This window comes from Paenibacillus sp. EPM92 (assembly GCF_016586185.1).
Classification (GTDB): domain Bacteria; phylum Bacillota; class Bacilli; order Paenibacillales; family NBRC-103111; genus Paenibacillus_G; species Paenibacillus_G validus.
This window is the reverse complement of the sequence record NZ_BCPS01000009.1, coordinates 57,550-160,598: the sequence shown is the minus strand read 5'-3', so window position 1 is coordinate 160,598 and position 103,049 is coordinate 57,550. Positions and strand designations below refer to the sequence as shown.

The 103,049-nt window shown below is 51.4% G+C and carries 92 protein-coding genes, 2 pseudogenes and 1 riboswitch (1 of these 95 running past the window's edge); of the genes and pseudogenes, 85 read left to right on the top strand and 9 right to left on the bottom strand.

All coding sequences use genetic code 11. The features are described 5' to 3' along the window. Window positions 1-15: 15 nt before the first annotated feature. The 26 genes and pseudogenes from JMF85_RS01955 (at window position 16) to pgmB (ending at window position 34,783) form a co-directional block, all read left to right on the top strand. Window positions 16-1,791, top strand: a complete 1,776-nt coding sequence (locus tag JMF85_RS01955; RefSeq protein ID WP_269103138.1) for a PAS domain-containing sensor histidine kinase — start codon at window positions 16-18, stop codon at window positions 1,789-1,791. 16 nt (window positions 1,792-1,807) lie between these two features. Beyond that, window positions 1,808-2,455, top strand: coding sequence for a response regulator transcription factor (locus tag JMF85_RS01950; RefSeq protein WP_141334088.1), 648 nt, complete (start codon window positions 1,808-1,810; stop codon window positions 2,453-2,455). 202 nt (window positions 2,456-2,657) lie between these two features. Then, complete coding sequence (locus tag JMF85_RS01945) at window positions 2,658-3,350, top strand: ABC transporter ATP-binding protein (protein WP_054795715.1); 693 nt, start codon at window positions 2,658-2,660, stop codon at window positions 3,348-3,350. Then, a complete protein-coding gene (locus tag JMF85_RS01940; protein ID WP_201317649.1) occupies window positions 3,347-5,833 on the top strand; it encodes an FtsX-like permease family protein in 2,487 nt (828 codons plus the stop codon). Before JMF85_RS01945 ends, JMF85_RS01940 begins: the two co-directional genes overlap by 4 nt. Beyond that, a complete protein-coding gene (locus tag JMF85_RS01935; protein WP_201317648.1) occupies window positions 5,826-6,632 on the top strand; it encodes a hypothetical protein in 807 nt (268 codons plus the stop codon). Before JMF85_RS01940 ends, JMF85_RS01935 begins: the two co-directional genes overlap by 8 nt. A 72-nt stretch (window positions 6,633-6,704) precedes the next feature. Further along, a pseudogene (locus JMF85_RS01930) lies at window positions 6,705-8,870 on the top strand (heavy metal translocating P-type ATPase); the annotation flags it as partial. An 894-nt stretch (window positions 8,871-9,764) separates the two neighbouring features. Beyond that, window positions 9,765-9,827: pseudogene (locus JMF85_RS01925) on the top strand (metal-sensing transcriptional repressor); the annotation flags it as partial. A gap of 75 nt (window positions 9,828-9,902) precedes the next feature. Next, window positions 9,903-11,288 (top strand): DJ-1/PfpI family protein, encoded by a 1,386-nt coding sequence (locus JMF85_RS01920; RefSeq protein WP_127606638.1) that lies wholly within the window; start codon window positions 9,903-9,905, stop codon window positions 11,286-11,288. A 526-nt stretch (window positions 11,289-11,814) separates the two neighbouring features. Beyond that, complete coding sequence (locus tag JMF85_RS01915; RefSeq protein WP_201317646.1) at window positions 11,815-13,629, top strand: ABC transporter ATP-binding protein; 1,815 nt, start codon at window positions 11,815-11,817, stop codon at window positions 13,627-13,629. A gap of 195 nt (window positions 13,630-13,824) precedes the next feature. Then, a complete protein-coding gene (locus tag JMF85_RS01910; protein WP_164751772.1) occupies window positions 13,825-14,775 on the top strand; it encodes an aldo/keto reductase in 951 nt (316 codons plus the stop codon). A gap of 124 nt (window positions 14,776-14,899) precedes the next feature. Next, window positions 14,900-15,823: a phytanoyl-CoA dioxygenase family protein gene (locus tag JMF85_RS01905; RefSeq protein ID WP_127606644.1), complete on the top strand. Its 924-nt coding sequence runs from the start codon at window positions 14,900-14,902 to the stop codon at window positions 15,821-15,823. A 172-nt stretch (window positions 15,824-15,995) separates the two neighbouring features. Further along, a complete protein-coding gene (locus JMF85_RS01900) occupies window positions 15,996-17,336 on the top strand; it encodes an ABC transporter substrate-binding protein (protein WP_127606646.1) in 1,341 nt (446 codons plus the stop codon). Continuing rightward, a complete protein-coding gene (locus JMF85_RS01895; RefSeq protein WP_127606648.1) occupies window positions 17,333-18,205 on the top strand; it encodes a carbohydrate ABC transporter permease in 873 nt (290 codons plus the stop codon). Before JMF85_RS01900 ends, JMF85_RS01895 begins: the two co-directional genes overlap by 4 nt. Further along, a complete protein-coding gene (locus JMF85_RS01890) occupies window positions 18,202-19,023 on the top strand; it encodes a carbohydrate ABC transporter permease (protein ID WP_054799098.1) in 822 nt (273 codons plus the stop codon). Before JMF85_RS01895 ends, JMF85_RS01890 begins: the two co-directional genes overlap by 4 nt. Window positions 19,024-19,457: 434 nt before the next feature. Further along, entirely contained in the window at window positions 19,458-20,381 is a 924-nt protein-coding gene (locus JMF85_RS01885) for a phytanoyl-CoA dioxygenase family protein (protein ID WP_201317645.1), read from the top strand. A 36-nt stretch (window positions 20,382-20,417) separates the two neighbouring features. Continuing rightward, window positions 20,418-21,395, top strand: a complete 978-nt coding sequence (locus JMF85_RS01880) for a LacI family DNA-binding transcriptional regulator (protein WP_201317644.1) — start codon at window positions 20,418-20,420, stop codon at window positions 21,393-21,395. Between the two features lie 254 nt (window positions 21,396-21,649). Further along, the gene (locus JMF85_RS01875) at window positions 21,650-21,811 is read left to right on the top strand and encodes a SpoIIE family protein phosphatase (protein ID WP_201317643.1); all 162 of its coding nucleotides are present in this window, start codon (window positions 21,650-21,652) and stop codon (window positions 21,809-21,811) included. 23 nt (window positions 21,812-21,834) lie between these two features. Next, the gene (locus tag JMF85_RS01870) at window positions 21,835-23,109 is read left to right on the top strand and encodes a phospholipase D-like domain-containing protein (protein ID WP_201317642.1); all 1,275 of its coding nucleotides are present in this window, start codon (window positions 21,835-21,837) and stop codon (window positions 23,107-23,109) included. Beyond that, the gene (locus tag JMF85_RS01865) at window positions 23,072-23,407 is read left to right on the top strand and encodes a phospholipase D-like domain-containing protein (RefSeq protein ID WP_054795727.1); all 336 of its coding nucleotides are present in this window, start codon (window positions 23,072-23,074) and stop codon (window positions 23,405-23,407) included. Before JMF85_RS01870 ends, JMF85_RS01865 begins: the two co-directional genes overlap by 38 nt. A 220-nt stretch (window positions 23,408-23,627) precedes the next feature. Then, complete coding sequence (locus JMF85_RS01860) at window positions 23,628-25,436, top strand: sensor histidine kinase (RefSeq protein ID WP_054799106.1); 1,809 nt, start codon at window positions 23,628-23,630, stop codon at window positions 25,434-25,436. Further along, window positions 25,429-27,027 carry a response regulator gene (locus tag JMF85_RS01855; protein WP_201317641.1) on the top strand — a complete coding sequence of 533 codons (1,599 nt, stop codon included), beginning with the start codon at window positions 25,429-25,431 and terminating at the stop codon, window positions 27,025-27,027. The genes JMF85_RS01860 and JMF85_RS01855 overlap by 8 nt, the downstream gene beginning before the upstream one ends. Window positions 27,028-27,141: 114 nt before the next feature. Next, entirely contained in the window at window positions 27,142-28,470 is a 1,329-nt protein-coding gene (locus tag JMF85_RS01850) for an ABC transporter substrate-binding protein (RefSeq protein WP_127606670.1), read from the top strand. Between the two features lie 163 nt (window positions 28,471-28,633). Continuing rightward, on the top strand, window positions 28,634-29,536 hold the full coding sequence (locus JMF85_RS01845; protein WP_127606672.1) for a carbohydrate ABC transporter permease: 903 nt from the start codon (window positions 28,634-28,636) through the stop codon (window positions 29,534-29,536). A gap of 36 nt (window positions 29,537-29,572) precedes the next feature. Then, window positions 29,573-30,415 (top strand): carbohydrate ABC transporter permease, encoded by an 843-nt coding sequence (locus JMF85_RS01840; protein WP_127606674.1) that lies wholly within the window; start codon window positions 29,573-29,575, stop codon window positions 30,413-30,415. 26 nt (window positions 30,416-30,441) lie between these two features. Continuing rightward, on the top strand, window positions 30,442-31,782 hold the full coding sequence (locus JMF85_RS01835) for an FAD-dependent oxidoreductase (protein WP_127606676.1): 1,341 nt from the start codon (window positions 30,442-30,444) through the stop codon (window positions 31,780-31,782). Window positions 31,783-31,813: 31 nt separating this feature from the next. Beyond that, the gene (pgmB, locus tag JMF85_RS01830; RefSeq protein ID WP_201317640.1) at window positions 31,814-34,783 is read left to right on the top strand and encodes a beta-phosphoglucomutase; all 2,970 of its coding nucleotides are present in this window, start codon (window positions 31,814-31,816) and stop codon (window positions 34,781-34,783) included. Between the two features lie 154 nt (window positions 34,784-34,937). On the opposite strand, the gene JMF85_RS01825 is transcribed toward pgmB, so the two are convergent. Together JMF85_RS01825 and JMF85_RS01820 are read right to left on the bottom strand one after the other, a co-directional pair. Next, window positions 34,938-35,108, bottom strand: a complete 171-nt coding sequence (locus JMF85_RS01825; RefSeq protein ID WP_201317639.1) for a hypothetical protein — start codon at window positions 35,106-35,108, stop codon at window positions 34,938-34,940. A 71-nt stretch (window positions 35,109-35,179) separates the two neighbouring features. Further along, complete coding sequence (locus tag JMF85_RS01820) at window positions 35,180-35,563, bottom strand: hypothetical protein (RefSeq protein WP_054795735.1); 384 nt, start codon at window positions 35,561-35,563, stop codon at window positions 35,180-35,182. Window positions 35,564-35,940: 377 nt separating this feature from the next. Here JMF85_RS01820 and JMF85_RS01815 point away from each other — a divergent pair, with 377 nt between their 5' ends. From JMF85_RS01815 to JMF85_RS01785, 7 genes are all read left to right on the top strand, one after another. After that, on the top strand, window positions 35,941-38,856 hold the full coding sequence (locus tag JMF85_RS01815; RefSeq protein WP_201317638.1) for a hypothetical protein: 2,916 nt from the start codon (window positions 35,941-35,943) through the stop codon (window positions 38,854-38,856). 337 nt (window positions 38,857-39,193) lie between these two features. After that, the gene (locus JMF85_RS01810) at window positions 39,194-40,306 is read left to right on the top strand and encodes an ABC transporter substrate-binding protein (protein WP_201317637.1); all 1,113 of its coding nucleotides are present in this window, start codon (window positions 39,194-39,196) and stop codon (window positions 40,304-40,306) included. 80 nt (window positions 40,307-40,386) lie between these two features. Continuing rightward, entirely contained in the window at window positions 40,387-41,454 is a 1,068-nt protein-coding gene (locus JMF85_RS01805; protein ID WP_155614993.1) for an ABC transporter substrate-binding protein, read from the top strand. A gap of 77 nt (window positions 41,455-41,531) precedes the next feature. After that, entirely contained in the window at window positions 41,532-42,347 is an 816-nt protein-coding gene (locus tag JMF85_RS01800; protein WP_141334104.1) for an ABC transporter permease, read from the top strand. 30 nt (window positions 42,348-42,377) lie between these two features. Further along, entirely contained in the window at window positions 42,378-42,767 is a 390-nt protein-coding gene (locus JMF85_RS01795; RefSeq protein WP_054795741.1) for a VOC family protein, read from the top strand. 24 nt (window positions 42,768-42,791) lie between these two features. Next, window positions 42,792-43,571, top strand: coding sequence for an ABC transporter ATP-binding protein (locus JMF85_RS01790; RefSeq protein WP_127606688.1), 780 nt, complete (start codon window positions 42,792-42,794; stop codon window positions 43,569-43,571). Next, window positions 43,571-44,392, top strand: a complete 822-nt coding sequence (locus tag JMF85_RS01785) for an ABC transporter permease (RefSeq protein WP_054795742.1) — start codon at window positions 43,571-43,573, stop codon at window positions 44,390-44,392. Before JMF85_RS01790 ends, JMF85_RS01785 begins: the two co-directional genes overlap by 1 nt. A gap of 112 nt (window positions 44,393-44,504) precedes the next feature. Here JMF85_RS01785 and JMF85_RS01780 read toward each other — a convergent pair whose 3' ends face one another. Next, the gene (locus JMF85_RS01780) at window positions 44,505-45,404 is read right to left on the bottom strand and encodes a LysR family transcriptional regulator (protein ID WP_141334105.1); all 900 of its coding nucleotides are present in this window, start codon (window positions 45,402-45,404) and stop codon (window positions 44,505-44,507) included. A 326-nt stretch (window positions 45,405-45,730) separates the two neighbouring features. On the opposite strand from JMF85_RS01780, the gene JMF85_RS01775 reads away from it, so the two are divergent. The 21 genes from JMF85_RS01775 (at window position 45,731) to JMF85_RS01675 (ending at window position 63,867) form a co-directional block, all read left to right on the top strand. Next, the gene (locus JMF85_RS01775) at window positions 45,731-47,062 is read left to right on the top strand and encodes an FAD-dependent oxidoreductase (protein WP_127606694.1); all 1,332 of its coding nucleotides are present in this window, start codon (window positions 45,731-45,733) and stop codon (window positions 47,060-47,062) included. A gap of 62 nt (window positions 47,063-47,124) precedes the next feature. Next, window positions 47,125-48,405 carry an aconitase X gene (locus JMF85_RS01770; protein WP_201317636.1) on the top strand — a complete coding sequence of 427 codons (1,281 nt, stop codon included), beginning with the start codon at window positions 47,125-47,127 and terminating at the stop codon, window positions 48,403-48,405. After that, window positions 48,402-48,893: an aconitase X swivel domain-containing protein gene (locus JMF85_RS01765; protein ID WP_155614995.1), complete on the top strand. Its 492-nt coding sequence runs from the start codon at window positions 48,402-48,404 to the stop codon at window positions 48,891-48,893. Before JMF85_RS01770 ends, JMF85_RS01765 begins: the two co-directional genes overlap by 4 nt. Window positions 48,894-48,922: 29 nt before the next feature. Continuing rightward, window positions 48,923-50,026, top strand: a complete 1,104-nt coding sequence (locus JMF85_RS01760) for an amidohydrolase family protein (RefSeq protein WP_201317635.1) — start codon at window positions 48,923-48,925, stop codon at window positions 50,024-50,026. After that, window positions 50,023-50,376 (top strand): Rieske (2Fe-2S) protein, encoded by a 354-nt coding sequence (locus tag JMF85_RS01755; RefSeq protein ID WP_054795746.1) that lies wholly within the window; start codon window positions 50,023-50,025, stop codon window positions 50,374-50,376. Before JMF85_RS01760 ends, JMF85_RS01755 begins: the two co-directional genes overlap by 4 nt. 338 nt (window positions 50,377-50,714) lie before the next feature. Beyond that, window positions 50,715-51,059 (top strand): cupin domain-containing protein, encoded by a 345-nt coding sequence (locus tag JMF85_RS01750; protein ID WP_054795747.1) that lies wholly within the window; start codon window positions 50,715-50,717, stop codon window positions 51,057-51,059. 317 nt (window positions 51,060-51,376) lie between these two features. Beyond that, entirely contained in the window at window positions 51,377-52,045 is a 669-nt protein-coding gene (locus JMF85_RS01745; RefSeq protein WP_054795748.1) for a GntR family transcriptional regulator, read from the top strand. Beyond that, the gene (locus JMF85_RS01740) at window positions 52,045-52,728 is read left to right on the top strand and encodes a DUF2848 family protein (RefSeq protein WP_054799116.1); all 684 of its coding nucleotides are present in this window, start codon (window positions 52,045-52,047) and stop codon (window positions 52,726-52,728) included. Before JMF85_RS01745 ends, JMF85_RS01740 begins: the two co-directional genes overlap by 1 nt. A 3-nt stretch (window positions 52,729-52,731) precedes the next feature. Further along, window positions 52,732-53,514, top strand: a complete 783-nt coding sequence (locus JMF85_RS01735; RefSeq protein WP_127606704.1) for a carbon-nitrogen family hydrolase — start codon at window positions 52,732-52,734, stop codon at window positions 53,512-53,514. A gap of 35 nt (window positions 53,515-53,549) precedes the next feature. Continuing rightward, complete coding sequence (locus tag JMF85_RS01730) at window positions 53,550-54,593, top strand: TRAP transporter substrate-binding protein (protein ID WP_236595703.1); 1,044 nt, start codon at window positions 53,550-53,552, stop codon at window positions 54,591-54,593. Between the two features lie 84 nt (window positions 54,594-54,677). Then, window positions 54,678-55,148 carry a TRAP transporter small permease gene (locus JMF85_RS01725; protein ID WP_127606708.1) on the top strand — a complete coding sequence of 157 codons (471 nt, stop codon included), beginning with the start codon at window positions 54,678-54,680 and terminating at the stop codon, window positions 55,146-55,148. Continuing rightward, the gene (locus JMF85_RS01720) at window positions 55,145-56,419 is read left to right on the top strand and encodes a TRAP transporter large permease (RefSeq protein ID WP_155614998.1); all 1,275 of its coding nucleotides are present in this window, start codon (window positions 55,145-55,147) and stop codon (window positions 56,417-56,419) included. Before JMF85_RS01725 ends, JMF85_RS01720 begins: the two co-directional genes overlap by 4 nt. 86 nt (window positions 56,420-56,505) lie before the next feature. After that, complete coding sequence (locus JMF85_RS01715; protein WP_201317633.1) at window positions 56,506-58,236, top strand: methyl-accepting chemotaxis protein; 1,731 nt, start codon at window positions 56,506-56,508, stop codon at window positions 58,234-58,236. Between the two features lie 343 nt (window positions 58,237-58,579). Beyond that, window positions 58,580-59,632 (top strand): ATP-binding protein, encoded by a 1,053-nt coding sequence (locus JMF85_RS01710; protein ID WP_127606713.1) that lies wholly within the window; start codon window positions 58,580-58,582, stop codon window positions 59,630-59,632. After that, window positions 59,604-60,380, top strand: a complete 777-nt coding sequence (locus tag JMF85_RS01705) for a threonine/serine exporter family protein (protein ID WP_127606716.1) — start codon at window positions 59,604-59,606, stop codon at window positions 60,378-60,380. Before JMF85_RS01710 ends, JMF85_RS01705 begins: the two co-directional genes overlap by 29 nt. After that, on the top strand, window positions 60,377-60,805 hold the full coding sequence (locus JMF85_RS01700; RefSeq protein ID WP_141334112.1) for a threonine/serine exporter family protein: 429 nt from the start codon (window positions 60,377-60,379) through the stop codon (window positions 60,803-60,805). Before JMF85_RS01705 ends, JMF85_RS01700 begins: the two co-directional genes overlap by 4 nt. A gap of 205 nt (window positions 60,806-61,010) precedes the next feature. Continuing rightward, window positions 61,011-61,508 carry an RNA polymerase sigma factor gene (locus JMF85_RS01695; RefSeq protein ID WP_054795754.1) on the top strand — a complete coding sequence of 166 codons (498 nt, stop codon included), beginning with the start codon at window positions 61,011-61,013 and terminating at the stop codon, window positions 61,506-61,508. After that, window positions 61,495-62,460 (top strand): anti sigma factor C-terminal domain-containing protein, encoded by a 966-nt coding sequence (locus JMF85_RS01690; protein ID WP_201317632.1) that lies wholly within the window; start codon window positions 61,495-61,497, stop codon window positions 62,458-62,460. The genes JMF85_RS01695 and JMF85_RS01690 overlap by 14 nt, the downstream gene beginning before the upstream one ends. A 65-nt stretch (window positions 62,461-62,525) precedes the next feature. Then, complete coding sequence (locus tag JMF85_RS01685; protein WP_127606722.1) at window positions 62,526-62,909, top strand: hypothetical protein; 384 nt, start codon at window positions 62,526-62,528, stop codon at window positions 62,907-62,909. A 104-nt stretch (window positions 62,910-63,013) separates the two neighbouring features. After that, window positions 63,014-63,316: an alpha-helical endospore appendage domain-containing protein gene (locus JMF85_RS01680; RefSeq protein WP_230876189.1), complete on the top strand. Its 303-nt coding sequence runs from the start codon at window positions 63,014-63,016 to the stop codon at window positions 63,314-63,316. 14 nt (window positions 63,317-63,330) lie between these two features. Further along, window positions 63,331-63,867, top strand: coding sequence for a hypothetical protein (locus JMF85_RS01675; RefSeq protein ID WP_054795757.1), 537 nt, complete (start codon window positions 63,331-63,333; stop codon window positions 63,865-63,867). A gap of 91 nt (window positions 63,868-63,958) precedes the next feature. Here JMF85_RS01675 and JMF85_RS01670 read toward each other — a convergent pair whose 3' ends face one another. Further along, the gene (locus tag JMF85_RS01670; protein ID WP_054795758.1) at window positions 63,959-64,288 is read right to left on the bottom strand and encodes an alpha-helical endospore appendage domain-containing protein; all 330 of its coding nucleotides are present in this window, start codon (window positions 64,286-64,288) and stop codon (window positions 63,959-63,961) included. 834 nt (window positions 64,289-65,122) lie between these two features. On the opposite strand from JMF85_RS01670, the gene JMF85_RS01665 reads away from it, so the two are divergent. The 8 genes from JMF85_RS01665 (at window position 65,123) to JMF85_RS01630 (ending at window position 71,262) form a co-directional block, all read left to right on the top strand. Continuing rightward, on the top strand, window positions 65,123-65,572 hold the full coding sequence (locus JMF85_RS01665; RefSeq protein ID WP_127606730.1) for a MarR family winged helix-turn-helix transcriptional regulator: 450 nt from the start codon (window positions 65,123-65,125) through the stop codon (window positions 65,570-65,572). 76 nt (window positions 65,573-65,648) lie between these two features. Further along, window positions 65,649-66,047, top strand: coding sequence for a DoxX family protein (locus JMF85_RS01660; RefSeq protein WP_054799119.1), 399 nt, complete (start codon window positions 65,649-65,651; stop codon window positions 66,045-66,047). 75 nt (window positions 66,048-66,122) lie between these two features. Next, window positions 66,123-67,073 carry a ring-cleaving dioxygenase gene (locus tag JMF85_RS01655; protein ID WP_054799120.1) on the top strand — a complete coding sequence of 317 codons (951 nt, stop codon included), beginning with the start codon at window positions 66,123-66,125 and terminating at the stop codon, window positions 67,071-67,073. After that, on the top strand, window positions 67,070-67,702 hold the full coding sequence (locus JMF85_RS01650; protein ID WP_127606734.1) for an alpha/beta hydrolase: 633 nt from the start codon (window positions 67,070-67,072) through the stop codon (window positions 67,700-67,702). Before JMF85_RS01655 ends, JMF85_RS01650 begins: the two co-directional genes overlap by 4 nt. A 2-nt stretch (window positions 67,703-67,704) precedes the next feature. Continuing rightward, window positions 67,705-68,316, top strand: a complete 612-nt coding sequence (locus JMF85_RS01645; RefSeq protein ID WP_155615005.1) for a flavin reductase family protein — start codon at window positions 67,705-67,707, stop codon at window positions 68,314-68,316. 304 nt (window positions 68,317-68,620) lie between these two features. Continuing rightward, complete coding sequence (locus tag JMF85_RS01640; RefSeq protein WP_201317631.1) at window positions 68,621-69,625, top strand: LacI family DNA-binding transcriptional regulator; 1,005 nt, start codon at window positions 68,621-68,623, stop codon at window positions 69,623-69,625. Then, complete coding sequence (gene rbsK / locus JMF85_RS01635) at window positions 69,622-70,542, top strand: ribokinase (protein WP_269103094.1); 921 nt, start codon at window positions 69,622-69,624, stop codon at window positions 70,540-70,542. The genes JMF85_RS01640 and rbsK overlap by 4 nt, the downstream gene beginning before the upstream one ends. A gap of 129 nt (window positions 70,543-70,671) precedes the next feature. Beyond that, entirely contained in the window at window positions 70,672-71,262 is a 591-nt protein-coding gene (locus JMF85_RS01630) for a fumarylacetoacetate hydrolase family protein (protein ID WP_054799122.1), read from the top strand. A 133-nt stretch (window positions 71,263-71,395) separates the two neighbouring features. Here the strand turns inward: JMF85_RS01630 and JMF85_RS01625 are convergent, their stop codons facing one another. Next, entirely contained in the window at window positions 71,396-72,169 is a 774-nt protein-coding gene (locus tag JMF85_RS01625; RefSeq protein WP_127606742.1) for a DUF1836 domain-containing protein, read from the bottom strand. Between the two features lie 257 nt (window positions 72,170-72,426). Here JMF85_RS01625 and JMF85_RS01620 point away from each other — a divergent pair, with 257 nt between their 5' ends. Continuing rightward, complete coding sequence (locus JMF85_RS01620) at window positions 72,427-73,752, top strand: hemolysin family protein (protein WP_127606744.1); 1,326 nt, start codon at window positions 72,427-72,429, stop codon at window positions 73,750-73,752. Between the two features lie 72 nt (window positions 73,753-73,824). On the opposite strand, the gene JMF85_RS01615 is transcribed toward JMF85_RS01620, so the two are convergent. Beyond that, window positions 73,825-76,647: a bifunctional diguanylate cyclase/phosphodiesterase gene (locus JMF85_RS01615; RefSeq protein WP_236595702.1), complete on the bottom strand. Its 2,823-nt coding sequence runs from the start codon at window positions 76,645-76,647 to the stop codon at window positions 73,825-73,827. A gap of 175 nt (window positions 76,648-76,822) precedes the next feature. After that, window positions 76,823-76,909, bottom strand: a riboswitch (cyclic di-GMP riboswitch). Window positions 76,910-77,086: 177 nt separating this feature from the next. On the opposite strand from JMF85_RS01615, the gene mreB reads away from it, so the two are divergent. Further along, window positions 77,087-78,154: a rod shape-determining protein gene (mreB, locus tag JMF85_RS01610; protein ID WP_127606748.1), complete on the top strand. Its 1,068-nt coding sequence runs from the start codon at window positions 77,087-77,089 to the stop codon at window positions 78,152-78,154. 285 nt (window positions 78,155-78,439) lie between these two features. Here the strand turns inward: mreB and JMF85_RS01605 are convergent, their stop codons facing one another. After that, window positions 78,440-79,450 carry an LLM class flavin-dependent oxidoreductase gene (locus tag JMF85_RS01605; protein WP_127606750.1) on the bottom strand — a complete coding sequence of 337 codons (1,011 nt, stop codon included), beginning with the start codon at window positions 79,448-79,450 and terminating at the stop codon, window positions 78,440-78,442. Window positions 79,451-79,615: 165 nt separating this feature from the next. Here JMF85_RS01605 and JMF85_RS01600 point away from each other — a divergent pair, with 165 nt between their 5' ends. From JMF85_RS01600 to JMF85_RS01590, 3 genes are all read left to right on the top strand, one after another. Further along, the gene (locus tag JMF85_RS01600; RefSeq protein WP_127606852.1) at window positions 79,616-79,876 is read left to right on the top strand and encodes a YqkE family protein; all 261 of its coding nucleotides are present in this window, start codon (window positions 79,616-79,618) and stop codon (window positions 79,874-79,876) included. An 81-nt stretch (window positions 79,877-79,957) separates the two neighbouring features. Beyond that, the gene (locus JMF85_RS01595) at window positions 79,958-80,377 is read left to right on the top strand and encodes a DUF1284 domain-containing protein (protein WP_155615008.1); all 420 of its coding nucleotides are present in this window, start codon (window positions 79,958-79,960) and stop codon (window positions 80,375-80,377) included. A gap of 85 nt (window positions 80,378-80,462) precedes the next feature. Next, window positions 80,463-80,972, top strand: a complete 510-nt coding sequence (locus tag JMF85_RS01590; protein WP_127606754.1) for a metallophosphoesterase — start codon at window positions 80,463-80,465, stop codon at window positions 80,970-80,972. 52 nt (window positions 80,973-81,024) lie between these two features. Here JMF85_RS01590 and JMF85_RS01585 read toward each other — a convergent pair whose 3' ends face one another. Further along, window positions 81,025-81,327 (bottom strand): hypothetical protein, encoded by a 303-nt coding sequence (locus JMF85_RS01585; RefSeq protein ID WP_127606756.1) that lies wholly within the window; start codon window positions 81,325-81,327, stop codon window positions 81,025-81,027. Between the two features lie 325 nt (window positions 81,328-81,652). Between JMF85_RS01585 and JMF85_RS01580 the strand changes: the two genes are divergently transcribed. The 17 genes from JMF85_RS01580 to JMF85_RS01500 all read left to right on the top strand — a co-directional run bounded on the left by JMF85_RS01580 (window position 81,653) and on the right by JMF85_RS01500 (window position 99,494). Then, window positions 81,653-81,901 carry a hypothetical protein gene (locus tag JMF85_RS01580; protein ID WP_155615009.1) on the top strand — a complete coding sequence of 83 codons (249 nt, stop codon included), beginning with the start codon at window positions 81,653-81,655 and terminating at the stop codon, window positions 81,899-81,901. Between the two features lie 306 nt (window positions 81,902-82,207). Beyond that, a complete protein-coding gene (locus JMF85_RS01575; protein WP_054795767.1) occupies window positions 82,208-83,224 on the top strand; it encodes a methionine ABC transporter ATP-binding protein in 1,017 nt (338 codons plus the stop codon). Continuing rightward, the gene (locus tag JMF85_RS01570; RefSeq protein ID WP_054795768.1) at window positions 83,217-83,879 is read left to right on the top strand and encodes a methionine ABC transporter permease; all 663 of its coding nucleotides are present in this window, start codon (window positions 83,217-83,219) and stop codon (window positions 83,877-83,879) included. The genes JMF85_RS01575 and JMF85_RS01570 overlap by 8 nt, the downstream gene beginning before the upstream one ends. Window positions 83,880-83,928: 49 nt before the next feature. Beyond that, window positions 83,929-84,777 carry a MetQ/NlpA family ABC transporter substrate-binding protein gene (locus JMF85_RS01565; RefSeq protein ID WP_155615010.1) on the top strand — a complete coding sequence of 283 codons (849 nt, stop codon included), beginning with the start codon at window positions 83,929-83,931 and terminating at the stop codon, window positions 84,775-84,777. A gap of 96 nt (window positions 84,778-84,873) precedes the next feature. Beyond that, complete coding sequence (locus tag JMF85_RS01560; RefSeq protein WP_155615011.1) at window positions 84,874-85,047, top strand: TipAS antibiotic-recognition domain-containing protein; 174 nt, start codon at window positions 84,874-84,876, stop codon at window positions 85,045-85,047. Window positions 85,048-85,216: 169 nt separating this feature from the next. Further along, complete coding sequence (locus JMF85_RS01555; RefSeq protein ID WP_201317628.1) at window positions 85,217-86,470, top strand: molybdopterin molybdotransferase MoeA; 1,254 nt, start codon at window positions 85,217-85,219, stop codon at window positions 86,468-86,470. 22 nt (window positions 86,471-86,492) lie between these two features. Further along, window positions 86,493-87,032, top strand: a complete 540-nt coding sequence (mobB, locus tag JMF85_RS01550; RefSeq protein WP_054795771.1) for a molybdopterin-guanine dinucleotide biosynthesis protein B — start codon at window positions 86,493-86,495, stop codon at window positions 87,030-87,032. After that, window positions 87,029-87,658: a molybdenum cofactor guanylyltransferase gene (gene mobA / locus JMF85_RS01545; RefSeq protein WP_164751774.1), complete on the top strand. Its 630-nt coding sequence runs from the start codon at window positions 87,029-87,031 to the stop codon at window positions 87,656-87,658. Before mobB ends, mobA begins: the two co-directional genes overlap by 4 nt. Window positions 87,659-87,844: 186 nt before the next feature. Further along, entirely contained in the window at window positions 87,845-89,173 is a 1,329-nt protein-coding gene (locus JMF85_RS01540) for an ABC transporter substrate-binding protein (protein WP_230876176.1), read from the top strand. Continuing rightward, window positions 89,170-90,876 (top strand): sensor histidine kinase, encoded by a 1,707-nt coding sequence (locus JMF85_RS01535; protein ID WP_127606768.1) that lies wholly within the window; start codon window positions 89,170-89,172, stop codon window positions 90,874-90,876. Before JMF85_RS01540 ends, JMF85_RS01535 begins: the two co-directional genes overlap by 4 nt. Window positions 90,877-90,878: 2 nt before the next feature. Further along, a complete protein-coding gene (locus JMF85_RS01530) occupies window positions 90,879-92,537 on the top strand; it encodes a response regulator (protein ID WP_201317627.1) in 1,659 nt (552 codons plus the stop codon). 232 nt (window positions 92,538-92,769) lie between these two features. Further along, window positions 92,770-94,122 carry an ABC transporter substrate-binding protein gene (locus tag JMF85_RS01525; protein ID WP_054795773.1) on the top strand — a complete coding sequence of 451 codons (1,353 nt, stop codon included), beginning with the start codon at window positions 92,770-92,772 and terminating at the stop codon, window positions 94,120-94,122. A gap of 76 nt (window positions 94,123-94,198) precedes the next feature. Further along, window positions 94,199-95,071 (top strand): carbohydrate ABC transporter permease, encoded by an 873-nt coding sequence (locus JMF85_RS01520; RefSeq protein WP_230876177.1) that lies wholly within the window; start codon window positions 94,199-94,201, stop codon window positions 95,069-95,071. A gap of 10 nt (window positions 95,072-95,081) precedes the next feature. After that, window positions 95,082-95,912 (top strand): carbohydrate ABC transporter permease, encoded by an 831-nt coding sequence (locus JMF85_RS01515; protein ID WP_127606772.1) that lies wholly within the window; start codon window positions 95,082-95,084, stop codon window positions 95,910-95,912. Continuing rightward, window positions 95,912-96,874 (top strand): phosphoglycerate dehydrogenase, encoded by a 963-nt coding sequence (locus tag JMF85_RS01510; protein WP_127606774.1) that lies wholly within the window; start codon window positions 95,912-95,914, stop codon window positions 96,872-96,874. Before JMF85_RS01515 ends, JMF85_RS01510 begins: the two co-directional genes overlap by 1 nt. Window positions 96,875-96,936: 62 nt before the next feature. Next, on the top strand, window positions 96,937-98,268 hold the full coding sequence (locus tag JMF85_RS01505; RefSeq protein WP_127606776.1) for a nickel pincer cofactor-dependent isomerase, group 22: 1,332 nt from the start codon (window positions 96,937-96,939) through the stop codon (window positions 98,266-98,268). Between the two features lie 467 nt (window positions 98,269-98,735). After that, the gene (locus JMF85_RS01500; protein ID WP_054795775.1) at window positions 98,736-99,494 is read left to right on the top strand and encodes an acyl-[acyl-carrier-protein] thioesterase; all 759 of its coding nucleotides are present in this window, start codon (window positions 98,736-98,738) and stop codon (window positions 99,492-99,494) included. Here the strand turns inward: JMF85_RS01500 and JMF85_RS01495 are convergent. Further along, window positions 99,463-102,039, bottom strand: a complete 2,577-nt coding sequence (locus JMF85_RS01495) for an HAD family hydrolase (RefSeq protein WP_201317626.1) — start codon at window positions 102,037-102,039, stop codon at window positions 99,463-99,465. The two genes, JMF85_RS01500 and JMF85_RS01495, sit on opposite strands and share 32 nt — an antisense overlap. A 498-nt stretch (window positions 102,040-102,537) precedes the next feature. Here JMF85_RS01495 and JMF85_RS01490 point away from each other — a divergent pair, with 498 nt between their 5' ends. Continuing rightward, window positions 102,538-103,049, top strand: partial view of a cadherin-like beta sandwich domain-containing protein gene (locus JMF85_RS01490; RefSeq protein WP_201317625.1) — the start only. The gene runs 4,285 nt beyond the window's last position; the window shows 512 of its 4,797 coding nt (coding positions 1-512); the start codon lies at window positions 102,538-102,540; its stop codon lies off the right edge, out of view.

Here is a 103,049-nt window from a genome sequence, read left to right as displayed (position 1 = left end):
AAAAAGACGGAGCAGCTGCTGGAGAACATACTGGATAATGTAAACGCTGCGGTTTGGTCAACCGATAAAGATTTTACCCGCTATACGTTCTGTTCCGAAAGTATGGAGAAGATTTCCGGAATACCGAGGAGTGAATTCATCGATAATCCGATTCGTTTACATGATCATATTCACCCCGCGGATAATGCTGTTCTAATGGGAGAAGTGAAAAGGAAGCTGGATATGGGGTTGCCGGTTCGCCAAGCGTTTCGATTCATCCATGTGGAGGGAGAAACGAGGTGGGGAAGACTGATCATCCATCCTTGGCTGGACCATACGGGAGCAGTAGAACGGTTGGACGGTATCATTCTGGATATTACTGAAAAAATGCGTTCGGAGCTGGCATTGGAAGAGAGCGAACAAAGGTATAAGTCTTTATTCGAAAACAATTTGGACGGGGTCTTTTCTATTGAGCTGAACCGATTTTATTTTGTCAATGCCAACCGTGCTTTCGAACTGATTACCGGCATGGAGTTATCCCAGCTGACAGATCGTTGCTTTATGGGAATGATTTTTGATGAAGACCATCCGCTGGTATACGAAACGCTTCTCGAGGTGATGCAGCAGGGGATGCCCAGGGATATTGAATGCCGCCTCCATAACGCGAAGCAAGGTGAGAAAATTGTAAGTATCACGTTCGTGCCTATCTTCCTTTCGGGGAACTTAAATGGTATTCATGGTATTGTAAAGGATATTACGAAGCGAAAAACAGAGGAGAGGGAGTTAATCAAAAGGGAGGAAAGGTATAAATTCCTCCAGCAAAGCTTAAATGGGCTCTCGAATGATCTGGCCAACGTCATGAAAGTATCCGAGCTAGAGAATCGGCTCATCGATGAGGTAAGGACAGTGCTGCAAGTCACTGCTGTTTCCATCGAGGAAGTGCCGAGGGGGCAGGAAGCTGCCATCATGAGTCCGCATGATACCTGGATTAAAATCGGCGAGAAGCAACAGCCGGTCTATTTACGAATCGCAATGGAGCATCCCTTGCTTAGGATTGAGGAAGAATGGCTTGAGACGGCTGTTCACTATGTCACCATCCTTTACGATAACCTTCACTTGATTGAAGACCTCATGAAGCGGCTTGAGGACTTGGTAACGACCAACGAAACGCCTAAATGGATGCTTAGACTGTTATTTAAACTATCGGAAAAAGAACGATCCTCGCTATCCAGCGACTTGCACGATTCGGTGCTTCAGGATTTAATTATTTGGTATCGCAGGCTGGAATCGTTACGTTCTACCGGAGCCTTCGAGAAGGAAGCACATCGTGAGTTGATGCAGATTGAAGAGGGTCTATTAGATGCCATTCATCAGATCCGAATTACTTGCAACGAGCTGCGGCCGCCGTTCCTGCTAAAGATGGGACTGGTCGAATCGTTAAAAAGTCTCTTTGAGTATACGAGGATGTTCTCCAATTATGAGATTGAATTCACGGCTGATCCGTTGAATGTTTCACTGAACGAGGAGCAAATTCTCGGAATGTACCGAATCGTTCAGGAATTACTGAACAATGCTTCCAAACACTCTAAGGCCAATAAGATAACGATGTCGCTGATCAGCCGTGCAGATCATGTTCATTTTTCTTATTCCGATGATGGGGTCGGGATGGATTTATCCGCTTTCGAGGGCTCATTTCAGCATATGGGGATTGCCGGGATAGAAAAAAGGGTGCTTAGCTTGGAAGGGAAAGTGGAATTTCAGTCAGCCCCGCAGCAAGGTTTTCACGTAACGATTCATTTTCCAAAAATTTAGCTTAAAGGTGAACGATATGGAGATCTTATTGGTTGACGATCATCGTTCGGTTGTTGAGGGAACGAAAATGCTGATCGAGTCCGAGCCGAACATGAATGTCACGATTGAAACCGATGTGTATGGCGTGCCTGACTTGGTTCGTCTCAAAAAATTTGATGTGATGCTGTTCGATTTATACATGCCGAATATGAACGGCGCCGATTTGACGCGTAAAGTTCTGGAGTATGTACCTGATGCCGTCATCCTCATTTATTCAGGCTTTGAAATCGCGCCGCACTTCAATTTGCTCATGGAATCAGGCGTTTCCGGTTTCATTGCCAAAACATCCACCCGGGAACAGCTCATCCAAGCCATTCGCTGCGCGGCAAGGAAAGAGGCCATTGTCCCTATGCAGCTGCTTAAGCAGCTGAGGCGTCAGGAGATTATTGTGCAAGGGGAGACGGGTCATGATGAAACCACGATCACCCAAGAAGAAGATAAGCTGCTTCGGGAATTGGCTAAAGGCAAGAGCAACAAAGAGATATCCAAAACGTTGATGATCAGCCAGCGCTCATTGGAATATAGTTTGACGGAGCTTTTCCAAAAGCTGCATGCCAGCTCGCGCGTGGAGGTCATTAAGAAGGCAAAAAGTTTGGGGATTCTTCCAACAGAGGATTTATACTAATTTTATACGAACGATGATTGAAGGCCGGTCAAAGACCGGTCTTTTGTTTTGTGGAAAAGAGGGCTCATGTTTTGCGCGGAATCCGCAAAATTTTGCGGGGATGCTTGCATCGTTTGCGCGTTGGCCATTCATTACCTGTATTATGATGGTCTCATACCAAGCAAGGGTACTCATTCTCAGACCATTAGGAGGACGACAAACGATGATCAAACTAGAGAAAGTGTCCAAAGTGTTTACTTTGGAATCGGGCAGCTTCACAGCTTTAAAGCAGAATGATATTCACATTAAGAAAGGGGAATTCATTGCCATCATGGGTCCCAGCGGCTCGGGTAAGAGTACACTGCTGCAATTGATCGGAGGCCTGGACCTTCCGACCTCCGGCACCATCACTGTCGATGGGGTCAGGCTGGATCAGTTGAACGAGAAAGATAGAACCTTGTTTCGCCGGACGAAAGTGGGCTTCGTATTTCAAAACTACCAGCTGCTTCCCATGATGACTGTCGCGGAGAATATCGCGCTCTCTCTAGCGGCGAATAAAACGCCGAAAGCGGAAATCGATTCGATCGTCAACCGATTGATCCGCGAGGTCAATTTAGAAGGGAAAGCATCGAACTTTCCATCACAGCTGAGCGGCGGACAGCAGCAGCGCGTGGCGATCGCAAGAGCGCTTGCGATGAAGCCGGGCCTGATCCTGGCGGACGAACCTACGGGGAATTTAGATCGGAAAAACGGTCAGGATGTGCTGCAGCTGCTGTCCCGATTGAGTAAAGAAGAGCGGATTACCGTTGTCATGGTCACACACGACCGGCATGCAGCGAAAACGGCGGACCGGGTCATCATGCTCCGGGACGGAGAAGTGGTCCAAGGCGAATGGGAAGGGGCGGAATTTCATTGAATCTCTGGCAAATTGCATGGCGTAATTTAATGCGCCGAAAGCTTCGAACGCTGTTGACGGTCATGTCGATTGTCATCGGGGTCGCTTCTACGTTCGGGGTCATCGCCTCCGTCGATTCCGCGAAGAAGGCGTTTCCCCTCTACCTGAAAGCGGCCTTCGGCAAAGCGGACTATTCGATTTTCGGGACCGAAGCTTATTTCTCGGAAGAAGTGTTTAGAGAAGTTCAGAAACTTGGGGACACGGCTTCGGTCGCCGTACTCAAACAAAATACAAAGCTGTATTTAGAAGAAGAGGGAATAACCGCTATTCAAAAAAGAGTCGATCTGAGCGGATACAGCCATTTGGACACACCGCTTACGAATTTTAAAACGATCAAGGGAAGCTTGGTTACAGGCGGCGCCATCATCACGGATCGAACGGCGAAGGTGTGGAAAGCCGATGTGGGCGATACGATTTCTCTGGAAACAGACAAGGGAATCAGGAGGATTCAAATATCCGCCATCGTCAAGTATACAGCTGAATTGATGGGACCATCCAGTTGGACGATGGCCAAGTATCATCCATGGTCGGTAGCCGTCCCGCTCCCCGTCCTGCAGGATTGGTTTGGATTGTCGGGAAAGATCGAGAGCGTACAAATTAAGTCCCTCCCCGGACCCGATGTTATGGCCGTGCAGCAGAAGATCGATGAACTGGCAAATCGTTACGAGAATATCTATATGCAGCCTGTCGTCATCGATTTCAATTCCCAATTCAAAGATGCGGATACGTTCTTTCTCGCGTTATATATCGCCGGATGCCTTGGAATTGCATTAAGCGCCTTTGTCATATTCAATTCCCTGTACGTGAGCATTAATGAGCGAAAGAAAGAGTTTGCCGCGCTGAAGACGATTGGATATACGCCCGAGCAGCTGCGAGCCTTTGTTCTGTTCGAGGTGCTCCTGCTTTCCTTGATTGGAACAGCGGCAGGTTTGTTCATCGGGTATGGACTCGCATATCTTTTAAAGACCATCATCTTTATGTTGTTCAATGTCCATGACGAAGGAAGCATCGAGCTCTCAAAGGGGGTTGTTGTATCCATCATTGCGGGCGTGTTGGTGCCGATTGCCGCCTCCCTGTACCCGATCCGCCAAGCCGGTCGAGTGAGCGTCATCGCGGTGTTAAAGGAAAATCGGTCGGAGAAGGCTTCCCTCAATAAATGGCAAGGCATCATCGGCGTGCTTCTGATTCTGTCGAGCTTTTTTATCAAGCATTTGCTTCTGATCCTGCCATTGTTGATCGGCGTTGCGCTAGTCTTCCCCTACCTGTTCCGAATGTTCGTTGTCTTGTTAAGGCCGGTCTATCGTCTCCTGTTCGGGTTTAGCGGTGAAGTGGCGACGCGCAATCTTACCCGGAATCTGGGTCGTACGTCGATGACCTCGGTGATCCTTTGTTTGGGGATCGCGATGATTCTCTTGATGAGCTCATTGAACTCCGCCCTCATCCAGACTTACGAAAGAGTCATTTATTCTTCCTACGGCGGAAATCTGGATATTATGTTTCATCACATCGAACAGACGGATTTGGAGTCGTTAAAGAAGACCGAAGGCGTGGCTGATGCGGTAACCTACCCTTTGCAATCCGTTATCTGGAATCTGCAGGGCCAAAAACGCAAACTCCCTGTTTACGGCGTCGGGGCGGAGTGGATCGATCGTTTCCCGCTGTTCGCGGTTTCGGGGACATCGCACAGCGGGCTCATCAACGATCTGGATAAAGATGAGATCATTATGGATAAGATTTCTTACGGGATATGGGGCGGCCAAATCGGAGAGAGCATCTCGCTGGAGACGCTTCAAGGCCCGGTATCCTTCAAAGTGGTTGCGGTTGTCGAGACGATGAAGAATAGCGGTTATGGAGCGTTTGTGAGCGAAGACCGCTTCCGGGACCGCTTCGGGCTCAAATATGAAAGAAATGCTCTTGTTCTTAAGGACGAGAACATCACGCCGCTGCAATTAAGGGAAAATATTTTCAACCAATTCGGGGTAAGGATCGAGGAAATGTTCGGACCGGAAGACTGGGTGTCGGTAATTGGCGCAACCTATACCGGTTCATTCAGCGTCATCAACTTCCTTGTGATTCTGTCGATCTTGATCTCGGGAATCGGCATCACGAATACGCTGATGATGAACATTATGGAGCGTGTTCGGGAACTGGCCATGATGCGCGCGGTTGGGGTAATGCGCGGCCAATTGATCCGCATGGTTTTATTGGAGGGTTTCGGCATCGGGCTGGCCGCTACGGTGATCGGCTGCGCATTTGGAATTCTGCTGATATTCATCACTTCAACGTTCCTGGAAATCCATTCATTAACCTATCAATTCGGAGTTTCCGGGACCATCCTGCTCATCATCGGCTTGTTCGGGATCTTCATTAGTTTGATATCCAGTTTCACACCGGCATCCAGAGCCGCAAAAACCAGCTTAAGCGAGGCGCTTCGATATGAGTAAACGCATCCTGCTCCTATTATTAATGTCTGTACTGCTTACGGCTTGCGGGCCGGAACCGTCATGGGAGAACGAGAACGTGTCCGTTGCAAGCAATCGAATAATGGCAGACAACGTCAAAGCGGTATGGACCCTTGACGACGGGAAAGCTTCCGAGGCCGGGAAAGGGACGCTGATTCGGATCGAAATCAAGAAGGACGACGGCGAGCGGATCGACAAGTTCGAGCTCAATCACGAGAAGCTGCTGCATCTGATCGTGATCGGCAAAGATTTAGCTTATTTCAATCACATTCATCCCGAGTACAAAGGCGACGGGGTATTCGAGATCGAGAATGACTTCCCCGCGGGCGGGGAATATCGTCTGATTGCCGATTTTAAGCCTGCCGGCGGCGATTCGATGACGAAAATGGAATGGGTTCGGATCGAAGGGAAGCGTACCGAACCGGTACCGGTCGTGCCGGATGCGAGTTTGGAGAAAATCGTCGACGGGAAACGGGTAACCTTATCCATTGACCAACTGGAACCTAAAAAAGAGTCGAAGCTTACCTTTACTCTCGCGGATGAACAAACGAATCAGCCGATTACCGACCTTGAGCCCTATTTAGGGGCGATCGGGCATGTCGTGATCTTGTCGGAGGACGGCGAGCGGTATGTACATGTCCATGCCGATGAAGGGCAGGCAACGGGACCGGATGCTTACTTCGAGACGACGTTTCCGCGGAGCGGGGTCTATAAGGTATGGGGGCAATTTCAAAGGGACAATCAAGTGTTTACAGTATCCTTTGTCGTGAAAGTGCCGTAAGAGACCGCTGTCCGGCAGCCGCGAGAGCATCGTTCGGACTGCCGTTACATCGTAAAGAGCGGAGGATGAAATATGAGTGAGAGCCGAACGCTTGCGATATCAGGAATGACATGCGCCGCGTGTGCTGCCCGCATAGAAAAAGGGCTTAATAAAATGCAAGGCGTCAAAGCGACAGTTAATCTTGCCATGGAAACGGCGCATGTAGAATACGCTCCGTCGACGGTTACTGCCGCCGAGATCATCAAGAAAATTGAACAATTGGGGTACCGGGCGGAGCTCCGATCCGAATTGAAGAGCGACAAGGATCGCCGGCGGCAAGAAATTCGACGTCAACAATGGATACTCCTTTTTTCTGTACTGTTGACTCTTCCCTTATTGTGGGCGATGGTGGGGCATTTCTCTTTCACGTCCTGGATTTGGGTTCCGGATCGTTTCATGGATCCATGGTTTCAATTCGCTCTGGCTACCCCGATTCAGTTCTTAATTGGAGGAAGGTTCTATATCGGGGCATTCAAGGCGCTGCGTAACGGCGGCGCTAACATGGATGTGCTCGTAGCGTTAGGAACATCGACGGCGTATTTTTACAGCTTGTACGTCACAATCGGCGACAAACCGTCAGAGCTATACTACGAAACGAGCGCCGTACTGATTACGTTGATCCTGCTCGGCAAGCTGTTTGAGCATCTGGCCAAAGGCCGTTCATCGGAAGCCATACAATCATTGATGGGGCTGCAAGCGAAGACGGCCCTCGTCATTCGCGGCGGCGAAGAAATTCGCATGCCGGTAGAGAGCGTAGTCGTAGGGGATATGTTCCTCGTAAAACCCGGCGAGAAAGTGCCGGTGGACGGCATCGTCGTAGAAGGGGAAGCCGCCGTCGACGAATCCATGCTGACCGGTGAAAGTTTGCCGGTCGGCAAGCGAACCGGCGACCCTGTGTTCGGGGCGACACTGAACAAGGACGGCGTACTAAGGGTGCGGGCCACCAAAGTCGGGAAAGAGACGGCGCTTGCCCAAATCATTAAAGTCGTGGAAGAAGCGCAAGGCTCCAAGGCGCCGATTCAGCGAGTTGCGGATGTGATTTCAGGGATCTTTGTACCGATCGTCGTTTGTATCGCCGCGGTAACCTTCCTCGCATGGTATTTCCTGGAGCCTGGGGATATCGCCGGAGCGCTGGAGAATGCGATCGCCGTTCTCGTCATTGCATGCCCTTGCGCATTAGGGCTTGCGACACCGACATCGATTATGGCAGGCTCCGGGCGTGCAGCCGAGCTCGGCATATTGTTTAAAGGCGGGGAGCACCTGGAGAATACCTACTCGGTCTCGACTATTGTATTAGACAAAACCGGGACGGTAACCAAAGGAAAACCGGAACTGACGGATATTCGGGTGGAGGGGGCCTTCCATGAAACGCAGCTGCTCTCTTGGGTTGGCGCAGCCGAAAAAAATTCTGAACACCCTCTTGCGGAGGCCATCGTAGCAGGCATTCGTAAGAAAGGCATTTCCATCCCGCGGGCCGAATCGTTCCAGGCGATCCCGGGCTACGGGATCAAGGCGATCGTCGAGGGTAAGGGAATGCTGATCGGGACCCGGAAGTTGATGGAGCGGCACGGCGTGAATGTAGAGCATGCCTATGAGGAAATGAACGGATTGGAATCCGAAGGAAAAACCGCCATGCTTATTGCCGTTGACGGAAAATATGCCGGACTCGTGGCCGTAGCGGATACGGTCAAGGAAACCTCCAGATCAGCAGTGGCTCGCATGAAGCAGCTTGGCCTCGAAGTCGTGATGATCACCGGTGATAATGAACGTACGGCCAAGGCGATTGCAAGCCAGGTCGGAATCGATCAAGTTCTGGCTGGAGTGCTTCCGGAAGGCAAAGCCAGCGAAGTGAAGAAGCTGCAAGCGGCCGGCAAGAAAGTAGCCATGGTCGGAGACGGGATCAACGATGCTCCCGCGCTGGCGACGGCGGATATCGGTATGGCCATCGGAACGGGAACGGACGTAGCGATGGAGTCGGCAGACGTGACGTTGATGCGCGGAGATCTGAACAGCATTCCGGACGCGATCTCCATGAGCAGGAACACGATGGTCAATATTAGGCAAAATTTATTCTGGGCGCTTGCGTACAATGTGATCGGCATACCGATTGCGGCATTCGGTTATCTCGAACCATGGCTGGCCGGAACGGCTATGGCGCTGAGTTCGGTGTCCGTCGTACTGAATGCCCTTCGATTGCAGGATGCGGAAAAAACGGTGAAGGACGGAGACAGAGGTATGAACGGTAGGATGCAATTCGTATTGGTTATCTTGCTTGTCGGCATGTCGTTCTTTGCAGGTTATGGATTCGGGAAGCAAGAGAACGCTCCGAAGGCCGATCAAGCGGCAACGGAGGAAAAGAAGCAGGATTCGCATGGCCATGGTAACGATAAGGACGGTAAGGCTTCAATGGCAACAGATGCGGTGTGGTCTACTGAGAATGCCCGGGCCGGGGAAAGAACAACGGTGCGGATTCACATACAGGACGAAAAGAAGGAACCGGTTCAAAATTTTGAGATCAACCATGAGAAGCTGCTGCATTTGATCGTCGTCAGCAAAGATTTGTCATACTTCGATCATATTCATCCCGAGTATAAGGGCAGCGGCGAGTTCGAGATCGCGACCACTTTCCCTGCCGGCGGCGATTACAAGCTTATAGCCGACTATGTTCCCGCCGGCGGGGGGAAGACGACCCGAACGGAATGGATCAAGGTAGAGGGGGCTTCCGCCAATAAAGTACCGCTTAAGCCCGATCGCGAGCATTCGAAGGTTGTGGATGGTGTGCAGGTAACGCTTGAGAACGATCACCCGCAAACCGGCGGGGAGGTTGAATTGGCTTTCAAGCTTGCCGATGCGAATACACAGGAGCCTATAACCGATTTGGAACCCTATTTGGGCGCTGTCGGCCATGTGGTCATACTGAGCGAGGACACGGAGCAATACCTGCACGTTCACCCGGTCGATGAGAAAGCGAAGGGTCCGGAGGCGCGGTTTGTCACCAGCTTCCCAGGTGCCGGGATTTATAAAATATGGGCCCAATTCCAGCGGAACGGCCAATTGATTACAGTACCTTTTGTCGTCAGGGTGGAATGAATGGACGAAACGTCAAAGACGCTCGTCTCCCGATTGAACCGGATCGAGGGGCAGGTCCGCGGCATCTAGGGAATGATTGAAAGGGATATCATTTGCGATGAAATCTTGAATCTTAAAAGGAACATGAAGGAGATGGTCCGGATGTTGAAGTTTTTATTACGAGTCGGAGTTTATCTAAGTATGATCGCTGTGTTTGTGGGCGGGGTCGCCGCGTTCGGATATTTGGGTTCTCAGAAAGCGTTCTGGGGCTCGGTTCGCAAGGAACCCGTTCCTTCTCTGCAAGGAATGCAGAAACCCGAACATGATCCCAATAAACCTACGGTTGCCGTTTTGCTGGGGAATGAAAATACGGAGGGCTTGGATTTCACGATTCCGTACCAAATGTTCTCGATGACCGGCGCATACAATGTGTATGCCGTTGCTGCGGACAATCAGGTGAAGACACTGACAGGCGGATTGGATGTGGTGCCGCACTACTCTTTTCAAGAGCTGGATGAACTGCTGGGAAGAAGCGCCGACATTATCGCGATCCCTTTCATGACGATGGGGGACCCGAAGAAATATGAACCTGTCCGTGAATGGATACTAAAGCACAAGGAAACTACGCTGTTAAGCATATGCGCCGGATCGGACAATCTGGCCGCTACCGGATTATTGAATGGGAAGATTGCAGCATCGCATTGGCAAACGAAGTGGATCCTTACCAAGAAATATCCTGAAGTAAACTGGCAATGGGATCAGCGTTATGTGACGAATGGCGATAAGATGATATCCTCGGCAGGCATATCGTCAGGGATCGATGCCGTTCTCTATGTCATTTCACAAAAGCTGGGCGAACCGATGGCGGCAAAAGTAGCGAAGGAAATGAATTATCCTTCTTACCACTTCCTTCAAAACCCGAAAATAGAGCCATTTTATCTCGATTACCGCTATGCAACCTATGTATTGAATAATGCTTTCCAGTGGAACAAGACAAAGGCAGGCGTGCTGCTGTATGACGGTGTGGGGGAAATGGCGGTGGCTTCCGTATTTGATATTTATTCCGACTCCGGAACGACTAGAGTTCTGTCCGTGTCAAGAACGGATCAGCCGCTTGTGACGAAACACGGTTTGAACGTGATCGCCAGACATACGATGTCCAATCTCCCGAAATTGGATAAAATGATCGTTCCGGGCACCGAGGCAAAATTACGGGCAACGGAGGAAATCAAAAGCTGGAACGAGAGGGGCAATGCCATGGAACTCCAGTTCGTTCATGCCGATTCCCCGAATCGATTTTTGTTCGAGGTTCAGCTTGAAGATTTAGCGAAGCAAGAGGACCTTCTAACCGCTAAACATGCGGTGAAACGACTTGAGTTTCGGGCTGACGATTTCCGTCTTGAAGGCAACCCGTTCCCTATTGAAACTTATGGAGCGCTGCTTCTAACCTTAGCCGTAGCTGTTCTGGCCGCGGTTTATATGGACAGACGATTCATTCTGAAGCGAAAGCTACCGTGCTGTGCTCATCGCAGCAAGACGCTAAGTTAAAAAGTCTCCATGCCGCATGGCTGAATCGCTGCAAGCGAGCCTTAGGCGACGGACTTGATAGGTATCTGTTTTCCCCTCCGGGCACACGGCTTTCCAAAGCTGCTGCCGGAGGGGATTTTTTTGCAGAGCCGGTTCCTCAACATTTGCGTGCAGACCGCAATCTTTTGCGCTGCCTTGGTCATTGTTTGCGCGTTGCACGGTCTCCTTTCACGATAAGATGTTTATAGGAACAGCATCGTGTTAACGAAAAAATACGCAACAGAACTACTTGAATAAGGAGCGGGACCATGAAGCGAGATCAAATATTGGATTGGATGGGGATTGTCAGCCAGATCGGTTTACTCTTATGTTTTTGTGCGGCCGTTTGCCTGGAGCTTACAGGAAACGAAGAACTTAAGCGCATAGTGGGTATATCCACAGCCGTTTTCCTGACGATGCTGGTATTCACCTTCGCTGTTTACCTGTTGGAGATTTATAGGAACCGAAGAGTTGGGAATAAATTTATTCCGTAGAGGGGGTTATTCATTTGAGCAGCTTCAACCACTTTTTACCCTATGTCAGCAAACAAAAGAAGCTTTATATATTAGGATTTGTCGGCAGTTTATTCCGGTTTCTGATCCCGCTCTGCGTACCTTTGGTTATTAAATATTTATTTGATGAATTACTTCAGAACGAAGCGTTGTCCTATGCAGCAAAGATACAACAATTGCTTCTCATTGCCGCTATTATGCTTGTTGTATTTTTCCTAATTCGCGGGCCGATGGAATACGTCAGGCAATTTTTCCTGCATAAAGCCAATAACAATATCATCAAGGCGCTGCGTACCGATGCTTTTCATAAAATTCATTCCCTGGATACGAAGTATTTTACTGAGAATAAAAGCGGGGAAGTCGGGTCGCGTCTCTTCGACGATATCGAAAAAATAAGAGGGTTCATGACCGCTGTCTTCTCCAACATCTGGATCGAAACGGTTGTGCTGGGTTTCGTCGTCAGCGTGATGCTTACCTTGAACGTGAAGTTAACCTTGCTTGCCGTTCTGCTGGTCGGGATTCAATTTGCGCTCGCTCACCTCCTTTCCAGGCGGTTAAAAACCACTACGCGCCAGATGATGAGCTATCGCTCAATTCTCAGTGGATTTATATTTGAAAAAATCCAGGGAGCCTTTTGGTCCAAGCTGTTCTCAGCCGAAAGAAAGGATAAAGAAGAACTCGATCAACACTTGATTCATTATGAACGTCTTACGGATCATCAAGCCAGAATGAATGCGATATCCTTAGCTTCGGTTAACGTTCTAAGCGATGTGACTCCGTTTATTGTTGTGCTGGTCGGCAGCTTATACGTCATAGACGGCGGTTTGACCCTTGGAACTTTAATTGCCTTCTTTGCCTATGTAGATCGAATGAGAAGCCCCGTCACGGCCTTGGTTCAAGCTTTTCCTGCGATCACGGAAGGAAGCGTTGCTCTGCAAAGGATGTTCGAATTTTTACACACTCCCGTCACCATCAAAGAAAAAGATCGTCCTTATGAATTAAAAGAGTTTACGGACTCCATTACATTCCATCAGGTTTCTTTCTCCTACAATAATGAGGATAAGGTGATCAAAGACTTGTCTTTCACGCTTCAAAAAGGGAAGACCTACGCATTTGTCGGCGAGAGCGGAGGCGGCAAAAGTACGATTTTACAACTTTTGACCCGGATGTATGATGCAGACGGCGGAGAAATTCTTATCGACGGCGTTAACATCAAGGACTATTCGATCTCCAGTCTAAGGAATCAGATGGGGATCGTTACACAGGATAACTTTTTATACAGCTCTTCGGTGAAAGACAATATTCGAATGGCGAGGCTCGACGCTGCGGATGAAGAGGTGATTGCCGCAGCGAAGAAAGCCTTCGCTCACGATTTTATTTGTGCCTTACCCAACGGGTATGATACCGAAATCGGCGAAAGAGGCATTAAGCTTTCCGGTGGTCAGAAGCAGCGGCTTGCACTCGCTCGCGTCTTTTTAAAGGATCCGGCCCTGATTCTATTAGACGAAGCAACCAGCGCACTTGATAATGAAAGCGAAAAGCTCGTCCAGAAATCGATTTATCAAATAGGTCGTGAAAAAACGATCATTATGATCGCACACAGGCTCTCAACGGTGCTTGAAGCCGATACGATTTTTGTTGTTAAAAACGGGAGCATTGTCGAAAGCGGCAATCACAAGCATTTGATGGAGCTGAACGGTTATTACAAAGAATTGTATAACGGGCAAAACGCTGTTGGAGTTTTGTCTTCCCCATCGATGTCCGGCTTTAGGCGAACAGAAGTACGAAGCGGAGCTGTAAGGCATGCCTAGCGCATAGGAAAAAGGCTGTAACGATTATGTGCTGTACGGTAATCGTTCAATAAAATAAAGCAAGCGGCAGTCTGGAACTGATTTTTATTGTTCTGGACTGCTGTTCTTTGTTTTAAAAGAAACTTGACCTGAAAAGCATTTCATACCTTACGTTATTTTATGGAAAAAAACGATATTGAAAGGGGTCTAGGGGAAATGAACTACAATTATATCAACAAAACCGAACTAAAGGTTTCTGAAATAGGCTTTGGAACGTGGCCGATCTCCGGGCATGGTATGGGTTCGGCAGATGAACAACAATCTCTGCATACCCTCTTTCATGCTCGGGATAGGGGCGTTAATTTTTTTGACACCGCTGATATGTATGGGTTCGGGTATGCAGAAACCTTATTGGGGAAAGTTTTTAAACACCATAAAGACGATGTGATTATAGCCACCAAAGTAGGCATGCAGTGGGACAATCAGGGGAATCTTCGAAAAAACCTGCGAGCGGATTATATTAGGCAAGCTTGTGAGGACAGTTTAAAAAGGCTGCAAACAGATAGAATTGACCTGTACCAGCTTCACTGGCCGGATCCTGAGACGCCGCTTGAAGAAACGATGGAAGCATTAAGCAGATTAGTAGATCAAGGTAAAGTTCGCTACGTGGGTGTATCCAATTTTTCTGTGGAAGAGATGAAAGAAGCGGGTAAGTATTTGCCCCTTGTTTCGAATCAAATTGAATACAGTCTGTTGGAGAGGTCGCCCGAGAATGAAGTGATTCCATACGCTTCTAAGGGTCAGATCTCGATTCTGCCCTATAAAATACTAGGCAGAGGAATCCTGACAGGGAAATTTAAAGGGGTAGCGCATTTTGAGAAGGGAGACTGGAGAAGCGAAGAAGAGATTTTTAAGCAGGAACAATTAGCTAAAAGTCTCGCAGCCGTTGAACAGCTCCGTCCCATCGCCGAAAGCTATGGCTGTTCCATAAGCCAGCTTGTCATTGCCTGGGCTTTGCGTTGGGATATGGTTCCGTCCGTCATCATCGGCGCGAGGAGACCGGAGCAAATTTCTGAAAGCTGCGCTGACTTGAATTTCTCGCTGCATACGGAACACATTTCACAAATAAATGCTCTATTTGAACAACCTGACAAACAAAACAATTAAGCCTGCTTGACTGTTAATGCGATTAAATAAACGAAAAAAACTTCTTGACCTGAGAACGTTTTCATCAATTACGCTTCATTTTGTAAGGCACGGCGATCTTAATTTCTCTTAGGAGGACAGTAAAATGAAAAAGGAAAATGTAGTGAATAATATTCTTGAAACTGATTTTAAATTGAATCAACGTCCGAATAATGAACCTTTGCGAGTGCTGAGCGAAGACGATTGGAAGTTCTGGAAAGACAATGGTTACGTTATTATTCCTAATGCCGTTCCACAAGAAAATATCGACCGACTGGTTAACCTGATTTGGGAATTCGAAGAAAAAAATCCAAACGATCCGGAAACCTGGTATACGGCTCCACGCCGCGAAATTCAGATGAAGGAGCTGGCCAATACGGGCATGGTTGAGCTGTATAACCATCAGTATTTGTGGGATAACCGTTCGTATGAACGGGTATATAACGCTTTCGTTGATATTTGGGGAACCGAACACCTGTGGGCCAGCATCGACAGATGTAATCTCAACCTCCCGTTAAAACCCGGTCATGAATATAAAGGTTTCATACACTGGGATGTTAATACTTCCTTGAATCCGATTCCAGTCAATGTTCAAGGTGTATTGTCACTGGTGGATACGGATGCCGAAATGGGAGGGTTCCAATGTATTCCCGAGCTGTATCGGGATTTTCATGAGTGGGTGAAGACTCAACCTGCGGACAGAGACCCGCATAAACCTGACATAACCGGCTTTACCCCAACGAAAATAACGGCGAAGGCCGGGGACCTGCTTATTTTCAACAGCATGCTGGCACATGGCATTCGTCCGAATCATTCTACGAAGCCGCGTATCGCCCAGTACGTATCGATGTTCCCGGCACAGGAGCAAAATGAAGCATTAAGAAAATCCAGAATCTTGTCTTGGAGCGACAGAATCCCGCCTAGCGGCATGGCGTTTCCGGGAGATCCCCGTAACTGGGAACAAGTAAAATACGAACGGGCTGTACTTTCCGAATTAGGCGAAAAATTGCTGGGCTCGAAGTCATGGTAACGTATAGTCATTTCTTAGGATAGGGATCATCGCTGCTGCTGCGAATTTAATACCGTGGGAACACCGGTAGCTAAATTCGGGCAGCAGCGTATCGATCTAACAAAAATGAAATCGCTTACAAAAATAAAGGAAGAAATGATTTGAAACCAACTCATTACAGGGGGAATTTGAATTGAAAGCAAAAAAACTATTGATTTCGGCTTTATTCGTTAGTTTAGGTTTGACGGGGTGCAGCCCCCAGCCTGAAACGGCATCTTCTGGACATAATTCCGCAAAGGAAACGGTAGTTAATCTTCAGATGTGGGAAGGTCCTGAAGGTGAAGCTATGCGACCCGTTGTTGATGCCTGGAATAAAACGAAGACGAAAGAAACGGGGATTAAGATTAATCTTTCATTGCTCGGAAGGAACGGGTACGCGGACAAATTGACAAGTCAATTGTTATCCAAAAACGATACTATCGACATTGTATATCCCATGAGCTGGTTTGTACCCCAATACGCACAAGGGGGCTTCTTGGAACCTTTAGATAGCTATATCGCTGAAGATTCGAATTTCGCCATCCAAGACTTTATTACAGCCGGTCTGGATACCGGGAAATATAAAGGGAAGCAATATGGCATTCCTGTCGATATGTCAGAACCGGTCCTCTTTTATCGTAAAGATTTACTTCCGGTCCCTCCGCAAACATGGGACGAGGCGTTGGAAGCGGCCAGGAAATTTTCCAAGAGCACGAATTCGGATTCACCGACACAATTCGGTACAACGTTATACGCTGCGGCAGGATTTGCGGAACCGATGCATATGTGGGAAGAGCTATTCTGGGCATACGGTGGAGAGCTGTTTGATAAAGAAGGCGCTCCAAGCATAAACAATGAAGCTGGACAGAAAGCGACGCAGTATGGCGTCGAATTGGTCAAAAATAAATGGGTGCCGGCAGACTATACCAACTACGAGTATCCGCAAACTTTGGGTGCTTTTCAAGCGGGGAAGGTAGCCTTTATTCAGCAGTGGAATGCGGCATGGGCTGATTTATCCAATAAAAATAAATCTCCGTTGGTAGCGGATAAAGTCGGTTATGCTCCAATTCCGGGCGTCAAGCAACAAGACGGATCGATTAAGAGAAGTTACCATGTTCATTCGATCACACTGGCCATCAATGCCAGCTCTAAGAAGAAAAGTGAAGCTTTTCAAGTTATCGCTTACCTCTCTGGAAAAGAGGGGGGGCTGGAATACACGCTAAGAGGGGGATCAACTCCACGTCAATCTATATTTAAAAGCGATAAAGTGAAAGAAGTGTATGGCGATTACTATTCTTTCCTGGCAAACGAGGTAGACAAGCACGGAAAATCGGAACCCCCCATCCTTCCAATGACCTATATCAGCTCGAACATCATGAATAAAGCGTTAAACGCTGCTTGGAGCGGTGCCATAACCGTGGATGAAGCATTGAGCAGCGCGGAAAAAGATATGAAAACTCAATTAGAGAAAACGAAACAGGGTGAAATGAAATGAGTAAACTGGCAAGGATTAGCATGCTGGCACCTGCTTCCGTTATTCTTTTTGGTGTCACGTTCTACCCTTTTGTTTTTAATTTGTTTTTTAGCCTTATGGACGTAAACATTCATAACTTTAACGAACCCCGCTTTAACGGGCTGAACAATTATAGCCGGTTATTCCTGGATGTGAATTTTTGGAGCACCTTGAATTTCAGCGCCGTTTATTTGGCAGGCTGTTTATTGCTGGAAACCGTATTCGGCTTTGCCTTGGCTTTGCTTGTTAATCGTTGTACGGCCGGGAAGAAATTCTGGTTCCCGTTTCTCCTGACCCCTATGATGATTGCTCCGGCGATGGTGGGGATTATGTATCTTGGTCATTTTGATTCGTTGACGGGAAATTTAGCTTATTATATTCAAACGCTGCTGGGTATTTCAGATCCGCTCCTTACAGGGGTGTTAGGACAAATCGTTCTTATTCTGATCGATACGTGGCAATGGACGCCGTTTATTTTTTTGTTAGTCTACGCGGCCCTTCAAGCGGTTCCCTCTGATGTATATGAAGCGGCAACGATCGACGGAGCGAACGCATGGCAAATGTTTGGGAAGATTACGTTCCCATTGGTACGTCCCGCACTTGCCGTAGCGATGATTTTTCGTACCCTGGATTTAATAAGAACGTTTGACCATCTCTATATTATTAAAGGCGGAGCCGATGGCTTCGGGACCTTATCCATTTATATTTACCAAACGGCTTTTCAAGGCGGAGATTTTGGCAAGGCGAGCGCCGTCACCTTTATTCTGTTCCTGCTACTATCGTGGGCCGTTCGTATCATGTTCCGAATATTGATGGGCCGCACACTTTCCGCTAAGAAGGAGACAACATGAACGAGATACGAAAGAATGGATGGGCATATGTTCTCATAGCTGGTTTTATCCTTGTTTTCAATGTCCCGATTCTACTTACACTATTAAATTCTTTAAAGACGAACCAGCAAATCATCACTCAACCGCCCGTGTGGATCTTTGCACCCATCATCGAGCATTATGAACGAATTTTTCAGGATGCGAATTTCCCGGTATGGTTTTATTTGAAGAATAGTATATTGACTTCTGTTTTTGGTACGATCCTTACGATCATGATTGCATTTCCTGCGGCCTACACGATGGCTAGGCATAATACCGGAGGCGAGAAGTATGAGCTCTGGCTATTATCAACACGCATGCTGCCCGGGGCTGTATTTATTATCCCTACGTATGTGTTGTTTAGTGTTATCGGTTTAGTCGACTCCCCGCTTGGTCTCATTTTGATCTATTTAAGTTTTAATCTGCCGCTCGCCATTTGGATTATTCGCGGATTCGTACGGGAACTTCCGAACGAAATTGATGAGGCTGCCGGGCTTGATGGAGCCTCTACATTTAAGATCATGACGAGCGTCATTTTTCCAATGACGGCTCCAGGTATCATTGCGGTAGCGGTATTAACGTTCGCCGCTTGCTGGAACGAATACTTTTTCTCCCTTGTATTCTCGGATTTGCATGCAACAACATTTACCGTGGCGGGGCAAAGATTTATGACGGGGCATGCCATTTTATGGGGCGAAATTTCTTCAGCGGTTACGGTGGGGATTATTCCGGTTATCATGGTCGCTTTTATTTTTCAGCGGTTTATGGTGAAGGGCTTAAGTATGGGAGCCGTAAAATAGAGATAACCGTAGGGGGAGCAAAGGAACGCTTTGCACCCCTATTTTTATAGGGGAAGGGAAGCCATTGGATGCTTGATAAAAAGCAATAAAAGGCTCTTGACATGGTATGCTTTTCACAAAATAAGATACAAATACAGCAGCTCGAAACCTATAACCGGCCGGTTGGAGCAGCCAGACAGTATCTTACTTTGTCACACTAGGAGGTAAGTCAGGATGGATCATAACCGATCCTGCGATAAACATGCACAACCAAATAAGGAGCTGCTGCATGTGATGAATCCGGAGATCAAGTTACAAGCCTCGTGCGAATTTGCACATAAGTGTAAGCTAGCTTGCAAGCGCTCCAATACCAACCCTGAATGTACAGTAAATTGTCAAAAAAAGAGTCCTTTCTAATATTGAAAAAAACTTCTTATTACTTGGAGGGTTATCGAATGAAACCTTATAATAAAGTCAATAACATGGTTGAAATCACCACCCCATTCAATCAGCGTTTAAACAATGAACCACTGAAGGTCCTTAGCGAAGAGGATTGGCAGTTCTGGAATGAAAACGGATATGTCATTATTCAAGATGTCATTCCAAAGAATCAAATCGATCGCATGGTAGACCTCATGTGGGAATTTGAAGAAAAAAATCCGAGCGATCCTTCCACTTGGTATACGCCGCCTCGGCGCGAAATTCAAATGAAAGAACTGCAGGGCACGGGTATGGTTGAGTTGTATCATCATCAGTATCTATGGGACAATCGTACGACGCAAAAGGTGTATGAGTCATTCGTGGATATATGGGGAGATGAAAAATTATGGGTAACCATTGATCGATGCAACATCAATTTTCCTGTTAAGCCGGGATTTGAGTGGAACGGGTTTATCCATTGGGATGTAAACACTGCGTTGGACCCTATTCCTGTCAATGTTCAGGGTATTCTCTTCTTAGTGGATACGGACGAAGAAATGGGAGGATTACAAGTCATTCCTGAGCTATACCGAAATTTCGACGAATGGGTGAAAACGCAGCCTAAAGACAGGAATCCGTATAAACCGGATACAACCGGATTTACTCCGACGAAATTGGTTATGAAAGCTGGCGATCTGCTTATATTTAACAGTAAATTGGCTCATGGCATTCGTCAAAACATTTCTAGCAAACCCTGCCTTTCTCAATATATTTCCATGTTCCCTGCACAAGAGCATGATGAAGAGTTACTGCATTCGAGAATAGCTTCCTGGGATCAGAGATTGACTCCGGAGGGACTCGCGTTTCCGGGAGACCCCCGAAATTGGGAACGGGAAAAATACGAGCGGGCTGTTCTTACGGAGTTAGGCGAGAAGCTGCTAGGATTGAAGAAATGGTGAATCGTTAGTGGAAGCATACAGCAAGGAGGAGGTCAGATGGCCAATATTAAACATATTGCCAAGTTGGCTAATGTTTCAATTTCTACGGTTTCACGTGTATTAAACAATCAGCCGTACGTAAGTGAAGATAAAAAGAAAGCTATATTCGATGCCATCGAGCAATTGGAATATACCAGAAATATGAATGCTATTCATTTAATTAAGGGAAAGACCAATCTGGTCGGGGTCATGATGCCGTTTATTAACCATGCCTATTTCTCCAGATTAATGGAAGGGATTTCAGCTGAAGCTTTCAAGGAGAATTACCAATTAATATTATGTCAGACCAATTATGAGTTATGCAATGAAACAGCCGTTTTGGAAATGTTGAAAATGAAGCAAATTGACGGCATCATTATTTGTTCAAAAAGCATGCCCTTGGAGCAAATTGAACCCTATACCCGATACGGACCTATTGTAGCATGTGAGGATGTCAATCAATCGCCCGTTTCTTCGGTCTACCTCGACCACTACACCAGTTTTAAATACGGTATCAACTATTTAATTGAAAAGGGACATCAATATATTGGTCTTTGCTTAGGCAGAAATAGCGGCGCTAACAGTCAATCACGCTTGAAAGCGTACAAGGATGCGCTTCATTCCATAAATCAGCCTTTCCGGGAAGAATGGATGTTTTATCAAAGCTATAGAATTGAAGATGGGGTAGGGGTGTTAAACAAACTGAGAACAATGGAACAAAGGCCTACCGCCCTCCTGGTGACCAGCGATCAGGTTGCTGCAGGAATCATTATGGAAGCAAGGAAAAACGGGATCGAAGTGCCTAATGATCTTGCCATTATCGGGTTTGATAATCAACCCATCGCAGAAGTTTTCGATCTGACTACAATAGATAATCAGCTTATGGAAATGGGAAGCTGTGCGTTTCGGATTGTCCACGACCAAATCGCGAAGAAAAAAACCGAACCGGAATATCGGGAATTTGATTTTCGACTTATCGAGCGATCTACAGTTTAATTGACTTTCATTTTGAAACAGGAACAAGGGTGGGCGACTTTCAAAAAAGTGTCCATCTTTGTTTTTTTGCGTTTATAATCAAAGAGATCTATCCGATGAATCTATCATTGGGCGAGTAGGGCGAATTGAAATGTTAAAGAGGAAGGTGAAGTATGGAAGACATTCGCGTGCTCATAGCCGAGGATGACCGGGGATGAAGCGTCCCCCATACCCGTAACGCTGGGTATAGGCTTATTAACCTATGCCAGCGCCGCATGTATGGATTCGACCGTCTCGAGCATCAGCTGGCCCAGGCCGCTTCGGCCGAACATCTGACTGCCGCCATTGTGGAGGATGTCCGGGGCTTCCGGGAGCAAGCCGCTCTTGATGATGACATGACCTTCCTTGCTGTCAAAATTACGGGGGTGCAGTACTAATCACACGGAGGGGATATGCATATATGGAAGCGGGAGCGAATTATAGAGTCGCCGTTCTGGGAGTTGAAGGGGAAACTACGGCAAGAGTCATGAATGCGCTGCTAGGCTACAGGCTGCTGCCGGATAAAAATATACATGGCAATGGGATTCTTATCCAACATTCGCAGCGGCCGGCCTTACAGATCACGCATCACCAGTATCAGGGGCTGCCTGTAGAAACCTATCCGCCGAAAGGCAGGCGGATGCATCCGAACGATCTGCGGGACTTGCTGCATGAGAAGCTTGGCGCAAAGGGATTGACCATAGGGGATATAACCCTTTCGTATAGCTACGAGGAGATAGGCATCCAGTGGACCCGTGCTTCTTTAGTAAACGGGATTGAATTTGCCTTGATGGGTAACATTAACTTATGGACAACACATAAAGAGGCTCAAATTACATATCCCGATTCAGACGAAGAGGTCGACTTTTACCGTTTGCCGGACCTTACAGGCGCGGACATGGTGCTAATTATTCTAAACATGAGCTGGGGATATTTCCGTTCTACGGACATGTTGACCGACTATATCGAGAAGCTGCAGGCGAAGGGATTCGGTAAAACGAACGGTAATAAACCGATCTATTTCGTCTTAGATACGTACGGCAAGCCCTCTGCGAAGGAAGCGGCGGAGAGACGAAGCATGTATATGCAGGCGATCAAGCCCTTTATCGAGCTCCCGGCCTTCTTCGAGATCAACGCGCATTACGCCTTGCAGGCGAGGCAGTTTATCGAATCGGAAGTGGGCTTAGAGGAACTGCAGCAGGACGAATCGATTCAATTTTTTGATTTGGACGGGACCTTTATTCAAGGATTGAACCTGGAGCCTGTTCATGTCCAGCGTTTACAGCAGGTTAGCGGCATCGCGTTGCTGGAAGAGGCGCTCGCCGATTTGGCAAGCGATCATAAGCCGAAGATTGCCCGCGCCGCCAGCATCACGCGCAAGGCTCCGGCAGAAAGACCGAAGCCTGAGCCGGTAAAAAGGCAGAGGAAAGCGACCCCCGGTCCAAAGCCTGAAGTGGACATGAAAGAAATCGTAGCTGCGCTTAAGAAAGAAGTGATCGCCACCATTAAAGAGGAACGGGCGCTGCCCAAGCAGCGTTCGCTTAAAAATCACGAGATCCGCGAGATCTTCCTTGCTGCCTTGAAGGAGGCGAAGGAAGAAATCAACATCATCAGCCCTTGGATTACCAAAAAAAGTCGTCGACGCCGATTTTATTCGCATGCTGGAAGAAGCCCTGAAGCGGGGAGTTCGCATTAAGATTTTGTACGGAATTAGCGACCCCTCCTCCCGCCAATATGGAAAACCGGACGAAACCGTCCCCTTGGCCGCCAGTTTGGTCAAGAAGTTTAGCAGGTACGGCGATTTATTCAAAATGAAGTACGGCCAGACCCACCAGAAATTGCTCATCTGCGACAATCGGTATTTCGTGGATGGCAGCTTTAACTTCCTCTCCTTTAAAGGCGAGTTTGTGGACGGTACGAGATCGGAAGGCGCTACCTATTCGGAAGATCTTGTTCTTATCCAACATAAGAGAAGCGCGTACTTCGATTTTTAATGAATCGAATGGCAGCCGGCATGTCCCGATGTATGCGTCGGGACTTCTTTGCGTTTCAGAAGGTACATGGGCCGCACGAGCTGCGGTTTATGGTGCGGTTAGCAAGAATTTTCCTCAAAGCGCCAAGATATGTTCATTTTCATCGAATGAAGGATATGCTATATTACAAAGTTGATCCCGTACCACGTTAACGTGAATCGCGGAGAGGAGGATACCCTGCATGCTCCGGTGGATAAAATCGCCGCTATCTTCAATTCGGGGAAAAATCATACTTTCCTTTATCCTGCTCATCTTTATTCCTATCACCATTATCATCTATAACGTATATGTATCCAGCCAGGAGGTCGTGCGCCGCGAAGTGAATCAGAGCCGTCAGGAAGCGGTTCGCCATACGGCAAGCAGCATCGACGGGACGGCTGAGCGGATGCTCAACGCCTCTCATTTGATCGTCAACGATACCGAAGTGGCTGCTTATTTGCAGATGAAAGACCGGCAGGGCTGGATGACCGATTATCCGTCGTTCCAGCGATTTACGTCGGTTCAAAAGAAGCTGATGAATATTCGCGACATTCTGCTCGACAGCAATGCGGTGGTCGCTTTGCTGGACTTTGGCGGACATGTCTTGTCCACAGCGCCCGGTTCCGAGGAGTCGGGGCTGTACGAGCAGCTCCAGAAGGAAGCCTGGGTCCAGGAGACTCTTCGATTAGAAGGCTGGCCCTACTGGCAGCTCGCGTATCAGGGAACGCTCCTTCCTCCGTCGCAGGCTGCGGAAGAGAGCTCGCTGTTCCTGATGTCCCGGCTGATTAAAGACAGCTCGGACGGCAAAGCGGCAGGGCTTTTGTTGATTGGGCTGCCGTCCCCGATGGGGACGGGCATCCTCCCGGGGAATGCCCCGGGGACAGACCAGGCGACGCTGCTGATCAAGAAGGACGGGCAGCTGCTCGACCAGCGGGGGCCTGATCTGCCGCAGGAGGTCGTGAGTCTGGCCCTTCGGGCGGACACGCTTTCCCGCCAAGAGGAATACCGAAGCATTCAAGCCGAAGGACAGCGCTTTGCGTTGAATGAGGCGTTCATGCCGCATCTGGGGTGGACCGCGGTGCAATTGGCCCCCGAAGAGGAGCTGCAATCGCGTCTGGGACAGATCAAAAATCAATCGCTGCTTTGGCTGCTTGTTTGGTTCTTGATTTTCACGTGTGCGTTTGCGCTTGTGATGCTGCAGTTTGCCAAACGGATCGGGCGGCTGCTGCATTCGATGGACCGGGTTGGACAAGGGGACTTCTCCTCCCGGGTTTCCGTTCGCGGGTCGGATGAGGTATCTCAGCTTGGCTTGCGCTTCAATGAGATGGTCGGAAGACTCGACGATCTGATCCTGAGGCTGTCCGAGGAGCAGCGGCGCAAGGAGGAAGCGAGGTTTCAAGCGCTCCAGGCGCAGATCAATCCCCATTTCCTGTTCAATACGCTGAATTCCATCAAGTGGTCAGCGATGCTTTCCGGGGCGCAGCACGTCAGCCAGATGATTACAAAGCTTGGCAAGCTGCTTGAAATCTCGATGAGAGCGGATCGGGAGCGGACGACGCTGCGTGAAGAGCTGAGTCATCTGGAGATGTATATGGATTTGCAAAAGCTGCGCTTTCACGATAATATTCACGTTCACGTCGACGTGCCGGAGCGGCTCATGTCTTGCGGAATTCTTCAATTTACGCTGCAGCCGATTGTGGAGAACAGTATCATTCACGGGAATCGTACCCCGCTGAAGGTTTCCATCACCGCCCATGAGGAAGGGGACAAGCTGGTGCTGTCGATTTCCGATAACGGACAAGGGATGGAGCCTGACCAGCTCGAACGCCTGTTCACGGACGGAGCGCCGTCCCATGCCAAATCGACCGGCATCGGCATCCGGAATGTGCACGAGCGGATCGCGATGCATTTCGGACCCGGACATGGGCTCCACCTAAGTAGTGTACCCGGTGAAGGGACGACCGTGACGGTCACTCTTCCGCTTGCAAAGGAGGCGGCGCAGCATGATTAACGTGTTGATTGCGGACGACGAAATTTTGGTCCGGATCGGATTGAAAACAATCATTCCTTGGGCGGATAACGGGTTTCGACTCGTCGGGGAAGCCTCGGACGGGAATGAGGCTCTGGCGATCATGGAGCGGACCCCTTGCGATATCGTGCTGACGGACATTCGGATGCCCGGTTGTGACGGGCTGCAGCTGATCGAACGCATCAAGGAAAAGTTTCCTGCGGCCAAGTGCCTGATACTTTCCAGCCATAACGATTTTGAATACGTCCAGAAGGCGCTGCGGCTGGGCGCTGTCGATTATATCCTGAAGCTGACCATGGAGCCTGAGGAGCTCTTGGCCAAGCTGGTCCGGCTGAAGGAAGAGATTGAGGCGCAGCGGCTGACCGCCACGGCAGCGACGCGGCTGGAGATGCAGGCACACTTGTACGGCAAGGAAGTGAAAGAGAAACGGATGAGGGATCTGCTGACCAAGCAGTGCACGCCGGGAGAGATCCGGGCCACCTTCGCGGAATTTCACATACCGGCGCTCACCCCCCCCTACCGTATTGTGAACCTCCAGCTGGACGCTTATGAGGAGGTGCTGGAGGAAAATAATTTCAAATCCGAGAAGCTGCTGACTTATACCGTGGCCAACATTCTGACCGAAATACTGCGCAAATACGACGACGGCGAGCTGGTGGAAATCGAGGGCGGCCGGTTTGCGGTCATCACCGATTATATGGAAGCGGACATGCTGCTTGAAATGCAGGAGGCGGTCCGCACGTTCCTGAAGCTTTCCGTGAGTGTGGGTTACTCCGATTCGCTGATGTCGACCGATGAGCTGTACACCGGCTATCTCCAAGCCAAGACAGCGCTGGAGCACCGGTTTTACCGGGGGATGGGCGGTATCATCGCTTTCGATTCGCTGCAATATGCGGGTCCCCTGGAGACACACGTTCCATGGACGCAAGAGCAATGGATCCAGCTGATTGAGAAGCAGGATGAAGCCGCGGTGCTCGCGCTGTTGGACCGGTGGACGGACAGCCTGCGCGAAGGGCCTTTCCGGAGCCCGGATATGCTGCGCGAGGAATGGGTAGAGCTCGTCCACATTTTCGGTCACGGATTGCGCCCGCTGAAAGGCGATTTATACGCCGTGCCTCCGCACCGGAACCGGTATCCGCTGCACGCCGTTCGCCAGATCGAAACGCTGGAGGAGCTTTACGCGTGGTTTTGCGGATGGATAGGCGGATATTTTCAATATTACAAGACGCTGGCTACGCAGCAGTGGAGACCGGAGATTGCAGCGGTCGTACAGCGAATTCGCGAGCATTACGACGAACCGCTGAAAGTATCGGAGCTGGCTAAGGAAATCGGGTTTACGGAGAACTATTTGAGCGTGCTGTTTAAACGGGAAACCGGGGAAACCATCATGGACTTCATAACCCGGATCCGGATGGATAAAGCGAGGGAGCTGCTGAAGGACCAGCACTACAAAGTGTACGAGATTGCGGAGAAGGTCGGGTATACCGATACGAACTATTTCAGCAAGCTATTTAAAAAAGTGGAGGGCATTCATCCGCTGGAATACCGCAAAACGGTGCTGGGCCGTAAATAAGCAGCAACCAAGAATGAGACGGTTTTTAGCAGGAATCACCCCTTCTGCCGCAGGTCCATCTTTGTTAAGCTGAGGTTCGAAAGCTAAAGCATACACCATGGAGGGGTTCAAGCTATGAAAAAATGGGTTATGGGTACGGCTGCCGTTGTCATGTCCGCGTCCTTAATTGTTAGCGGTTGCGGAAGCAATACCGATACGCAAGCGAACAGCGGCGCAAACGGCGAGAAGAAAGCGGTGAAACTGCGCATGTGGGGCGCCGTTCCGGAAGAGAACGGGCCGAAAGCCGTGATTGACAAGTGGAACCAAAGCCATCCGGATATTCAAATGGAATATGTTCGCTACGTCAACGACGATTCAGGCAATACGAAGCTGGATACGGCATTGATGACGCAGTCCGACGCTCCGGATATTTTCGTCAGCTACGGGGAGGCCAACCTGAACCGCCGCCTGAATGCGAGCATGACAGCTCCGCTTGACGAGCTGATCAAGAAAGAAAATTTCAATGTCGAAGAGATCATCGGCATGGAGAACATCCAGAAATTCAAGGATCAAATCCACTATTTGCCGGCGAACAAGATTATCGACATGATCGTCATCAACAAGAAAGCTCTTGATGAAGCCGGTGTCAAGGTGCCTGCCGAGTGGACGTGGGACGAGTATGTAGCGCTGGCTCAAAAGCTGACGAAGGACGGACGGAAGGGCAGCTTCATTACGCCGGGCTCCGACTTGTTTATCAGCAAATTCGCGCTGGCGACCGTACAGCCGAAGGATGCTTTCTATACGGCGGACGGGCTGTCCAACTTCAACCACCCTGCTGTGAAAAAAGGCTTGGAGCTGCAAAAAGCGTTGTATGACCAGGGCTCCATGGTGCCTTGGGCGGAAGGCGTAGCCAACAAGCTGGATCCGGCGAACGAGCTTCTGACGGGCAAAGCCGCGATGGTTTACGGCGGCACGTACATGCTCCGCACGATCAAGGACACGGCCAAATATCCGCGCGACTTCGCGGTAGCTTTCGCTCCTACTCCGCAGTTTGCGAAGGGGACGAACGTCAACAACGGCGGTGTGAACGACTTCATGTCCATTAACAAGAACAGCGCCAACAAGGAAGCGGCGTTCAAGTTCATGGCTTGGTACCTGCAGGAAGGCAACATGGATATGGTTGCCGGCGGACGCATCCCGACGAACAAGAAAGCAGACTTTAACAAAATTACAGAGCTGATCATCGGACAAGATGAGAAGATCATTGATAAAGAATCGTTGACGGCGCTGATCAAGGGCAACCTGACCTTTGCAACGCGGTTCAACTCGGTCGCATTCCCGCAGCTGAACACGATTCTCCGGGAAGAATCCGAGAAGTTCTTCATGAACGTGCAGGACATCGACAAAACGATGGAAGCCTTGAAGTCCCGCGCCGACAAGGCTATTCAATCGGAGAAGAAATAAGGCTGCGCCCATAAGCGTGCCGACGAACGCCCCTATCTTAGGATGGGGGCGTTTTTCTCATGACCCGAACCAAGAATCACCCTTAAAGTGCAAAGCTTTCGCCATTCTGTCCGGGGGCCGGGTCTCTTACAATGAGAGCATCAAGAAAAGAGGGTGACTTCACGTGAAAAGTAGATTTAACCAACAAAACTTCAAGGAGAATCTGGCGGGCTATCTGTTTATCCTGCCTAACTTTCTCGGGGTCTTTTTATTTGTCGTGTTTCCGCTTTTATTCAGTCTGGTCATGGTCTTTATTGACTGGGATTACATGATGGGCTTCTCAGGCATTGAGTGGGTCGGCTTGGCGCACTTCAAAAAGCTGATGACCGACGAGTATTTCCTGCAGTCCCTGAAAAACAATTTCATCTTTACGGCGGTGACGGTGCCCGCGGCGATGGCTATCGGTCTTGTCATTGCGGTCATTCTGAACAAGTTCGTCTATTTGAAAAATTTCCTCCGCGTGTTGTTCTTCCTGCCCTATGTAAGCAGTATCGTAGCGATCTCGATCGTGTGGAGCGTTATGTACAACCCGGCGAACGGACCGATTAACGGAGCGCTTCGTTCGTTAGGCGTCGAGAACTTGCCCGGCTGGCTCGCCAGTCCCGATTGGTCGCTGACAGCGATCATCATCATGGTCGTATGGACGTATACGGGCTATACGATGGTGCTCTACATGGCCGGCCTTCAAGGGGTGCCCAAGGATTTGTACGAAGCGGCTTCGATCGATGGAGCTACAGGCGTGAAAAGCTTCTTCAAAATCACGATTCCGATGTTGAAGCCTACGAGCTTCCTGATCGCCGTGACGCTGATCATCTCGACCTTCCAGGTATTCGCGGCCGTGGCCGTTATGACCAAGGGGGGGCCGCTGAACTCGACGATGGTGCTCGCCTATCACATTTACGTTCAGGCGTTCCAATATTACGAAATGGGCTACGCCGCCGCCATGTCCTGGGTCTTGTTCCTGATTATCTTCGTGATCACCATGCTGCAGTGGCGGGAACAGAAAAAATGGCAAGATCAGTTCTAACAACTTCCGAGTAACCGGTAAAGGAGCGCACATCCCATGAATACGACATTAAAAATGAGAGAGGTCGGCCTGAAGCTGGTCATGACGGTGATCTTCACGGCGTTGGCCGTGGTCATGGTCACGCCCTTCCTGTGGATGATCTCATCTTCCTTCAAGCTGCCAGCTGATATTTTTAAATACCCGATCGATTGGATTCCGGAGCGATTCGTTCTCGACAACTACAAAGAGGTTTGGTTCGGCAAATACCCGTTCCTGCTCTACTATTGGAACTCCGTCAAAATTACCGCGATCACGGTAGGCGGTTGTCTCATTACAAGCGCGCTCGCCGGGTTTGCCTTCGCCAAGCTGAAATTCAAGGGACGTGATTTCTTATTCGTCCTTTACCTGGCCACGATGATTATTCCCGGCCAGATTTTGCTGGTGCCGCGGTTTATCCTGTTCGATAAGCTGGGCATGCTCAATACGCACTTGTCGCTGATCCTGCCGGGCATGTTCACGGTGCTTGGCACGTTCATCATGCGTCAGTTTTTCAGCACGCTGCCGAATGAATTGCTGGAGGCTGCGAAGGTGGACGGCGCCGGCTACTGGCGGATGTTCTGGCAAATTTCGCTGCCGCTGACCAAGCCCGCTCTAGTGACGCTGCTGATCCTTACGTTCACCTGGCACTGGAACGAGTACGAGAATCCGCTTATTTTTCTTAGAGACAACAAACTGTATACGATCCCGCTCGCGCTCACGAACTACGTGGACGAGAACAGTACGAACTATACGTTAATTATGGCCGCTTCCGTTTCCGCGCTGCTGCCGCTGATCGCCATTGTGTCGATATTCCAGAAATGGTTTATCGAAGGGATCGCCAGCTCGGGAATTAAGGGATAAGGCATACGAAAAGGAGCTGCTTCTACATGCAAACTATCGAAACGGATATTGTTGTCGTCGGCGGAGGGCCGGCAGGAATCAACGCGGCCATTGCAGCCGGACGAAGCGGTGCGCGGACGCTGCTCATCGAGAGATACGGATTTTTGGGAGGGATGTCGACGATCGCGCTCGTGTATCCCTGGATGACCTATCATACGATGGACGGGAAACAGGTGATCGCCGGGATCGCCCAAGAAATCATCGACCGCCTGATGGCGCTGAACGCCTCTCCGGGACACGTTCGGGATACTTGCGGGTTCGTCAGCACGATCACGCCGTATGATCCGGAAATTTATAAGGTGCTTGTGCTGGATATGCTTCGCGAGGCCGGCGTGAAGCTGCTGCTGCATAGCTTTGTGGACGACGTGACGGTGAAGGACGAACGGATCGAATCGGTTCGGCTCACCTCGAAATCCGGCAAGATCGACGTGAAAGCGAAGATGTTCATCGACACGAGCGGCGACGCGGATGTCGCTTACCTGGCCGGTGCGCCGATTCTGAAAGGCCGGGATGAGGATCAGCTCACCCAGCCGATGACGATGAAGTTTCGCATGCGCGGCGTCGATCTGGCCCGGGTCAAGCAGTACATGATCGAGCATCCGGAGGAGTTTTACAAGAAAACGCCGATCGATGAGCTGGATCAATTGCCGCTGACGGCGGTTCAAGGCTTCTACAAGCACTGGAAGGAAGCGGCGCTGCCGATCAACCGGGATCAGGTGCTCTTCTTTACCGGTCCGGGCGAAGACGAGGTGCTGGTCAATACGACGCGTGTGCAGGGGCTGGACGGAACCCGCGTGGAGGATTTAACGGAAGCGGAAGAGCTCGGCCGCAAGCAAGTGCTGATGGTCGCCGATTTTATGGTCAAGCATCTCCCGGGGTTTGAGAAAGCATCGATCTCGCAGGTCGGCGCGCAGATCGGGATTCGCGAGACGCGGCGTCTGGACGGCGTGTACAGCCTGCAAATCTCGGATGTGACGGAAGGCCGCCGATTCGAGGACTGCATTGCCCGCAGCGGCTACCCGATCGATATCCACGATCCGAAGAACAAAGGCGTCACCGCGGCCTGGATCGCCGGCGACGGCGCCTATGATATTCCTTACCGCAGCCTGCTGGCCAAAGGGGTTTCGAATTTGCTTGCGGGAGGCCGCTGCATCTCCACTTCGCACGAAGCGCTGGCGACGACGCGTCTTTCCCCAAGCTGCATGGCGACGGGGCAGGCGGCCGGAACCGCAGCCGGTATGGCGGTGAAGCAGGGCGTCAGCCCGCATGAACTGAATGTGAAGGATCTGCAGCAGCAGCTTCGTCAGGACGGCGTCCTGTTAGACTAAAGAAGAACATAGAGGAGACAGCGAGAAACCGATGCGAACAGGTCATATCATCTATCCTTACGAGCCGTGGACGATCACGGAAAGCTCCTTCGATACAGAGACGAATCAACGAGACGAGACGGTGTTTGCCGTCGGCAACGGATACATCGGCATGAGAGGCAACTTCGAGGAGGGCTATGACGGTCCGAAGGGGACCTCGCTTCACGGTACCTACTTGAACGGATTTTATGATTCCTCCCCGATCGCTTACAGCAAGGGGCGTCAATACGGCTTTGCGAAATACCATCAGACCATGCTGAACGTGACGGACGGCAAAATCATCGAGCTTTATGTGGACGGACAAAAATTCAGCCTGTTTACGGGCAAGCATGAGCAGTATGAACGCAGGCTGGATATGCGCAAAGGCACGATGACCCGTACGGTCGTATGGGAGACCGCAACCGGTAAGCGCGTCCGGATTCGGACGGAACGGTTCGCTTCCTTCACGAATAAGCATCTCGCGGTGATCCGCTACGAAGTGACTCCGCTTAATTTTTCCGGGGAGCTTCAGCTCGTTTCGGCGATCAACGGAGAAGTGACGAACCAGATCGCCTCCGGGGATCCGCGTGCCGGCTCGGCCTTCGGCGGACAAGTGCTGCAGACGAAGGAATCGTATGAGAACCATACGTTCGGCGCTCTGCTTCAACAGACGCAGATGACGAAGTTCTCGCTCGTTTGCGGCATGGAGCATCAATTGAGCCATCCGTACCGGTTGGACACCCGGTTGGAAGGGCAGCGGCTGGAGAAGCGGTTCCACGTAATGGCGGAGGCGAACGGGACGGTCGTGCTGGAGAAGTACATCACGTACTATTCCTCCAAGGATTACCCGGAAGCCGAGCTGCTGGAGAAGGCGACCCGGGAGCTGGAGGATGCCAAGAAGGCCAAATTCGACGCTATCGCTAAAGCGCACCGCGAGGTTCTGGACGGATTCTGGCAAACGGCCGATATCCTCGTAGAAGGCGACGAGGCGCTTCAGCAGGCGCTGCGCTTCAACGCTTTCCACTTGCTGCAGTCGGTAGGCCGTGACGGCAGGACGAATATCGGCGCGAAAGGGATCACCGGCGAAGGCTATGACGGCCATTATTTCTGGGATACCGAGACGTATATGCTGCCGTTCTTCCTATACACGAAGCCGGATATCGCCAAGCAGCTGCTGCGCTACCGTCATCATATTTTGCCGAAGGCCAAAGATCGCGCCGCGGAGATGTCCCAGGCCGGAGCGCTTTACGCTTGGCGTACCATCGACGGCGAGGAGACGTCGGCCTACTATGCGGCCAGCACCGCCCAGTATCATATTAATGCGGACATCGCCTATGCGCTCAAGAAGTATGTGGAAGCGACCGGCGATCAAGCCTTTCTATATCAGGAAGGGGCCGAAATGCTGTTCGAAACGTCGCGCTTCTTTGCGGATGCGGGCGATTGGATCGAAGGACGGGGCTTCTGCATCAATGGTGTAACCGGCCCGGATGAATACACGACCGTCATTGACAATAACACGTACACCAATGTGATGGTGAAGGACCAACTGGAATACGCCGTGAAGGTAGCGGCAGAACTGCGTGCGCAGCAGCCGGAGCGCTGGGCCCAGCTTCAGCAGGCGATGGGTCTCACGGAAGAAGAAGTGGAAGGCTGGGCCAAGGCCGCCGAGCATATGTACGTGCACCGGGAGAAGGGGCTGATCGGCCAGGACGACACCTTCCTGACCAAGGCGAAGTGGGATTTTGCAGGCACGCCGAAAGAAAACTATCCGTTAATGCTGCATTATCATGCGCTCGTCATCAACCGGCACCAGGTGCTGAAGCAGGCCGACTTGGTCATGGCCTTGTTCCTGCAGGGAAACCGGTTCACGACTTGGGAGAAGCAGCGGAATTACAAGTACTACGAGCCGTTAACCACGCACGATTCGTCGTTATCCGCGTGCATTCACGGGATTGTAGGAGCCGAGCTCGGGTATGTGGATGAAGCGTACGATTACTTCATGCAGACGGTGCGGGTCGATCTGGACGATTACCACTTGAACGTGAAGGACGGCATTCATACCGCTTCGATGGCCGGAGGCTGGTTAATGATCGTCAACGGTTTTGCCGGCATGAGACAGTACGACGGAGAGCTGTATTTTGAACCCGTCATTCCTGCGAATTGGCCAAGCTACACGTTCCGTATGGTGTACCGCGGAAGCGTGCTGGCCGTTAGCGTCCGGAAAGACCAAACGACCTACGAGCTGGTCGAGGGCATCCCTGTGACGATCCACCACGTGGGGAAAGCGGTGCGTGTCGATCGGAAGGTCAGCTTGCCCAACCGGCAGCTGGAAGCCGTGATCTTCGATCTGGACGGCGTTCTGACCGATACGGCGGAGTTCCACTACCAAGCCTGGAAAGAGCTCGCCGACGAGCTCGGGATTCCGTTCGACCGGGCGTATAACGAGAATCTGAAGGGCGTCGACCGGAGAGCGTCGCTCGAGCTGATCCTGCAGCAAGCGAGCCGTACCTACTCCGAGACGGAGAAGGAACAGTTCATGGCCCGCAAGAACAGCCGGTACCAGGAGCTCATTCGCACGATCCGGCCCGAGCATCTGCTCCCGGGCATCCCCGAGCTGCTTGAGGAATTGAAGAGCAACGGGATCAAGATGGCGGTCGCCTCGGCCAGCCGGAACGCGCAGGCCATCCTGCAAGCTTTGGCGATCACGGATTATTTCGACCACATTGTCGATGCCGGGGCTTTGGAACGGGGCAAGCCTGATCCCGAAGTATTTCTGAAAGCCGCCGAAGCGCTCGGCGTACGGCCGAAGAACTGCATCGGCATTGAGGACGCCTTCTCGGGTCTTGAAGCTGTGAATGCGGCGAATATGGTATCCGTCGGCGTCGGCCATCCGGAGACGCTGGCCATTGCGGATACGGTGGTCGCCTCCACCGGGCAGCTCAGCTGGAGCCGCTTGAAGGAAGTTTACGAAGCACGCGCTTAAGCCGCGCTCCCATAGCAGGGCTTAGGGCATGACCTTACAACTATCTTGAAAGTAACTTATAGCGTAAGTTCAAAAAAGACAACACGAAACTAGGCGCAGCTTAAACGGTTTTTAAAAAAGCTGCGTCTTCTTTCTTAGTCTGAGTGGGGATGGATTAGGATGCTTCGGGTGTGGCCAATGTTACGGTAAAGCCAAGGTTCTCGAGCTTTCGAACGGTCTGTCTGACGATGGCGTCTTGGTGTCGCTTCTCGAAGTAATCCGCCCCTAAGTCTTTGTAGTCTTCCTGCCGGGTCAGCAAATGGTAAGCGATCGTCATGATTTTCATTATTCTGTGGTGCCCCGAGAGGGGCATGGGTGGCTAACGGGCACTTTTGGGTGCCCGTTTTCTTATGTCATTTAATAACGGTAGGGCGGATACGGCATCGGGATCACCGGCATCGTTTCCGGTCCAGGGGTGACGGGCGTAGGGGGTCCGTCCGTCTGCATTTGTCCGGGCTGAGCGGGTCCTACTCCGTCACTGGGACATCTGAACAAGAAGGCCAAGGCGCAGCGGGGGCTCGCGTTCCTGATTCTCTCCGCGATCTGCTGCCCGGCAGGACCCGTAATCGTGACCCGGTTATGTTCAATAATGACTTCCCGCCGCGAAATAGGAATCTGGCTATTCCAGAGTCCGGCTCCATAAGGAGCAGATCCATCCGGTTGGGGATAGACGGGCATGAACGACCTGTTCGCATAATAAGGGTTTCCGTAGAAGACGGGATACCAAGGGTTATTGTACATATTTTCAACGTCCTTCCATAGGGATAATCCCCATAAAGTATGCCCGGGTGGGCTATTTGGTTCACCTGACATCTGACATCTCACATCTCCCATCTCCCATCGGATGAATCATCCCCCGCCAATCATAACGCATATTTAGCATGGCCCCTCCATACTATTTACAAAATATTCGACCCTTCAAGGAGCTGATTGTATTGCCCTCCATCGATCTGGACAAACAAATCTTTCGGAAAGCATTCAGTGGAGCCCGGCCTTGGGGTGATATACAGGGGCATCAAGCTGTTTCTTCGGCATTGAACACAAGGAGAGGCTTCGATTTAAATGCGAACGCTTTTGCGTATTTCAGCCTGATGAAAAAATGGGGAAGCGTGCGCTTTTTGTCCCATATAAGCGCGGAAGCGACGGTGCAAGCTCAAGCGCAGACTCCCCTGAATATGTTCAGGGAGGCGGGACTCGCGATCCGGCTTCAAGCGATAGCGCGGCTGGCTGCCGGTGTCGGGCTCAGCCTGGATATGACCGTTGGAGACCTGCTGAAGCTGCTGAAGCAGCGTCCGGAAGTGCAGGGGCTCTTCGGAAACTTGCTGGATATTTTTCTGGAGGAAGTTTCCCTCGAAGGAGCCTTGTACGCCCAGGCGGCGATAGCTGTCATGGCGTATGCCAATCTGGTTGTAACCGGATCCTTGTTTCGCAGTGACGAGGTAAAAGAACCCGGGTTTCAGATGGTTTTCGAAATGGGGATGGGTTTCAAAGCCGGCGGAGGATATCGGGTGGTCCTCGATTTGAAGATGACAGAAGCCCGTCGTATGGTGGCCCGGATATCGGACGTCCTCGTTTCCGGACTGGTTCGCTCGGCGGAGCAATCGGCAGGGGCAATCCGGGATCTTGCTTCGCTAGAAGCGGTGTTAAAAATCGCCGTTCGCCTTGCCTATGAAATCGGTAAAGCTTTGTCCGACGCCAATACGGTGACTGCAGATGAATGGAGGCAGCGCTCTGTTCAAGTGATGGTCCAGGAGGCGCAAAGATGGATTCTGTCGCAAGTCAGTTCTTTTGCGGTAGAGCGATTCCGGGTCCTGCTTCAGGAAGCTAATATCCAGACGGAGCAAAGCCGCCAATTCCTTAACCTTCTGAGCGGGAAGGCTGCTGAACCCGTGCTCGCGCAAGAGGATTGGGATGAAATATTACAAGCAAGCGAAAACCTGATTTCTTCCTTTCCGGAAGAAGACAAGAGGCAGCAATGGCTGCAAACCTTGTCTATGGCATGGTCCGCAGTCACCTTGAATCATGATGCAGCTGCGCACATTTCCGCAGATACTGCGCTGTACACGTTTACAGGAAATCTCGCCGCACAGCCTCCGGCATCCGTCAGAAGCTGGATCAATCTCCAACTGAACCAAGGTTCGGAACAGGCCTTGCGGAAAGAAGACTTGATCACGTTTCTTATGGGCAATCCGCTTGCTTTACTGCTGCAGGAGTCCGGAGAAACGACGGCGTTTCTTCGCGTGTTCGGCGCTGCCTTCACCGGTACGCCGCAAACCATTGCCGCCTCTCTATTTTCTTTCCAGGGAAGCACCCCCGTGTCGGCGCAGGAACTACTGCAAGCGATACTTCCCGAGTTCCAGTCATTCGCCGGGAATTTGCTATCCGGGCAGCTCGTTCCTGCAGTGAGGCGGGCTCTGGGAGGAAATCCGGAGATTGCCGCTCTATTAGACCATGCACTGCTCCCCGCCCTGCAATTGATGAATGAAGCGGTGCTCCCCGAGGTGCTGCGGGGGTTCCAAGGCGGAACCGGCAAGCAGGAAGTGCAGGAAGCCCTATCCTCGATTCTATTGACCATGATCGGCCGGAATATGGTGATCTTGATCGAAACCGTTCTTACCGCGGTACAGCAAAATGTGGCAAGTCTCCTCAATCGTGCAGCGGGTCAAATCTCGGACATCATGGATGTTTTGAAAGGCGTGGGCGGAGGCCCCGAGGTCGAGCTGTTGGATACGCTGCTGGAAGAAAGCTTGAAGATCGTCGGGGCCAACCTCGGCCCTTTCCCACAGGATTCCCAAGCCCGCATATTCGGGCTGCTAAAAAGAGTTGTAACGCCTCTCGAAGGCTATCAGCCGCTCTCCTTTATGAATGAATTGCGGCGGCCTGAATGGGTTCCGCAGCAGGACGCACTTGAACAAATAGGGCAGGAACTGGCGGCACTGCTGTTCGGGCGGATGAACAAAATTTCGATGGATTTGCTGCAAATGATCTTTAAGGTTGTTCTTGACAAAGTCCTTGCAGAGCTGGAAGCCCTCATTAAGGAATTCCAGAAGGAGATTAACAAAATTGGAAAATATCTGGAAAATCTCATTCGAACCATCGTTCTGGATCAATTAACCAATCTGTTCCTTGTGGAGGCCAGAAGAGCTTTAGGTTTCCTGTCCTTGGTGCCGCAGATTCGGGATGCCGTCGAACGTGAACTAACGAATGCAGTCAAAGCGGGCGTCGAACGAGTGATTTTGCCGGCCGTTCTGGGTCCATTGCGGACGATTGATTTTGACCCGGGCCCGATCTTGGATGCGTTTCGAAACAACGGGGATTTTGATGCTTTTAAGCGCACGATTACGAGCCAGCTTCGCGAACATGTGACACGGCAGATTCAATCGGCGAATCTTGGTTTTGACCTGACAGTCCCCGTATCGATAGAAATTCCCAGTCCCATTCCCGGACTCCCGCCGTTTAAGCTCAAGGAGAATGTCCGGCTTGGACGTATCGGACCCCCCTCCGCCAAAATTGTTGATGAGGTGATGCGGGCATTCGAGAACCAGTTTAACTTTGGTCAACTGTTCGAGGTTCTCGTCCGTTATGTGGTGCCTGTCTTCAACAAGGAAAAAGAAATCGATAGTCTCAAGAGCGAAATGAACGCCTTAACCGATCAATTCAGGATGAACCCGAGGCAGCTGTACCCGGCGGCGCCCGGATCTAACGCCCCCTTGATTTTCTTCCATCTGGTCCGTAACGGTGGTTCACATCGGGTACTGGAAGCTGTGCTCCATTATCCGGGTCTTGTTCCAAACTCCGATGGATGGCCGGCCCTCCTTGCCGTTTACTTGAACGATAAGGTGCTGCCTATGGCCACTTTCTTCTTCGAGGAAAACCGGACATTCGACGCCTCAGGCCTGCCATCTGGTCTGACGCTCCGGCGGCACCTGGGGATGGAAGAGTTAAAGCCGGGTAAAAATACGCTGTCAACGATAGCTCTTGACGGATATGGAAACCGGTATGAGATGTCCCGTTCCTTCTTGTTGAAGGTGTAGGGATTCCCATACAACCTGACATTTCTTTTGCCGGAAATTCGGGTTGGCAAGAACATGGACAGGCTGTTACAAAAGTGTGGATGGTGCCATTTCTCCTTTAAGCTATCGCTATTTACGATACCTTGTATATTCAAAACAAATTGTAATGCCTCCCTATATTTGTTACTTTTCAGATAAACGGTTTGCTAACTTCGCAACGTATTGAAACCGTTACCATTCAAGGGGGGGTATCACCGAATAACTATAGATCATTGAGATGCAGGACGCGCATTTGTTCATGGTTTGCCTAGGAACAGGAAAAAATATTACTTTAAAGCGCGGAAGGGGTTAATAAACAATGAAAAAACATGCACTATCAGCGATGCTCTTTATATTATTTCTCAGTACTGCACTCGTTGCCTGTAGTAAAAATGAGCCCGTACAAGCAGATACCAAGGGACAGGCGGCGGGAACGTCTAATCCACCGGCTGAATTGAAACCGATTACATTATCTGTAGGTTTGCTGAAGCTGGCCGGCGGTGTGCCCTTATACCTTGCTTCGGAAAAAGGTTTTTTTAAAGAAGAAGGCATTACCGTTGACTACAAATGGTTCGATTCATCCAATGCGGTCAACGTGGCCGTCGCGTCCAACAATGTGGATGTAGGAGCGGCCGGTTTTACCGCAGACTTGTATAATATGGTAGCGGCCGGTCAAAAGGTGTCGATCGTGGCCGATAAAGGTAAAGAAGAAAAGGGTTATCAACTGTCAGCCTTACTCGTGCATAAAGATTCTCCAATCAAGACGATCGAGGATTTAAAGGGTAAAAAAATCGGGTTAACGACGATCGGTTCGTCCAACCATTATATGTCGGTTCGTATTTTAGAGAAGCACGGCATGACCGTGAAGGATGCTGAACTGGTTCCGATGAATACGACCCGAGGCCAGATGGAGGCCCTTAAAGGAAAAAATGTGGATGCGATTATTCTGAATACATCCAACATTACGGTTGCGCTGAAAGAAGGGTATGCCAGAGTGCTGGCCAATGTGGCGGATGAAATGACCTACCAATCGACGGGGACGTTCATTTCACCGAAGTTCGCGGAAAATAAGGATGCGGCAGTACGCTTTTTACGGGCATATGTGAAAGGAATGCGGTATTATCACGACGCAGTTCTGATGAGAAAGGACGGCCAATTGGTAAAGGGACAAAATTATGACGAGGTCGTAAAGATCGTGGCCAAATATACGGAGCAGCCGGAAGATATTATTAGAGAGTCTTTCCCTTATATGGATCGGGACGGCAAGCTTATGGTTGACGATATCCAAACACAGATCGACTGGTATACGAAGGAAAAATTGATGCCCAAGCCGCTGCAGGTCAAGGATATCGTGAATACTGAACTGCTGGATGAAGCATTGAAAACGTTAAAAACTAACGTTATCGCTTTAATCATGGAGCGTGTATCTTAAACAAATTGCAATAACCTCATAGTTTTGGTAGCTTTAAGATGATAGCGGTTACAAACAACATGATTTGGAGGCCGACACGCATGCAGAAAAAATCGATATTCGCACTAGCTGTACTCTTGTTCCTCGCCACGGCGCTCTTTGGCTGTGGGAAGAAGGAAGCGGATCAGGGTAACGCTTCGCCCGCTTCCAATTCACCGGCTGAAAAGAAACAGGCTACCGTTTTATTGGGCTTGCTGAAGCTGACCGGCGGGGCCCCGTTGTATATCGCTATGGAGAAAGGTTTTTTTAAGGAAGAAAATCTTGATGTCCAGCACAAATGGTTCGATTCGTCCAATGCTGTTAACGTAGCATTAGCATCGAACAGCATCGACGTAGCTGCAAACGGGTTGACCGCAGACTTGTACAACATGGTAGCGGCAGGCCAAAAGATGTCCATCGTGGCCGACAAGGGGAAAGAGGAGAAAGGCTATCAGCTATCGGCCGTAGTCATACACAAGGACTCTCCCATTACGAAAATTGAGGATTTAAAGGGTAAAAAGGTAGGCGTTACTTCGATAGGTTCGGCAGGCCATTATATGATCGGAAATATTCTGGAGAAGCACGGGATGTCGTTAAAGGACATTGAACTGATCTCGATGAACTCGACCAGAGCTCAAATGGAGTCATTGAAGGGTAAAAATGTGGACGCGGTCATGCTTCTGTCATCGAACATTGCGATTACCTTGAAGGAAGGGTACGGCAAAGTTCTGGCTAACGTGGCGGACGAGATGAGCTACCAATCGACGGCGATTCTGACCTCGCCGAAATTTACAGCCGATAAGGATGTAGCCGAACGGTTTATGAGGGCCTACATCAAAGGGACACGCTATTATCATGACGCCGTACTGACTAAAAAGGACGGTCAATTGGTCAAAGGCCAAAACTATGACGAAGTCGTAAAAATCGTAGCCAAATATACGGAGCAGCCGGAGGAAATTATCAGGGAATCTTTCCCTTATATGGATCGGGATGCCAAGCTGACGGCGGATGACATCAAGACGCAAATCGACTGGTATCTGAAAGAAAAATTGATTACCAAGCCGCTGGACAGCAAGGAAATCGTGGATACCGAATTGTACAATGCAGCGTTAAAGACACTGGAGAAATAAGCCTGCGATAAACGAAACAATTAAGATCCGGCCGCTGACCGGATGACGGTCAGCGGCGCTAAAGGAGGCTGAATAGGATGGAACAAGTATCGAAACAAGCAGCTTCAGCGCCACGTCAAACCATCCGTAATCGGGTAGCCTTTCTGGACAAAAAAACACCGGTATATGCTTCCGTGCTGGGGATACTTGGCATATTGATCGTCTGGGAGCTCATAAGCCGTATGGAATTGGTACCGGCCTTATACCTGCCGGCGCCAACCGCTATTGTTGCAATGGGCTGGGGCATGTTAACGACAGGGGAAATCCATCAAAATTTGTTGGCGAGCTTGTACCGGATCGGCGCAGGTTATGCAATCGGCGCGTCCGTCGGCATTATCATCGGACTCCTTCTCGGCTTCTTCCGATGGCTGGATGCCGTTCTGACACCGGTCGTATTCTCGATCTTCCCGATTCCGAAGATTGCGCTGCTGCCGTTGTTTATTATGTGGCTCGGCATTGGCGAAACGCCGAAAGTAACGCTTATTGCGATCGGTGTATTTTTTCCGGCCGTAATCAATACGTATGCCGGCGTGAAAAACGTCGATCCGATTCTGATAAAAGCCGCAGTCACCTTTGGCGCCAAGCCCTTCAATGTGATTCGCAAGGTGATCCTGCCGGCTTCGCTGCCCATGATTTTCGCCGGTTTGAAAATGTCCGCATCCATTTCACTGCTGCTGCTGGTTACCTCGGAAATGATCGCCGCCAATAGCGGGGTCGGCTCTATGATTCTGCGCTACGGCAACCTCATGATGACCATGAATTTGATGGTTGGCGTCATGCTTTTGTCCGTACTGGGACTGTCGTTTAACCGGTTGCTCGAGTGGCTGGAGCGTAAGCTGCTGCCGTGGAAGTAATTCCGGCATCATAGATTGGAGGGACGTCCTGTGAAAATTGATCGTATGGACCATATTGTATTGACGGTGCGTGACGTAACCGCCACTTGTGAATTTTATCAGCACGTATTAGGCATGGAAGTGGGAATATTTGCGGGAGGAACGAGGAAATATCTGCAATGCGGCAAAAATCGGATCAATTTATTCGAGCAAGGCAGTGAAGTTGAGCCCAAAGCGGCTGTGACGGTACCAGGTGCCGGAGATCTGTGCTTTATTGCGGAAACGCCTCTGCCTGAAGTGATCAAGCATTTGGAAAGCTGCGGCGTTCCGATCGAGCTGGGCCCAATATCCCGTCCGGGAGCAATGGGACTCATGGAATCGGTGTATCTCCGCGATCCGGACAACAATCTAATCGAACTATCTAATTATGTGGAGCTATAAGCTTGAAAGGGTGGTGGAGTAATCATGAAGATCATCGTTGAAAACGTAGAAAAGCGCTTCATCGACTCGCGCAAGCAAGAAGTGACGGCCCTGAAAAACATCAATTTTACGATAGCAGAGCAGGAATTTGTCGTATTGGTCGGGCCAAGCGGCTGCGGCAAATCAACCTTACTAAATATTGTCGGTGGGCTGATGAGCCCGAGCTCGGGCGAAGTTTATTTTGGGGGCGTAAAGGGGAACAAGGAGCCCCTCCTGTCCATCGTATTCCAGGAAATTGCGCTGTTCCCTTGGCGAACCGTCTACGAAAACGTAGTGTTCGGGCTGGAGGAGCGGGGGGCCAGCAAAGAGGAGCAGCGGGAAAAGGGACGCCGGTATATCGAGATGGTCGGGCTGAGCGGGTTCGAATCCGCGTATCCGAAGCAGCTGTCGGGCGGGATGAGGCAGCGGGCCGGGATCGCAAGGGCACTGGCCGTCGAACCGGATCTGCTGCTGATGGATGAGCCGTTCTCGGCGCTTGATGCACAGACACGTACCATTATGCAGGAAGAGCTGCTGTCGATTTGGAACCGTACCAAGCTGAGTACGCTTTATGTTACACACAACATCCAGGAAGCGGTATATTTGGCTGACCGGGTTATTGTGATGTCACGGCGGCCGGGAGAGATTAAGAGTATTATTCCGATCGATCTGCCGAAAACCGGGCGTAATGAAGAAAAATACCGTGTCGAATTTGACCGTTATGCGGATCAGATTTGGCAGCTTATTCGGCATGACGCTCAAGAAGCCTTGAAGGAGGCCGAGTGATGGAGCAAGCGGTTTCCAGACCAGTCGTTCCGCCGTCTACGAAGCAAGCTATCCGTAACCGCGTAGCCTTTATGGAGAAAAAGACACCGGGATATGTTTCGGTGCTGGGGATACTTGGAATTCTTGTTGTATGGGAAGTGCTCAGCCGTCTGGGGGTCGTGTCATCGTCGTATTTACCGGGGCCGATATCTATTGTTACAGCTGGCTGGGGCATGCTGCTTTCGGGGGAAATTCACCAGAATGTGCTGGCAAGCTTGTACCGGATAGCTTCAGGCTATGCTATAGGCGTATGCATCGGCATTGTCGTAGGACTTCTTCTCGGATTCTTCCGGTGGATAGACGCCATATTGACACCGATCATTTATTCGCTTTATCCCATCCCGAAGATCGCGTTGTTGCCGCTGTTTATTCTATGGCTCGGCATCGGCGAAACGCCGAAAATTACAATCATTGCCGTTGGCGTATTTTTCCCTGTCGTCATCAACACCTACTCCGGAGTAAGAAACGTCGATCCGATTTTAATCAAAGCGGCGGTGACCTTCGGGTCGAAGCCTCTTAATGTGATTCGTAAGGTGATCCTGCCGGCTTCCCTGCCGATGATTTTTGCCGGGTTAAAATTGTCGGCAGGCTATACCATGCTGCTGCTTATTTCAGCGGAGATGATTGCCGCCGACAAGGGCGTCGGTGCGATGATTCTGCATTACGGCAATATGATGATGACTACACACTTGATGGTCGGCATCGTCATTCTTTCCGTGTGGGGACTTTTGTTTAACCGTACACTGGGCTGGGCGGAGCGTAAGCTGCTGCCGTGGAAATAGGTCCATGCAGGCGCACCCCTTAGAATAGAGATTGGAAAAATCCGAAGGTAATCCAATCCATATTCTAAGGGGTGCATTTGATTTGACGGCTATGAATCCGCCGGCTGTTCATCTATTTCGGGGCTTTAGAGAGCGCATCAAGGGTGAATTTCCGGAAAAGATTCGTAGCAAGCGGCGGTTTGGAGAAAGGGTATTTCGGAATAGCGAGACCGCTATGCCGTTCAAGCACTTGCTTAATGGGCACAATCGAAGTTTTGGAGTTGACGAAGCGCTGGGCAACCCGGCTCCCCAGTAAGGTTACACCAAGGCCTTCCTCCAGAAAACCCCGCATGGTTTCCACATGGCTGCAATCCAAAATGATTTTGGGTTGAAACCCGGCTTCGCTGCACACATGCAGCAAAGCATTGCGAAGCCAAGGACTGGTTTTCACCATTAAGAAATTTTCTTGAGACAGATCGCGAAGGTCGACGCTTTCTTCTTTGGCCAATGGATGGGAAGCCGATACGACCATGACGACCCGATCGCTCATCAAGGGCTTGAAATCAATGTCATAATCGCCCGTAAAGGGTGAATTGATGAACGCAGCCTGAATTTTTTTCTCGCGCAATTCCTTCAGCAAATCATCCGTACTGGCAGAGTGAACCTCTACATGAATACCTGGATAGCATCGGATGAAGTCGATAATGATCTTGCTCAGCCCCAAATATTCAGCATGGGGAAATGCCCCGATTTTGAAATTCCCCTTATCAAAATTCGTATACTTCTGCACCGTTTCAAGGGATTGTTTAATCTCCGCAACGATGGTTCGTGCATGAACGAGAAACTCTTCTCCAGCGGGAGTCAGACGAACTGAACGCGGATGGCGCACGAACAATTTCACGCCCAATTCCTCTTCCAGTTTCTTGATCTGCTGTGACAAGGTGGACTGCGATATCGAGATTTCCAATGAGGCGGCAGAAAAGTTTTTGTATTTCTCCACGGCCAGAAAGTATTCCAACTGATGAATTTCCATTGTATCTCCCTCGTAAGCAGCGTTAGAATTGTGAATCGTTACGTATGATTATTTGTGACTTGTTACGGATGTACAGGAGACGCTAGAGGCTATTTACTACAAGTATACAATATCTAAAATGCGGTACCAATACTATTTTCGTTATGGGCAGCCGGAGAAATTAAGGCGCTTGCTGAAGCTATCGTTTTTTACAATACATTGTATACGCAAAACAAATTGTATTACCGAATATTTTTTGTTAATTTTTGTGTATATCAAAGTTGTATGCGTTTACAAAAATGTTGGCATGAAGTTAACCCTAACAACTAATCAGGAGGAGTGTTTACATGATTGAAGGAGCAAAAGCAAGCACAGCTACACGCGTGGTCCGGAAAAACAATGCGAATCCTGTACAAGAAATAGCAGCGGACATCTGTGTCGTCGGCGCAGGAATCTCCGGTATTTCGGCCGCGCTGGAGGCAGCGCGCCTTGGGCGCAAGGTTGTTTTGGTCGACGGGCTTCCAGCCCTGGGCGGTCAGGCCGTCAATTCGATCATCGGCATATTCTGCGGACTGTTCTCCAATGGAAAAAACGGATACCAGCTCACGCACGGGATTGCCGACGAAATCATCCGGGATCTTGGCGCCGCCGGAAAATTGCATTATCGCTGGGGAGAATGGAACTCCGTCATGTATGACGAAATCGCTTTATCAAGGTGGATTGAAGAGGCCGTGCGAGCGGCCGGCATCACGGTCATTCTCGGTGCTGTTCTGAGGGAGGTTACACGTGAAGAACGGCGCATTACTTCGATTGATCTTTCCACGCGTTACGGCGACATCCATCTCACTGCAACCGGCTTTGTCGATGCGACGGGTGACGCAGCGCTAACCTGGCAAGCAGGGCTGCCTTGCCAAGAACCGGCCGAGGTTTCGGTGTACGGTACCCAGATGGTCGTGCTTGAAGGTGTGGATGAGAGCCATTACCCAACCAGAGAAGAAGTGTATGCACATCAAAAAGAAAAGGGCGAGTTGTACGGGCTTGGACGTAAAGACGGCTTTGCATTCTCCTTCCCGGGACGTGGTACAGCCCTTGTCAACATGACGCATACGGAAACACCTCTTGAACCGGTGGCGGCCTCGGCCAGCGCACTGCAGGGCAAGGCCCAGGCTGATAAGTACATTCATTTCTTGAAAACGGAATTCCCTCTGGCGTTCGGCCAGGCACGCGTCCGCGGTTACGGCCTGCCGGGTATCCGTCAAACGCGTTGGATTGTCGGCAGCAAGCAGCTGACAGTTGACGAGGTGCGAGCGGGTACGCGCTTTCCCGATGCCGTAGCGCGCACCTCTTGGCCGATTGAGCTTCATAGCCATTTAGAGGGTTATGTATGGGAAACTTTCGACGAAGACCATGTTCATTATGTGCCTCTCAGGAGCATGACGCCCCCCGATGTCGATAACCTGGTTGCTGCCGGACGCTGTATTGACGCAGATACAGCCGCCCTTTCAAGCGTACGCGTAATGGGGCCGTGCATTGCAATGGGAGCGGCCGCAGCTCACGCGCTGGATCTTGCAGGTGAGGGAAGCGTGCATGAAATCGACATCAATGCGCTGCATGAGCGAGTGAGGGATAACCTGGAGCGCAACGATAAACGCAGTTCAACCGAGTCACTTGTTCCATAAGGAAGAAGCGGCGTACATGGATTTAGGCATGCTCAAACTGTAGGAAATAGTGGAGGTTCACCATGAAATTGAGCGATGAAGAGAAATATATGCTCGATGGCCGGGATGGTCGTGCCGTACAAAAGGCAATGGATTTACTTGTACGTTACGGTGAGGCATTAGGAGCGGAAAAACTGGTGGAAACCAGCAATGTAAGCACGACGGTAGTCGCCTCGAGCGGCTTAATGCGAGAGTATGCAGCTAAATATGGATTCGACGCCTTATTCTCCGAATTCAATCTGGATAGTCAGGAGGCTGTCGAAATTCCCATGGTGAAAACCCACTCCTGTCAGCTGATTACCGGCTTTGATGCCGCCCACTGGGAGCAGCTCGGGGGTACGCCTGAAAGAGTACAATCCATCAAGGAGCACGAGGCATATAACGCGGGGATCGGCATCCAGCTCATGAGCACCTGCGCTCCTTATCAGGTCGGGAACATACCGGTGAAAGGAGAGCACTGCGCGTGGATGGAATCTTCCGCCGTGATCTATATCAACTCGGTGCTCGGGGCCCGCACGAATTGTGAAGGAAGGGAAAGCACGGGCGCTGCCATGCTGACCGGCCGGATTCCATACTGGGGATACCATATCGACGAGAATCGTTTAGCTACAGACTTGGTCGAAGTCGAATGGGAAGTCGAGAGCATGACCGATTGGGGGCTGCTCGGGTACTATGTCGGAGAGGTCGTGGGTGATCGGGTACCGGTCCTTAGCGGCGTCCGACATGTTCCAAATTCATATCGCATCAAGCATTTCGGAGCCTCTGCAGCGTCATCGGGCGGAGTTGAAATGTATCATATCCCTAAAATAACGGCTGAGGCGCAATCCATCGAAGATGCTTTAGGAAAGAGAAAGCCGCAGTACACCTTCAAATTTGGAAAGGCGGAGCGGCAAAAGGCGTATGATCGCTTGAACGTTTCGGCCAAAGACACGAATGTAGACTTTATTATGCTCGGTTGCCCGCACGCGTCTATCGAGCAGATTTGGGAAATCTGCAAGCTGCTGAAAGGCAAACGCGTAAACAGCGGTACGCAGCTGTGGATTTTTACGCCGAGGGCTATCCGGGAATTGGCGGACCGGAACGGTTATACCCAAATCATTACCGAAGCCGGAGGTTTCTTGATGAGCGATACATGCCCTGCACTTGGGCAAGTGTTACCGCCCGGAACGAAAGTGGTGGCAACCGATTCGGCGAAGCAAGCCCACTACCTGCCGGCGATCATGGGGATACAATGCTGGTTTGGATCACTGAAGGATTGCATCGATGCGGCTGTAACCGGCAACTGGAGTGGAGGGCTGAGATGACAAAGATCGTATTGCATGGAAGAAAAGTAGTTGGCGGCTGCGCGGAAGGCGAGGCTCTGGTGACCCGGGATACGATTTCCGGCTGGGGCGGCATCAACCCGATGACCGGTACGATTATTGAATTGCAGCATGAGCTGCAAGGCCAGAGCTTTAAGGATAAAGTTCTTGTATTCCCCGGTGCCAAGGGATCCTCCGGCTGGTCCGCCTATTTTCACATGGCGCGAATGGTGGGTGCGGCCCCTAAAGCCATGATTTTTAATATCATGACGACGAAGGCGGCCTTAGGTACCGTAGTTTCACATGCGCCTACAGTGACCGATCTGGATCAGGACCCGCTGGATATGATTGAAACGGGGGATTGGGTCAAGGTGGACGCCGATAACGGCATCGTCGAAATCACTAAAAAAAAGGACATCCAACGGGACGAAACCACAACGGACTCGCGGCTTGGAGCGGCCGAACAACGCAGTGAAGCCGCCAGCGTATGAACAATAACGAAGAAGGAGCAGTGAAACAAATGGGTGCAGCCCCTCGATTGATTGATACAGACTTTCACAATGATCTTTCCAGTCCCCAAGATCTCCTTCCCTTTTTACCAAAAGCATTTCATCAACAATGGTTAGAGAGCGGGATCGGCGTCGGCGGAAAACCATGGAGCTCCGTCGGGTATATCCGGAAGGACGCCATCTCCGATATAGGCAGCAAACCCGGCAGCGATCCCGTATTCGCATTGAAACACCACATGGATAAGTATGGAATCGATTATGCGATTTTGACAGGGAACGCTTCCATGATCGGCATTTCTTTAAACTACGATCCTGATTACGCCAATGCCGTAGCGTCGGCTCACAACGATTGGCAGAATGAAGTTTGGCTGAAAGCCGACCCTCGTTATAAAGGCTCGATTCTGGTTAGCCATACCGACCCGGCCGCAGCAGTCAAAGAAATCGAGCGGCTGGCCGGCCATCCCGATATCGTTCAAGTGATGATGTGCAGCGTGTCGCGAACACTGCTCGGACAGCGGTTCTTTCATCCGATCTACGAAGCGGCTGAACGGCATGGATTGCCGGTAGCCATTCATCCGGGCAACGAAGGAATCGGTCCTTCGTATCCTCCGACGCCATCCGGATACCCGACCCGCTATATGGAATGGCAGAATATTATTCCGATCAACTATATGTCGCAAGTGAACAGCTTGGTATGCGAAGGCGTCTTCGAGAAGTTCCCCAAGTTGAAATTTGTCGCCATCGAGGGGGGAATCTCCTGGCTTCCCCATTTGATGTGGCGTATGGATAAAAATTACAAGGCGCTGCGGGATACGGTGCCCTGGTTGAAAGAGCTGCCGTCCGAATACATCCGCAAGCATGTAGTACTTACGACACAGCCGATTGAGGAGCCTGCCGATCCCGAGCACCTTGTTCAAATTATTAAAATGAGCGGCGCCGAGGATATGATCATGTATTCTTCCGACTATCCGCACTGGGACTACGATAACCCGAAAATGGTGCTCTCCTTGTTTCCTCGCGAGCTAAGAGAAAAAATTGGTGCCAAAAATGCCATTCAGCTGTACGGTCTGGATCAAACAGTCGATGCAGCCGGCACGGAGGGAGAAGCGGGATGAATAAATTCGCAGTAGCCAAAGTCGCAGAGCTCCGTGAAAAAGGGAGACTGATCGTAGAGGTTAAAGGGATGGAGCTGGGGATTTTCCTGGTGGATGGCCAGTATTATGCGTGGCGCAACGTTTGCCCGCATGCGGCAGCACCTATTTGTGTCGGCCGGGTATCCGGGACGCGTCTGCCTTCGATGGTATATGAATACGAGCACGGCCGTGATCAAGAGATTTTGCGATGTCCTTGGCACGGCTGGGAATTCGATCTCAAAACAGGCCATCACCTGGTGGATGCGTCGGTCAAACTGAGAGGGTTTCCCGTCGAAGCGGATGATGAAGATGTTTACGTATTGATGAAATAAGTATCCACCTGATGCCATAAGTTACCACGCAGGGGATATCAGGCATTTCGGCCGCTCTTTCTAGTCAAAGGGGCGGCCGATCGCCTATGGATAGCAGTCTACCGGTAAAGGGACGATCATGTAAACAATGGTAACATGGCTGCCTGGCATGGTGGAAACAGGTATCCAATCGCTCCTTGTAAGCGGTTATAGAAGGTATTGACATGACTAAAAATGGAAGATATACTGATTTCAGCATTTACTGTTAGAGGATTCTGGAAATTTTGAATGTTTAGTTATTTCCGAACTGGTATACCACATACCAGCATCATGATCAGCGGCGGGAGGATAACCAGACGATGGCCAAACCAGAACGGGAATTTATCGACTATCATGAATTCGAAGAACTTCCAGTCGGCGGAATCGAAGGAATAACGGAAAGAATCATCGCTAGAGATCCGGATAACGGAATGGTTACACGAATTCTTAGCTATGTTCCGGGAACGGATACGTCTCCGAACGGTGTGCAGGCCCATGATTATTGGGAGGAAATTTACATCATCGAAGGATCCATGATTGATTTGACGCTCAATCAGGAATTTACGCAAGGCATGGTGGCCTGCCGCCCGCCGGGAATGAAGCACGGTCCATGGATAACTCCGAACGGTTGTAAACTGTTTGAAGTACGTTATTACGCGAAATGAGGTCAAAATGCAGATTCATAATTAATTTTTTTGTAAAGTAATATAACATAAAACTCTGATTTATATGGTCATAACGGAATGAAATCGGTTTCTATCATATTTTTCTAAAATAAATGATAACTATATTGACATGAAATGTGCCATCCGTTATATTTGTATCAATCCAACTCGGAACGAAGCAGAGCATTATTCATTCGAACGAATGAAAGATGCCACAGCGTAATACGGTTCTTATTTTCGGCCAGGTTGGTATACCACATACCAGATGTGGCATTTCAAATACTTACAAGTTGCAATCTGAAGGTGGGATCATAACCTTGGAATTTACGAAAATTCAACAACCCCAATCCTTTAGGGATCATGCTTATGATGAAATCAAGAATGCAATTATCAATCATGTGATTGCTCAAGGGGATGTCCTTTACGAACGGGACCTCTCCGAGAAATTGGGGATTAGCCGTACCCCTCTTCGGGCGGCTCTCCAGCTGCTGGAGATGGAAGGGTGGTTGAAGTCTGTTCCGCGAAAGGGAGTTTTCGTCAGCCATATTGTGGAGAAGGACGTCGAAGAAGTGCTGCAGCTTCGGGGGGCCAATGAAGCCCTTGTTGTAGAGCTGCTGATCCCCAAGATCACGGACGCTCACATCGAGCGGCTGGAAGAAATATTTGTCCAGCAGGAAAGACACACAGGGAATAACCAATCCTTTATTTTGATGGACAAAGATTTTCATATGCATATGGCTGAATTAACGGGCAATGATCGATTAATCCAGCTTATGCACACATTAAGCGATCAAATGCGATGGTTTGGTATCGTGGCGTTGGATACGACAGACCGGGTGGAAAGAACCTTGAAGGAGCATCGGGCGATTATCGAACAATTGAAGAAGCGCGATGTGGAGCTCGCTAAGCAAGCCATGCATGAACATATCATACACACACGGACGGCTGTTCTAGCTTCCCTAAAGTCCAAAAAGGAGACAGATTAATGCGCACTTATCCAATTACCATTCAAGAAAAAGACGGGAGCATGACGAAGAAAGAGACTGTGGTTCAAAAAGTGCTTGTTATGGGCTACATGGGCAGAGATATCGAGAAGGTGCACGAGCATATTCATGAGCTTGCCGAGATCGGAGTGGCTCCGCCACCGACCATTCCAGCTTTATATCCGCAAGACATCAGCGTACTGACAAACGAGCAGACGATTACCGTTCCCGGCAAGGAAACATCCGGCGAAGTGGAATATGTGGTTTACCATGACGGCGACGACTGGCTGCTGACCATCGGCAGCGATCATACGGATCGTCTTCTCGAGAAAGAAGATATCGCTAAATCTAAAGCGGCCTGTCCTAAGCCTTTCATCACCACATTCTGGAGAATTAAAGATGTGGAGGATCATTGGGATCAACTGGTGCTTCGTTCCTGGATCACGGATGAAGGGGGAAGACGGCTGTATCAGGAGCACGACCTTACTGCACTGCTTCCATTCTCGAAATTGTTAGAGAAATTAGAGGAGTTCGGGTATACGGACATTTCCCATACCGTCTTTTTCTCCGGAACGGTACCGACCTTGGAAGGGTTCGTATACGGAAGCAAATTTGAATATGAAATATCCGATCCCGTGCTGGGCCGGAGCTTGAGGGGCGAATATTCGGTTATTACAGGAGGTTAAACGATGAAGGTCGCATTGGTTCAGATGGACGTACAAATCGGGGAGCCGGAAGTGAATTACCGGAAAGTCGAGCGCTTCCTGGATGAAGCGATGGCTCAATCGCCGGATGTCATTATTTTTCCGGAAATGTGGAACACAGGCTATGCGTTGGAACAAGGCGACGCCCTTGCGGATGCCGACGGTCAAAGGACAAGAGCCCTCTTCTCCTCCTACGCTAAAGCTCATAACGTCATGATTGTGGGCGGAAGCGTTCTTTATAAAGATTCAGGCAGCGGGGACATCACCAATACGATGCTTGTTTTCGACCGGAACGGCGATGAAGTATTGCGGTATGACAAGGTGCACTTGTTCCGTCTGATGGACGAGGATCAATATCTGAAGGCCGGCAATAGCTTCGGGCTGTTTGATTATGAGGGTACGGGTATCGGGACGATGATTTGCTACGATCTGCGGTTTCCTCTCTTGTTCCGCAAGCTGGTTTCCTTAGGTGCCAAAGTGATCATCAATACGGCCCAATGGCCGACAGCACGGGTAGACCATTGGAGAACGCTCGTCATTTCCAGGGCGATCGAGAACCAATCTTACATGATTGCCGTTAACCGCTGCGGGACAAGCCGTGAGACTGCATTCCCGGGGAATTCTCTTGTTATCGATCCGTGGGGTGAGGTTTTGCTCGAAGGCGACGGCACGGAGCAGGTCTATGTGATTGACATCGATCTGGCCAAAGTGGATGAAATCCGCAAACGAATTCCTGTTTTCGATGATCAGAGATTTGATCTTTATTAATCATAAAAAACATGCCAATCAGGAGGATGAGAAAAATGAAAAAACAAGCAGGTTTGATAGTTCTGAGCGCTACATTGATGGCTGGTTTGCTGGCGGGCTGCGGCTCCAATTCTGGTTCGAGCACCGATAAAAAGGATGCATCAGCGGGGAATCAAACGGCGAATTCGCCTAAAGTGACATTTAAGCTCGCTCATACCGGCTCGGACACGCACCAGTACAATATTGCGGCTGAAGCGTTTAAAAAGTCGCTGGAAGAAAAGAGCAAGGGCGCCATGGAGGTTAAAATCTACTCTAACGCTAAGCTTGGCTCCGAAAAGGACGCCGTTGAAGGCGTGCAGAACGGCACGATCGATATGACGACGTTAGCTGCTGACAGCTCCCTGGCCAATGTCGTGCCGGAAATGAACGTTTTCGGGATCCCGTTCCTCTTCAAGGGCAAAGAGCATGTGTACGGCGTGCTGGATGGTGAAATCGGGAAATCCTTACTGAAGAAGGTCGATGAAAAAGGTATGGTCGGCCTCGGATACTGGGAAGTCGGTTTCCGTAATATGACAACTAAAAATAAAGCGGTTGTGAAGCCGGAGGATATGAAAGGCTTGAAAATTCGCGTTCAGCCGGCTCCGGTATGGAACGAGTTTATGAAGTCTTTAGAGGCTAACCCGACGCCTGTTAACTTTAACGAGCTGTACAGTGCGCTTGAGCAAGGGGTTGTCGACGGCCAAGAGAATCCGATCGCCACGATTATGTCCATGAAGTTCTACGAGGTTCAAAAGCAATTGGCGCTGACGAACCATACCTATACTCCGGCAGCTGTTATTGCGAGCAAAAAGTTTATGAATTCCTTGAACGACGAACAGAAACAATGGGTCCAGGAAGCGGTTCAAGCAGCGACTGCCTCTGCACGTAAAACGCTTGCCGATGCTGAAACCAAATCCCTGGAAGAGCTGAAAACGAAAGGCGTCAACATTACGAAGCCGGATGCCGAAGCGTTTACAGCTGTAACGAAGGATGTATCCAAGGCTGTAGCTGACAAAGTACCGCAAGATTTGATCGAAAAAATTAAAGCTGCTGCGAAGTAAGCGAATCTGATAACGTTTGTTAAAAAAGAAAAAGAAGGATACTTTGGTATCCTTCTTTTTAAGAAGAGAGGGGGACATCCCGTTATGAAATGGCTTCGTCATTGGCTCGAGATCATCGCCGGCAGCTGTCTGGCCGTTGTTGTCGTTGTTACCTTTCTGCAAGTGCTGTTCCGGTTTGTACTCAAAATTCCAACGCCTTGGACAGAGGAAGTCACACGCTTTGCGTTTGCTTATATGGCCTTTATCGGCGCCGTGCTCGGCACGAAATATCACAGTCATTTGAATGTTGACGTAATTAATCAGCTTCCGCCGAAAATCCGCACTGCGGTGACCGCTGTCGGATATATGGTTACGATTGCTTTCGTCGCGTTCTTCACCTATTACGGCTGGGTTCACACGATGAACTCCAAATTGCAAACGACACCGACGCTTCAAGTGTCGTTGATGTACATGTATATCATCATGCCAATCTCCGGCGTGCTGATGCTGTATTACTTGGTTAAGGCGTTTGCCCAAGAAGTTCGCGGGAAACGGCAAGGGGGCGAAGTAGCATGATTTGGCTTCTAGGCTTATTGTTCGTACTTTTTTTCCTTCGGGTGCCCATTGCGTTCGCACTTGGTATTACCTCTCTGGTCGGGTTATGGCTGACCGATACGGATTTGGTTATTATTGCCCAAAAAACGTTCTCCGGCATCGATTCTTTCACGCTGGTCGCTATTCCCTTGTTTGTTTTGGCGGGTGAAATTATGACGGTGGGGGGCATCTCCAAGCGCCTCATCGATTTTGCGTCGCTGCTTGTCGGCCATTGGCCGGCGGGTCTGGCCATGGTCGCCGTACTGGCTTGTACGTTCTTCTCCGCCATTTCCGGTTCGGCGATAGCGGATGCAGCTGCCATCGGGGGTATTTTGATTCCGGCCATGGTATCGCAGGGGTATGACCGCCGATTCTCGGCGACTCTCGTCGCTTCGGCCTCCACCATCGGTCCCGTTATTCCTCCGTCGATCCCGTTCATTTTGTTCGGCGTTATGGCCAGCGTATCGATCGGCGATTTGTTCCTGGCAGGTGTCGCACCGGGGATTCTGATGGCTGCCGTACTCATGATCTACGTGTACTATTACGGTAAGAAAAACAACATTCGCGGACGGGATAAGATGGCTTCCCGCAAGGAGATTGTTGCCGGCTTCAAGGATGCGTTCCTGGCGCTGCTACTCCCGGTTATTATTATAGGCGGCTTCCGTTCCGGGATGTTTACCGCGACGGAGTCCGGTGTCATCGCCGTCATCTATGCGCTGATTATCGGGTCCTTTGTTTATAAGGAGCTGAACTTCAAAAAGCTGCGGAAGGTACTGCTTGATTCCGCGCTCAGCTCGGCAACGATCTTGTTCGTCATCGCCAATGCGACGCTGTTCACTTGGTTGCTTACATTCCACGACATTCCGGATCAACTCGGAGCGCTGGTAAGCAGCATCTCGGATCAGCAGTGGGTAATCCTGCTTTTGATCAACATTGTACTTCTGATTGCGGGAACGTTCATCGATACGATCTCGGCGTTGACCATCTTTACTCCGCTGTTCCTGCCTATCGCTCTGGCAGCCGGCATTGACCCGATTCACTTGGGCGTCATCATCGTGGTTAACCTGACGATCGGCATGATTACACCGCCGCTTGGCGTTTGCTTATTCGTGACTTCTTCGATTGCGAAAGTCAATTTGGCGCAAATGGTTCGACCTTTGTTGCCGCAATTTTTAGTTTTACTTGTTGTGCTTATCATCATAACGTACTTCCCTCAGGTATCCTTGTTCCTGCCTCACTTGTTCGGCGGGTAGTAGATTCCAGGCGGGTTTCCCATTCGGGAGCCCGCCTATGAGTGTTCCAACTTTTATCAGTTTTCTATATAGGAGGCAAACTTCAAATGAAATGGTTTCATAATCTTAAAATTCCTGTGAAATTTGTTGTTTGTTTTATTGCTTTTTTAATCATTCTCATAGTGGCTAATATCGGTTCCTTGAGAAATACACAGACGATTCACAGCAATTTGGTTGATATTTATGAAAATAATTTGAGCATGGTTGAGCAGCTGAATGAGCTCTCCGGCTCGATTCATCGGATCAACACCGCCGTAGGCAGTTATTTGCTGGTGACGGATGCGGATTCAAGAAAGAAGCAATTGGAGAAAGTCGATTTGGAAACGAAAAGTGTGACTGAAAAACTGGGCGCTTTGGATAACGGATCTTTAACGCAGGGTGAGAAGGACGAGCTGCAGCTGTTAAGCTCATTGTGGGAATCGTTCCAGCCGACCGTTAACAATGTGTTTCAACTCGTGAACCAAAATCAGATGGAGCAGGCCAAATCGATGTTTGATAAGCAGCTCTTGGCCAAGGAAGAAGGGATTGAAGAAATCTTCCAGGAGCTGCTCAAGACGAATCAACAGCAAGCGGAGTCCAAATATCTATCTTCGATTGATAAACATCAGGAAGTGAAGCGGAGTACCCTCATTTTGATGGTCGTATCGCTTATTATTTTCAGTGTGATGGGACTTGTGTTGACGTATTCGATCGTCCAGCCTATCCGCCAGCTTTTGAAGGCATTTAAGCGTGTGGAGGAAGGGGATCTATCCCAACCTGTCGAGATCCAGCGTAGGGATGAACTTGGATTGCTGGCTAACGGGTTTGAGATTATGAGGGAAAGCGTCGCCTCTATTGTGTCCCAAACGAAGCAAACGGTCGGCACGCTCTCTCATGTATCCGATGGCATCCGGGAGTACGCATTGACGACAGCCCAATCTTCCCAGGAGATTTACGGAGGCCTGGAACGGGCGGCTGATCACTCCAGGGAGCAAAAAGAGAAGGTTCATGAGGATGTCGTTGTGATTAAAGAAATGTCCGCCGGGTTGAAGCAGATGGCAGCGAGCATCGATGAAGTCAGCAACCTGTCCTCGGATATGGAGATGCTGTCCAATCAAGGACAAACCTCCGTTAAGGGTACCTTGGAGAAAATGCAGCTCATCGAGCAAAAATCACGGGAAACCGAAAGCAAGATCGAGCAATTGGCCGACCGCTCCAAAGAAATTGACACCGTTATCGCCACAATCAAAAATATAGCGGAAGAAACGAACCTGCTGGCGCTCAATGCTTCGATCGAAGCAGCACGGGCCGGGGAAGCGGGCAGCGGCTTTGCTGTAGTTGCTCATGAGGTGCGTAAGCTGGCCGAGCATAGCCGAAGTGCCGCAGACCACGTGCGAAGCGTTGTTACCTACATCCAGGAGGATACTGGAAGCCTCCTTCAATCCAGCCAAGCCTGGATCCTCGAAATGAATGAGGGGCAGCAGAAGGTGGGCGAAGTCTCAGAGGCGTTCCGGCAAATGAACGGTTGGATCGAAAGAATCAACGGCATGATCCAGGACATCTCGGCAGGCATAGAGGAAATGGCTGCAGGCAGCGAGCAGATGGACATTTCCATGAAACGAATCGAGGACTATTCGGCCGGTGTGAATGAAGTGACCCGGGAATATTCGGAGAAGTCCGGTCAACAGGCACTCATGATGGATAAGGTTAACAGCTCCGTTGAGGAGTTGGCGAAGCTCTCCCATCGCCTGCAAACCATCGTGAACCGGTTTGTTACGGATTCCGTAGCGGAGGCTTGAAGCCTTCCCCGTCGTTATCCGAAATAACCTCAGCAAATTACCGTTTTGTCCCAAGCTTACATAACTTATTCACGCGCCGAGCGGGAATCGGGGGTTGCCCCCTGTTCTCCTCGGCTCTTTCATTACGGGAACGGTATCCGGTCGCCTTATAGAGCTTATATATTATAGGCGTTTACCATATAGATCATAAACCATTTATGCGGTTAACAAGTATCATTAAGGTTGATAATTGAATGATGAAAGCGAAGGGAAAACCAACATATTCCTTATCGTATTTTCTTTAGGTATATATAGTGTCGGCGGAAAATTGCAGAAGTTGTAATTCGGTAACGGAGGGGATCTTGTGGATCATTTTCGGGATTTCTTTGATTTATCTTTAGATATCATGATGATCATTGATTTTAACGGTAATCTTGTCGAAGTCAATCATTCGTTTTCAAGAATTTTGGGGGAAAATGAATCATGGACCTCACTGGAACAAGTGTTCGCTTGCCTTCATCCTGACGATGTGGATAATTCTGCGTTGGAAGTGCAGAAGCTCATCCGGGGACAAGCGACGGTGTCCTTTTTAAACCGCTATCGGAATGTGGAACAAACCTACAAGTGGATTCAATGGACGTGCTCAGTCAATCGGGAAGCGCAGCTTATCTATGCGATCGGCCGGGATATAACGGGAATTCATATCGATACATATCATTTGCTTAGTTCGATGTCGGCAAGTATTGCTCATGAAGTAAGAAATCCGATGACTACGGTGAAGGGATATCTGCAGTTACTGATGGAGAAAGAAGATTGGGGTTCGTATAAAGATACGTTCCTCTTAATGGTTAGTGAGCTGGACCGGGCGAATGCCATCATTTCACAATATCTTTCATTGGCGAATAATAAATTTATCGAGAAACGACAACATAATCTAAACAGCATCATTGAATACATGCTGCCTTTAATCGAATCCGATGCTAGTAAGGGGGATGTATGTATTATCGCCGCATTAGGGACGATCCCCGATTTGATGTTGGATGAACAAGAGATTCGGCAATTGATGCTTAACCTGAGTCGGAATGCGATAGAAGCCATGAATCATGGCGGGCATTTAACCTTCAAAACTTATACGGAGGCCGAAGAAATTATTTTAGAAATATCGGATGAAGGTGAGGGAATCCCGCCTGAAGTCCGTAGAGAAATATTCAATCCTTTCTTCACGACGAAGGAAACGGGGACCGGCCTCGGGCTTGCCGTGTCCCGCTCCATTGCGGAACGGCATAGGGCCAGGTTAGAAGTCAAACAATCAGGCAGGGAAGGAACAACGTTCGTGGTCAGGTTTCCCTTCAGTCGTGAAAGTATCTGTAGTCCAGGAGAGCTGGCGAATGAATCAACTATCCAATTCAACCTATGAGATCGCGCAAGTCTGTTTATTGGCCGGCAAGATCATGCTGGAGAACGGCGGGGAAACGTACCGGGTGGAAGATACGATGACACGTGTTGCAGATGCATTCGGTGTACGGCATGCTCACAGCTTTGTAACCCCGACGGGGATTATATTTTCGATAGACGGACCGGAACAGACAACCCGATTAATCCGAATATCCGAACGTTCAACGGATTTGCGTAAAGTTACGGTCGTGAACGCCATTTCCCGAAAAATTAGCCAGGGGGAATTATCGGTGACGGAGGCCTATCGGTTATTGGAAGAAATCGATGGGGCGAACCCCGGGTATCCGCTTTGGTTCAAAATCGCAGCGGCAGCCGTGGCAAGCGCCTGCTTTTTAATCATGTTTGGCGGGGCATGGGGTGATTTTATCCCTACTTTTCTATGCGGAGGAGCGGGCTTTTCCTTCCTGGTCTATTTTCACCGATGGGTGCCGATTAAGTTTTTCGCCGAGTTTCTGGCGTCTTTAATCATTGGTTCGACGGCCTATTTGTTCTTGAGAACAGGTTTCGGTCATGATTTGGATAACATGATCATCGGCTCCGTCATGCCGCTGGTACCGGGACTTCTGATTACCAATGCCGTCCGGGATTTAATGGCCGGGCATTTTGTTTCCGGGGTTTCGAAAGGGGCGGAAGCGTTCTTAACCGCATTTGCGATTGGAGCCGGCATCGCCTTTGTTCTTTCTTTTTACAGCGGGGAGGGGATCGGATGATCGGCGAACAGCTCTTGATGAGCTTCATTGCTTCGGCGGCCTTTGCAATCCTCTTCAATGTTCCTAAGGGGACGCTGGTACAGTGCGGCTTTGTCGGGATGTTCGGCTGGCTGTTATATATTTCCTTGCTGAAGGTTCCCGCCGATCCGATCTTGGCCACGATGATTGCCTCTTTTTTTGTTGCGGTGACGAGCCAATTTTTTGCCAAGATGTATAAAACCCCCATCACTGTATTCAGCGTGGCGGGTATCATCCCGTTAGTTCCCGGCGGATTGGCTTATGATACGATGCGGAACGTGGTCGAGAACCAGTATGATTTAGCCGTGCAGCTGGCAGCCAAAGCCTTTATGTTGTCGGGGGCGATCGCCATGGGTCTGGTTTTTTCGGAGGTGATGCACCACGTGATCCGAAAGTCGCGGCTGTAGGCTTATGCGAAAGATACGATGAGTGAGGAAAACTGGATAAAGCGAACTCGCGGGGCCTGCTGAGAAACGATCAGCGGGCTTATTGTGCTGGACGTTATCTGCGCTTAAGTGTGATCCTGGCGAACAGGTTCCTTTTTTTTGCAAAAAGGTGTTAACATAAACGGGCTTCATTCGTGTTCTACTCAGAAAGGAGGAACGGTATGAGGTGGATTCATTAGATGATGTATTGAAGGAAAAAGCAACAAGCATCTTTCGCTATCTGAGGAAGATGGGCGTATCCCATGAAGATGCTCAGGATGTGGTTCAAGATACGCTCTGTAAGGTCATCCTCCTGCTTCATGAGCTGGATCGCGACCGTCTCGGTCCATGGATGTTTCGGGTAGCTTACAATCAGTACATCGATCTGGTCCGGAAGAGAAAAAGAAGAGCGGAAATTCCTATAGAAACGCTGGAGTTCATAAGCAAGCGTTCCTTGGAGGATGAGGTGTTGAACCACGAGTGCAAAGAAGACATTCAGGCCACGATGGAGCAAATGAACCCGAAGTATAAGCACATGCTGATTTTGAAATACGAATGCGATTTTAGTTATAAGGAAATGGCCGAAGTGTTCAGCACCACGGAAGAGGTAGTGAAAATGTCTTTATATCGGGCGCGGCAGCAATTTCAGCAACTATATAGGAGGGTTCAACATGAGCACGGATGATCAATTTGAGCTGGGAAGCGATCGGATGGACGGGCTGCTGAAGAAAGCGAAGAGAAAGAGCATAGGGAGACAAGCCGGGATATCCGCGTTGGTCGTGATGATCGTGTTAGCCGGATATGTCGGAGCCAGAGGATATTTACTAAACGAAGTAAGCCGCGGCCAACTGGAGCGGGATATCGCCGTGATGAAGCGCATTACCCAGCCCAATGTGGAGGTTATGCAGAGCACCACGGTGAGTGAGGGACTCTTCCGAAATACCGTTCAGTATCGCAGCTATAAGCTGATCGAAGGACAGCCGGTTAAATGGGAGGACCGCTTGTATGAATATTCGATGTGGAACACTTTTCATCCATTAAATAGACCCGTTCCAATCGAACGTGACGCGCAGAGACTGGAGGAGGCTCATATTAGCTTCAATGCAGAGACGGCGCAAAGGGAATTGCGGTTTTACTTGCCTTCTCATCCCTATCCCTATATAGCCCAGGACGTCGATAAGCTCGACAGAAAGGAGAACAAGGTTGCGGAGATCGCCGTATCTTTCGATAAACCTTACACGGTAGAGCAGATCAAGGGCATGCTTCCGAACGGTGTACATGCGCAGTGGTACTGGGTGGATGCTTATGATGAGCAATCGGTTGATGAGCGGAAGTCCCCCGAACATGCGGGGGCGGTGTACGGATTTAAGGCTGAAGACCGCGGCTTGGAAGGAGGGGACGGCAGCGAGAAAGATTTCATCCTCGCGGTACAGAACGGATTGAGAGTAAGCAGGAAATACCGCGAAGAATTTCAGAAGCTGTATGATTACTTGCGTGCCGGCAAGTCCGAACCTACGGTCCAGGATATCCGGATTCTGGGGGTTGTCGTCACCGGGACGGCCAAGGATCTGCAGCAGCTCAAGGGGCTCCCGTTCGCGCGGGCCACCGTGCAAGGCGCCATGACAGACGAAATGTAGAAGAAAGAAATCTTAAATCATCAAGTTTGCCAGATTATTAACGATGGAAAGGGTTGTGTTCATCTATGAAAAAGTTCTATCTCATCATCTCCGCATTTGTTACCGTTATATCCGGCTGCGGGCCGAGCTCTCAGGCCGAACCGAAGACTTTCGACCTGCCCTGGTTTCCGTCCATGGAAGCCAGTCCGGGCAAAGCTTCGTACGTCTTGAATGACGGAGATCTGGTGGCGGCCAAAGCTTACTATGACCTGGAAATGGCGGGCAGCGGATGGAAGGCATCCAGCGATTCCAAAGGCAAGAACGGAGAGGTTGACTGGACTATGACCGAGTGGAAAAAGGCCGGCAGCATCATCCGGATTAACTACTTGGACCACCCGGATAAGGACAGCAAGGATTATATCCTGTTCGAGGATACGAACGGCCATGTCCTTGAAATCCGGAAGAAGTGATGCTCCGATTCCGGGGCATAGACAATCTTATAAATCGTGTGACGCCTACAACACCTTCATCATACACTGAATCATATGATGCAAGGAGGATGACTGCTGTGAGTATGCCGCAAATTCCTGAAGAAAAGTTCAGGCCCTCGCTTGAAGAAGTCGTAATCGATCTGTTGGCATCTATTGCATTAGAAGAAACGGCATTATCGCATTTAATTCATGCCGAGGCTGAAAAAATACAGATGTTCGTCGGGCAATATAAAGATAGTTCTTTTATTTCAAGCAAAGAAATAGTAGCCGTCAACCAATCCGTTAACCGCATGATGGAAACGATTGTCATGAAGGAATGGCTGCTGCTTAAGAAACTGGAGGATGTCTTGCAGATTGAAGTTCAGGAAGAATGGGATGAAGAGTAAAGGGGACGAGTGCGTTGCTGAACAGCATACAGAATAGCTTCAAAAGCTGCTGCCGTTCGCATCTTTCCATGGAAGATGCCGTATTCCACATGCTCGGCGCCGCCGCCTTGCTGGCGAAAGTGTCCGGGGAGCGAAAGTTCCAAAGCCCTGAATCCAGCAGCATCAATACATTGGAGGCTACCTCAGCCTTCTTGCTGCATGTTGTAACTGATCTTCAGGGCATACTGTACCGGAAGCTCCATGTTCTATTGCGGCATCAATCGGAGTTTGGCGAAGACGGGCTGCGATGGGATGCGGACAAAGAAAAGATGCTTCAAGGGAATGTGCGCAGCCTGATCCCCCATATAGCCCCCGGTAATTCCCGGCAGGAATATCTGGTGTACACCATGACTCAGCTTATGGGCTACTACGAAAAGAAGCGCAAGCTGCTTACAGCTTTCGCTCCCGGTCATGCCCCTTCCGCGAGTCCGTGGATGACCGAGAGTGAAGAGGTTTGGCGAAGTCCGATCGATAACAGGAAGAGCAGGACAGAGGCACCGGTTGTTGACTGATGATAGGATGCTCAAGATTACGTATTGTAGTCATTCAGGGTAACCGGTCCGGGTGTCCTCCTATTCGATAGGTTGGCTGGTTATGTCCCGATTAGCGATTTTTAGGCGTTGCCTGAATGAGATTTAATACATTCTCAAATCGGTAGTGCAGAAGCATGTCTTTGTTGATGACATCCTGCAAGGTTTTGCGCACGCTGGCATTCAATGCTAGCAGGTCGGATAAAGATACAGCGGTCGGCGAGAAGCTGGCGCCAGCGCCATCCGCCTTGGTTGTTAAAGTTCCTACTAGGAATTGCGATCTTTCTGCCTCTGCATTCATAATATACGCAAGCGCAAACTCCTCCTGAGCAATGGAAGCCAGCAAGAGAGGTACCGTTTGATCCAAGGTCATTGTGTGGTTAGGAATAGCAGCCTGAGACATGGTCTCACCTCTTTCTATAGGTTAATACATATATATGGTGGATTTCCAATCTGGACACGGGCGTATGCCTTAGTCGCCAAGGATTTGTTTCGTTCAGATAAGTGTACAAGGCATAGGACGGGGAAAGTTCCTTTGCAGCAAATCGGGGAAAAATATGAAGTGCAAAAGTTTTTGTGAGCAAGCCAAAAGGAGCAGCTACTGCCACGCGGCTCCTTGATTGGAGAGGTTACTTATCGTTTTTACAAATCAAAACGGACAGAATGCAGAAGTTAGGAAAATTTAAAAGCATGAAAATGAGCTAATTTCTCTAAAGCCAAGTGCCAAGGGCATCCAAAACCTACCGGTCCACCAATAACCAGTAACCGAAAAACCTCCCACAAAAATTGGATAAAACCAGAAGCGGTTCCCATTAGTAAGCCAAACAAAAGTGTTTCGATGCAAGCAACGGGAAATCGCTCTGGGGTCAACAGCAAAAGCAGAAATGGGTGGTTCAAAAGGTGGAGGGGGGAATACTGGTCCCTGTTGTCCAGTCGATCCAGGTGGTGGTCCAGGCGGAGGCATAAACGCCATTCGATTTCACTCCTTTTCTAAATTAGGCTAAAGCAGTATATGTAGGAATGAATTCTTCGGATTGGGCTGATGCCCAGCAGGACCTATATACACAAACCATTGGCGCGCTTCGCATAATAAAAGAGTTGTACGGTTAAAAGGAGTGAAGGTGTTCCGCTGCTGCTGTCCAAAAATCTTCTGCTGAACGTATTGACATGATTGGAATAATCATATATCTTTAATTAAAGATAATTTAAATTAAGATATTAAGGGGAGGTGATTTCAATGACGATTCATCTGGATGATTCCAGTTTGAGATCCCTGAAGCTGTTCGTTGTACTTTCCAAAGCATACAAGACCGTTATGGACCGGGCTGTCAAAGATATGAAGCAATACGGGTTGTCCTCTTCCGAATTTACGATTCTTGAATTGTTGTATACGAAGGGGAAAGTTCCTTTACAGCAAATCGGGGAAAAAATATTAATTACAAGCGGAAGCATAACCTACAATATCGACAAGCTGGAGAAGAAGGGACTATTGAAACGCGTACCGTGCAAGGAGGACCGAAGGGTCATTTATGCGGAAATTACGGAGGAGGGGAATGCATGGTTTGACCGTATTTTTCCCAAGCATGCCGCGGTGATCGACTCCTTCATGAAGGCTCTGTCGCCCGATGAAAAGCAAGCCGCGATCGAACTGCTCAAGAAGCTGGGAAAAGGGGCGGAGGATGGCTAGACGCGTGGCTCGATAGTTTTGCCTAATATCTTAAATTAAAGATTATTGAAATTAAAATATATGGAGGGTCATTGTCATGTTGTCTCTTGGATTATTAGTGGTTCGTCTGGTCGTTGGATTATTGTTTATCGGGCATGGAGCCCAGAAGTTGTTCGGCTGGTTCGGCGGTTACGGCCCGAAAGGAACGGGCGGATGGATGGAATCGGTAGGAATTAAGCCGGGAGTTACGATGGCCGTGTTGGCCGGGCTGATGGAGCTGCTTGGAGGCGCACTGCTTGCTGCAGGACTGTTTACTCCGCTGGCCGCTGCGCTCATTACCGTGACTATGCTTGGCGCGATTGTCAAAGTACACGGCAAGAACGGCGTTTGGTCGACAACCAACGGTTATGAATACCCGCTCGTTCTGATTGCGGTGGCCATCGCAGTCGCCTTGACTGGCGCGGGCTCGTATTCTTTGGATGCACTTCTGAACTAAACCGGCATGATGGGTACGGCCTATGGATGGATAGGAACAAGTAGGGGAAATTAATGAATTAAGGGAGGACTTTACATGACGCTAAGAACGGCTGGCATTCATCACATTACCGCATTTGCAAGCAATCCGCAGGCGAACGTCGATTTCTACGCGGGTGTTCTCGGACTTCGCTTGGTGAAGAGAACGATCAACTTCGATGCTCCGGAAGTGTATCACCTGTACTTCGGCAATGAAGCAGGAAGCCCCGGAACCATTATCACGTTCTTTCCTTGGCCGCAAGCGCGCAGGGGACGAATCGGAGGCGGCCAAGTGGGTATAACGACATATGTCGTGCCGCAAGGCTCGCTAGGCTTCTGGGAGAGTCGTCTGGAAGGCTTCGGCGTTCCGGTTAAGAAAGTAACCCGGTTCTCGGAGAACTACCTTCAATTCACGGACAATGAGGGCTTAGGCCTTGAACTCGTCGAACGTGAAGAGGGACCGAACAGCGGCTGGTCGTTCGGCGGCATTCCGGCTGATAAGGCGATCAAGGGTTTTGGCGGCGCCGTTCTATTCAGCGTCAACCCGAAGAGAACGATGGACGCGTTGGAACATTTGCTTGGTTTGAGCAAGGTCGCCGAAGATGTCGCGTATGCCCGTTACCGGTCGTTCGGCGATATCGGCAACGTTATCGATGTGCCGCTCTCGGCCATGAACGGAGGCAGCGACGGCGCCGGAACCGTTCATCATATCGCTTGGCGGGCCCACGATTTCGAGCAGCATGCGGAGTGGAGAAATTCGGTGGAGAAGTATGGTTATCGCCCGACCCCTATCGTAGACCGCCAATATTTCAATGCGCTTTATTTCCGCGAGGCCGGGGGCATACTGTTCGAGATCGCTACGGATCCGCCGGGATTTGCTCTAGATGAGCCTGCCGACGCGTTAGGCGAGAAGCTGATGCTGCCGGAGTGGTTTGAGCCGCATCGTTCCCAAATTGAGGCGAACCTGCTCCCGATCGAAGTACGGGTATTGGAGGAGAAGCAGAAATGAACCATATTTTTGACAAGGGGACCCGCCAAGAGGCGCCGACCTTGGTTCTTTTCCACGGCACCGGGGGAACGGAACGCGATCTGCTGCCGCTAGCCAAGCATATCGCGCCAGAGTCCTCCGTTCTCAGCCTTAGGGGCAATGTGCTGGAAAACGGGATGCCGCGTTTTTTCCGGCGCTTGGCGGAAGGCGTATTCGATGAGGAAGATTTGATCTTCCGTACGAAGGAAGTGCACGATTTTCTGGATCAGGCCGCAAGTCAATATGGGTTCGACCGCGGCAATCTCGTGGCGGTAGGGTACTCCAATGGAGCGAATATCGCAGGCAGCCTGCTCTTCCATTATGAACACACCTGGAAAGGCGCCATTCTCCACCATCCGATGGTTCCGCGGAGAGGGATTCCGATTCCGGATTTGTCCGGTACTCCGGTCTTTATCGGCGCCGGGACTAATGATCCGATATGTCCGGCGCGGGAAACCGAAGAGCTTCAAGAGCTTCTCGGCGGAGCGGGCGCATCCGTTACGGTACATTGGGAGCGTTACGGACATCAATTGACGTCTACGGAAGCGGCCGCGGCCGCGTTATGGTTTCGCAAGCACTTCACCGAATATTCCGATATCGACGGGAGATAACGATGATATCTATAGATCCGGCCGCTCAAAGCGAGCGGGACAATTATAAGCTGTTGATCGGGAGTATCGTCCCCAGGCCGATCGCGTTGGTGACTACGCTATCGAAGGACGGGGTATTGAATGCGGCTCCTTTCAGTTACTTTTCGATTGTAGCGAGCCAGCCGCCTATGCTCTCAGTAGCTGTTCAGCGGAACCAAGGCGCGATGAAAGATACGGCGAGGAACGCGATTGAGGCCGGCGCCCTGGTTATTCATATTACGGACGAATCGATCATCGGCCAAGTGAATGAAACGGCGGCCAATTTACCCCCGTTCGAGAGCGAAGTTGCAAGGGCGGGCTTCACGCCGGTTGCCAGTGAAACGATCGGCGTACCGGGGGTGAAGGAAGCCAAAATCCGTATGGAATGCTTGCTCGAACAAGCGATACCGCTTGGCGGTGCCGGCAGTCAACCCGCCTGCGATTTGCTGATCGTCCGCGTCGTCCGCTTCCACCTGGCGGAGGACGTCTATGTGAACGGTTATATCGATCCCGGCAAACTGAATCCGGTCAGTCGCATGGCAGGTAATTATTATGCCAAGCTAGGCTCCATGTTTGCCATGGAGCGTCCTGAATAATACTTCCGTAAGCCACTTGTTGAAAGTGGCTTTTTCATTTTGCTTGTGCCGTTGATGTGGTACCGGTTCCCTAAGGGAAACCAGCGGTATGGGCAGCCTCATGGATAGGTGTTGACAGTAAAATGATTCCAACGTATACTCGTAAACATAAAGTATGGTACCGGTTTCATGACCCGTGTAAGCCGAATAATCGAGTTCCGGCTCTTCCTTGATTTGGATTGGTCGAGGTCTATTTTTACTTCATGTGGTACCGGTTTCATATTATTGGGGCTATCATGCACCCGTTTGGGAAAGGGGGCTGTCAGTGACAACGATCCGGGATGTAGCGAAATTATCCGGGGTGTCCGCTTCAACGGTATCCCGCGTATTGAACAAGAATGGCTATGTGAATCAAGAAACCGAACACAAGGTGAAACAGGCCATACAGAAATTGCAGTATGAACCCAATGCTGTTGCAAGAGGGCTGGCGAGTAAAAAGACGGGAACGATCGCCCTAATACTCCCGAATATAACGAACCCGTTCTTCCCTGAATTGGCGAGAGCTGTCGAGGATGTGGCCCGTTCGTATGGGTATACCGTACTTTTTGGCAATTCGGACGATCAGGGAGACAAGGAGAAGTCGTACATCGAGGTTTTGAAGCAGCGGTATGTCGATGGCATTATTTTCTCTTCACATACGCTGCAAAGGGATGACGTCGTCCGCTTGAGAAGCAACAAGATCCCATTCGTGGTGCTGGATCGTGCTCCTGTTGGAGAAGCGTGCAGCGTTGTTCGTTCGAACAATTTGGAAGGGGCCAGGATGGCCGTCCGGCATTTACTGGATAGGGGATCCAGGAAGATTGCGCATATCTACGGTCCGCAGGAGATCTTAACGGCCAAAGAGCGGCTTAGAGGATACGAGGAGACGGTTAAAGATTTTGGGTGGTACACGCCGACCTTGATGGTGCCGGGGAATTTTCGTCTGGACGGCGGAATGTCTGCGGCGAAAGAGTTAATGCAGCGGCACCCGGATGTCGACGGGATTTTCGTAGGTAATGATCTGATGGCGGTAGGCGTATTAAAGACGCTGCTTCGGATGGGAATCAAGGTACCGGAGCAAGTGGCTGTTTGCGGGTTTGACGGGATTCATCTGACAGAGGCTGTCGAACCGGAAATCACGACCGTCGCCCAGCCGATCTATGAACTTGGCGCGTTAGCAACCAAGCTGCTTATTCAGAAAGTCAATGGGGTCGATGTGGAAAATAAGGTTCATGAATTAGAGGTAACCTTAATCCCGAGAGATTCAACAAGAAAGGACACGAGCTTATGAATCCAAATATCGTAGTTATTGGAAGTCTGAATATGGACATTGTGATCAATGTCGAGGAAATGCCTCATGAAGGCCAGACCATTCTGGGAACAGGGTTCTCGGAAATTGCCGGCGGCAAGGGCGCCAATCAAGCGGTAGCGATCGGAAAGCTGCAGGCCTCGGTCGGTATGATCGGCAAAGTCGGAGCGGATTCTTATGCTTCCGCCCTGCTCGATTCTTTGAAAGAAAGTAATGTAGATGCCCGGCATATTCTAACTTCTCCGAATAGAACGGGAGTCGCATTAGTGACGGTGAACCAAAGCGGGAAAAACCATATCGTTGTCGTCCCGGGGGCGAACTTTGACCTGACGCCGGACGATATCCGGAACCAAAGACACGTTATCGAACAATGCGAGATGGTCGTGCTGCAGCTGGAAGTTCCCATGGAAACCGTAAACTGCGCCCTTCAATTGGCGAAGGAAGCCGGCAAAACAACCATTTTAAATCCGGCTCCAGCGAAAATCATGGAGGAAGAGATGTTGAAGAACGTCGATATCTTGATCCCCAATGAACATGAATTGTCGGAAATATCCGGGATGGAGATTGCGGATGAACGTAGTTTCCAGGAAGCGGCCCGGTCCCTTCTGGCCAAAGGAGTGAAAGCGGTTCTGGTCACGCTGGGCGACAAGGGGTGCTGCTATGTGGATAAAGACCGTTTCCAGCTGTATCCGGCCCATCAAGTGAAGGCAAAGGATACGACGGCTGCAGGAGATAGCTTCATCGGCGGCTTTACGGCAAGCTACGTGAAGAACCGGGATATCGATATGGCGGTCAAGCAGGCGCAAATCGTAGCGGCCATCACGGTCACTCGCCCGGGCGCGCAAAGTTCATTGCCGACGCTGGAAGAAGTTCAGCGATTTGCCGTAGACAACGCTTAAGGATCAGTCAACGAAGGGGATGGCCCGGTAGCCCATATTGAAAAAAATTTGCAGCCTGGCGAAGAATAAGTGTATCCTAAAGAGGTTTTCATTTCGATTTTTTCCTGATTTATGAAAGGAGACAAGACCATGGCAAAAATAATCGGCATCGGGCCCCATTATCCGGCATTGCTGAAAGCGAAGAATTTCCCGCCGGATCACGTTCCTCATCTGTTCCTGAAGCCGATGACAACGATTGTACGCGACGGTCAGGAGATTCAAATCCCGAGCCAGGCTGAGAAAGTGATTGCAGAGGTGGAAATTGCCCTGCTGGTCAACCGTACCTTGCGTAACGTTACCGAGGAGGAAATGGCCGATTTGTCCGCGGTTGGCGGGTACGCAATCGCCAACGATTTAACGGCCGTCGGTCCGAAGGTGATGGGCGAAGGGAAAATTTATGATACGTTCACCCCGCTCGGGACATTCGTTAAGGTGGACGATCCGCTTTCCATTCGTATCGAAAGTTACCAGAACGGAGAATTAAAGCAATCGGCGTCCGCTTCCGAGATGGGCTTCTCTTTTGCCCGTATCCTCGCTTATTTTTCTTCCATTATTACCTTGGAGCAGGGGGATATTATTCTGACGGGGACACCCGCAGGCCCGTTTGAGATTCAGCCGGGAGACAAGATCGAAATTCGCAGTCCGCAGTTGGGCGTTGTCACAAACAAGGTTCGTTCCTAATACGGAGCATACAAGCCGCAGCGGCTCACAGCTTATCCAAACAAACATCCCGATCCGCCAGGTAACAAGCGGATCGGGATGTTTGTGTTTTCCTTACTGCTTGCGGATACGGAGTCATCGCGTAAAGTTTCGGTTAATTCAAGTTATGAAGAAATAACGTAGCGTTTAAATACCTTCTCGCCAAGGAGTGGAAATAAGCGGTCTGAACAGAGACCATGGCAATCATCAGCATGTTTCGGACGGCTTCCCTTTGCTGAGGGTTCAAATGTTCCATGCTGCACGCAAATTGATTCGCCTTCTGGCGAATGGTCGATTCCGTTAAAGCGTCATGGTTGCGCTTGCCCGAGTCATGTCCTTGAACGTCGAGCAGCTGATCGTTGTTTGCATCAAGCTCTTCGAACAGACGGGAGTAGGTCGCATATAAGTCAGCAGGCGCCAGCAGGTCGTCAGTCTCGTCGTCAGGCTGCTGGAATATAATTTCAAACAGCTTCCGGATGGATTCGAAATCCAGGCAGTTCTTGAGATCGTCTATGATAAAAAGCATGGCGGCTTGATCGACCGAATATTTTTTGCCTACTTTGGGAGAACCTAAAAAATCCTTGAAATCTCGTTTTACCCAATTCTGCATCGAGGTAATGGACATATTGGTATATTCGATTTGATTGCCAAGAGAGACGATGTCTTGCAGAGAAAAGCCTTCAACCCGATTATGCTTGATCATTTTCTCAAGCACGGGGGGAAGATGGGTAGAAAGAAAAGCGGATAGGGATGTGCCGTGCTCCATGTCCGCCTGGTGGTTTTTTTTCCATGCCTCCTGCAGAACAGTGAGGGGAGATCGGGTAGCTCTTCCTTTCAAGGAGAGGAGGATAATCGCCATTTCTTTACGCGTTAATGTGAAAGTCTCCATGAAAACTTCTCCTTCTACATCATTTCAATCTTTATGAGTTCAATTGAACTCATCATAAAACGTTTCGTATGAGTTTGTCAAAGGGAGATAATGAATGAAAAATGCCTGTTAGGGTTAACTTTAATACGAAAAGAACGTAAACAGGGTGAATTCAGCCCCATATACCGTTTTATTATTCATAAGACGTAATAAATAATAAGTTCATAAGAACTCTCAAATGTGAGTGATCCTAATATTATAGACTAAGGAAGGTTGATATGGGCCTAAATTTGTTTCTTGTAGCCGTTCTTATTTTGCTTACCGCATTTTTCGTCGCGACGGAGTTTGCCATTATTAAGTTACGGGGCAGCCGGGTAGACCAGTTGGTCTCGGAAGGACGAAATAATGCGATCGCGGTGCAAAAAGTTCAAAGTAATCTCGACGGGTATCTTTCCGCGTGCCAATTGGGGATTACGATTACGGCTTTGGGACTTGGATGGCTGGGTGAACCGACCGTTGAGAAATTGCTGCATCCGCTGTTTGATGCGTTCGGTCTTGGGGCTGAAGTAAGCAGCTTAATATCCTTCCTTGTCGCTTTCGTTCTGATGACCTATATTCACGTCGTGCTTGGCGAGCTGGCGCCGAAAACGTTAGCTATTCAGAAGGCGGAGCAAATCAGTTTGCTGGTCGCGAAACCGATCATGTTATTTTATAAAATCATGTATCCGTTCATCTGGTTATTAAACGGGTCGGCCAATGCCCTTATTCGTATGGTCGGTTTAAAGCCGGCCAAGGAACATGAGGAAGCGCATTCCGAAGAAGAGATTCAGATTATTGTTTCGGAAAGCTATCAAAGCGGGAAAATCAATAAAACGGAGTACGGTTACGTGAACCGCATCTTCGCTTTCGATGACATGCTGGCAAGAGAAATCATGGTTCCGAGAACGGACATGATTTGTCTGTATACGAATAATACATTGAAGGAAAACCTGGAAATCATTCGCCGCGAGCAATACACGCGGTTTCCTATAGCGAAGGACAGCAAGGACAATATTGTGGGAATAGTGAACACCAAACATTTTTTCCTGCTTTATGATAACAATCCTGATTCATTCGATTTCAATAAATTGGTCCATCCGGTACTTACGGTACCCGAATACATGCCAGTCAATACGCTGCTGGCCAAAATGCAAAAAGAACGGGTTCACATTGCGATTCTCGTGGATGAATACGGCGGTACGTCGGGACTGATCACCATGGAAGATATCCTTGAGGAGATTGTGGGAGAAATTCGTGACGAATTCGATGCCGATGAAGCCAAGGAAATCGAAAAAATTGAGGATGACAAATATATTTTAGACGGCAAGGTGCTTTTGAGTGAAGTGAACGACCTGTTCGGTAGCGATTTGGAGAACGATGGCGTTGACACCATCGGGGGATGGCTATTCGCGGCCAATCCGGATATCGAAGTCGGCACATCCTGGACTTATGACGGGTTGACCTTCGTTGTCTTAAAGAAGGATAGCCATCGTATCCGGCGTATCGAAGTAAGCAAACAAAGAACCGTTGCCGACGATGCTTCTTTAGAGAAAAGCCATGCCTGATTAAACCAACTCTTCATGAATAAGAGGCAATCATGTGGAAACGCGTTGATTGCCTCTTATTTTGTCGCGATATCAGAATTTGACCGTTTGCAGGAAGTGCTCGATGTCCTCTACTGAACTAGGTTTACTGATCAAATAGCCCTGAATCTCATCGCACTTCATCTCGCGCAGTAAGGCCGATTGAGCCTCTGTTTCTACGCCTTCCGCCACGACAATCATCCCAAGGCTGTGCGCCATATCGATAATCGCTTTAACAATCGAATGGTCTTCCTTGTGATCCTGGATATCCCGAATGAAGGATTGATCGATTTTAAGATGGTCGATCGGAAACTTTTTTAAATAGCTGAGCGAAGAATAGCCCGTCCCGAAGTCATCCATGGATATTTTGACGCCCAACCTTTTGATCTCATGTAATATCGACAGCACATATTCCATATGATGCATACTGAGGTTCTCCGTAATTTCCAGCTCCAGATATTGCGGCTTCAGTCCGGATTCCCGCAGTACCCGGGGGATGAGCTCGACAAGGTTTTGTTCCCGGAATTGTCTGACGGACAGGTTGACGGAAACGGAAAATGGCGGATATCCGGCATCCTGCCAAGCTTTATTTTGCGCGCAAGCCGTATATAAAACCCACTCTCCGATCGGATTGATCAGCCCCGTCTCTTCAGCCAGAGGAATAAAATCGGTCGGAGGAATCCAGCCGCGTTCCGCATGTCTCCAGCGAATCAAGGCTTCCAGCCCGCTGAACGTTCCTGACCTTACATTCATTCTGGGCTGATAGTAAAGCTCGAATTCGCCATGATCCAACGCTTTACGCATCATGGTTTCCAGCGTCATTTGATTGCAGGAAGCCTCATCCATTTCGGACGTATAAAATTGATACATGTTCTTGCCCTTGTCTTTGGCGGCATACATCGCTTGATCGGCATTCTTAAGAAGCGTTTCCTGATCTTCCCCGTCGTCCGGATACATGCTGATTCCGATACTGGGGGTGATGAACACTTCGTGACCGCTAATCAGGATAGGAGCGGTAAACAGATCAAGCATGCTTTGCGCGGCTTGGGCGGCTTGTTCACGGGTCATGTTCGGGAATACCGCAGTAAATTCGTCTCCGCCCATACGAGAGAGGAAATCATTGCTTTCGATGCTGCCTTTCAGCCTTTCCGCGACTTGCTGCAGCAGAAGGTCGCCGTTCCGATGTCCAAGGGTATCGTTAATCACTTTAAAACGATCAAAATCAATAAAAAGGATGGCTGCCGTCTGCCCGTTACGTTTACTCTGCTCTAACGAAACTTCCAATTCCTGATTGAACAGCACCCGGTTGGGAAGGCCTGTTAAATGGTCGTAATAGGCAAGATGCTGAATTTCACGAAACATGTAGTGAAGTCTCTCGGCCATGATCCGGTAATTCGCAATGAGAATCGTAATTTCGGTCAATAGGCTGCTGGGCCAATGAACGGCGTTTTTCTCCAATATTTTATTGGGTAAGTCCGTTGTCGTATGCGCTAACCGAATGATCGGCCTTACGATCGAACGGCTGATGAAGAAGGACGTAATGATTGCGATCAGTCCGCAAATCAACAGGATCGTAAGTGTTTTGATATAGGACTTGTACAATCCGTTCTGATAAGGCGCAAACGACGATTCCACGATGACGGTCCAGTCCCCAAGGCCTGATAACGGCGTGATCTTGATGTATGACGAGTTTCCCCACCGTTTCATCGGATTTTTGATATTTTTGGGGAGCCAATAGTAGAAGCCGTCCTTCAAGTCGTGAATCTCGCCGTCTTTTTTCCAGTCATATTCCTGCATAACGGCATTCGCGGAACGGGTACTGGCGATCACGTGCCGGTTGCGGTCCACGATGGTAACATGGATGTTCGTATATGTTGTGAGTGCTTGAATTCTTTGGCTAATATAACCGAGATCCAGGGCCCCGCCGGCAATGCCCTGGAACTGCCGGCCGCTCATGATCGGAGCGCTGATATTTACGACGGGTTCGGACACGCCGCCTCTTCCAGCGAAAACATCGGAAATGACAAGCTGTAAGCTTTCTTTGTTTTGTATAAAGTACAGCCTGTCCGAGAAGTTCAAACCGAGCGTAGGTTGGCCGTTCATATTATGTAAGGGATAGAAGGTTACGGTTGTTCCTGCAGCATTGGTGATGAACATATTATGAAAATCAGGAAAAATTTGTTTAAAATGAGCAGTAAGCCTCTGCAGAGCCTCTGCATCGTTCAGATCAGTTTCAGCCGCGAGATTGGAAAATTGCTCGACAGCCGACACATGAACGTTTCTCCAGTTGCTGATATCGTTCTCAATGATTTCCGATTGGCGTTCCGCCGCTTCCTGAATCGCCGCATCGGTTTTCTTAATCTCCTCTCGGCTCACCATGATCATGACAAGCAGCAGGGGAAAGACGATTAAGGCGACAAAAATGTTAAAAAGAATATCGTACAAAGAACGGGACGTTTTTTTGGAGGTTCGACCGGTCCCCATGGGAGCCCTCAAATAAGTGAGGATAAGGCTTGCAATCAAAGCATTTAAAATACTGTTGACAGCATCCTTAAGCATAACTGTCAACGTAGCCGTAGCGTCCATCTGCAATCCATAATGATAGGATAACCAGATCATCGGCATGCCCAGCAGGATCCAGAACAACGCGACCAGGAAGACGAAGTTGCTGATCTTCTGCCGGTAGAAGAGGCCGACGAATATCGTCTCTGCAATAAAGACCAGCATAGCATACGGATGATTCCATAAAATTAAGGTAGCGCTGCTTGCGAGAATAGACCCGATCAATCCCCATTTAAATCCATAGAGCTTCATGATGAGCCATACAAAGATGCTGCCGAATATAAAGTCGACTCCATAAAATAGAGACAGGTTCATGATGTTTCCCAAACAAGCTAAGACCAGCAACAGGACCAGGTAAAAGAATGAAACGACAGGTGAAGAAGTTCTTGTAAACAAAATAGCTGCTCCCATCCACGATAGTTTTGATCCATACCTTGTGAATGACAAACCGCCCACTAAGCAAAAAACACTACCGAAAGGTAGTGTCTTAAATTGCAACCCAGCCATCATCGCAGAAACTGCGGAAGACCTGTGGCTTTGCGTCCCCGCCTTTCGAACGAGTTTGCCGTAGGTATTTAGTTCTATATCATTTAAAAATAAACGATCTGTCGTATTTTGTCAAAAATATTTGAAGATTTTCACGATTTTTGCTAGTTACCCCTCAAATTTGCAAGTGAAGCAGAATACTATAGAAGATCCGGCTGATCCACCTCCAAATCGCGCATCGGGTTTCCAATAAAGGAGGAGAAGTTTCATGTTTAAACGATTTGACAAGTTATACGGTATTGACTTAGGAACGTCAAACACGGTGATCTTCGAGCAGGGTAAAGGCATCGTGCTGAGCGAACCGTCTGTAGTCGCCTTTCATCAAAGCACCGGCGAATTGCTGGCCGTAGGCGCGGAGGCGCAAGCGATGATCGGACGAGCTCCCGCTCATGTCGACATCACCTATCCCTTGAGGAATGGCGTCATCGCCAATTTCGATCTGACCAGCAGCATGCTTCAGCATTTTATCAAAAAAATACAAGGCCGCTCGTCTTTGCTGCGAAGCTCTCAAGTATATATTTCCGTGCCTTGCGGCATTACCAATGTGCAAAAGCGGGCCGTTGAAGAAACGATCGTCCATAAGGGAGCCAAACGGGCGATTGCGGTCGAGGAACCGCTGGCTGCTGCGCTTGGGGCAGGACTTCCGATTGACGAGCCGATCGGTCATTTGGTGCTCGATATTGGCGGAGGCAGCTGTCAAGTGGCCATCTTGTCGCTCGGGGGCATTGTGGCCAGCCATACGGTGAACCGGGCAGGGATGTCTCTTGACCTAGATATTATGGATTATGTGAAACGGCAGTACAACCTGGAGATCGGGGAACGAACGGCGGAAGAAATCAAGAAACAAATCGGAACGGCCCGTGCTTCCTCCGAAGAACGTACTCTCGGCATTAAGGGGCGGGATGTGATTAACGGATTGCCCCGTTCGATCCAGTTGAGCTCCCGGGAAATATACACGGTGGTGGATGATTTCCTGCAGCTGCTGGTCGAAGCTATTCGCGCGACGTTGGAGCGGTGCCCGCCCGAGCTTGCCGGGGATGTGGTGGAGCAGGGGATTCTGCTGTGCGGAGGCGGCGCTCTGCTGGAAGGAATTGATGAACGGATCCGCGAGGAGACCGGGGTTCCCGTACATATTGCCGAGCATCCGCTTGAATGTACCGCTCTCGGCACCGGCATGATGCTCGGCGCGCACAACAGCAAGCGCGTACCGGCGTGGCGGGAGGCCAAACCGGAATCGGCGGTGCAGCAGGATGCGGGCCAGCAAGCCGAAATGTAAGGAAGCTGTGAACAGTCCATGGGGCGGCTGCCGGTCGGCGGCAAGACGATCGTCCGCATCCATGACAAGGAAATGACCTGCGTTATTCACAGGCTTATACACATTACTAACAGGCTATCTCATCTTCCTGTGCATAGGTTTTAGTACATTCATTAACATATCCACAATCGAGGTTATACACAGGTTAAAAGAGAGTCGGTTATCCCGGGCGGAAGTCGCCGGGACCGGATAGATCGAGCAAGCGACCGTTCCCGGTCTGTATCGGGGAGCGGTCGCTTGTTCGGTTCATGGCGTCTGCGGAAGCCCGAAGGCGTCGGCCAGCAGACGGTAGGAGTGTACGCGTGCGCCGAAGTTGTGAATCGGGGAGACGATCATCAGTTCATCGGTGCCGTACCGCTCGGCAAAATCGAGCAGTTGGGCCTTGACGCGGTCGGGCGTGCCTACGAAGCGGCGCTCACGGGCCCCGCGAATGCGCAGCAGGTCGTATTCCGTATACGGATAGTCCATAGCCGTCTGTACGGAAGGGAAGGCATGCTGGTCGAGGCCGCTGCCCAAGCGAAGGAAGAACAGATCCGAGCTTGTCGCCAACCGGTTCGCTTCGTCCTCCGTATCGGCGCATACGACCAGGACCGCAGCAAGGGCTCGCGGACGATCGTTCAAGCTCGACGGTTGAAAGTGCTCCCGGTAATACCGGATCGCCGCTTCCCCGCCGGGCGCGCCGAAGAACTGCGCGAATCCGTAGGCTGTCCCCTGTTGGGCCGCGATTTTGGCGCTCTCATCGCTTGAACCGAGCAGCCACAAGTCGGGAGCGGTTGCGATCGAAGGCGCCGCCTGCAATTTGGCGTACGGATGATCGGGAGGCAGCGATTCGTACAAGAACCCCGTTAAATCGGCGACTTGCTGGGGATAGCGGTCCGTGTCTACATATTTATGCTCCTGCAGCGCTCGCGTCGCCAGCGGCATGCCTCCCGGTGCGCGGCCGAGTCCGAGATCGATGCGGTTCGGATGAAGCGCCTCAAGCAGCTTGAAGTTTTCCGCCACTTTATAAGAGCTGTAATGAGGCAGCATCACGCCGCCCGAGCCCACACGGATGCGCGAGGTCGCCGCGGCCAGGTGAGCGATCAGCACCTCCGGACTGGAGAAGGCCAGCATCCTGCTGCCGTGATGCTCGGATACCCAGTATCGGGCATAGCCGAGCCGGTCCGCTTCTTGCGCCAGCCGCGTCGTTTCCTTCAACGCATCCGCGGCGGTTTGTCCTTCGCCGACTTGGCATTGATCCAAAATTCCGAGTTTCATGGTTCGCACCTCCGATTCATGTTCTAAATCTAAGAGTAATGAATTCACTATATTTTAGCAAGCGATGTATTTTTAATAAGTAAATGCGAACCATTGCCGGGGGACCGCGCAGTAGTGCGACCCGGTGAAACCTGCTATAATGTGGATGAAACCGAGGTGATGGATATGGTCAAGAAAAAACGGCCGACATCCGCCGCTCAGCCGGCTACTTCCGATAAACCGGCCACGTTGAAGGATCTTCTGAATCCGGATATCGTGAACAAGCTGAAGGCGCAGGCGGACGATATGAAAGCGGAAGCGGCTAAACGCGAGGAAGCCGCCAAGCAAAAAGCGGCGGAAGCCCGCAAGGCCGAAGAGAAGCGTCTCGAGAACGACTTTGATCATTTGCTGAACAACAGCGGTCTCGACTGGCGCCAATATAAGTAAGAGAAGATCAGGCTGCCCGCGGGGCAGCCTGTTGTTTCATGACACCACGGACCGCAAGTAAGGGGAAGGATGGGACACCGGATGATTCGACTTCGAGGGCATCATTTATTATGTTTGCTAGGCTACCGGGGGATGGGCTACTCGCCCGACTTTTGCACCAACATGACGGCGATCTATGAGCGGCTTCGTGAACAGACGCAGACGCGGGTCGTGCTGGTGGAGGGGCCGGACGACATCTGCGCCGCATATCCGAAGGACAAGCCCCCACACTGCGAAGAAACGAGCGTAGCGCATCGCGATTCGCGCGTGCTGGAGAAGCTCGGGCTGCGGGTCGGCCGCGAGATGAGCTGGGCCGACGTATGCGGCGCGGTCGATGAGACGATGGAGGCAGGCGACATCGGGCGGATCTGCGCCGGCTGCCCTTGGGAGCCGTACGGGGTATGCGAGGACGGCGTGCAGCGAATCAAGCGGGGCGAGGAGCTGCCTCCGGTAGGGGCGTAACCGGTGCCGGGCTGCGATGCGATTCCGGATCGAATGAGGGAACCGATGGTTAGAGGCAGTATTAAGGATCGACAGGGGGGATACGATGGCGAACGTATTTATGATCTCCGATCATCACTTCGGCCACAAGCACATTATCGATTTCGAATCGAGGCCGTTTACCGGTAGCGAAGAGATGACGCGAGTCATGACGGAGAAGTGGAACGCTGTGGTGGGGAAGGACGATCAGGTGTTTCATCTGGGCGATTTCTCGTTCTTAAATATGGAGAAAACGAAGCAGATCGTGTCCGCTCTTAACGGGTACAAAGTGCTGATTCTCGGCAACCACGACCGGGGCCGCGGCCGCCGCTGGTGGCTCGACGCCGGGTTCGATGAAGTGAGCGAGTATCCGATCGTGTACGGCGGATTTTTCTTCCTGTCCCACGAGCCGATGTACATGAACAAGCATATGCCCTACGTGAACATTCACGGTCACATCCACGGGCAAAAGTACGAGGGGACACAGTACGTCAACGTTAGCGTCGAGCATTGGGACTATACACCGGTTCCTTTCGACACGATTAAGGCCAGGGTTGTGCCGAGCGAAGAACAGTGAGCCGGAGCTGCCTTTCTTGCCGCCTGCTCCCCGCCGCGGCCCCGTGTCTGGTTTATAACAGCTTAAAGCGCTCCAAATGATCCCATAACCGCTCCCGGCGCAATATTTCCTTCTGTTTCGGTCCGATCAGATCGTAGTGCGGATAGGGCGGGCGGTTATGGATATACGCGGGATTCAGGCCGTTGCCGCGGCACCATGCCTCGAGTCGTTCGAGATCCGCACAACCTACCTTGGTCACCGACGTAATGCCCGGAAACCGCGGGTCCAGCCAATAATGCGTCAAATAAGCGATTTCCCCGCGCGTCACCGCTTCCTTCCACGCCGTCAATTCTTCTCGTTTAATTCCGAATGCCATGCGCCGCTATCTCATCCTTTGCACAGTGGTAAGTTACTGTTCATTATATCAAGACTATCGTCGGGTTGCGATCTTCGCCCAGGACGTCATGGGGAACGATGGAATAGAGAAACAGAGGGGCAGGGCAACAAAACAACAGAGAACAGAGAACGAGCAGGTGGGCAAGACAGAAAGAGACCCGCGAGCGCAAGGCTTGCGGGTCTTAAAAGTTTATATATCAAAAGGGGGTCGAGTTCTATTATAGGCGGGGAAGCTTAAAGACAGATGAAAATTAGATTTCATTTATGTAACAAATCATTTACACATTTTACTAAAAGCCGTTTCCGTGGACGGACTGCGTTTGCCCGCCCGGCTGCGTCCGGTCCCCGTAGGCGGGGCTCCAACGCCCCTGCCTCTGTATCCCGCGATAGTACGGCACTTGCTGCACGATGGTCCGGCGTATGCGGAGGCGGCGAAGGATTTTGCCGAGCGGGTGAAGGATGTGAGCCACGTGCTGGAAGGCATGACGGAGCGGATGAAGGCGGAGCACGTCGTGGACTTCCTGTATGAACGGTTAACTGCGGAACAGCGGTAAAGCGGTCTATTGACAGGGGAAAATGCGCGGTGCTATTATATCACTATTCCTATTAAATTAGTATGAATTAAGTCATCCGTACAGCGGAGACATTCTCGTACCCGGGAATGTCTTTTCTGTTGTTGGAAAATCTAGGGTATTGACAGGTGGCTGATTTGCTAGTATCATATCAAAGATTTAATGGCCCAAGGGCCATATGGCATGGGGGATACCCTTCGCGTATAAATTCTATGAGATCGGCGCACCATTTAGCCAAACCCTTAGGAATTATACGCCAGTGCTTTAACATATGAGGTGCGACAAGACATGATCCAACTGAGCAACGTATCGAAAACCTACCAGGTCGGCGACCGTTCCATTGCGGCGCTGCGGAATATCGATCTCACGGTCAACAAAGGCGAAATCTTCGGGATTATCGGGCACTCCGGCGCCGGAAAGAGCACGCTGATTCGCACGATTAACGTGCTGGAGCAGCCGACAGGCGGACAAGTATTCGTCGACGGGGTAGAGATGACGGCGTTGAACGGCCGGCGGCTGCAGCAGGAGCGCAGCTCGATCGGGATGATCTTTCAGCATTTCAATCTGCTTTCTTCCGCTACCGTTGCGGATAACATCGCGTTCCCGTTAAGGCTCGCGAAGCAGCAGCCGGGCGCGGTGGAGCGCCGTGTGCGCGAGCTGCTGCAGCTGGTCGGGCTGGAAGAGCATGGCGCGAAATACCCGGCGCAGCTGTCCGGCGGGCAGAAGCAGCGGGTCGGCATCGCCCGTGCGCTCGCGACGAGTCCGAAGGTGCTGCTGTGCGATGAGGCGACGTCCGCCTTGGACCCGCAGACGACGAATTCGATTCTGGCGCTGCTGCTCGATATTAACCGCAAGCTGCATATTACGATCGTGCTCATCACGCACGAGATGCACGTGATCCGCTCCATCTGCGACCGGGTGGCGGTGATCGACGGCGGTAAAATCGTAGAGCTCGGGCCCGTGACCGATGTGTTCCTGAAGCCGCAGCATCCGACGACGCGCGAGTTCGTGGAGCAGCTGTCGGACAGCTCGGAGCCGCTGCAGGCCGCCTCTTCGCCGGCGCACGAGCGGACGATCGTGCGGATCACGTATTTGGGCGAACAGACGTATGCGCCGATTCTGTATGAAACGATGCGGGAGGCCAGCGTGCCGCTCGTTATTCTGCAGGGGACGATTTCCCGGATCAAGGACACGCCATACGGACAGATGGTGGTCGAAATTCAAGGCGGCCGGGCGGACGCGGAGGAGACGGTAGCCCTGCTGCGCAGCCGCGGTCTCGATGTGGAGGTGATCCGCTATGGATAAGCTGATGGAGCTCGATTGGACGGAGATCGGCCGTGCCACGCTCGATACGCTGACCATGCTCGGGCTGTCTACCGTTTTCACGGTGCTGATCGGGCTGCCGCTGGGCATCCTGCTCTTTCTGACCTCGCGCGGCCAGATGCTTCAGCACGGGACGGTGTACGGCGTGCTCTCGCTGGTCGTCAATGTGCTGCGGTCCGTACCCTTCATCATCCTGATGATCATGGTGATTCCGTTCACGAAGCTGCTTGTCGGCACCTCGATCGGCGTTCCCGGCTCAATCCCGCCGCTCGTGATTGCAGCCGCGCCCTTCTTCGCGCGGCTCGTCGAAACGGCGCTGCGCGAAGTCGACCGCGGGGTTATCGAAGCGGCGCAGGCGATGGGCGCGTCGTACGGACAGATTGTGAGCCGCGTCCTGCTGCCTGAAGCCCGTCCCGGCTTGATCGCGGCCATCACGATCACGGCCGTGACGCTCGTCTCCTACACGGCGATGTCGGGCGTTATCGGAGGCGGCGGTCTTGGCGATCTCGCGATTCGCTACGGGTACCAGCGGTTCCAAACGACGGTGATGATCGTCACCGTGCTCGTTTTGCTCGCGTTAGTTCAAATCCTGCAAACTCTGGGCGACCGGCTCGTGCGGAGATACCAGCGGAAATAAGGATTTACTAAATAGATATCGTTCAGTTAAAAATGGGGAGGAATTCGAAATGAAAAAAGTCATGATTACCGCATTATCCGCTGTACTCGCCTTCACAATCGCCGCTTGCGGCCAGAAGGAAGCAGCGCCAAGCGCGAACACCCCCGCTGCGGGCGCCGCAGGCGGAGAGAAGAAAGAAGTCACACTGAAGGTCGGCGCAACCGCTGTGCCGCATGCTGAAATTTTGAACTCGGTCAAAGCCAAGCTGAAGGAGCAGGGCGTTAACCTCGAGGTGAAAGAATTCACCGACTATGTGCAGCCTAACGTACAGGTGTTCGAAAAGCAGCTGGATGCCAACTTCTTCCAGCATACGCCTTACCTGGAGCAGTTCAACAAGGATAAAAACATGAACCTCGTCACCGTCACCGGCGTCCACATCGAGCCGTTCGGCGCTTACTCGCAAAAGATTAAGAAAATCGAGGAGCTCAAAGACGGCGCCACCGTCGCGATCCCGAACGACCCGTCCAACGGAGGCCGCGCGCTTGCGCTGTTGGAGAAGAACAACCTGATCAAGCTGAAAGACGGCGTCGGCGTCAAGGGGACTGTCAAGGATATCGTCGAATACAAGAAAAAGCTGACCATTAAAGAGCTTGAGGCCGCTATGCTGCCGCGCGTGCTCGGTGAAGTCGATCTGGCGCTCATCAACACGAACTATGCGCTTGAAGCGAAGCTCGTGCCGACGAAGGACGCGCTGTTCATCGAAGGCCAGGATTCGCCGTATGTGAACATTCTCGTCTCCCGTCCGGACAACAAGGATTCGGATGCGATCCAGAAGCTGGCGAAAGCGCTGAATTCCGAAGATACGAAGAAGTTTATTAACGATAAATACAATGGCGCGGTTGTGCCTGCGTTTAAGTAAGATTGGACGAAGAAGCAAGCAGAACGCATTTCCTATACGGAAATACGGTTCTGCTTTTTTCTTATCCTTGACCCTCACGTTACGTGATGGATTACGATGAATGGGGGAGATTGTACGTTGGAGATTTTCCGCGGTCTCGGGGATTTGTACGTGACCGATGGTCGGTTCACTGCCAACCTCGATAAGAACAAGCCGGGGTATGCCGCTTTCTTGCAAAAAGCGATGCATGTATACTGCGACCGGGAAGAAAGGGAAGGCGAGCCGGGTTGAAAAGAAGCAAAGCGAAGGGCGGAGGATACGCTAACCAAGCGTCGCAGCTCCGCTATGTTTGCAGCGGCATACGCCGGCAACATTTTGTGCGATAAACGCTGTCCTTTTACCAAGCGGAATGATAAAATTTTGTTAACAAGTCGAAGAAAGCGAAGAGGGGAACGGAAGGATGCCGAACCTAAGCGGGAAATACAACCGGGACACCGTTCAGGTGGAAGAAGCGCTGAACCGCATTCAAGCGCATGTTCGCGTGCTGGAGACAGAGACGGTTCCACTGGCGCAAGCGTCCGGCCGACGGGTGGCGGCGCGGATCGCCGCACCGCATCCGTATCCGGCCTTCCGCCGGTCGGGGATGGACGGCTATGCGGTAAGGGCGGCGGATCTCGCCGCGGCTAGCAGAGACACGCCCGTCGTGCTCGAGGTCGTCGAGCACATCCCGTGCGGCTGCGTGCCGGAGCGCCCTGTGGCCAGCGGCCAAACGTCGAGAATCATGACCGGGGCCATGCTGCCCGAAGGAGCGGATACGGTCGTCATGTTTGAGATGACGGAGACGATCGAGCGGGACGGTGCGGCCTGCATCTCGGTTATGAAGCCGCTTGTTTCGGGCACGAACGTGTCCGGGATCGGTTCGGAGGTGAGCGAAGCGGAGCTGCTGCTGGAAGAAGGGCGTGTCATAGGCGCAGGCGAGACTGCGCTGCTCGCCGTCTTCGGCATCACGGAAGTGTCGGTATACCGCCGTCCGACGATCGCGATCCTGTCCACGGGCTCCGAGCTGCTGCCGGCGGACGCGCCGCTGGAACCGGGCAAAATCCGCAACAGCAACGCCTGGATGCTGGCCGATCGGGTGCGCGCGTTGGGCGGCATCCCGCTCGTGCTGGAGACGGCCGCGGATGAGCTGGAGCATGTGCGGGCCGCGATCCTTGAAGCGCTGGCGCAAGCCGACGCCGTTATTACGAGCGGGGGCGTTTCCGTCGGGGATTACGACGTGCTCGCCGACTGGCTTGTCTCCTGGGAGGGGACGACGCTGTTTACGAAGGTGGCGATGCGCCCTGGCAGTCCGACCAGTGTGGGCGTGTTGAACGGGAAGCTGATTTTCGCGCTTTCGGGCAACCCGGGCGCTTGTTTTGTCGGGTTCGAGCTGTTCGTGCGTCCGGCCTTGGCGGCGATGCAGGGAACGGCCGGTCCGGCGCTGCAGCGCATCCGCGCGCTGCTGGGCGAAGGGTTTCCGAAGGTGAACAACTATCCCCGTTATGTGCGGGGGACACTGTCTTTTGTCGAAGGGCGAGTATATGCGGTCACGCATCGGCACAATCAATCGGGCAGCCTCATTTCCATTAAAGATACGACGGCGCTCATCGTGATCCCGGCCGGAGGCAGCGGGCTTCAACCGGGGGATTTGGTCGACGTGCTGCTATTAGGCTAGAGGCGGAAGGACGAGGAATCGGATGGCAACGAAAGCGGTTTTTCAAGTCGTCGGGTATAAGAATACGGGCAAAACGACACTCACGTGCCGTCTCATCCGCCTGTTCCGCGCGGCCGGGTATTCGGTCGGTACGATCAAGCACGATGCGCACGACTTCGAGATCGACCTGCCGGGCAAGGATACATGGCAGCACCGCGAAGCGGGAGCGGAGGCCGTGGCCATCACCTCGGACGGCGGAGGGCGGACGTTCATCCTGGAGCAGCGGCCGCTTGCCTTGAACGAGCTGGTACAGCGGATGGCGCATCTGGATATCGTGGTGGTGGAGGGCTTTAAGTCCGAGGATTACCCGAAAATCGTGATCGTCCGGGAAGCCGGGGATCTGGCGTTGATCGGCCGGGTATCCCATCCGATCGCCGTCGCGGCATGGCTTGCTCCGGAGCAGGCCGCCCCCCATGCAGGGGGAACGCCTATCGTGGCGATCGACGACACGGAGGCGCTGCTTCGCGTCGTTGCGGACAAATTCGGGCTCGATATCGCGGGCGGGCAGGAGGAGAAGCGATGAAGCGCCGTATGTTGAAGGGCGTCATCGTGGCCGGCGGCCTCAATACGCGTATGGGGCAGGCGAAAGGGCTGATGCCGATCGCCGGGCAGCCTCTGATCGGGCGTACGGTTGCGGAGATGCATAAGGTTTGCGACAGCGTCGTCGTCGTCGCGAACGAACCGGAGCTTTACGCTGCAGCGGTCGGATCTGGCGCGGAGCTGATCGCCGACATCATCCCGCATAAGGGGCCGATGAGCGGCCTGCATGCGGCTTTGTCGGGTTCGTCGCACGATTATCATTGGGTCGTCGGATGCGACATGCCGTTCGTCTCGTCGAGGGTCGCGGCGTGGCTGCTGCGGCGGCTCGAAGCGGGCGCTGCACCGGCGGTCATCCCGTGTGCCGGGGAACAGGCGCATCCGCTGCACGGGCTGTACCGCAGAACGTGCCTGCCGTCCGTGGAAGCGCGAATCCGCGGGGGCTCCACCGGCTTGATTCGCTGGCTGCATGAGATCGGGGCTGACTTCGCGACGGAACAGGAGCTGGCCGCAGCCGGATTGGACATCGATTTCGCGCTCAGCTTTAACGATCCGGAGCAGTACGCCCGGTGCGCGGCTAAGGCGGAAGCTAGAGCGGACCGCTCCTTGTAATCGAACGTCGTTCCCTAGGGGGGCGGCGTTTTCATTCTTTTATTGGACGGGTGCGCATATGGAGAATGTTTCCTGCCGGTTCCACGTTGCTAATTTAATATCCCCATTGTTAAATAAATAGCATATCTAAATTTAAGAAAGCCCATAAAATGAATAGTAAGCATGTTTAGGAGGCCAAAAGGTACGATGTCTATGAAGGCTACTCGCCGGATCGCTCTAATTAGCTGCATGCTGCTGACGGCAGGTGCGGTGATCGGCTGCAGCGCCGCCGCGGACCGTGACGTCTCGGATCCTACTAGCCCTGCAGCAGGCAACCCGTTTACCGGACAAAGCATCACGGTCTATATGGGGAACAGCGCGGCCGCGGATACGATCAAGTCCCTGCTTCCGGAATTTGAAGCCCAAACCGGCCTTAAAGTAGATCTGCTCAGCTTTACCAATGAACAGCTGAGCCAGAAGCTCTCGGTCCAGCTTACGGCGGGCAGTTCAAGTCCCGATGTGTTCATGATCCGCCCGCTGGAAGAGCTCAGGCTGTTTGATAAGAACGGATGGCTGCAGCCCTTGGACGAATACGTACGAAGAGATCCGGGCTATGACTTTGACGATTTCTTTCAATCGGCCATCGATTCGACGACAACCGGGGGGCGGTTAACCTCGATCCCGCTGTCTACCGAGCAGCAAATTTTATATTACCGGAAGGATTTATTCGAGCAGGCCGGGCTGGCCGTTCCCCGGACGCTGGATGAGCTTGAAGCGGCGGCACGCCGGCTGCACGATCCGGCCAGTGGCGTTTACGGCTTTGTCGCCAGGGGCCAAAGAAACGCTTTGGTTACGCAGCTCTCCTCCTTCCTGTATTCCGAGGGCGGGGATTTTCAGAAGAATGATCTTGCGGCGATCAATACGCCGGAAGCGATCAGGGGGATGACCCGATATATCCGGTTGTTGAAAAATTATGGGCCCCCCGGTGTCTTTAATATGGGCTGGCAGCAAGCCGCAGGCGTTTTCGCGTTAGGCAAAGCGGCTTTGTATACCGATGCCAGCGCGATCTATACCAATGTCATCAATTCCGGTCAATCGGCGATCGGCGACAAGATCGGGTATGCGATGTTTCCTGCGGGACAAGCCGGCGCCAAGCCTTTTAATATAACCGCTTGGGGGTTGGCGATGAGCGCCGCATCGGGCCGCAAGGAGGCGGCATGGAGCTTCATCCAGTGGGCGACGAGCAAAGACCTCGTGATGCATTCCCAGCAGCGGGGAAATCCCGGCGCCCGCCAGTCGGTATGGAACGATCCTCAAGGCGTTTCCGGGTTTCCGGCTGCGTATATTCCTGTTGTTACGGAATCGATGCGGGTCGGAGTGGGGCACGACCGCCCGCAGGTGATCAATGTAGGCGAGGCCCGCGAGATCATCGGGGATATTGTCATTCAGGGCTTGCTGGGTGAAGATATCAAGGCCGCCGCGGACAAGGCCAACATCAGCTTTCAATCGCTCATCGACAAGGAGAAGAGCCGATGAATACGTTCGGAAAAGTCATCACGCTCGTCATTTCTTTGCTTATTCCGATTATTCTTTTGTACATGTATTCGAATCAGGTAAGCGTTAACGTAGTCCGCCAAACGGTGGAGGAAGGAAACCGGAACCGGCTTGCCTTCTTCATGAGCCAAATGGAGATGATGATCGACCAATTAACCAAATATTCGGTGACAGCCAGTCGGGATTACAGCATTAAAGAATATTTGGACGGGCGGAACACGAGCAAGCCGCTCGTTCAGCTGCAGCGGCAAATGCGGATTGTCGACATGCTGAACATGCAAATTGCGACAAGCGCCTGGAACAATCAGATCATCTTATATTTGCTCGATTCCAAGGAGATCATCTCTACCGATTACTCGGTCCAATACGACGAGAACTATCTCCGGAATCCGGAGTTGAAGAAGTGGTCGCATCGCAGCGCGCTTACTTACGGGATGTACCAAACGTTTTTTTCCCGAATCAAGGAATCGGATATTCCCAACCTGTACATTGAGATTCGATTTACGGATGATAACATCAAGAACATGCTGAATTTATTGAAGCAGGGGGACAAGCGGGAGCCTTTCCTGTATCAATCCGGGATGGAGCCGATCCTGAACTACACGGCAGACCGGACGCTGGTCGGCCGGGTCGTCGAGCAGTTGGACCGTCAGGAGCTTCAGCACAGCGGCAGTATTACCGTATCGCTCAACAAGCAGAAATATATCGTCAATTATATTCGCTCCGAAAGTCTCGGGTGGTATCTGGTCGATATTGTCCCGCTGGAAAGCATCTTCGCGCCCATCATTACCAGCCGAAATTTATTTTATACGTCCATCGGCTTGCTGACGGCGATGAGTCTTCTGGTTACCCTGCTGTTGTACCGAAACGTGCAGCGGCCCATTCAGCTGCTGATACGGGGCGTGCAGCGCATTAAGGACGGCCAGTATTCCGCCAGGCTCAAGCAGCAGCCGAACAATGAATTCGACTTTCTGTTCATCAGCTTCAACGAAATGGCGGAGAAGATTCAAGAGCTTATCGAGAAGGTATATAAGGAAACGCTCCGCTCGAGGGAAGCTACGCTGAAGCAGCTGCAATCGCAAATCAATCCGCACTTTTTGTACAACTGTTTATTTTATATCAAGAACATGGCTAATCTGGGCGATAAGGAAGCGGTGGTGGCGATGTCGCTGAACCTGGGCGAATATTACCGGTACACGACAAGGCTGGAGAGCACGATGACGAAGCTCAAGGAAGAAGTCAAGCTGATCGAAAATTACTTGATGATCCAGACGCTCCGCTTACAGCGCTTACACTACGAAATCGACATCCCGGAGGAGATGCAGACGCTTGAAATTCCGCGCTTGTTGATTCAACCGTTGGTTGAAAATGCGGTGATCCACGGGGTAGAAAACAGCCTTCAATTCGGCGTGATTCAAGTGAAGGGCGAACGGGTGAACGGGATCAACAAGATTATTGTCGACGATAACGGCGTCGGTATTTCGGCGGACAAGCTGGAGGAGCTGCAGCGAAGAGTCGCCGAGCCTTTGGAAGAAGAAACGGGCTGCGGCTTGTGGAACATTCATCAGCGGTTGATTCACCTGTACGAAGGAACGTCCGGCTTATATTTCTCGCAATCACCGCTAAACGGATTTCGCGTTGAACTGATTTGGGAGGACAAGACCGCTTTATCCAAGGAGGAATAGACATGTTTCAGTTGCTGCTCGTCGACGATGAGGCCAGCGTCGTCGACAGTCTGGCCGACACCCTTCCGTGGCATGAGATTGGAATCGGAACCGTATTCAAGGCATATTCGGGCAGTGAAGCGCTGGAGATTTTAAATACGAATTCCATCGATATTATGATGACCGACATTCGGATGCCGGGCATGAACGGGCTGGAGCTGCTCGCGCGGGTTCGCCGCAGCTGGAAGAAGATCAAATGCATCCTGCTCTCGGGGCATGCGGAATTTTCCTATGCGCAGGAAGCGATTGCCCACGATACCTATGAGTATTTGCTGAAGCCGATCAGCGACGAAGAGGTACTGCTGAAGGTTGGCAACGCCGTGGAAGCGCTGCAGAAGGAACGAGACGAGAATCAATCTTACCAGCGGGTGGTCAAGACCTTGGAGGAGAATCTCCCCAAGCTCAGGGGCGAATTGTTGAATGAGCTGCTGCAGGGCATGAACTATTCGGCTGCGCGCCTGGCGGAGAAGCTGGATATGCTGAAAATGGACATTGTGCGCGAGGAGCCGTTCGCTCTGCTGCTCGTCCGGATGGAAGGCCAGCTGTCGGAGCTTGATCTGTACAGCTTATCTCTTATGGAATACGCGGTCGCGAACATGGCGGAGGAAATATTCGAAGACGGGTTCCGGCTCTGGTCATGCAAGGACGTACATGGATATTTGGCATTCGTGGTGACGTTATCAAGTGAGAAGAAGGCGGAGCAGGCTTCCGCCGAGCGCTTCATGGAAGAAGCGGCGGGCCAGCTCCGGCTGATGGCCTCCCAATTGCAGCTCAGTGTGAACCACTATTTGAAGGGGACCGTCTCGGCGTTAATCAGCAAGTGGGGGGTGTTCCCGCATGATGTGAAGAGGCTGTACGAGGACAGCTTGTTCTCTCTCCGCAGACGGGTGGGCAGTCAAAGCGGGCTGTTAGTTTATGTCGCTGACGAGATGGAGCAGATGCCAGTACATGCGCTGCAGCGGCTTTACGAGCCCCCGCTGCTCGTGCATTTGCTCGAGTCCGGCAATTGGGAGCAGACCGAGGAGAAGTTAGCGGCGATCTGGGAGGAGCTAAACCGGAAATGGGCGGATTCCCACGAGCATCTGGTGGAAGTGTTTTTCTCCATCTACGCTTCCTTCAGCTCCTACGCTCATAAAAACGGGCGCGAGCTGGCCGATATGATTGGCCCGGTTTTATCCGATGTGGCCGGTTTGACGCCGTGCCGTTCGATCACAGCTTTGCATCAATGGATCTTTCAATCGTTCAGGCTGCTTCAGCAGTGCATGGAGAACGAAACGAGGAACGAGCGCGAGAACGCCGTGCGGAGAATCCAGCATTTTGTGCAGAAGCATCTGGTGGAGAACGTTTCGCTGCAGGCCATCGCGGATCATATGTATATGCATCCGGTTCATGTATCGCGTATTTACAAGCTCGAAACCGGAGAAAATCTAAGCGATTACGTACTGCGGCTGAAGATGGAACAGGCTGCCGCCATGCTTGCCAACCCCGCGTTGAAAAACTATGAGATCGCGCTGCAGCTGGGGTATCAAAATCCGAACTATTTTATTAAGGTGTTTAAAAAGTACTATTCGGTAACTCCGCAGGAGTTCCGCTTAAACCTGGACAAGGGCGAAGACCAGTAGCTCTGGTCGTCTTCCGTGCAGCCCGCCTTCTTCAGAAGGCGGGTTTTTCTTCGTCTTTGGCAAAGTTTTTCCTTTTCATGCAGCGAATCGCAGATCACGTTAAGAATGTGCCATCGGGGTTAAATTGTTGTCATTTTAACGCGCAAGTAAACGCTTTACTATGGATGTAGGGGCTAATCGCGCAGAGGCGATAGCCGCCTAAACGAGATTACCACGGGAGGTCTTTCTTCGTATGAAAACATGGATGACAAGAACGGTGGCCGTCGCATTGATGGCTTCGCTTGCAGCGGGCTGCAGCAGCGGCGGAAGCGCCGGCACAACCGGAACAGGGACGACCAAGGAAGGAAGCGGAAGCGCGGCAAGCGGCGGGCAGAAGCCAACCTTGACCTTTTGGATGAAAAAGCAGCTGTTCGAGGATCAGAACAAGCTGATTCTGGAACGGGCCAAGCAGTTCGGAGTGGACCAAAATGTGAACGTAAACATCGAGCTGATCGCTTATGAAGATTTTTATCCGAAATGGTCCGCGGCGATCGAGTCGAAAACAACCCCTGACGTTTCGTACTTCGGCTACCAGGAGGTCGGCCAGTTCTACGGCAAAGACGTGCTGGAGGACTTGAGCGACGTGGTCAAGAAGCTGGAGGGCACGAACGGCGAAATCCAGGAGAGCATGAAGAAGGCGGTCACGTTCCAGGGCAAGCAATACGCCGTGCCGTTCTGGACGGAATCCCAGGTGCTTTACTATCGGAAAGATCTGCTGAAGAACGCGGGCTTCGACGCCCCTCCAAAAACGTGGGAAGAGTTCAGAAAAATGGCCAAGGCGTTAACCGATCCGAGCAAAGGCGTATACGGCGCCGGCATGGGCTACGGCAAAGGCAACTCCGATGCGGAATTCCTGACGCGCGGCATTATTTGGTCCTACGGCGGCTCCCTCGATACGAAGGACGGCAAGACGGTCATCGTGAATTCGCCGGAATCGGTCGAAGCGACGAAATTTATCCGCGATATTTTCCTGACGGACAAGAGCACGCCGCCGAGCGCGCTCGGATGGGATGACAGCGGGAACAACAAAGCGTATTTAAGCGGCCAGGCGGCGATGATTTTCAACGTCGGAAGCACCCTGGCCACCATTAAGAAGGATAACCCGGATTTGTATGAGAAAACCGGGATCGCCACTTATCCGGCAGGACCGAAGGGAACCTTCATTCCGGGAATCAGCAACAACCTGGGGATTTTCAAAGATTCCAAGAACAAGGATCTGGCCAAGCAGTTTGTTGAGTTCATGCTGAATGCCGACTGGTATAAAACATGGATCGAGAAGGGCGCGCCGTTGACAGGACCGGTTTATACCAAATTAACGACCGAGCCGGTTTGGCAGGAAGAGAAGAATAAAGCTTTCGTCGAGTCGGTCAAAGGCTTCAATTTCTTGGGCTTCCCGGGCGAGTACAATCCGAAGGCCGGAGAAATATTCAACCTGCGCATCGTGAACGACGCGTTCCAGAAGCTGCTCCTGGAGCCGAATTATACGCCTGAGACGGCGGTTAAGGATCTGCACACGAAGATTGAGGAAGTTTACAACAAAAAGTAATCTTTACATTTCACGCTATGGAATGATCGCGCAGTGCGGTCGTTCCATAGCTTCACAAGTAAGGCGGGGATAAGCTTTGAGAACGAATACGGACAACAAACTTGCCTATATGCTGATGAGTCCCGTGCTGATTTATTTACTTGCCGTTATGGTCCTTCCGTTCGGCTGGGCGCTGTACTTAAGTTTTACGAATAAGGTTGTGGGCGTACCGGCAACGTTTACCGGCTTGAGCAACTATATCGAGCTCATGAAGGATTCGTTGTTCTGGAAAGCGGTATGGAATACGATCATCTTCACGGTCGTGGCGGTTATCGGCAAAACGGTATTCGGCATGATCATGGCGCTCGTTTTGAATGAGAAAATCGTGCTGCGCAATGTGTTCCGGGTCCTGCTGTTCCTCCCGTGGACGATTCCGACCATCGTGTCGGTATTTACGTGGCAGTGGATTTATTCCGATGTCGGCGGCGTGCTGAATTTTCTGCTGCTGAAGACCGGACTGATCGGCGCTCCGGTCGGCTGGCTGGCTACCCCGGATCTTGCCATGTTCTCGGTTATTCTGGTGAACGTCTGGAGAGGGATTCCGTTCATGGGGATTGCCATTCTGGCGGGTCTGCAGACGGTATCCAAGGAAATGTACGAAGCGGCGATGCTGGACGGCGCGGGCGCGGTCAAGCGGTTCATCTACATGACGCTGCCTTCCGTCAAGGAAGTGACGGTGCTGGCTGCCGTGATGACGACGATCTGGACGCTTAACGACTTTGAAATCATTTGGCTGCTGACACGCGGAGGCCCATCCAACGGCACACAGGTTTTATCCACACTTAGCTATACGATCGGATTTTTAAATATGAGCTTGGGGAAAGCGATTGCCATTGCCATTCTGACGATGCCACCGTTGATCATGCTGATCAACTTCGTCACGAAGCGTTCGCTTTCGTCCGACGAGTAGGTGAATGCGCATGGAAAATAAATCGATCGGCAAACAAATTGTCGTTTACGTCACGCTGGCCGTCCTCTTAATATGCGCGCTGTTTCCGCTTTATTGGATGGTGAATACGTCCTTCAAATCGCAAGGCGAAATCTATAATATGACGCCATCCTTCTGGCCTAAAAATTTCACGTGGTCGGCTTATGTGAAGCTGATTATGGAGAAAGGTTTTCTTACCAACATCAAGAACAGCCTGCTGGTCTCGCTGATCGTTGCTTTTCTGTCGATTGTCGTCAGCATGCTGGCGGCCTATGCGATCTCCAAGCTGCGCTTCCGGGGCCGCACCATGATCTCCAAAGGCATTCTGTATGCCTATTTAATGCCGCGGGCGGTGCTGTTCATTCCGCTGTACATGCTGGTCTCCACGATTGGATTGAATGATTCGATCTTTGGTTTGATGCTGATCTATCCGACCATTACGATTCCGTATGCGACCTGGATGCTGATCTCGTACTTCAAATCGATTCCCGTTGAAATCGAAGAGGCGGCGATGATCGACGGCTGCACACGGGCCCGCACGATGCTGAGCATCATCTTCCCGCTGTCCGCTCCGGGGATTGCGGCTACATTCATTTTCGCGTTCACCTTGTGCTGGAGCGAATACTTGTACGCGCTGGTCGTCGTGACCAAAAGTGTCGACAAGACGATTACGCTCGGATTGTCCGACATGATCGTGGGTGACGTCTTTGCATGGGGTCCGCTGATGGGCGGTTCCATCATTGCTTCCATTCCGGTCATCATCATGTATCTGTTCACTTCAAAATATATGGTTAGCGGCATGACCGTAGGAGGAGTTAAATAATGACAAGATTGAACAAGGTGCTGGTTACGGCGACCAATTATTCGACGCTGTGCGCGGAAGCGAAGCGTCTTCTGGAAGAGGGCGGCTGCGAAATCATCGAGAACCGGGTGGGACGTCCGCATACGTTCGAGGAGCTGGTTCCTCTCGTATCGGATATCGACGGCGTCATTGCAGGCGTCGATACCTGGGATGAAGCCGTGTTCAAGCTGGCGCCGAATCTGAAGGCGATCGCCCGTTTCGGCGTAGGCGTCGACAACATCGATTTGGCCAAAGCGCGCGAGTACGGCATTCAGGTGACCAACGTGCCGGGAGGCAACGCGAACGCCGTAGCCGAGCTGGCCGTAGGGCTGATCTTGTCCATGATCCGCAACATCCCTGCCTTGCATCAGTCCGCCAGACGCGGGTATTGGGACCGCTATGTGGGGGAGGAAATTCAGGGGAAAACCGTCGGGCTGCTGGGATTCGGCAATATCGCGCAGATGACGGCGAAGAAGCTGCAGGGCTTCGATGTGAAGCTCATCGCCTATGATAAATATCCGAACGCAGATAAAGCGAAAGAATATGGGGTTGAACTGGTTTCTTCGGATGATGTGCTGAAGCGCAGCGACGTGGTCAGCATGCATCTGCCGAGCTTGAAAGAAACGTATCATATGATGAGCGACGAGCAATTTTCGATGATGAAAAAAACCGCGTTTTTCGTAAATACGGCCCGGGGAGCGCTTGTCGATGAGAAGGCGCTTCACCGTGCGTTGCAAACGCGATCTATAGCAGGCGCGGCCATTGACGTATATGAGCAGGAGCCGGTGTCGGCGGATAATCCGTTATTTCAACTCGACAACCTGATTTCGACGCCGCATACGGCAGCCGAAACGGTTGAAACGTACCGCCGGGTAGGACTGGTTACGGCGCAAGCGCTGCTTGATGTGTTCGCGGGTAAAGAACCGGCGAATTTGCTTCGCTAGCCGGGGCGCAGCTTTGTCATGCACAGGCTGAAAGCGATCAAGATTCGGGAGGAGTCCGCTTTATGAATGGTGCGTCGGACGGCCGGGGCGAAGGGATACACTTGAACTTGGGGCGCGTGAATCTTGCGGCGATGGAGCCTGTCCGGCTGCCTCGGATGGTTCCGGTCAGACAGCGGTTCGATGCGAGGCGCATCGATCCGGAGGACATGGAAGCAATCATCGGCGGTCAGTTCCGGAGAGAAGACGTTCGCGGTAAAATTACGCCCGGCATGCGAATTGCCGTAGGCGTCGGGAGCCGGGGGATCGAGAATCTCGCGCTCATTGTCCGCGCAGTCGTTCAGGAACTGAAGAAGCTGGGCGCGGTGCCTTTCATCGTTCCGGCCATGGGCAGTCATGGCGGAGGAAGAGCGGAAGGCCAGGAGCGGCTGCTCGCCGGGTATGGCATTCACGAAGAGAATGTGGGGGCGCCGGTCCGGGCCTCGATGGATACCGTCTATCTGGGCACCGTGCTTGACGGTGTGGAGGTTCACTTCGATCGAATCGCTTACGAGCAGGCGGACGGTATTATCGTCGTTGCGCGGATTAAGCCCCATACCGACTTTAAGGGCCCGATCGAAAGCGGCATTCTCAAGATGCTCGGCATCGGCCTTGGCAAACATAAAGGGGCCAGCTATTTGCACAAATTCGGCATGGAACGCTTCGGCACCCTTCTGCCGGCTGTCGGAGCGCTGATGATGGAGCGGACGCCCATTCTTGGCGGCGTGGGCATCGTCGAAGATGCGTACCATGAAACGGCGCATATTGAATTTGTGCCGAAGGAGCAGCTTCCGCACCGGGAAGAACAATTGCTCGCCGAGGCGAAACGGTTGATGCCCCGCTTGTGGCTGAATGACATCGATGTTCTGATCGTCGATGAAATCGGGAAAAACATCAGCGGCAGCGGCATGGACCCCAATATTATCGGGCGCTCCGGCGCGAGCAGGACGTTCGGGGAAGGCCCGGCGATCCGGAAAATTGTAGTCGGAGGCTTAACGGAGGAAACGAAAGGAAGCGCGGTCGGCATCGGCCTGGCCGATTTTACAACACGCCGGGTTGTGGAGCAAATCGACTTTGCGACCATGTATACTAACGTGATTACCGCGATGGAAATAGGCGGAGGGAAGCTGCCCCTCGTTCTTCACAATGATGAAGAGGCCATATCCGTAGCCGTCTGCACGGCGGGAAGAAGAGAATACGATCAGGTGAAGGTCGTCAGGATCAAGCATACGCTGGCCTTGGAGGACATTCTCGTCTCGGAGAACTTGCTTCCGGAGGTAGAAGCTCATCCGATGATGGAAGCGACCGGCGCCGCCCGGGAATGGAAGTTTGATGCGACCGGGCATTTGATCGGGTAGTCCGCTTCGATTTAACACAAAATCATTCATTTAACGTCACTCCTGGATGGAGCGGCGTTTTTTTATGATCCGTCCACTTGCGTATCCATCGCATCTTAGTCCTTCGTTCGCGGAAGTTTTCCATATCCGTCGTTTCCGGTACGTCCGGCGGGAGTCGGTCGTTTGCGTTCCCGGGGGCAAGAAAACGGCCCGCACGCGGCGGGCCTAAAGCTTACTATATGAAAAAAGGGGGGTTAACTAAATCATAACCTATGAATGTTAAGAGAATATCATCGCTATGTTTCAAATGCGTTACATTTCTGCCGCGTGTGCGGTTCTCGGGAGAGGAAACAAATAGGGACAAGGGCCGTTGACATACGGACAACGGTCCGGTATGCTTCGGAAAGCTTGCTGCAGGCAGGCGAGTAAACCGAGGCGGCCGAATCGAAGGCATTCGGGGCTTCCTGACGAAAGGGAACGGATCGAAGATGGAGAAGCGCGCTGTGTACACGAACACGTACCGTATTGCTTTGGGTGATGTCGATTTTCTAAAAAGCATGAAGCTGAGCGCCGTATTCAACGCTTTTCAAGAGATCGCAAGCAGACATGCGGATCATCTCGGCTTGAGTATTCAGGCTGTCGAGCTCAAGCGGAATGCGGCGTGGATATTAACCCGCATCCGCGTCGAGCTGCTGCGCCGCCCCCGGTGGAATGAAGAGATTCGAATCGAGACCTGGCCGCAGCCGCCGAAGAAATATGAGTTCGAGCGGGATTATGCGGTCATGGACAACGAGGGGAACGTCCTGCTGAGGGCGGTTTCCACCTGGGTCCTGCTGGACATCGATAAGAGGGAGCTCTTGAAGTCCGACTCGGTGGCGATCGATCTCCCGGCGTTCGAGACGAAGAGAGCCATCCTGTGCAAACTCGGCAAAATCAAGCCGTCCGGTACGCCGGAGCCGGTTTACAAGCGGGTGATCGGCATCAGCGACATCGACGTTAACGGCCACCTGAACAACTCCAAGTATGTTGATTTCATCGTCGATTGTTTTTCCATCGAGCAATATCGAAGCTGCCGGGTGAAGTCGATCCAGGTCAACTATGTCCAGGAAGCGCTGCCCGGCGATACGATATCGTTCTTCCGCGACGCATCCGCGCTGGCGGAAGCGGGCCTGATTTATATCGAGGGGCGGAGCGAGCAGGACGGGCGCACGATTTTTACGTCCGAGCTGGAAGTCGAGGCGCTGTAAGGAGAGTCAACACCGGCGCGAGGAACGGATCGGCAATCGTCGTTCCGGTTTCCGCTGTGCCTCCCGATCCGGCTTCCGTTCCTTCCCACGTTCCTTCCCACGTTCCTGCCCCTGTGCCGCTCCCCCGAACGGCTTGCGCGATCGCTTCGCGCCACGCGACGACCTCGGCCTCGGACACCGAGGCCAGCCAAATATGCCGCCGCCCGCCGCTGGACTCCGCACGCTTCGCCGCAAGCAGGAAGGCGGCCCAGCTCTCCTCCCGCCGGGGATCGACGATTTCGGCGATGGCGAGCTTGTGCAGGAAGGCGGCGCGTTTGGCGGCTTCCAGGAAAGCGCCCGATCCGACCAGATGCAGGGCGGCTGCCCCTTGCTCCTTCGCCGCCAGACACATCCGGAGCAGCAAGCCTTGATAGCCTGTCGCGTCCTGCTGCCGGAGGTGATGAAGGTACAGCTCATACGGATGCCGCCGCGTCAGCGTGCCCTGAGGCCAGTATACGTTAACGACCGACGGGTCGTAGCTCCCGTGATCGAGGAAATGCAGGCGTCCGTGCTCGAACCAGCGCTCGTCCACCGGCTCGCATATGCGCGTGTACGTTCCGAAATGGTTATCCTGATGCCGGAGATTGCCGAGCAGCGAGGCTTCTTGGGGCGTCGGCATGTCAATCATCCGATGCAGCGGTTTGAAGGATTCGCGGGCGCCCAGCGCCGGGCGGCAATCCGGGCGTTCCGCTTTCCACGCGTAATAATAACGTTGAAATGCCAGAGCCCCCTCCTGAAAAGCGCGCTTATAGGCGAGCTCCTCCCCGCTAAGCGATACGTGCGCCAACTGCGGCTGTACACGGCCCTGCTCGTCCCTCGCGTATCCCGTCGTCGAGCCGAAGGCGCCCATCATCAATTCTTCGAGAAAGGCGGGACTGCGCACCAGCGCTTTGCCGAGCTCCTCATTCTCGCCCGAGCTGCCGAGGAACGAACGAATATCGATTCCCTCCATTAGCAGGTCGCAGATTCCGGCGCCGCCGACGGCAAGCAGATGAATCGTCGGCGGATCTTCCCCGGCCCGCGATGCCGCGCCTTCCGATTGCTCCGGATGTTCCGGACGAACGCGACCGTATTTCAACGCGGCGTGCAGCGACTTTTTGATGTTGCCGTGAAAGCCGATATCCAACGTCACCATACGCTCCGGCGTTTCGCAGGTCTGCTTCAAGTAATCGCACAACAGCTGCCGGTGGTGCGCGATGGCGGCGTCGATTTTCGCGCGTGTTCGCGCTTCGAGCAGAAACCGCCGCAGCTTCTCAAGCAGCGTGCCGGCCTGCTCATCCTTCATCGTGCGGCATTCCTGCAGCGAGAGGCCCAGCGCTTCCCCGAACGCGTGCGCCTCCTCGGCCAGGCCGAGCTTCTGCAGCAATTCGCCGACCTTCGCGTCGCCGGAACGGAACAAGCGTTCAAGCTCGGCTTCGTCGAAGCGCCTGAGCGAAGCCAAGTACGTCGCTTGGCGCGATACGTAAAGCGGCACAACGCGCAGCGGAATGCCGCGCGAACGAGCAGCCTGCTCCAGCATAGGTGTGAGCAGCACCCCTTCGCGCATCAGCGGATGCACTTCCGTGCGGTTCTCCGCGATGCATACGTCAATCGCCCAGTCGCACAGCGCCGTCAAGAACGGACCGGCCATCCCCGCGCCGATCTCGTGAAAGGCTGCCGTCTCAGCAGCGGCAGGCGCCCCGGTCTCCGGCTGACGCTGACTGACCCCCGCCAGCTTGCGCAGCGATTTCAACGGCGGCAGCACGTCGCGATGCCGGACCGCCTCCCAATGGTAAGCGCTGTCGAAGGACTCGGGCACGACCGCATAGTGAATGGCGCGAATGCGCTGCAGCGCAGCGCCTCGCACGTCCGCCCGCTCGTTGTCCCCGATATGTACAATCGCTTCGCGCGACAGGCCGGGGCACAGCTCCAGCAGCCGTTCGAACAAGCCGCCCGTCGACTTATTCCGGCGCTGCTCTCCTGAGACGAGCAGCACGTCGATCTCCGTGCGCTCCAGCCCCGCCGCCGCCAGCAGGTCCAGCAGCTGATCCGAGGACAAGTACATGTCCGACAGGAGGGCGATCCGTTTGCCCGCAGCCTTGCAGCAACGCAGCAGGGAGGCCACGTTCGGGTTCAAATAACACGTCTCGGCCTCCGTGGCGAGTTCGATGCGCAGAACCTCCTCCGGACGGCCGAGATGCGCCGGCATTTCGGCGTAGATGTCGCTCAATGTAATCTCGTCGTGGCCTTGCAGCCGCAGCTGCTTATCCCGGGCCCGGCGTTCGGCCGTTCCGCGCATCGAGCGGAATTCGTGCGGGCTGACGGACCGCTTCAACGAGCCGGACGAAACCGCGCGTTCGGCCGTTCTCCTGAAGACGTCGGTGGGATGGTCGCACGCCCGCAGCAGCAGCGTATCGAAGATATCCAGGCTGAGCATTTCTATTTTTTCGTACGTACCGTCTCTGGCCAGCGGCGCCAAATACCGGTCACCTTTCCATAAATCCAGGGAATGCAGCATACGGTTCATCCTTACAAGCCTCCAATTCATCGACCGGTTAAACCGGCAACCGGCATCGGCTTACCCGATGGAACAGCTGCGGGAAGGTCGTGCTATATCCTTCGACGTTCGAGGCTGATTTCCTTGAAACCCGGAAGCGGCTTGTACTGTTCGCCATGGAGAGTTTCTTGCCGGAGGGCACACGTTTCATTTGTTTAACAATCATTTACAGTAACCATAACGTACATGAATATTTAAGCTGTTAAGCTATGCCCGGCATCCCCTTTCATCCTTAATCGGATTAAAGTTTGACGCAGTTAATGGTTTGGGCGATGGACGGAATGTCGTCATGGGCGGCACCGGGAAAAACTTTATATGCTTGGTCAATTCGGCCCGTTAATAGTTCGAAAGTTAATCCCTATCTCTCCTTTTATGGTATAATTATACTACTATTTATCGATCCGAAGGGAGCAAGCTCGCATGATTGGGGATGAGTTTCATTACATACGGCAGAGAGGAAAGCCGCGGATGCGGATGAGGTGGCTGCTGCCGTTCTTCTTCGCGCTGCTGTTGATTTTGCCGATGGCCGTGTCCGATAAATCCGCGGCTGCTTCGATTTCCGGCGGAACGGGTACGGATTTGCCGTTCGCAGCGCACGAGCAGAATGATGTCACGCTGCTGCCGACAGCCGGATTAACCAACCCGGGAGCGGGCACGTATGCCTTCAAGGTAAACAGGCAATCGGAACCCGTCAGCATCGTGGAAAATCCGTCTTTGACCGGATTAATCGTCGGAACCGAAGATCTGACTTCTCGTCTCAATGCTTTCGATCCGCATTTTGAATTCGATGTAGACGTCCCGTACGGTCAGGAGAGCATCGACATTACCGCATATAGCATGTTGCAGTCGACCATCACTTTGCATTTAGGTACGGAAACGATGGAACCGGGCATCCCTTACCATTTGTCGTTGACAAGCGGATCCAACACATTCGTCATCACGACGACTTCGAATGACGGCAACCTGCATGTGTCCTATAC

What these genes read in the sequence shown, in the direction of transcription:
- JMF85_RS01495 (WP_201317626.1), bottom strand. Translation starts at nt 102,039, where the DNA reads ATGAACCGTATGCTGCATTCCCTGGATTTATGGAAAGGTGACCGGTAT.
- JMF85_RS01910 (WP_164751772.1), top strand. Translation starts at nt 13,825, where the DNA reads ATGAACTACAATTATATCAACAAAACCGAACTAAAGGTTTCTGAAATA.
- mobB (WP_054795771.1), top strand. Translation starts at nt 86,493, where the DNA reads ATGGCAACGAAAGCGGTTTTTCAAGTCGTCGGGTATAAGAATACGGGC.
- JMF85_RS01920 (WP_127606638.1), top strand. Translation starts at nt 9,903, where the DNA reads ATGTTGAAGTTTTTATTACGAGTCGGAGTTTATCTAAGTATGATCGCT.
- JMF85_RS01600 (WP_127606852.1), top strand. Translation starts at nt 79,616, where the DNA reads ATGGTCAAGAAAAAACGGCCGACATCCGCCGCTCAGCCGGCTACTTCC.
- JMF85_RS01525 (WP_054795773.1), top strand. Translation starts at nt 92,770, where the DNA reads ATGAAAACATGGATGACAAGAACGGTGGCCGTCGCATTGATGGCTTCG.
- JMF85_RS01605 (WP_127606750.1), bottom strand. Translation starts at nt 79,450, where the DNA reads ATGAAACTCGGAATTTTGGATCAATGCCAAGTCGGCGAAGGACAAACC.
- JMF85_RS01865 (WP_054795727.1), top strand. Translation starts at nt 23,072, where the DNA reads ATGCTGGAAGAAGCCCTGAAGCGGGGAGTTCGCATTAAGATTTTGTAC.
- JMF85_RS01825 (WP_201317639.1), bottom strand. Translation starts at nt 35,108, where the DNA reads ATGAAAATCATGACGATCGCTTACCATTTGCTGACCCGGCAGGAAGAC.
- JMF85_RS01720 (WP_155614998.1), top strand. Translation starts at nt 55,145, where the DNA reads ATGATTTGGCTTCTAGGCTTATTGTTCGTACTTTTTTTCCTTCGGGTG.
- pgmB (WP_201317640.1), top strand. Translation starts at nt 31,814, where the DNA reads ATGCGAACAGGTCATATCATCTATCCTTACGAGCCGTGGACGATCACG.
- JMF85_RS01535 (WP_127606768.1), top strand. Translation starts at nt 89,170, where the DNA reads ATGAATACGTTCGGAAAAGTCATCACGCTCGTCATTTCTTTGCTTATT.
- JMF85_RS01530 (WP_201317627.1), top strand. Translation starts at nt 90,879, where the DNA reads ATGTTTCAGTTGCTGCTCGTCGACGATGAGGCCAGCGTCGTCGACAGT.
- JMF85_RS01730 (WP_236595703.1), top strand. Translation starts at nt 53,550, where the DNA reads ATGAAAAAACAAGCAGGTTTGATAGTTCTGAGCGCTACATTGATGGCT.
- JMF85_RS01935 (WP_201317648.1), top strand. Translation starts at nt 5,826, where the DNA reads ATGAGTAAACGCATCCTGCTCCTATTATTAATGTCTGTACTGCTTACG.
- JMF85_RS01725 (WP_127606708.1), top strand. Translation starts at nt 54,678, where the DNA reads ATGAAATGGCTTCGTCATTGGCTCGAGATCATCGCCGGCAGCTGTCTG.
- JMF85_RS01670 (WP_054795758.1), bottom strand. Translation starts at nt 64,288, where the DNA reads ATGTCTCAGGCTGCTATTCCTAACCACACAATGACCTTGGATCAAACG.
- JMF85_RS01895 (WP_127606648.1), top strand. Translation starts at nt 17,333, where the DNA reads ATGAGTAAACTGGCAAGGATTAGCATGCTGGCACCTGCTTCCGTTATT.
- JMF85_RS01515 (WP_127606772.1), top strand. Translation starts at nt 95,082, where the DNA reads ATGGAAAATAAATCGATCGGCAAACAAATTGTCGTTTACGTCACGCTG.
- mreB (WP_127606748.1), top strand. Translation starts at nt 77,087, where the DNA reads ATGTTTAAACGATTTGACAAGTTATACGGTATTGACTTAGGAACGTCA.
- JMF85_RS01665 (WP_127606730.1), top strand. Translation starts at nt 65,123, where the DNA reads ATGACGATTCATCTGGATGATTCCAGTTTGAGATCCCTGAAGCTGTTC.
- JMF85_RS01620 (WP_127606744.1), top strand. Translation starts at nt 72,427, where the DNA reads ATGGGCCTAAATTTGTTTCTTGTAGCCGTTCTTATTTTGCTTACCGCA.
- JMF85_RS01630 (WP_054799122.1), top strand. Translation starts at nt 70,672, where the DNA reads ATGGCAAAAATAATCGGCATCGGGCCCCATTATCCGGCATTGCTGAAA.
- JMF85_RS01800 (WP_141334104.1), top strand. Translation starts at nt 41,532, where the DNA reads ATGGAACAAGTATCGAAACAAGCAGCTTCAGCGCCACGTCAAACCATC.
- JMF85_RS01945 (WP_054795715.1), top strand. Translation starts at nt 2,658, where the DNA reads ATGATCAAACTAGAGAAAGTGTCCAAAGTGTTTACTTTGGAATCGGGC.
- JMF85_RS01595 (WP_155615008.1), top strand. Translation starts at nt 79,958, where the DNA reads ATGATTCGACTTCGAGGGCATCATTTATTATGTTTGCTAGGCTACCGG.
- JMF85_RS01905 (WP_127606644.1), top strand. Translation starts at nt 14,900, where the DNA reads ATGAAAAAGGAAAATGTAGTGAATAATATTCTTGAAACTGATTTTAAA.
- JMF85_RS01645 (WP_155615005.1), top strand. Translation starts at nt 67,705, where the DNA reads ATGATATCTATAGATCCGGCCGCTCAAAGCGAGCGGGACAATTATAAG.
- JMF85_RS01780 (WP_141334105.1), bottom strand. Translation starts at nt 45,404, where the DNA reads ATGGAAATTCATCAGTTGGAATACTTTCTGGCCGTGGAGAAATACAAA.
- JMF85_RS01820 (WP_054795735.1), bottom strand. Translation starts at nt 35,563, where the DNA reads ATGTACAATAACCCTTGGTATCCCGTCTTCTACGGAAACCCTTATTAT.
- JMF85_RS01585 (WP_127606756.1), bottom strand. Translation starts at nt 81,327, where the DNA reads ATGGCATTCGGAATTAAACGAGAAGAATTGACGGCGTGGAAGGAAGCG.
- JMF85_RS01790 (WP_127606688.1), top strand. Translation starts at nt 42,792, where the DNA reads ATGAAGATCATCGTTGAAAACGTAGAAAAGCGCTTCATCGACTCGCGC.
- JMF85_RS01775 (WP_127606694.1), top strand. Translation starts at nt 45,731, where the DNA reads ATGATTGAAGGAGCAAAAGCAAGCACAGCTACACGCGTGGTCCGGAAA.
- JMF85_RS01660 (WP_054799119.1), top strand. Translation starts at nt 65,649, where the DNA reads ATGTTGTCTCTTGGATTATTAGTGGTTCGTCTGGTCGTTGGATTATTG.
- JMF85_RS01835 (WP_127606676.1), top strand. Translation starts at nt 30,442, where the DNA reads ATGCAAACTATCGAAACGGATATTGTTGTCGTCGGCGGAGGGCCGGCA.
- JMF85_RS01750 (WP_054795747.1), top strand. Translation starts at nt 50,715, where the DNA reads ATGGCCAAACCAGAACGGGAATTTATCGACTATCATGAATTCGAAGAA.
- JMF85_RS01880 (WP_201317644.1), top strand. Translation starts at nt 20,418, where the DNA reads ATGGCCAATATTAAACATATTGCCAAGTTGGCTAATGTTTCAATTTCT.
- JMF85_RS01740 (WP_054799116.1), top strand. Translation starts at nt 52,045, where the DNA reads ATGCGCACTTATCCAATTACCATTCAAGAAAAAGACGGGAGCATGACG.
- JMF85_RS01570 (WP_054795768.1), top strand. Translation starts at nt 83,217, where the DNA reads ATGGATAAGCTGATGGAGCTCGATTGGACGGAGATCGGCCGTGCCACG.
- JMF85_RS01680 (WP_230876189.1), top strand. Translation starts at nt 63,014, where the DNA reads ATGCCGCAAATTCCTGAAGAAAAGTTCAGGCCCTCGCTTGAAGAAGTC.
- JMF85_RS01500 (WP_054795775.1), top strand. Translation starts at nt 98,736, where the DNA reads ATGGAGAAGCGCGCTGTGTACACGAACACGTACCGTATTGCTTTGGGT.
- JMF85_RS01885 (WP_201317645.1), top strand. Translation starts at nt 19,458, where the DNA reads ATGAAACCTTATAATAAAGTCAATAACATGGTTGAAATCACCACCCCA.
- JMF85_RS01565 (WP_155615010.1), top strand. Translation starts at nt 83,929, where the DNA reads ATGAAAAAAGTCATGATTACCGCATTATCCGCTGTACTCGCCTTCACA.
- JMF85_RS01700 (WP_141334112.1), top strand. Translation starts at nt 60,377, where the DNA reads ATGATCGGCGAACAGCTCTTGATGAGCTTCATTGCTTCGGCGGCCTTT.
- JMF85_RS01505 (WP_127606776.1), top strand. Translation starts at nt 96,937, where the DNA reads ATGAATGGTGCGTCGGACGGCCGGGGCGAAGGGATACACTTGAACTTG.
- JMF85_RS01840 (WP_127606674.1), top strand. Translation starts at nt 29,573, where the DNA reads ATGAATACGACATTAAAAATGAGAGAGGTCGGCCTGAAGCTGGTCATG.
- JMF85_RS01870 (WP_201317642.1), top strand. Translation starts at nt 21,835, where the DNA reads ATGGAAGCGGGAGCGAATTATAGAGTCGCCGTTCTGGGAGTTGAAGGG.
- JMF85_RS01785 (WP_054795742.1), top strand. Translation starts at nt 43,571, where the DNA reads ATGGAGCAAGCGGTTTCCAGACCAGTCGTTCCGCCGTCTACGAAGCAA.
- JMF85_RS01855 (WP_201317641.1), top strand. Translation starts at nt 25,429, where the DNA reads ATGATTAACGTGTTGATTGCGGACGACGAAATTTTGGTCCGGATCGGA.
- rbsK (WP_269103094.1), top strand. Translation starts at nt 69,622, where the DNA reads ATGAATCCAAATATCGTAGTTATTGGAAGTCTGAATATGGACATTGTG.
- JMF85_RS01655 (WP_054799120.1), top strand. Translation starts at nt 66,123, where the DNA reads ATGACGCTAAGAACGGCTGGCATTCATCACATTACCGCATTTGCAAGC.
- JMF85_RS01715 (WP_201317633.1), top strand. Translation starts at nt 56,506, where the DNA reads ATGAAATGGTTTCATAATCTTAAAATTCCTGTGAAATTTGTTGTTTGT.
- JMF85_RS01555 (WP_201317628.1), top strand. Translation starts at nt 85,217, where the DNA reads ATGCCGAACCTAAGCGGGAAATACAACCGGGACACCGTTCAGGTGGAA.
- JMF85_RS01560 (WP_155615011.1), top strand. Translation starts at nt 84,874, where the DNA reads ATGAATGGGGGAGATTGTACGTTGGAGATTTTCCGCGGTCTCGGGGAT.
- JMF85_RS01690 (WP_201317632.1), top strand. Translation starts at nt 61,495, where the DNA reads ATGAGCACGGATGATCAATTTGAGCTGGGAAGCGATCGGATGGACGGG.
- JMF85_RS01755 (WP_054795746.1), top strand. Translation starts at nt 50,023, where the DNA reads ATGAATAAATTCGCAGTAGCCAAAGTCGCAGAGCTCCGTGAAAAAGGG.
- JMF85_RS01875 (WP_201317643.1), top strand. Translation starts at nt 21,650, where the DNA reads ATGTATGGATTCGACCGTCTCGAGCATCAGCTGGCCCAGGCCGCTTCG.
- JMF85_RS01770 (WP_201317636.1), top strand. Translation starts at nt 47,125, where the DNA reads ATGAAATTGAGCGATGAAGAGAAATATATGCTCGATGGCCGGGATGGT.
- JMF85_RS01510 (WP_127606774.1), top strand. Translation starts at nt 95,912, where the DNA reads ATGACAAGATTGAACAAGGTGCTGGTTACGGCGACCAATTATTCGACG.
- JMF85_RS01540 (WP_230876176.1), top strand. Translation starts at nt 87,845, where the DNA reads ATGTCTATGAAGGCTACTCGCCGGATCGCTCTAATTAGCTGCATGCTG.
- JMF85_RS01615 (WP_236595702.1), bottom strand. Translation starts at nt 76,647, where the DNA reads ATGAACCTGTCTCTATTTTATGGAGTCGACTTTATATTCGGCAGCATC.
- JMF85_RS01860 (WP_054799106.1), top strand. Translation starts at nt 23,628, where the DNA reads ATGCTCCGGTGGATAAAATCGCCGCTATCTTCAATTCGGGGAAAAATC.
- JMF85_RS01760 (WP_201317635.1), top strand. Translation starts at nt 48,923, where the DNA reads ATGGGTGCAGCCCCTCGATTGATTGATACAGACTTTCACAATGATCTT.
- JMF85_RS01890 (WP_054799098.1), top strand. Translation starts at nt 18,202, where the DNA reads ATGAACGAGATACGAAAGAATGGATGGGCATATGTTCTCATAGCTGGT.
- JMF85_RS01685 (WP_127606722.1), top strand. Translation starts at nt 62,526, where the DNA reads ATGAAAAAGTTCTATCTCATCATCTCCGCATTTGTTACCGTTATATCC.
- JMF85_RS01850 (WP_127606670.1), top strand. Translation starts at nt 27,142, where the DNA reads ATGAAAAAATGGGTTATGGGTACGGCTGCCGTTGTCATGTCCGCGTCC.
- mobA (WP_164751774.1), top strand. Translation starts at nt 87,029, where the DNA reads ATGAAGCGCCGTATGTTGAAGGGCGTCATCGTGGCCGGCGGCCTCAAT.
- JMF85_RS01705 (WP_127606716.1), top strand. Translation starts at nt 59,604, where the DNA reads ATGAATCAACTATCCAATTCAACCTATGAGATCGCGCAAGTCTGTTTA.
- JMF85_RS01650 (WP_127606734.1), top strand. Translation starts at nt 67,070, where the DNA reads ATGAACCATATTTTTGACAAGGGGACCCGCCAAGAGGCGCCGACCTTG.
- JMF85_RS01590 (WP_127606754.1), top strand. Translation starts at nt 80,463, where the DNA reads ATGGCGAACGTATTTATGATCTCCGATCATCACTTCGGCCACAAGCAC.
- JMF85_RS01810 (WP_201317637.1), top strand. Translation starts at nt 39,194, where the DNA reads ATGAAAAAACATGCACTATCAGCGATGCTCTTTATATTATTTCTCAGT.
- JMF85_RS01765 (WP_155614995.1), top strand. Translation starts at nt 48,402, where the DNA reads ATGACAAAGATCGTATTGCATGGAAGAAAAGTAGTTGGCGGCTGCGCG.
- JMF85_RS01625 (WP_127606742.1), bottom strand. Translation starts at nt 72,169, where the DNA reads ATGGAGACTTTCACATTAACGCGTAAAGAAATGGCGATTATCCTCCTC.
- JMF85_RS01805 (WP_155614993.1), top strand. Translation starts at nt 40,387, where the DNA reads ATGCAGAAAAAATCGATATTCGCACTAGCTGTACTCTTGTTCCTCGCC.
- JMF85_RS01950 (WP_141334088.1), top strand. Translation starts at nt 1,808, where the DNA reads ATGGAGATCTTATTGGTTGACGATCATCGTTCGGTTGTTGAGGGAACG.
- JMF85_RS01575 (WP_054795767.1), top strand. Translation starts at nt 82,208, where the DNA reads ATGATCCAACTGAGCAACGTATCGAAAACCTACCAGGTCGGCGACCGT.
- JMF85_RS01735 (WP_127606704.1), top strand. Translation starts at nt 52,732, where the DNA reads ATGAAGGTCGCATTGGTTCAGATGGACGTACAAATCGGGGAGCCGGAA.